This window comes from Caenimonas soli, from assembly GCF_013155545.1.
In the GTDB taxonomy this organism is placed as follows: domain Bacteria; phylum Pseudomonadota; class Gammaproteobacteria; order Burkholderiales; family Burkholderiaceae_C; genus Ramlibacter; species Ramlibacter soli.
In genome coordinates, this window is the sequence record NZ_JABJVV010000005.1 from 111610 (window position 1) to 224759 (window position 113150).

Annotated in this window: 108 protein-coding genes, 1 tRNA gene and 3 pseudogenes (2 of these 112 only partly in view); 31 read left to right on the forward strand and 81 right to left on the reverse strand. The window is 65.0% G+C overall.

The genetic code is table 11. The features are described 5' to 3' along the window. The 3 genes in view from HNE04_RS09220 to HNE04_RS09230 are tightly spaced (at most 50 nt apart) and all read right to left on the reverse strand, a layout consistent with a single transcriptional unit that may run on beyond the window. Window positions 1–509, reverse strand: partial view of a type III pantothenate kinase gene (locus HNE04_RS09220; protein WP_172218246.1) — the 5' portion only. 262 nt of this gene lie to the left of the window's left edge; the window shows 509 of its 771 coding nt (coding positions 1–509); its start codon is at window positions 507–509; its stop codon lies off the left edge, out of view. Between the two features lie 3 nt (window positions 510–512). After that, a complete protein-coding gene (locus HNE04_RS09225) occupies window positions 513–1427 on the reverse strand; it encodes a hypothetical protein (RefSeq protein WP_172218247.1) in 915 nt (304 codons plus the stop codon). 50 nt (window positions 1428–1477) lie between these two features. Next, window positions 1478–2119, reverse strand: coding sequence for a helix-turn-helix transcriptional regulator (locus HNE04_RS09230; protein ID WP_328700296.1), 642 nt, complete (start codon window positions 2117–2119; stop codon window positions 1478–1480). A gap of 89 nt (window positions 2120–2208) precedes the next feature. Here HNE04_RS09230 and HNE04_RS09235 point away from each other — a divergent pair, with 89 nt between their 5' ends. Both HNE04_RS09235 and HNE04_RS09240 read left to right on the forward strand, forming a co-directional pair. Beyond that, window positions 2209–3540, forward strand: coding sequence for a sensor histidine kinase (locus HNE04_RS09235; protein ID WP_328700297.1), 1332 nt, complete (start codon window positions 2209–2211; stop codon window positions 3538–3540). 39 nt (window positions 3541–3579) lie between these two features. Then, window positions 3580–4557: a DNA-binding transcriptional response regulator gene (locus tag HNE04_RS09240; protein ID WP_207717504.1), complete on the forward strand. Its 978-nt coding sequence runs from the start codon at window positions 3580–3582 to the stop codon at window positions 4555–4557. Between the two features lie 22 nt (window positions 4558–4579). Here the strand turns inward: HNE04_RS09240 and cqsA are convergent, their stop codons facing one another. The 3 genes from cqsA to HNE04_RS09255 form a co-directional block, all read right to left on the reverse strand. Then, window positions 4580–5824, reverse strand: coding sequence for an alpha-hydroxyketone-type quorum-sensing autoinducer synthase (cqsA, locus tag HNE04_RS09245; RefSeq protein WP_172218249.1), 1245 nt, complete (start codon window positions 5822–5824; stop codon window positions 4580–4582). 170 nt (window positions 5825–5994) lie between these two features. Next, window positions 5995–8757: a preprotein translocase subunit SecA gene (secA, locus tag HNE04_RS09250; protein ID WP_172218250.1), complete on the reverse strand. Its 2763-nt coding sequence runs from the start codon at window positions 8755–8757 to the stop codon at window positions 5995–5997. A gap of 126 nt (window positions 8758–8883) precedes the next feature. Beyond that, window positions 8884–9822 (reverse strand): M23 family metallopeptidase, encoded by a 939-nt coding sequence (locus HNE04_RS09255; RefSeq protein WP_172218251.1) that lies wholly within the window; start codon window positions 9820–9822, stop codon window positions 8884–8886. Window positions 9823–9834: 12 nt separating this feature from the next. Between HNE04_RS09255 and HNE04_RS28005 the strand changes: the two genes are divergently transcribed. The 7 genes from HNE04_RS28005 (at window position 9835) to HNE04_RS09290 (ending at window position 16816) form a co-directional block, all read left to right on the forward strand. Then, the gene (locus tag HNE04_RS28005) at window positions 9835–10158 is read left to right on the forward strand and encodes a hypothetical protein (RefSeq protein WP_172218252.1); all 324 of its coding nucleotides are present in this window, start codon (window positions 9835–9837) and stop codon (window positions 10156–10158) included. 329 nt (window positions 10159–10487) lie between these two features. Further along, complete coding sequence (locus HNE04_RS09265; protein WP_172218253.1) at window positions 10488–12095, forward strand: ABC transporter substrate-binding protein; 1608 nt, start codon at window positions 10488–10490, stop codon at window positions 12093–12095. Window positions 12096–12113: 18 nt separating this feature from the next. Then, complete coding sequence (locus tag HNE04_RS09270) at window positions 12114–13067, forward strand: ABC transporter permease (protein ID WP_172218254.1); 954 nt, start codon at window positions 12114–12116, stop codon at window positions 13065–13067. An 8-nt stretch (window positions 13068–13075) separates the two neighbouring features. Continuing rightward, a complete protein-coding gene (locus tag HNE04_RS09275; protein WP_172218255.1) occupies window positions 13076–13993 on the forward strand; it encodes an ABC transporter permease in 918 nt (305 codons plus the stop codon). Next, the gene (locus HNE04_RS09280; RefSeq protein WP_172218256.1) at window positions 13990–15051 is read left to right on the forward strand and encodes an ABC transporter ATP-binding protein; all 1062 of its coding nucleotides are present in this window, start codon (window positions 13990–13992) and stop codon (window positions 15049–15051) included. Before HNE04_RS09275 ends, HNE04_RS09280 begins: the two co-directional genes overlap by 4 nt. Next, window positions 15048–16031: an ABC transporter ATP-binding protein gene (locus tag HNE04_RS09285; protein ID WP_172218257.1), complete on the forward strand. Its 984-nt coding sequence runs from the start codon at window positions 15048–15050 to the stop codon at window positions 16029–16031. Before HNE04_RS09280 ends, HNE04_RS09285 begins: the two co-directional genes overlap by 4 nt. Window positions 16032–16051: 20 nt before the next feature. Continuing rightward, window positions 16052–16816 (forward strand): GntR family transcriptional regulator, encoded by a 765-nt coding sequence (locus HNE04_RS09290; protein WP_235964894.1) that lies wholly within the window; start codon window positions 16052–16054, stop codon window positions 16814–16816. A gap of 478 nt (window positions 16817–17294) precedes the next feature. On the opposite strand, the gene HNE04_RS09295 is transcribed toward HNE04_RS09290, so the two are convergent. The 7 genes from HNE04_RS09295 to petA form a co-directional block, all read right to left on the reverse strand. Further along, on the reverse strand, window positions 17295–18713 hold the full coding sequence (locus tag HNE04_RS09295) for an FAD-binding oxidoreductase (protein WP_172218259.1): 1419 nt from the start codon (window positions 18711–18713) through the stop codon (window positions 17295–17297). 381 nt (window positions 18714–19094) lie between these two features. Then, window positions 19095–19169 (reverse strand) — tRNA-Thr (locus HNE04_RS09300). Window positions 19170–19210: 41 nt separating this feature from the next. Next, window positions 19211–19726 (reverse strand): ClpXP protease specificity-enhancing factor, encoded by a 516-nt coding sequence (locus HNE04_RS09305; protein ID WP_172218260.1) that lies wholly within the window; start codon window positions 19724–19726, stop codon window positions 19211–19213. A gap of 44 nt (window positions 19727–19770) precedes the next feature. Further along, a complete protein-coding gene (locus HNE04_RS09310) occupies window positions 19771–20382 on the reverse strand; it encodes a glutathione S-transferase N-terminal domain-containing protein (RefSeq protein ID WP_061500777.1) in 612 nt (203 codons plus the stop codon). Between the two features lie 94 nt (window positions 20383–20476). Beyond that, a complete protein-coding gene (locus HNE04_RS09315; RefSeq protein ID WP_172218261.1) occupies window positions 20477–21232 on the reverse strand; it encodes a cytochrome c1 in 756 nt (251 codons plus the stop codon). Between the two features lie 16 nt (window positions 21233–21248). After that, window positions 21249–22694, reverse strand: a complete 1446-nt coding sequence (locus HNE04_RS09320) for a cytochrome b (RefSeq protein ID WP_172218262.1) — start codon at window positions 22692–22694, stop codon at window positions 21249–21251. Between the two features lie 8 nt (window positions 22695–22702). Further along, window positions 22703–23299, reverse strand: coding sequence for a ubiquinol-cytochrome c reductase iron-sulfur subunit (petA, locus tag HNE04_RS09325; protein ID WP_172218263.1), 597 nt, complete (start codon window positions 23297–23299; stop codon window positions 22703–22705). A 138-nt stretch (window positions 23300–23437) separates the two neighbouring features. Between petA and mscL the strand changes: the two genes are divergently transcribed. Continuing rightward, the gene (gene mscL / locus HNE04_RS09330; protein ID WP_172218264.1) at window positions 23438–23866 is read left to right on the forward strand and encodes a large conductance mechanosensitive channel protein MscL; all 429 of its coding nucleotides are present in this window, start codon (window positions 23438–23440) and stop codon (window positions 23864–23866) included. On the opposite strand, the gene pdxA is transcribed toward mscL, so the two are convergent. Both pdxA and HNE04_RS09340 read right to left on the reverse strand, forming a co-directional pair. Then, complete coding sequence (pdxA, locus tag HNE04_RS09335; protein ID WP_172218265.1) at window positions 23863–24891, reverse strand: 4-hydroxythreonine-4-phosphate dehydrogenase PdxA; 1029 nt, start codon at window positions 24889–24891, stop codon at window positions 23863–23865. The two genes, mscL and pdxA, sit on opposite strands and share 4 nt — an antisense overlap. Continuing rightward, window positions 24888–25646, reverse strand: coding sequence for a Nif3-like dinuclear metal center hexameric protein (locus HNE04_RS09340; protein ID WP_172218266.1), 759 nt, complete (start codon window positions 25644–25646; stop codon window positions 24888–24890). Before HNE04_RS09340 ends, pdxA begins: the two co-directional genes overlap by 4 nt. Window positions 25647–25772: 126 nt before the next feature. Between HNE04_RS09340 and HNE04_RS09345 the strand changes: the two genes are divergently transcribed. After that, a complete protein-coding gene (locus HNE04_RS09345) occupies window positions 25773–26927 on the forward strand; it encodes a trypsin-like peptidase domain-containing protein (RefSeq protein WP_172218267.1) in 1155 nt (384 codons plus the stop codon). Between the two features lie 4 nt (window positions 26928–26931). On the opposite strand, the gene tatC is transcribed toward HNE04_RS09345, so the two are convergent. The 38 genes from tatC to HNE04_RS09535 all read right to left on the reverse strand — a co-directional run bounded on the left by tatC (window position 26932) and on the right by HNE04_RS09535 (window position 61484). Beyond that, a complete protein-coding gene (gene tatC / locus HNE04_RS09350; protein WP_172218268.1) occupies window positions 26932–27726 on the reverse strand; it encodes a twin-arginine translocase subunit TatC in 795 nt (264 codons plus the stop codon). Beyond that, complete coding sequence (gene tatB, locus HNE04_RS09355) at window positions 27726–28193, reverse strand: Sec-independent protein translocase protein TatB (protein ID WP_172218269.1); 468 nt, start codon at window positions 28191–28193, stop codon at window positions 27726–27728. The genes tatC and tatB overlap by 1 nt, the downstream gene beginning before the upstream one ends. Window positions 28194–28209: 16 nt before the next feature. Further along, the gene (tatA, locus tag HNE04_RS09360) at window positions 28210–28452 is read right to left on the reverse strand and encodes a Sec-independent protein translocase subunit TatA (RefSeq protein WP_172218270.1); all 243 of its coding nucleotides are present in this window, start codon (window positions 28450–28452) and stop codon (window positions 28210–28212) included. A 68-nt stretch (window positions 28453–28520) separates the two neighbouring features. Continuing rightward, window positions 28521–28886 (reverse strand): histidine triad nucleotide-binding protein, encoded by a 366-nt coding sequence (locus HNE04_RS09365; protein WP_172218271.1) that lies wholly within the window; start codon window positions 28884–28886, stop codon window positions 28521–28523. 19 nt (window positions 28887–28905) lie between these two features. Continuing rightward, on the reverse strand, window positions 28906–29262 hold the full coding sequence (locus HNE04_RS09370) for a DUF4870 family protein (protein WP_172218272.1): 357 nt from the start codon (window positions 29260–29262) through the stop codon (window positions 28906–28908). Next, entirely contained in the window at window positions 29262–29651 is a 390-nt protein-coding gene (locus HNE04_RS09375; RefSeq protein WP_172218273.1) for a phosphoribosyl-ATP diphosphatase, read from the reverse strand. Before HNE04_RS09375 ends, HNE04_RS09370 begins: the two co-directional genes overlap by 1 nt. Before the next feature lie 4 nt (window positions 29652–29655). Then, window positions 29656–30054 carry a phosphoribosyl-AMP cyclohydrolase gene (gene hisI / locus HNE04_RS09380; RefSeq protein ID WP_172218472.1) on the reverse strand — a complete coding sequence of 133 codons (399 nt, stop codon included), beginning with the start codon at window positions 30052–30054 and terminating at the stop codon, window positions 29656–29658. A gap of 23 nt (window positions 30055–30077) precedes the next feature. Beyond that, window positions 30078–30857 (reverse strand): imidazole glycerol phosphate synthase subunit HisF, encoded by a 780-nt coding sequence (gene hisF, locus HNE04_RS09385; RefSeq protein WP_172218274.1) that lies wholly within the window; start codon window positions 30855–30857, stop codon window positions 30078–30080. 11 nt (window positions 30858–30868) lie between these two features. Further along, on the reverse strand, window positions 30869–31609 hold the full coding sequence (hisA, locus tag HNE04_RS09390; protein WP_172218275.1) for a 1-(5-phosphoribosyl)-5-[(5-phosphoribosylamino)methylideneamino]imidazole-4-carboxamide isomerase: 741 nt from the start codon (window positions 31607–31609) through the stop codon (window positions 30869–30871). A gap of 27 nt (window positions 31610–31636) precedes the next feature. Beyond that, a complete protein-coding gene (hisH, locus tag HNE04_RS09395; protein WP_172218276.1) occupies window positions 31637–32281 on the reverse strand; it encodes an imidazole glycerol phosphate synthase subunit HisH in 645 nt (214 codons plus the stop codon). 19 nt (window positions 32282–32300) lie between these two features. Then, window positions 32301–32894, reverse strand: coding sequence for an imidazoleglycerol-phosphate dehydratase HisB (gene hisB, locus HNE04_RS09400; protein WP_172218277.1), 594 nt, complete (start codon window positions 32892–32894; stop codon window positions 32301–32303). Beyond that, window positions 32891–33961, reverse strand: a complete 1071-nt coding sequence (gene hisC, locus HNE04_RS09405) for a histidinol-phosphate transaminase (protein WP_172218278.1) — start codon at window positions 33959–33961, stop codon at window positions 32891–32893. The genes hisB and hisC overlap by 4 nt, the downstream gene beginning before the upstream one ends. Then, window positions 33958–35277, reverse strand: a complete 1320-nt coding sequence (gene hisD, locus HNE04_RS09410; protein WP_172218279.1) for a histidinol dehydrogenase — start codon at window positions 35275–35277, stop codon at window positions 33958–33960. Before hisD ends, hisC begins: the two co-directional genes overlap by 4 nt. A 6-nt stretch (window positions 35278–35283) precedes the next feature. Further along, entirely contained in the window at window positions 35284–35940 is a 657-nt protein-coding gene (gene hisG / locus HNE04_RS09415) for an ATP phosphoribosyltransferase (RefSeq protein ID WP_172218280.1), read from the reverse strand. After that, window positions 35937–37202, reverse strand: coding sequence for a UDP-N-acetylglucosamine 1-carboxyvinyltransferase (gene murA / locus HNE04_RS09420; protein WP_172218281.1), 1266 nt, complete (start codon window positions 37200–37202; stop codon window positions 35937–35939). The genes hisG and murA overlap by 4 nt, the downstream gene beginning before the upstream one ends. Window positions 37203–37208: 6 nt before the next feature. Beyond that, window positions 37209–37451, reverse strand: coding sequence for a BolA family protein (locus HNE04_RS09425; RefSeq protein WP_172218282.1), 243 nt, complete (start codon window positions 37449–37451; stop codon window positions 37209–37211). Between the two features lie 2 nt (window positions 37452–37453). Then, window positions 37454–38209, reverse strand: a complete 756-nt coding sequence (locus HNE04_RS09430; protein ID WP_172218283.1) for an ABC transporter permease — start codon at window positions 38207–38209, stop codon at window positions 37454–37456. Continuing rightward, a complete protein-coding gene (locus HNE04_RS09435) occupies window positions 38206–39141 on the reverse strand; it encodes an ABC transporter ATP-binding protein (protein WP_172218284.1) in 936 nt (311 codons plus the stop codon). Before HNE04_RS09435 ends, HNE04_RS09430 begins: the two co-directional genes overlap by 4 nt. A 59-nt stretch (window positions 39142–39200) precedes the next feature. Continuing rightward, a complete protein-coding gene (locus HNE04_RS09440) occupies window positions 39201–39473 on the reverse strand; it encodes an STAS domain-containing protein (RefSeq protein ID WP_172218285.1) in 273 nt (90 codons plus the stop codon). Window positions 39474–39485: 12 nt separating this feature from the next. After that, the gene (locus HNE04_RS09445; protein WP_172218286.1) at window positions 39486–40127 is read right to left on the reverse strand and encodes an MlaC/ttg2D family ABC transporter substrate-binding protein; all 642 of its coding nucleotides are present in this window, start codon (window positions 40125–40127) and stop codon (window positions 39486–39488) included. Between the two features lie 100 nt (window positions 40128–40227). After that, a complete protein-coding gene (locus HNE04_RS09450) occupies window positions 40228–41058 on the reverse strand; it encodes an MlaA family lipoprotein (RefSeq protein WP_172218287.1) in 831 nt (276 codons plus the stop codon). Then, a complete protein-coding gene (gene mlaD / locus HNE04_RS09455) occupies window positions 41055–41543 on the reverse strand; it encodes an outer membrane lipid asymmetry maintenance protein MlaD (protein ID WP_172218288.1) in 489 nt (162 codons plus the stop codon). Before mlaD ends, HNE04_RS09450 begins: the two co-directional genes overlap by 4 nt. A gap of 13 nt (window positions 41544–41556) precedes the next feature. Then, entirely contained in the window at window positions 41557–42339 is a 783-nt protein-coding gene (mlaE, locus tag HNE04_RS09460; RefSeq protein ID WP_172218289.1) for a lipid asymmetry maintenance ABC transporter permease subunit MlaE, read from the reverse strand. Window positions 42340–42421: 82 nt separating this feature from the next. Further along, a complete protein-coding gene (locus HNE04_RS09465) occupies window positions 42422–43237 on the reverse strand; it encodes an ABC transporter ATP-binding protein (protein WP_172218290.1) in 816 nt (271 codons plus the stop codon). Between the two features lie 80 nt (window positions 43238–43317). Beyond that, complete coding sequence (locus HNE04_RS09470) at window positions 43318–44784, reverse strand: glutamate synthase subunit beta (protein ID WP_172218291.1); 1467 nt, start codon at window positions 44782–44784, stop codon at window positions 43318–43320. A gap of 18 nt (window positions 44785–44802) precedes the next feature. Beyond that, window positions 44803–49527, reverse strand: coding sequence for a glutamate synthase-related protein (locus tag HNE04_RS09475; protein ID WP_172218292.1), 4725 nt, complete (start codon window positions 49525–49527; stop codon window positions 44803–44805). Window positions 49528–49656: 129 nt separating this feature from the next. Next, window positions 49657–50355, reverse strand: a complete 699-nt coding sequence (locus HNE04_RS09480) for a transposase (RefSeq protein ID WP_172218293.1) — start codon at window positions 50353–50355, stop codon at window positions 49657–49659. 67 nt (window positions 50356–50422) lie between these two features. Continuing rightward, window positions 50423–51259, reverse strand: a complete 837-nt coding sequence (locus HNE04_RS09485) for a class I SAM-dependent methyltransferase (protein ID WP_172218294.1) — start codon at window positions 51257–51259, stop codon at window positions 50423–50425. Continuing rightward, window positions 51256–51810 (reverse strand): DUF1415 domain-containing protein, encoded by a 555-nt coding sequence (locus HNE04_RS09490; RefSeq protein ID WP_172218295.1) that lies wholly within the window; start codon window positions 51808–51810, stop codon window positions 51256–51258. Before HNE04_RS09490 ends, HNE04_RS09485 begins: the two co-directional genes overlap by 4 nt. A gap of 28 nt (window positions 51811–51838) precedes the next feature. Beyond that, complete coding sequence (locus tag HNE04_RS09495) at window positions 51839–52969, reverse strand: deoxyguanosinetriphosphate triphosphohydrolase (protein ID WP_172218296.1); 1131 nt, start codon at window positions 52967–52969, stop codon at window positions 51839–51841. Window position 52970: 1 nt separating this feature from the next. Beyond that, window positions 52971–54083, reverse strand: coding sequence for a 3-dehydroquinate synthase (aroB, locus tag HNE04_RS09500; protein WP_172218297.1), 1113 nt, complete (start codon window positions 54081–54083; stop codon window positions 52971–52973). Window positions 54084–54093: 10 nt separating this feature from the next. Beyond that, the gene (locus HNE04_RS09505; protein WP_172218474.1) at window positions 54094–54615 is read right to left on the reverse strand and encodes a shikimate kinase; all 522 of its coding nucleotides are present in this window, start codon (window positions 54613–54615) and stop codon (window positions 54094–54096) included. A gap of 29 nt (window positions 54616–54644) precedes the next feature. Next, entirely contained in the window at window positions 54645–56396 is a 1752-nt protein-coding gene (locus tag HNE04_RS09510) for an Ig-like domain-containing protein (RefSeq protein ID WP_172218298.1), read from the reverse strand. A 40-nt stretch (window positions 56397–56436) separates the two neighbouring features. Then, window positions 56437–58557 (reverse strand): type IV pilus secretin PilQ, encoded by a 2121-nt coding sequence (gene pilQ / locus HNE04_RS09515; RefSeq protein WP_172218299.1) that lies wholly within the window; start codon window positions 58555–58557, stop codon window positions 56437–56439. Further along, window positions 58554–59096: a pilus assembly protein PilP gene (locus tag HNE04_RS09520; protein ID WP_172218300.1), complete on the reverse strand. Its 543-nt coding sequence runs from the start codon at window positions 59094–59096 to the stop codon at window positions 58554–58556. Before HNE04_RS09520 ends, pilQ begins: the two co-directional genes overlap by 4 nt. Continuing rightward, a complete protein-coding gene (locus HNE04_RS09525) occupies window positions 59093–59767 on the reverse strand; it encodes a type IV pilus inner membrane component PilO (RefSeq protein WP_172218301.1) in 675 nt (224 codons plus the stop codon). Before HNE04_RS09525 ends, HNE04_RS09520 begins: the two co-directional genes overlap by 4 nt. A gap of 2 nt (window positions 59768–59769) precedes the next feature. Beyond that, window positions 59770–60408 (reverse strand): PilN domain-containing protein, encoded by a 639-nt coding sequence (locus HNE04_RS09530; RefSeq protein ID WP_172218302.1) that lies wholly within the window; start codon window positions 60406–60408, stop codon window positions 59770–59772. Further along, entirely contained in the window at window positions 60405–61484 is a 1080-nt protein-coding gene (locus HNE04_RS09535) for a pilus assembly protein PilM (protein WP_172218303.1), read from the reverse strand. The genes HNE04_RS09530 and HNE04_RS09535 overlap by 4 nt, the downstream gene beginning before the upstream one ends. Window positions 61485–61692: 208 nt before the next feature. On the opposite strand from HNE04_RS09535, the gene HNE04_RS09540 reads away from it, so the two are divergent. Further along, window positions 61693–64131, forward strand: coding sequence for a penicillin-binding protein 1A (locus HNE04_RS09540; protein ID WP_172218304.1), 2439 nt, complete (start codon window positions 61693–61695; stop codon window positions 64129–64131). Here HNE04_RS09540 and cyaY read toward each other — a convergent pair. Continuing rightward, the gene (cyaY, locus tag HNE04_RS09545) at window positions 64128–64463 is read right to left on the reverse strand and encodes an iron donor protein CyaY (protein WP_172218305.1); all 336 of its coding nucleotides are present in this window, start codon (window positions 64461–64463) and stop codon (window positions 64128–64130) included. The two genes, HNE04_RS09540 and cyaY, sit on opposite strands and share 4 nt — an antisense overlap. A gap of 12 nt (window positions 64464–64475) precedes the next feature. Between cyaY and lptM the strand changes: the two genes are divergently transcribed. Together lptM and lysA are read left to right on the forward strand one after the other, a co-directional pair. Then, window positions 64476–64700 carry an LPS translocon maturation chaperone LptM gene (gene lptM / locus HNE04_RS28010; protein WP_235964896.1) on the forward strand — a complete coding sequence of 75 codons (225 nt, stop codon included), beginning with the start codon at window positions 64476–64478 and terminating at the stop codon, window positions 64698–64700. Then, window positions 64697–65974 carry a diaminopimelate decarboxylase gene (lysA, locus tag HNE04_RS09550; protein ID WP_172218306.1) on the forward strand — a complete coding sequence of 426 codons (1278 nt, stop codon included), beginning with the start codon at window positions 64697–64699 and terminating at the stop codon, window positions 65972–65974. The genes lptM and lysA overlap by 4 nt, the downstream gene beginning before the upstream one ends. Here the strand turns inward: lysA and HNE04_RS09555 are convergent. The 5 genes from HNE04_RS09555 to HNE04_RS09575 form a co-directional block, all read right to left on the reverse strand. Beyond that, window positions 65916–66566 carry a protein-methionine-sulfoxide reductase heme-binding subunit MsrQ gene (locus HNE04_RS09555; protein WP_172218307.1) on the reverse strand — a complete coding sequence of 217 codons (651 nt, stop codon included), beginning with the start codon at window positions 66564–66566 and terminating at the stop codon, window positions 65916–65918. The genes lysA and HNE04_RS09555 overlap by 59 nt on opposite strands. After that, window positions 66566–67561, reverse strand: a complete 996-nt coding sequence (gene msrP / locus HNE04_RS09560; protein WP_172218308.1) for a protein-methionine-sulfoxide reductase catalytic subunit MsrP — start codon at window positions 67559–67561, stop codon at window positions 66566–66568. Before msrP ends, HNE04_RS09555 begins: the two co-directional genes overlap by 1 nt. A gap of 67 nt (window positions 67562–67628) precedes the next feature. Then, window positions 67629–68954 carry a c-type cytochrome biogenesis protein CcsB gene (gene ccsB / locus HNE04_RS09565; protein ID WP_172218309.1) on the reverse strand — a complete coding sequence of 442 codons (1326 nt, stop codon included), beginning with the start codon at window positions 68952–68954 and terminating at the stop codon, window positions 67629–67631. Then, a complete protein-coding gene (locus HNE04_RS09570; protein ID WP_172218310.1) occupies window positions 68951–71068 on the reverse strand; it encodes a cytochrome c biogenesis protein ResB in 2118 nt (705 codons plus the stop codon). Before HNE04_RS09570 ends, ccsB begins: the two co-directional genes overlap by 4 nt. 111 nt (window positions 71069–71179) lie before the next feature. Then, a complete protein-coding gene (locus tag HNE04_RS09575) occupies window positions 71180–71833 on the reverse strand; it encodes a c-type cytochrome (RefSeq protein ID WP_172218311.1) in 654 nt (217 codons plus the stop codon). Window positions 71834–71924: 91 nt separating this feature from the next. Between HNE04_RS09575 and yihA the strand changes: the two genes are divergently transcribed. Both yihA and HNE04_RS09585 read left to right on the forward strand, forming a co-directional pair. After that, the gene (gene yihA, locus HNE04_RS09580) at window positions 71925–72623 is read left to right on the forward strand and encodes a ribosome biogenesis GTP-binding protein YihA/YsxC (protein WP_235964897.1); all 699 of its coding nucleotides are present in this window, start codon (window positions 71925–71927) and stop codon (window positions 72621–72623) included. Beyond that, window positions 72589–73506, forward strand: a complete 918-nt coding sequence (locus tag HNE04_RS09585; protein WP_172218312.1) for an alpha/beta fold hydrolase — start codon at window positions 72589–72591, stop codon at window positions 73504–73506. Before yihA ends, HNE04_RS09585 begins: the two co-directional genes overlap by 35 nt. On the opposite strand, the gene HNE04_RS09590 is transcribed toward HNE04_RS09585, so the two are convergent. Both HNE04_RS09590 and HNE04_RS09595 read right to left on the reverse strand, forming a co-directional pair. Further along, the gene (locus HNE04_RS09590) at window positions 73469–74332 is read right to left on the reverse strand and encodes an LpxL/LpxP family acyltransferase (protein ID WP_235964900.1); all 864 of its coding nucleotides are present in this window, start codon (window positions 74330–74332) and stop codon (window positions 73469–73471) included. The two genes, HNE04_RS09585 and HNE04_RS09590, sit on opposite strands and share 38 nt — an antisense overlap. Continuing rightward, window positions 74329–75156 carry a lysophospholipid acyltransferase family protein gene (locus HNE04_RS09595; RefSeq protein ID WP_172218313.1) on the reverse strand — a complete coding sequence of 276 codons (828 nt, stop codon included), beginning with the start codon at window positions 75154–75156 and terminating at the stop codon, window positions 74329–74331. The genes HNE04_RS09590 and HNE04_RS09595 overlap by 4 nt, the downstream gene beginning before the upstream one ends. Before the next feature lie 135 nt (window positions 75157–75291). Between HNE04_RS09595 and metK the strand changes: the two genes are divergently transcribed. Further along, complete coding sequence (gene metK / locus HNE04_RS09600; protein ID WP_172218314.1) at window positions 75292–76473, forward strand: methionine adenosyltransferase; 1182 nt, start codon at window positions 75292–75294, stop codon at window positions 76471–76473. Window positions 76474–76479: 6 nt separating this feature from the next. On the opposite strand, the gene HNE04_RS09605 is transcribed toward metK, so the two are convergent. Next, entirely contained in the window at window positions 76480–77385 is a 906-nt protein-coding gene (locus HNE04_RS09605) for a hypothetical protein (protein WP_207717509.1), read from the reverse strand. Next, on the reverse strand, window positions 77382–77843 hold the full coding sequence (locus tag HNE04_RS09610) for a hypothetical protein (protein WP_172218315.1): 462 nt from the start codon (window positions 77841–77843) through the stop codon (window positions 77382–77384). Before HNE04_RS09610 ends, HNE04_RS09605 begins: the two co-directional genes overlap by 4 nt. Window positions 77844–78104: 261 nt before the next feature. On the opposite strand from HNE04_RS09610, the gene HNE04_RS09615 reads away from it, so the two are divergent. The 4 genes from HNE04_RS09615 to HNE04_RS09630 are packed head-to-tail and all read left to right on the forward strand — an operon-like array spanning window position 78105 to window position 83415. Further along, the gene (locus HNE04_RS09615; RefSeq protein WP_172218316.1) at window positions 78105–79157 is read left to right on the forward strand and encodes a ferritin-like domain-containing protein; all 1053 of its coding nucleotides are present in this window, start codon (window positions 78105–78107) and stop codon (window positions 79155–79157) included. A gap of 47 nt (window positions 79158–79204) precedes the next feature. Then, window positions 79205–81718, forward strand: coding sequence for a DNA ligase D (gene ligD / locus HNE04_RS09620; RefSeq protein WP_172218317.1), 2514 nt, complete (start codon window positions 79205–79207; stop codon window positions 81716–81718). Window positions 81719–81737: 19 nt separating this feature from the next. Continuing rightward, entirely contained in the window at window positions 81738–82496 is a 759-nt protein-coding gene (locus HNE04_RS09625) for a histidine phosphatase family protein (protein WP_172218318.1), read from the forward strand. Window positions 82497–82500: 4 nt separating this feature from the next. After that, the gene (locus tag HNE04_RS09630) at window positions 82501–83415 is read left to right on the forward strand and encodes an NAD(P)H-hydrate dehydratase (RefSeq protein WP_172218319.1); all 915 of its coding nucleotides are present in this window, start codon (window positions 82501–82503) and stop codon (window positions 83413–83415) included. Here the strand turns inward: HNE04_RS09630 and HNE04_RS09635 are convergent. The 5 genes from HNE04_RS09635 to hemN form a co-directional block, all read right to left on the reverse strand. Beyond that, window positions 83393–84088 (reverse strand): hypothetical protein, encoded by a 696-nt coding sequence (locus tag HNE04_RS09635; protein ID WP_172218320.1) that lies wholly within the window; start codon window positions 84086–84088, stop codon window positions 83393–83395. The two genes, HNE04_RS09630 and HNE04_RS09635, sit on opposite strands and share 23 nt — an antisense overlap. Before the next feature lie 60 nt (window positions 84089–84148). Continuing rightward, window positions 84149–85276, reverse strand: a complete 1128-nt coding sequence (locus HNE04_RS09640) for a TAXI family TRAP transporter solute-binding subunit (protein ID WP_172218321.1) — start codon at window positions 85274–85276, stop codon at window positions 84149–84151. A 25-nt stretch (window positions 85277–85301) separates the two neighbouring features. Beyond that, window positions 85302–85802 carry a hypothetical protein gene (locus HNE04_RS09645; RefSeq protein WP_172218322.1) on the reverse strand — a complete coding sequence of 167 codons (501 nt, stop codon included), beginning with the start codon at window positions 85800–85802 and terminating at the stop codon, window positions 85302–85304. After that, window positions 85783–87270, reverse strand: a complete 1488-nt coding sequence (locus HNE04_RS09650; protein WP_172218323.1) for a hypothetical protein — start codon at window positions 87268–87270, stop codon at window positions 85783–85785. The genes HNE04_RS09645 and HNE04_RS09650 overlap by 20 nt, the downstream gene beginning before the upstream one ends. Before the next feature lie 226 nt (window positions 87271–87496). After that, window positions 87497–88879 (reverse strand): oxygen-independent coproporphyrinogen III oxidase, encoded by a 1383-nt coding sequence (gene hemN, locus HNE04_RS09655; protein ID WP_172218324.1) that lies wholly within the window; start codon window positions 88877–88879, stop codon window positions 87497–87499. A gap of 245 nt (window positions 88880–89124) precedes the next feature. Here hemN and HNE04_RS09660 point away from each other — a divergent pair, with 245 nt between their 5' ends. Continuing rightward, entirely contained in the window at window positions 89125–89793 is a 669-nt protein-coding gene (locus HNE04_RS09660; RefSeq protein ID WP_172218482.1) for a helix-turn-helix domain-containing protein, read from the forward strand. A gap of 123 nt (window positions 89794–89916) precedes the next feature. Beyond that, window positions 89917–90324, forward strand: a complete 408-nt coding sequence (locus tag HNE04_RS09665) for a TraR/DksA family transcriptional regulator (protein ID WP_172218325.1) — start codon at window positions 89917–89919, stop codon at window positions 90322–90324. A 4-nt stretch (window positions 90325–90328) separates the two neighbouring features. Here the strand turns inward: HNE04_RS09665 and HNE04_RS09670 are convergent, their stop codons facing one another. Continuing rightward, the gene (locus HNE04_RS09670; protein WP_172218326.1) at window positions 90329–90880 is read right to left on the reverse strand and encodes a hemerythrin domain-containing protein; all 552 of its coding nucleotides are present in this window, start codon (window positions 90878–90880) and stop codon (window positions 90329–90331) included. A gap of 148 nt (window positions 90881–91028) precedes the next feature. Here HNE04_RS09670 and HNE04_RS09675 point away from each other — a divergent pair, with 148 nt between their 5' ends. The 3 genes and pseudogenes from HNE04_RS09675 to HNE04_RS09685 all read left to right on the forward strand — a co-directional run. Next, window positions 91029–92384 (forward strand): MFS transporter, encoded by a 1356-nt coding sequence (locus HNE04_RS09675; protein WP_172218327.1) that lies wholly within the window; start codon window positions 91029–91031, stop codon window positions 92382–92384. Further along, window positions 92381–94036, forward strand: a complete 1656-nt coding sequence (locus HNE04_RS09680; RefSeq protein WP_172218328.1) for an MFS transporter — start codon at window positions 92381–92383, stop codon at window positions 94034–94036. Before HNE04_RS09675 ends, HNE04_RS09680 begins: the two co-directional genes overlap by 4 nt. A 33-nt stretch (window positions 94037–94069) precedes the next feature. Then, window positions 94070–97462 (forward strand): annotated as a pseudogene (locus tag HNE04_RS09685) (nitrate reductase subunit alpha); the annotation flags it as partial. Here the strand turns inward: HNE04_RS09685 and HNE04_RS09690 are convergent. The 3 genes and pseudogenes from HNE04_RS09690 to HNE04_RS09700 all read right to left on the reverse strand — a co-directional run. Then, window positions 97442–97693: pseudogene (locus HNE04_RS09690) on the reverse strand (ATP-binding cassette domain-containing protein); the annotation flags it as partial. The pseudogenes HNE04_RS09685 and HNE04_RS09690 sit on opposite strands and share 21 nt — an antisense overlap. A gap of 86 nt (window positions 97694–97779) precedes the next feature. Beyond that, a complete protein-coding gene (locus HNE04_RS09695) occupies window positions 97780–98973 on the reverse strand; it encodes an ABC transporter permease (RefSeq protein WP_172218329.1) in 1194 nt (397 codons plus the stop codon). Further along, on the reverse strand, window positions 98970–100178 hold the full coding sequence (locus tag HNE04_RS09700; protein ID WP_172218330.1) for an efflux RND transporter periplasmic adaptor subunit: 1209 nt from the start codon (window positions 100176–100178) through the stop codon (window positions 98970–98972). Before HNE04_RS09700 ends, HNE04_RS09695 begins: the two co-directional genes overlap by 4 nt. Before the next feature lie 159 nt (window positions 100179–100337). On the opposite strand from HNE04_RS09700, the gene HNE04_RS09705 reads away from it, so the two are divergent. Together HNE04_RS09705 and HNE04_RS09710 are read left to right on the forward strand one after the other, a co-directional pair. After that, a complete protein-coding gene (locus HNE04_RS09705; RefSeq protein WP_172218331.1) occupies window positions 100338–100541 on the forward strand; it encodes an SDR family NAD(P)-dependent oxidoreductase in 204 nt (67 codons plus the stop codon). Further along, window positions 100519–103281, forward strand: coding sequence for a cation-translocating P-type ATPase (locus tag HNE04_RS09710; RefSeq protein ID WP_172218332.1), 2763 nt, complete (start codon window positions 100519–100521; stop codon window positions 103279–103281). The genes HNE04_RS09705 and HNE04_RS09710 overlap by 23 nt, the downstream gene beginning before the upstream one ends. Here the strand turns inward: HNE04_RS09710 and HNE04_RS09715 are convergent. Continuing rightward, complete coding sequence (locus HNE04_RS09715) at window positions 103275–104513, reverse strand: trypsin-like peptidase domain-containing protein (RefSeq protein ID WP_172218333.1); 1239 nt, start codon at window positions 104511–104513, stop codon at window positions 103275–103277. The genes HNE04_RS09710 and HNE04_RS09715 overlap by 7 nt on opposite strands. Before the next feature lie 296 nt (window positions 104514–104809). On the opposite strand from HNE04_RS09715, the gene HNE04_RS09720 reads away from it, so the two are divergent. Further along, the gene (locus tag HNE04_RS09720) at window positions 104810–105358 is read left to right on the forward strand and encodes a universal stress protein (RefSeq protein ID WP_328700298.1); all 549 of its coding nucleotides are present in this window, start codon (window positions 104810–104812) and stop codon (window positions 105356–105358) included. Then, window positions 105252–105695: pseudogene (locus HNE04_RS28525) on the forward strand (dienelactone hydrolase family protein); the annotation flags it as partial. The gene HNE04_RS09720 and the pseudogene HNE04_RS28525, both read left to right, overlap by 107 nt. A gap of 189 nt (window positions 105696–105884) precedes the next feature. Here HNE04_RS28525 and HNE04_RS09730 read toward each other — a convergent pair. After that, complete coding sequence (locus HNE04_RS09730) at window positions 105885–106214, reverse strand: AzlD domain-containing protein (RefSeq protein WP_172218334.1); 330 nt, start codon at window positions 106212–106214, stop codon at window positions 105885–105887. Then, the gene (locus tag HNE04_RS09735; protein WP_328700299.1) at window positions 106211–106963 is read right to left on the reverse strand and encodes an AzlC family ABC transporter permease; all 753 of its coding nucleotides are present in this window, start codon (window positions 106961–106963) and stop codon (window positions 106211–106213) included. The genes HNE04_RS09730 and HNE04_RS09735 overlap by 4 nt, the downstream gene beginning before the upstream one ends. Window positions 106964–107145: 182 nt before the next feature. On the opposite strand from HNE04_RS09735, the gene HNE04_RS09740 reads away from it, so the two are divergent. Continuing rightward, complete coding sequence (locus tag HNE04_RS09740; protein ID WP_328700304.1) at window positions 107146–107766, forward strand: tripartite tricarboxylate transporter substrate binding protein; 621 nt, start codon at window positions 107146–107148, stop codon at window positions 107764–107766. Between the two features lie 108 nt (window positions 107767–107874). Here the strand turns inward: HNE04_RS09740 and HNE04_RS09745 are convergent, their stop codons facing one another. From HNE04_RS09745 to HNE04_RS09770, 6 genes are all read right to left on the reverse strand, one after another. Beyond that, entirely contained in the window at window positions 107875–109137 is a 1263-nt protein-coding gene (locus tag HNE04_RS09745; protein WP_172218337.1) for an MFS transporter, read from the reverse strand. Then, window positions 109134–109808: a class II aldolase/adducin family protein gene (locus HNE04_RS09750; protein ID WP_172218338.1), complete on the reverse strand. Its 675-nt coding sequence runs from the start codon at window positions 109806–109808 to the stop codon at window positions 109134–109136. Before HNE04_RS09750 ends, HNE04_RS09745 begins: the two co-directional genes overlap by 4 nt. Before the next feature lie 2 nt (window positions 109809–109810). Beyond that, on the reverse strand, window positions 109811–110746 hold the full coding sequence (locus HNE04_RS09755; protein ID WP_172218339.1) for a fumarylacetoacetate hydrolase family protein: 936 nt from the start codon (window positions 110744–110746) through the stop codon (window positions 109811–109813). A gap of 55 nt (window positions 110747–110801) precedes the next feature. After that, entirely contained in the window at window positions 110802–111935 is a 1134-nt protein-coding gene (locus HNE04_RS09760) for an ABC transporter substrate-binding protein (protein WP_172218340.1), read from the reverse strand. 14 nt (window positions 111936–111949) lie between these two features. Beyond that, window positions 111950–112801, reverse strand: coding sequence for an alpha/beta fold hydrolase (locus HNE04_RS09765; RefSeq protein WP_172218341.1), 852 nt, complete (start codon window positions 112799–112801; stop codon window positions 111950–111952). Between the two features lie 119 nt (window positions 112802–112920). Then, window positions 112921–113150: the final stretch of an IclR family transcriptional regulator gene (locus tag HNE04_RS09770; protein WP_172218342.1), read on the reverse strand. 595 nt of this gene lie beyond the right edge of the window; 230 of the gene's 825 nt are visible here — the last part of the coding sequence; its start codon lies off the right edge, out of view; the stop codon is at window positions 112921–112923.

Consider the following 113150-nt stretch of genomic DNA (forward strand, 5'->3'; position numbering starts at 1 on the left):
AGGCCGGCCGTTCCGGATTCCAGCGCCCGCAGCATGATGCCGTGGCCCGGCAGGATGAAACCGCCCAGAAACTTGCCGGTGGCATCCACGGCTTCGACCGTCACGGCTGTGCCCACCATGACGACCACCAAGGGCCTGGGCGCGCCTTGCGCCAGCATGCGGTGCCAAGCGCCTATCATCGCGACCCAGCGGTCCGATCCGAGCCGCGTCGGATGGTCGTAGCCGTTGACGAGCCCCGCCTCGGCTATGCCGGGCACCACCCATTGGGCCGGCACGTCCCACAGTTCCTCCATCTGCTCCTCGACGCGGCGCTTGACCGCATCCGCAGCCACCGCGCAACCCAGCATCCGCTCGGGATGGGCCAGCGCACTCCAGTCGCCGTCCGCCAGCTTGTCGATGTTTTCAAGAAATTCGGCGCCGTGAGTGAGCAGGGCCGCGCCGCGAGCGTGGGACTCGTACAACGCCCATTTCAGGCGTGTGTTGCCGACGTCGACGGCTAGAAATGCCACGGGTCAGGCTTCGAGTTGCGCGCCCAGCGCGCCCAGGCTGTCGGCCACCACTTTTTCCTGCCCTTGCAGCTGGGTGCAATCGGCAATGGCCTGCTTGATGCGCAGCTGGAGCTCGCGATGGCTTTCCATCGGATCGTCGAGTTTCAGCGAGGGTGCGCTGCTATTGCCCGCTGCCGAGGCCAGGGCCGAGATATGCGCCTGCCAGGACTTCACCTCGGCGGACACCTGCTGCAGCAGCTTGGAGAGCGATCCGCGGCGGGCGGCGGCGCCTTGCCCCTGCTGGTGCGCCTGCTGCGCGGCCGAGCTCACGGCTCGCAGCGCCTTGAGCCGGGTCACCAGGATCTCGCAGCGCGCGGCGTCGTCCGTGATCTGCTGCTGGGCGGACTCATCGGGGGTTGCCGCCTGCCGCTCCTTGATCTGGTTTCGCATGTCCTGCAACCAGCGGGCGGCCTGGTCGATGATCTTGTCGATGGCCCGGAACTCGACTTCCAGCTCCAGCAGCGCGCGTTCGCTGGCCGGGACTTTGTCCAGCTGGCCTTTTTGCACGGCCTGGGCCTGTGCGAGCAGCCCTTCGGCCACTGACTCGATCTGCTCGAACTGGCTGGTGAACTCCGCGCCCGCGGTACGGCTCTTGCCGGTAGTGCGCGCCCACCAGCCCCGGGCCTGGAGCAAGCCGAAATCCAGCCCCGCCAAGGCCTCGCCCAGCCGAGCCAGTTCCGAGATCAGGGGCGAAATGTCCCGCTGCTGCGCCTGGGCCCGGAGGTCCTTGCACAGCTCCGCAAGCCGCCGCGCGTGCTGATGCCCGGCGTCGGCCGCCATCTGGTCAAGCCATGCCGCCGGTGTGGCGGGACCCTTGGGCTTGACTTGCGCCAGCTTGGAGGGGGTCATCAGGGAGGCTGTGCGGTCGTGATCGGCCATGGCGTGCGCTTCGGGTGTTTGCCGCAATATAAACCCTTCGGGGGACACCCTCAAATCGCGCCCAGCCAGCAAGCCCGCTGGATAGCCGCCATTTTGTTGTCTACCTTCAGCTTTCCCATGGCATTGGCCAGGTGGTAATTCACCGTCCGCTCGGTGCATCGCAGCAGCACCGAGCTCTCGCGCGCCGTGAGGCCCTGGAAGGCCAGCACCAGGCATTCGCGCTCGCGGGGGCTGAGCGTGGAGCGCGCGAGCGCGATGGAACGCTTGACCAGCGGCCAGATGTTCAGGGCCGACCAGACCAGCGAAGCCGCCTCGGCGCGATCGGTGAGTTCGCGCGGGCTGAACATGAAGCACTCGAATGCCCGTCCCGCCGGCAACGAGAACTCCACGCGCACCACGGTCTGGAAGCCGTGGGCGAGCCACAACAGGCGCCAGCGGCTGGAACTCAGATGATCCGACTTGGCGATGTACTGCCAGGCGACGAGGGGCGCATCGGAGTCGCGCCAGGGCGCGCCGAAGTCGCGGCTTTCCGCAAGAGCCTTGGCGGCGTCTGCGACTATGGGCGGGTGCACGGCCACGACTTGGCGGTCCTCGCTGCTGCCAAAGGGGTCAGGACCCAATACAGCGACGGCTTCTACCGAAAATTCACGCAGCGCGCCGACCCAGTCGCTCAGGAGCCCGTCAAGGCTCACACTGTCAAAGTTAACAGGTAACTGCATCGACGTGTTTTCAAAGAACCGGGACAATAGCACGCTCCTTGCCATCTGATTGAATGCCGGTTGTGCCACAAGAAAGCGCCCGCAATATTTCCCCCGCCATGACGGCGCCCGCCGCCGGGCCATCGGCGTGGCATCGGATGGGACGCTGGCTGAAGGAGGAAGTGGTCACCGCCCCCCTGGTTCCGGTGCTGCATCCCTCGCCGCTGCGGATGAAGGGGCTCGGTCTGTTCACGCTGTTCGGCCATCCCTTGTTCTGGTTCGTATGGGCGGTGTGGCTGCCGCAGCCCTATGAGAACCTGCCCCTGCGCCTCGCGACGGCATCGCTGGGGCTGCTGTTGCTCAGCAATCGCATCAGCGGCGATCCGACCAGCCGGCTGTCCGGCCAGGTCTTCACCGCCGTATTCTGGTTCGAGCTGCCTTTTCTTTTCAGCTACATGTACCTGTGCAACGCCGGCAACCATGCCTGGCTGGCCAGCATGGCGGCGATGATCCTGACCTACTACTTCGCCACGGACTGGCGCATCGCCACGGTCGGCATCGCCGCGGGCGGGGTCCTGGCGCGGATCTTGTTCGAGTTCTTCGGCCCGGCACTGCCTCCCATGAGCACGGAGCTGCTGCTCACCAACACCATGGTGATCGCCTTCTGCGTCAGCATGGGGCTGCTGCTGGGCGTTTCGTCGGCCAACCTGCGGCGAGAGCACCTGGCCCACACCTTGACCACGATGGGCATCATGGCGCACGAGCTGCGCACGCCGCTCGCGACGATGGCACTGGTGGGCGATGCGGTCCGCAGCGCCGCCGCGAACTGCGACCCGGACACCACACGGACACTGGAGCAGCTCTCGACGCGGCTGCACACCCTGGTGCGAAACATGCACCACCAGATCGACACGCAGATCGCCAATGCGCGGCTGACGCGGCTGCCCGGCTACAAGGAGGCCGTATCGGCCGGGGAACTCGTGCGCGAGGCAGTGGCGAACTACCCCTTTCGCAGTGTCCGCGAGCACGACTGCGTGACCGTCCGCGTGAACAACGATTTCATTTTCGAGGGCTCGCGCGCCCTGTTTACCCAGGTCATCGACAACCTGATAAAAAACGCGCTGCGCTCGCTGGCCGCGGCCAGCAGCGCCGTGCAGCCGGGCGACCTGGCCATCGAAGTCAGCACGCTGCCCGCTCGCGGCCTCATCGTCCTGGCCGACCGGGGCGTGGGCATCCGCGTCGAGGCCCAGTCCCGCATCTTCGAGCCGTTCTTCTCCACCAATCGCGGCACCGGCCATGGCCTGGGCCTGGCCTTTTGCCAGCAGGTGATCCACAGCGCGCGCGGGACCATACGAGTCAAGTCGGAACCTGGACAGGGGGCGACTTTCACCATTGAATTGCCCATCCTGAATTAGCACAATGAATACAAACCACACGCTCGCCGCGCCCGCCTCATGAGCTTTCCCATCTTTCACCGCCCCGGCACCGTGGTCTTCCTGGACGACGATCCCGATTACCTGGAAATGCTGGCCATGGTGCTGCCCCGGCACTGGCACGTGAAGCTGTTCCTGCGGCCGGTCGAGTGCATCAACTACCTGCAGCAGGAGCCGCCGTTCTGGGAAGCGGACGCCTGGAACCAGCAGCAGCTGATCGACCAGTGGCGGGCGGGCCGGCCGCTGATACCGCAGGTGCTGGGCTACTGGTCCAAGTACACCGAGCGCTACGCGCTCACGCGGGTTTGCGTGGTCGACTACTCCATGCCGGCGATGGACGGCTTGCAGGCCCTGGGCGAATTGGGGGACTGGCCTGGCTCGCGGGTGCTCCTGACAGGCCAGGCGGACGAGCAGGTGGCCGTCCGCGCCTTCAACCGCGGCCTGATCGACCAGTTCATCGCCAAGCAGACACCGGACATTTCGCGCCGGTTGATCGAGGCTGTGGAACATCTGCTGGGCACACCGAACCCGCGTCACGCCCAGACCTGGAGGGCATCTCTCGGTCCGGCCCAGAACGCGCTGCTGCGCATCCCCTCGGTGGCGCGCGACCTCGCCGGGTTTGCGGCCAAGCGCTGGATCGAGCACGTGGTCATCGGGGATCCTTTCGGCGTGCTGGGAATGGATGCGTCAGGCAACGTGAGCTGGCTGCAGCTGGAGACGCTGGACGGCCTCACGGCACTGGCGGAGCTGGCCGAACTGGAAGGTGTCCGGGCCGCCGGGCTGGACGACATCCGCTCGGGCCGCAAACTCGCGAATCTCGAACTGCGGCAGTCGCTCGGCCGGACCGAGCCGCCCGAGCTGACCGCCGCCTTCCCCGTGGGCCAGGATGCTGCCTTGCTGGGCGCCGTGTTCTCGGTGGACCCGGCCCATTGCCCGGACCCAGCCAACAGCTACAGCAGCTGGCTGGCGCGCCAGGACAAGCGCAATGTGCAAGGCTGAGGCCCAGCCTGCCTTCATGCGTCTAGCTCCGGCCCGCCATCGCCCGCGCGCGGCGGGCGATCGGCCAGTCCCACGGCTGGAGAATGGGCGCCGCCTCGCGCGCCACGCGCTCGACGTGCGCCATTTCCGCTTCGGTCAGGCCGGCGCTCAAGGTCAGGCGGACCATCGCGCGGTTCTTGCTCGTGGCCGGTGCACAGAAGATCGAACCGATGACGTCGCGCTCTTCCAGGACATCGCGCAAGCGCATTGCGGCGGACTCGGTGCCGGCTTCCAGCGAGATGATCTGCTCGGTGCCTTGATGGATCGGATACCCCGCATCACTGAGGCTCGAGCGCAGCCTCGCAGTGTTCGCGTGCAGGCGGGCGCGGGCGTCGTCGCTGCGGCGGATCACCCCCAGAGTGGCCGCCAGGCCCGCCACTTCATGCGGCAGCAGCGACGAGCTGAAGATGTTGGGGAAGGCCGAGATGAGCGTGTAGTAACGCATGCTGGCCGGTGCCGTGAAGAAGCCCGCGCGTCCGGCGAAAGCCTTGGCCAGGCTCGCAGTGATGAAGTGGACGCGGTGCGTCAGGCCCAGCTGCGCGCAAAGGCCGGCGCCTGCGGGGCCATGGGTGCCCAGCGAATGGGATTCGTCCACCACGATGATGCTGTCGTACCGCTCGGCCACCTCGACGATCTCGCGCAGGGGACACAAGGCTCCGGTGGTGCTGTACACCGAGTCCACGACCACGACGCCGGGCCCCTTCAGTTGAAGCATGCGCTCGAGGTGCGCCGGGTCGTTGTGGCGGAATGCATGGGCCGGCGCTTTGGCCGCTCGCGCGCCTTCCCACAGCGACATGTGGGCCAGGCTGTCCAGGTACACCGGAGTCTGCTCGTCGGCGATGATCTGCAGCAGGCCCAGGTTGGCCGCATAGCCGGACTGGCAGAGAAAGCCGTCCTCCTTGCCGATCCAGTGGGCGAGCCCTTTTTCCAGGGCATGCGCCGGGTGGCTGTCCAGCAGGAAGACGCCGGATTGGACCACCGCCTCGGTGTCCTGCCGCAGCGCAGAAACCTGCGCCTGGACGATCTCCGGGTGGCCGGTCACGCCCAGGTAATCGTTGCCATCGAGGCGGACGGCCCCGGGGCCGGCGGGTCTTCCGTGCAGGACGAACTTGCCGCCCCACTGCTGCGTCCAGCGCGCGGAGAACTCCCGGTCGATACGATTGCGAAGAGCGGCGGGGAGACGGGGCTCGCAGGAGGGGGTCTGAACGACGGCTTCAACTACTTCCATGGTGCACCTGTATAGAAATGGGTGCGCCCATTGAAGAGGCAATTGGGAATTTTCGCCGCCTACCCCCTGTCAGGTCTGACAGGGGGGTGCCCAAAAAGCTCGCTGGTACTGATGCAACCAGTTACTGATTAGCCAAAAGGTTCCAAGTCAGATACCGAGGCTCGAGGATTTCACGCAAGCTTGCCATGGCACTGCTTGTATTTTTTACCACTGCCGCATGGGCAAGGATCGTTGCGGCCCACCCGCGGCACCGCGCCGACGGCGGGCGCCTGCTGCCGCGTCGTGCTCTCGTCCACGCGGGATTCCGCCTCTCCGGTTTCGGTGGGCGCCGTGTAGGTGACATTGGCGATGCGCTCGGCGCGGTCTTCCAGGTCCTCGGCGGCCTGTTCCAGCTGCTCGCCCGACTGCACGGACACCGTCATCAGCACCTTGGTGACTTCGTTCTTCACCGAGTCGAGCAACTGGCCGAACAGCTCGAAGGCCTCGCGCTTGTATTCCTGCTTGGGTTGCTTTTGCGCATAGCCGCGCAGGTGGATGCCTTGGCGCAGATAGTCGAGCGCCGAGAGGTGCTCGCGCCAATGCGTGTCTATGCTCTGTAGCAGCACGATGCGCTCGAACTGCGTGAAGTTCTGCGGGCCCACCTGCTCCACCTTGACGTCGAACGCCTGGTTGGCCGCCGCGACCACCTTCTCCAGCAAGTCCTCGTCGGTGATGCTGCTGGCCGACTGCACTTCTTTTTGCAGCGACAGCGGGATGCCCCACTCGCCGGCCAGCACCTTTTCCAGTGCCGGCAGGTCCCACTGCTCTTCGACGGATTCTGCCGGCACGTACTGGTGCACCAGGTCGGTGAAGCAGCCCTGGCGCAGCGACGCGATCTGCGCGGAAAGATCCGCCGCGTCGAGGATGTCGTTGCGCTGCTGGTAGATCACCTTGCGCTGGTCGTTGGCCACGTCGTCGTATTCGAGCAGCTGCTTGCGGATGTCGAAGTTGCGGGCCTCGACCTTGCGCTGCGCGCTCTCGATGCTGCGCGTGACGATGCCCGCCTCGATGGCCTCGCCGTCGGGCATCTTCAGCCGCTCCATGATGGCCTTGACGCGCTCGCCGGCGAAGATGCGCATCAGCGGATCGTCCAGGCTCAGGTAGAAGCGCGAGGAGCCCGGGTCGCCCTGGCGCCCCGACCGGCCGCGCAGCTGGTTGTCGATGCGGCGCGACTCGTGACGCTCGGTCGCGATGATGCGCAGGCCACCCTGTTCCACCACGAACGCGTGATCCTTGGCCCACTGCTCGCGTAGCTGTGCAATGCGCGACTGATTGGTGCCCGCATCCAGCGTCTCGTCGGCTTCCACCGCCTCGACGGCTTTTTCGACGTTGCCGCCCAGCACGATGTCGGTGCCTCGGCCCGCCATATTGGTGGCGATGGTGATCATCTTGGGCCGGCCGGCTTGCGCCACGATCTCGGCTTCGCGCGCGTGCTGCTTGGCATTGAGCACCTGGTGCGGCAGGTCTTCCTTGTTCAGGAGCTGGTCGATGATCTCGGAATTCTCGATCGAGGTCGTGCCCACCAGCACCGGCTGGCCGCGTTCGTAGCACTCGCGGATGTCCTTGATCGCCGCCTCGTACTTCTCGCGTGTGGTCTTGTAGACGCGATCGAGCTGGTCGTCGCGGCGGCTCGGCTTGTTGGGAGGGATCACCATGGTTTCCAGGCCGTAGATTTCCTGGAATTCATAGGCCTCGGTGTCGGCCGTGCCGGTCATGCCCGCGAGCTTGCCGTACAGGCGGAAATAGTTCTGGAAGGTGATCGACGCCAGCGTCTGGTTCTCGGCCTGGATCGCCACGCCCTCTTTAGCTTCCACGGCCTGGTGCAGGCCGTCGCTCCAGCGGCGGCCCGACATCAGGCGGCCGGTGAACTCGTCGACGATGACGACTTCGCCTTCCTGCACCACGTAGTGCTGGTCGCGGTGGTACAGGTGATTGGCCCGCAGCGCCGCATACAGGTGGTGCATCAGCGTGATGTTGGCCGGGTCGTACAGCGTCGCGCCCTCGGGGATCATTCCCAGGTTGAACAGGATGCGCTCGGCGTTTTCATGGCCCTGCTCGGTGAGGAACACCTGATGGGTCTTTTCGTCGAGCGTGAAGTCGCCCGGCTTGATGATGCCCTCGCCGGTGCGCGGGTCGGCTTCGCCTTCCTGCTTGGTCAAAAGCGGCACGACCTTGTTCATCGCGATGTACAGGTCGGTGTGGTCCTCGGCCTGGCCGCTGATGATCAGCGGTGTGCGGGCCTCGTCGATCAGGATCGAATCGACCTCGTCGACGATCGCGTAGTTGAGGCCGCGCTGCACGCGGTCCGCCACCTCGTAGACCATGTTGTCTCGCAGGTAGTCGAAGCCGAATTCGTTGTTGGTGCCGTAGGTGATGTCGGAGCGGTAAGCGGCCTGCTTCTCCTCGCGCGGCATGTTCGGCAGGTTGACGCCGACGGACAGGCCCAGGAAGTTGTAGAGCTTGCCCATCCACTTGGCATCGCGATTGGCCAGGTAATCGTTCACCGTGACCACGTGCACGCCCTTGCCCGTCAGCGCATTCAGGTAAACCGGCAGCGTAGCCGTCAGCGTTTTGCCTTCACCGGTGCGCATCTCGGCGATCTTGGTGTTGTGCAACGCCATGCCGCCTTGCAGCTGCACGTCGAAGTGGCGCATCTTCATGACGCGTTTGGAGCCCTCGCGCACGATCGCAAAGGCCTCCGGCAGGATGTCGTCGAGCGCCTCGCCCTTGGCGACGCGGTCCTTGAACTCCTGCGTCTTGCCGCGCAACTCGTCGTCGCTGAGCTTCTCGAACTGCGGCTCCATCGCGTTGATCAGCTCCACCGTCTTGCGGTACTGCTTGAGGAGTCGGTCGTTGCGGGAGCCGAATATTTGGGTGAGGAGGTTCTTGGCCATGAATGCAGTGCTGCCCTGCCAAGCGTTTGGAGCCAGCAGGGCAGCGCGATCCCAGTTGTTGTCAGGATGAAATGGGGCTGACGGCGGCCAAAGCAATAGCCGCTATCAGCAGGAAAGCTGGGGATTTTACCTGCGGGAGGCGGTCCGCACGCCAGGAAGGTCTCGTCCGGCCGCCAGGAACTTCTGCGGGTCCTGCGGGACCCCCTGCACCATCACCTCGAAGTGCAGGTGCGGCCCGGTCGAGCGCCCGGTGGTGCCGACGTCGGCGATCTTCTGGCCGCGCTTGACCAGGTCGCCCTTTTTCACCCACACCTTGGAGGCATGGGCATAGCGGGTGATGAGGTCGTTGCCGTGGTCGATCTCGACCATGTTGCCGTAGGCGGGATGGGCCTCCTGCGTTACCACGACCCCGCCGGCGGCGGCCAGGATGGGTGTGCCCTGGTCGGCCTGGAAATCCAGCCCCGTGTGCAGCGCCGAACGGCCGTTGAACGGATCGATGCGCCAGCCGAACGCCGAGCCCACATGCCCGTTGCGCACCGGTTGCTGCGTGGGCAACATCATGTTGCGAATCTTCTGGTCCAGAAGGCGCGATTCGACCACGGTCATCAGGTCGGTGTTGTGGCCGGTCAGCTTGTCCAGGTCGGCCAGGGTCGCCTGGAGTTCTTCCATTGACAGCGGCCGTCCGGAAATCAGCGCGCCGCCTTGCGCCGCAGCCACACGGATGTCCCCCGGATTGATGCCCGCCAGCCCCGAAACCCGGTCGCCCAGCGCTTCGAGCTGGACCAGCTTGGCCTGCATCTCGCCGAGCTTGCGAGCCATGGCGTCGAGGTTCTCGCGCATGAAGCGATCGCGCTGCTCGAACTCGTCCTTGACGACGAATTTCACCAAGGTGCCGACGACGGGCCAGCCCTCGCGGGCGCCCTTGAGGAACACCCAGTGGTACAGGCCGGCGGCCAGCATCATCAGTACCAGCGACAGGCCCATGAGCGCCGCCATGAGCCTGGTGCCGCTCAGATGAACGGCACGACTCTTGGCCAGCCACGCATCCGTGATAATGAAATGCACTGCTATCCCCTCATGACAACGCCCTCCCCGAACCGTCGCCTGCATCCTGTGACGCTGCTGCAAGCTGCTGAAGACTCGCCCACATTGGCGCGGCTCTCGCAGCTCGCCCGCGAATCGGGCGAACGGCTCAAGGCGGTTGAACTGTTGATCCCACCTTCATTGCGTTCCGCCGTGAGGCCCGGGCCGATCGATGGACCTGCCTGGTGCCTGCTGGTGGACAGCAACGCCGCGGCCGCGAAGCTTAGGCAGGTAGTCCCTGCTCTGATAGCTCATCTGTGTGGCCGCGGATGGCAGGTTAACTCAATCCGTTTGAAGGTCGAAATAGCCGGAAAGTAAACATTTCCACCGCTCGGACCTTGGATTGTGCCGATCGTCGGCTGACGAGCTACCGCTTACAAAACGGTTACAAGCCCAGGCTGTTCTTTGTCCGGGACTTACGCAAGTGTCCTGCATGCAGGCGCCCCGGAAATCCTCCCCAAACCAGTGCTCTTCCATGCACGTCGCCGGGCCGGTCCCGACGCCGATCGCGTGAAGGCGCCGCCGGACTCGCGTGCATTTCCGAGAAAGCTGAGTGTTCACAGCCATTTGGGAAAAACTTTCCGGATCGCGAAGCGATTGGCACGTTGCATGCAACTCCAGCTGAATCACACACTGGAGGTCCTGCAATGGTTACTGAATTCAAGCGCCGGACGCAATGGCTGCTGGCGGCGCAGCTGGTGCTCGCCGCGGCCGGCCTGCACGCCGAGACCGTGGCCCGCTACGGGATTTCGATGGCCGACATTCCGCTCACGACGGGGCAACCCGATCGGGGCGCCGGCGCCTACCAGTTCACCGGCCATACGCTCTATGACCCGCTGATCGCATGGGAAGCCAACATCGGCACGCGTCCGGGCAAGCTGGTCCCCGGCCTGGCCACCGAATGGAAGGTCGATCCCAAGGACAACAAGATCTGGCGCTTCACGTTGCGCAAGGGCGTGAAGTTCCACGACGGCTCCGAGTTCAAGGCCGACGCCGTGGTCTGGAACCTGGAGAAGGTCCTCAACGACAAATCGGCGCAGTTCGACGCCAAGCAGAGCGCCCAGGTGCGCCCGCGCATCCCCTCGATCGCCTCGTTCCGCAAGATCGACGACTACACCGTGGAGATCACGACCAAGGATGTAGACGCGCTGTTCCCCTACCAGCTGCCCTGGTTCCTGATCGGCAGCCCCGCGCAGTGGGAAAAGCTGGGCCGCGATTGGAACAAGGTGGCCGGCCAGCCTTCCGGCACCGGGCCGTTCCGGCTCGACAAGCTGGTGCCGCGCGAGCGGGCCGACCTGGTGAAGAACGCCGCTTACTGGGACAAGACGCGCATCGCCAAGACCGATCGCATCGTGCTGGTCCCGATCCCGGACGCGGTGACGCGCACCAACGCGCTGCTCAATGACCAGGTCGACATGATCGAGACGCCCCCGCCGGACATGATGCAGCAACTCAAAAGCTCCGGCTTCAAGCTGGTGCAGAACGTCACGCCCCATGTCTGGCCCTACCATTTCAGCACCCAGCCCGGCTCGCCCTGGACCGACATCCGCCTGCGCAAGGCGGCCAACCTGGCGATCGACCGCGACGCCATCGTCAAGCTGCTCAATGGCCAGGCCACGGCGGCGAAGGGCCAGCTCGATCCGACCAGCCCCTGGTTCGGCAAGCCGAGCTTCGACCTCAAGTACGACCTGCCGGCGGCGCGCGCCCTGATGGCGCAAACCCCCTATGGCAAGACCAATCCGCTCAAAACCAAGATCATCATCGCCCAAGGCGGAACGGGCCAGATGCTCTCGTTGCCGATGAACGAGTACCTCCAGCAGAGCCTGGCCGAAATCGGCATCCAGCTCGAGTTCGAGGTGGTGGAACTGGAGAACCTGTACCTGCACTGGCGCAGCGGCGCCAAGGCCGACATGAACGCCGGCAAGGGCATCACCGCAATCAACCTGGGCTACGTCACCGCCGATCCGTTCTACGCGCTCACCCGCTTTGCCTACGGGCGCTACATCGCGCCGAACGGCGTCAACTGGGGCGGCTATGTGAACGCCAAGGTCGACGACGCGATCGACAAGGTGCGGACCAGCTTCGACACCAAGGTGCAGGACAAGCTGCTGGCCAACGTGCACCAGCAGATGGTGGACGAAGCGCTGATGCTGTGGGTGGTGCACGATGCCAACCCGCACGCGCTGTCGCCCAAGGTCAAGCAATTCGTGCAGGCTCAGCACTGGTTCCAGGACCTGACCACCATCGGAATGTAAGAGCCCGGGCTTCCACCAATGCTGATCTACCTGTTCAAGCGCCTGCTGTATGCGCTGCCGATCGCGCTGGGCGTGACCGTGGTTTCGTTCCTGCTGGTCTACCTCGCGCCGGGCGATCCGCTCAATGCCATCGCCCCGGCCGACGCGCCCGCCGAAGTAATCACCGCGCTGAAGACCAGCTACGGCCTGGACCGCCCGATGCCGGTGCGCTACGCGCTGTGGCTGGCCCGGGCCGTGCAGGGCGACCTCGGCGCCTCCATCGCCACCGGCCGCCCGGTGATCGCGGAGGTGCTGGGCGCCGTGAGCAACACGCTGGTGCTGGCCGCGATGGCGGCGCTGGCGGGTGTCTGCGTGGGCTGCGTGCTCGGCGGGCTGGCGGGCTACCACGCTGGCGGCTGGATCGACCGGGTGGCCAGCGCCATTTCAGTCGTGGGCGTCAGCGTGCCGCATTACTGGCTCGGCCTGGTGCTCACCATCGTGTTCTCGATCCGGCTCGGCTGGCTGCCCGCAATGGGCGCCGGTCCGGGCGGATCTGCTGCATGGGCCTGGGATGGAGCGCACTTGCGGCACTTGGTCCTGCCCGCTGCCACGCTCTGCGTCATCCCGATGGGCATCATCACGCGCACGGTGCGCGCGCTCGTCGCGGACATGCTGAACCAGGAATTCGTGGTGGCGCTACGGGCCCGCGGCCTCGGCGGCCGGGCGGTCTTTCGCCACGTGACGCGCAACGTGGCCCCAACGGTGCTCGCCGTCGCCGGGCTGCAGGTCGGCTACCTGATGGGCGGCTCCATCCTGGTGGAAACCGTCTTCGCCTGGCCCGGCACCGGCTTCCTGCTCAATACCGCGATTTTCCAGCGCGACATCCCCCTGCTCCAGGGGACCATCCTGGTGCTGTGCCTGTTCTTCGTCGTGATCAACCTGACGGTGGACGTGGTCCAGCCCCTGATCGACCCGCGCATGGGTCGCGCGTGAATACCTCAATGTCTACCGTGCTCGATCCGTCCCTTCCCGCCGGCGGGCAAGCCCGTCCCGCGATCGCCGCGTCGCGCGACAAGCGCAGCCGCAGCTACTGGAGCCTGGTCCTGCGCCAGCTCGGCCGCGACCCCGTCACCGTCGCCAGCGCGCTGCTCGTGCTGCTGATCGTCGCTTCGGCCGTGCTTGCGCCCTGGATCGTGCCGGGTGACCCCTACAAAGCCAGCATGCTGCGCCGCCTGCTGCCAATCGGCAGTGCCGGCTTCCCGCTGGGCACCGACGAACTGGGCCGCGACATGCTGGCCCGCTTGCTGCACGGCGGCCGGCTTTCGCTGCTGATGGGCGTGCTGCCGGTGCTGCTGGCTTTCGGCATCGGCACCTCCATCGGCCTGTTCGCGGGCTACGTGGGCGGCCGCGCCAACATGGTCATCATGCGCACGCTCGACGTCTTCTACGCCTTCCCCTCAGTGCTGCTGGCGGTGGCGGTAGCGGGCGCGCTAGGACCGGGCATGAGCAATAGCCTGATCGCGCTGACCCTGGTCTTCGTGCCGCAAGTGGTTCGCGTCGCCGAGAGCGTGACCACCCAGGTGCGCAAGCTCGACTACGTCGACGCGGCCCGCATGAGCGGCGCGGGGACGCTGTCGATCATCCGCGTCCACGTGCTGGGCAACGTACTCGGCCCGGTCTTCGTGTACGCCACCGGCTTGGTCAGTGTCAGCATGATCCTGGCTTCGGGCCTGTCCTTCCTGGGGCTGGGCGTCAAGCCGCCCGAGCCCGAATGGGGCCTGATGCTCAACACCCTGCGCTCGGCCATCTACCTGAACCCCTGGGTCGCAGCCCTGCCCGGCGCGATGATCTTCATGACCTCGATCGCCTTCAACCTGCTGGCCGACGGCGTTCGTTCGGCCATGGACATCCGCCGATGAAACAGTCCCCGATTCCCCCGCTGCCGACCGCCCGGGGCGGCCCCGCCCAGCCGTTGCTGCTGGTGCGCAACCTGCGCAAGCAATTCTCGCTCGGTGGCGGCCTGTTCGAGCGCCGGCGGCGCGTGGTTCGCGCCGTCGACGGCGTGAGCTTCAACGTCGCCAAGGGGGAAACCCTGGGCATCGTCGGCGAATCGGGCTGCGGCAAGTCCACCACGGCGCGCCTGATCGCTCGACTGATCGAACCCGAAGGCGGCGAGGTGGTTTTCGACGGTGAAGGCGTCGGCGAATACGGAGGCATGGCGTTGCGCGAATTCCGGCGCAACCTGCAGATGGTGTTCCAGGACTCGTTTGCCTCGCTCAACCCGCGCCTGACGGTTCTCGAATCGATCGCCTACGGGCCGCAAGTCCATGGCGTCAGCCGCGCCGCCGCCAACGAGCGCTCGCGCGCCCTGATGTCACGGGTTGGCCTGCCGCCGGAATTGATGGGATCGCGCTATCCGCACGAGCTTTCAGGCGGCCAGCGCCAGCGCGTCAACATCGCCCGCGCGCTGGCGTACGAGCCGCGGCTGCTGATCCTGGACGAGGCGGTGGCCGCGCTCGACAAGTCGGTCCAGGCCCAGGTCCTCAACCTGCTGCAGGAACTCAAGGCCGAACGGGGCCTGACTTACCTGTTCATCTCGCACGACCTTCATGTCGTGCATTACCTGGCCGACCGCGTGATGGTGATGTACCTGGGCCAGGTCGTGGAGATCGCTCCAGTCGAACAGCTGTACAGCCAGCCCCGTCACCCCTACACCCTGGCGCTGTTGTCGGCGGTGCCGTCCATGGACCCTGCACGGCGAACCCAGCGCCCGCCGCTGTCGGGAGACCCGCCCGAGGCCGCCGCTTCCACCGGCGGCTGCCGCTTCCGCGACCGCTGCCCGCAAGCCCATGCGGCGTGCGAGGCGCAGGCGCCGGTCCTGCGCGAGACTGCGCCGGATCACTGGGCAGCCTGCCATCTGGACCTGGCACCTGGGTGGAATTCCCGCGCCGCCGCGGCCCTGGAGGCCGCCGCATGAAGCCGGCGCCACTGCTGTCGGTGCGCGGACTCGGCGTCCAGTTCGGCGGGGAGCGCAAGGTCGAGGCTCTCAGCGACCTGAGCTTCGACCTCGGCGCCGGCGAAGTGCTGGGCATGCTGGGCGAATCGGGATCGGGCAAGAGCGTCACCCTGCGCACATTGCTGCGCCTGCATGCGCCCCGCACGACGCGCATCACGGGGCAGGTTACGGTGGGCGGGCAGGACGTCTTCGCGCTGGGCGGCGCCGAGCTGCAGCGCTACCGCGGCGCCACGGTGGCGATGGTCTTCCAGGAGCCGGGCCTGGCGTTCGATCCGGTCTACACCATCGGTGCGCAGATTGCCGAGTCCGTTCGCGCGCATGAGGCAGTGGACGGCGCGGCAGCGCGCGCTCGCGCGCTGGAAATGCTGGAGCGGGTGCAGATTCCCCAGGCTCGGCGCCGGCTGGACGCCTACCCCCACGAGCTGTCCGGCGGCATGCGCCAGCGGGCGATGATTGCACTGGCCCTGGCCTGCAGGCCCCGTCTGCTGCTGGCCGATGAGCCCACGACCGCGCTCGATGCCACGGTGCAGATCCAGATCCTCCTGCTGCTGCGCGAGCTGCAACGCGAGATGGGCATGTCGGTCATCTTCGTCACCCACGACATCGGCGCCGCGGTCGAGGTCGCCGACCGGATCGCGGTGATGTACGCCGGCCGCATCGTCGAGGAAAACGCGGTCGGCGCCCTGGTCGCATCGCCGCGCCACCCTTACACGGCCGGCCTGCTGGCCTCGGCGATCGGCACTGCCAGCCGGGGCCGCCCGCTGCCGACCGTAGGCGGCTCGCCGCCCGACCTTTCCGCCCTGCCGCCCGGCTGTGCCTTTGCCCAGCGCTGCGGCGCGGCGCGGGCCCGATGCCGCGCGGAGCTTCCGCCGCTGGCGCACGAAGGAACCCAGGCGCTGGCTTGCTGGCATCCCTTGCCGCTGGGAACGGCCGGGGCGTGAAGACTCGCGTGCGGGGCCGCTTGGCCGACGAGGTGTGCAGGCAGATCGCCGATGAAATCGTGCTGGGCCGGTTCGAGCCGGGTTCGCGCCTGGATGAGGCCATGCTGGCGAATCGGTTCGGGGTGTCGCGAACCCCCGTGCGCGAAGCCCTCAAGCAACTCGTCAGCACCGGTCTCGTGGGATACCGGCCCAACCGCGGATCGGTGGTGGCCAGCCTGGACGCGGCGCAGCTGGACAGCATGTTCGAGGCCATCGGCGAACTCGAGGCCGCCTGCGCGCGCCATGCGGCGCTGCGCATGACCGAAAGCGAGCGGGAAACCCTGCGCAGCCTGCATGCACGCGGGCGGCAGGCCATGCAGGCGCGCGACCTCGATGGCTACGACGCCCTGAATCTAGAGCTGCACGTCACCATCCTTCAGGGCGCGCACAACGCGGTGCTCACGGAAACCGCTGTCTCCCTGCGCCAGCGGGTCGCGCCCTTCCGCCGGACCCAGTTCCGCAACCTCGAGCGCATCGGCGAATCCTTCGTCGAGCACTGCGCGATTGTCGATGCGCTGCTGGCGCACGATGCGGCCTCAGCCTACCGCGAGATGCGCAACCACCTGCTGTCGGCCCGCGGTGCGGCCAGCCAGTTGGCGCCAGCGTGGTCGTCCGCTGCGCCCGCGCAGGCTGGGGATGGTGCCGATTGTCGGATTCGCACTGACGACCTACCGCATCGACCGGTTGAATCCGCCGCCGAAAGCGGACATGACGCTCGAATTCCTCTCCGGCAGAAAAGTAGTTGATGGAGATGGCCGAAGCACAAGCCACGCTTTGAGTTAATCGAAAGTCGCTGAGGATCCGCTGGCTCTCTTTGAGAAGCTGAATACGAGAGCCCCGACCGGCCCGTTCTCTCCGGGTGGACGCCTCACATGCGTTTGCGGCAAAATCACCTGTACCGGATGCGTATGGGGCCTTCCGTCGCCCTTGGCCCAGTGCTCTGCAATCGCGTGCTGATGTTCCATGCTTTCGCCTCCTTGCGCGTAACGGGTCGAGGGGCCTGTCGACTCCGAACCAGAGCGGAAATTCTGCACCCTCGGCTACTCATTGGCCACCGTCTCGCGCGGTCGGACGACCCGATGTCGCTCGCCGTGCGCTCGGCGGGCTTGCTCATCAATGAAGGGGGCCCCTGGTGATCGTTGCCGCCGAGGGCTCGGCCTCGCATTCCTGAAAAAGCCTTCGAGCGTGTCGCCTCGATTACGGGCTCGTCCCGTGCAGCCACCGTTACTTGTTGGCCTCGTACTGCCAGGCGCCCGTCTTGAAGACGTTGTTGGGATCGACCTTTTCCTTAAGGGCCCGCAGCCGCTTCATGGTGTCTTGCGGAAACACCTCCAGCATTTCCGCTTCGCTCTCGGGCATCGCATTGTTCAGGTAGGAGGTCACATGAAAGCGGCTCAGCTTCGCCACCAATTCACCGCACCACCTCTTGCTCGCCGCTCGTTGTGAGGCGTCGTCGTCCGGCCAGCTGGTGATACAGCTGCACCAGAGGCGCCCCTTGCGGCCGGCAAAGGAAGTGGAGGCCGGATCAGCCCTGCCCACCGCTGCATCGACCTCCATAAAGAGGATGAACGTCGAAAGCTTCGAGGCAAACTCCGGCTTTTCGCTCCAGTGCTTCACCGCCACATCCACGATGCTGTTCACCGCGCTGGTGTCGCGGGGATCCCAATTGATGAACACGCCCTTGTCCCAGTAGTTGGTGTTGAATGGAACCAACGTATCCAGCGCCGCCTGAAGGGCCGTGTATGGCAGCTGCGTGTCGTGGCGCACCTGGGCCCCGCCTCCGAATGACGCCAACTCGTCGCACGTGGCCTTGGCCGCGGCTTCGGTCTCACCGACGATCAGCGGCACCACACCACATACCGGCAGACCATCGGGGGAATGCATGAACACGAACTGAAGCGTCTCGGTCTCCTTGCGGTCGCCACGGCCGATACGCCCCATCCATGACGTCATCACTTCCTTTGCCTTGTCCGCTGCCCACAAGATAGGCGCGCTGCGGATGATTCCGCCGTTGGGCATGTCGCGAAGTCGAACTACGAACTCGGTCACGATGCCGAAGCTGGCGCCGTTGCCACGCATACCCCAGAACAGCTCCGGATCGCTCGCCTCGTCCACACGGATGACCTCTCCCGCTGCGGTGACCATCTCGTAACTGACGATACTGTCAACGACAGGTCCCAGCCAACGGCTCAGATGACCAAGGCCGCCTCCCAGCGCGACACCCGCAAATCCCGTGTGGGAGACCGAGCCGGTGATACATATAAGGTTATGGAGGGCCGTCTCGTGATCGACATCGCCCCCGTCGGCGCCCGCCTGGATATACGCCAGCTTCTTCTCGGGATCGACGCTGACAGCAGTCATCTTCATCAGGTCGATCACCACTGCGTTATTGGCCATTCCGTAGGGCGAATGCGCGCCCTTTCCTCGCACCGCGATCGGGATCTTGTTCGACCGACAGTAGTTCACGGTCGTCACGATGTCACGCACACCCGAGACGACGGCGAAGGCCAGCGGGTTCGCTCGCAAGTTCAGGTCGCGGTTCCATCCGCGCGAGCGCGCGGCTGTGAAAGCGTCCTCGTCTTCGCGAGTGATCAGCGTTCCGCGGAGGGCGGCTTTGAGGCTAGCGAACGGACTTTCTTCCATGGTTTGGTCCTCCATATGCCGGAAGCGAATCGTGGAACCAAGGGCTGCTGCCCACACTACTGCCGCTAAGCGCTTTCGTATGGGCAATCTGGGCACGTATCTCACAGCAGTTCGGGGTGCGAGTCAATGGCCAGGTAGTTCTCAGGGTTTTCTTACGTCACCGCTGGGCAGCCACACACGGAGCACAGCTCTTTTTCAAACTCTCTTGGCACCGGCGAGGTGGGCAAGTCGCGCTTGAGCAGCGGCCCAAAGCCGTTGACTTCTGCACAACCGACGTTTAGGTGCAGTCTCCTCTTGAAGAGTGGGGTTGCCACGCGCACTGGTGGCGATGCCCGGCCGTAAGGCGCCAAGTTTAGCTGGGACCGAGCGACCCGCAAGAGATGGTGCCGATTGTCGGATTCGAACTGACGACCTACCGCTTACAAGGCGGTTGCTCTACCCCTGAGCTAAATCGGCGATGGGAATAATTCTAGACGCGCCCCGGTGCCGGCGCCGCTTCACTTCACGCGCTTGAGCGCCGGCCGGGGTCCGCTGGGCGGGCGCGGCGGCTCACCGTCGGGACCGTCGTCGGAAATCGGCGGCTCGGGCGTGACCAGCTGCACGACTTTGGGGTCGCCCTCGCCGTGCGCGCCGGCGGCCGGCACGCTGGACAGCGGCGAGCCCTTGGGCACTTCTTCGCCGGCACCCGAGGAGACGGGCACCGGAAATGCCATTCCCTGTCCGTTCTCGCGCGCATAGATCGCGATCACGCGGCTGACGGGCACCATGATTTCGCGAGCCGAGCCGGCAAACCGGGCCTTGAACTCGATGAACTCGTTGCCGAGCTTGAGGGAGCTGGTCGCGTCGAAGCTGATGTTCAGCACGATCTCCCCGTTTTTCACGTACTCGCGCGGCACCTGCACCGTGTCATCGACCAACACCGCGACGTACGGGGTCAGGCCGTTGTCCGTGCACCAGTCATACAGGGCACGGATCAGGTAGGGGCGCGTGGACGTCGATTCGAGTGCGTTCATCTTCACAAGTCAAAAGGCGCCGGTCGATGGGCGCCGGCGCGCCATTATTTGCGCATGACCTTTTCGGAAGGCGTGAGCGCTTCGATATACGCGGGGCGCGAGAAAATGCGCTCGGCGTATTTAAGGAGCGGCGCCGCATTCTTGGACAGCTCGATTCCATAGTAATCGAGGCGCCACAGCAGCGGGGCAATGGCGACGTCGAGCATCGAGAAATTCTCGCCCAGCATGTACTTGTTCTTGAGGAACACCGGCGCAAGTTGTGTCAGGCGGTCACGAATGTGCGAGCGGGCCTTTTCCAGCGCCTTTTCGTTGCTCTTGGCCGCGCGCGATTCGAGCGTGCTCACGTGCACGAACAGTTCCTTCTCGAAATTGAGCAGGAACAGGCGTACCCGGGCGCGGTCCACCGGATCGCCGGGCATCAGCTGCGGATGCGGAAAGCGCTCGTCGATGTACTCGTTGATGATGTTCGACTCATACAGGATCAGGTCGCGCTCGACCAGGATCGGCACCTGTCCGTACGGATTCATCACATTGATGTCTTCCGGCTTGTTGTACAGGTCGACGTCGCGGATTTCGAAGTCCATCCCCTTTTCGAACAGCACGAAGCGGCAGCGGTGAGAGAAAGGGCAGGTGGTTCCCGAATACAAGACCATCATGATGGCGACTCCTTAACAAAGTGAAAACACGGTCAGGCAAGAGCCGGACCGTGTTCAAGGACGCGTGCCCGGCGACGCCGGACCGCGTTATCCCCTAACGTATATCTTTCCAGAACGCAGCGTTCAGGCGCCAGGCAACTACCGTGAAGACGCCCAGGAACAGCAGCACCCAGACGCCGATTCGCACGCGCGAATTCTGGGCCGGCTCCGACATCCACCGCAGGTAACCCACCAGGTCGCCCATCGCCTGGTCGTACTGGAGCGGCGTCATCGTGCCCGGGCTGATCTGCTTCCAGCCCTTGAATATCTTGACCTCGTGGCCGTGCTCCTGGCGCGTCTCGAACTGCGGTTCGCGGTCGCCCTGCAGTTCCCACAGCACGTGCGGCATGCCCACGCTCGGGAAGGCCAGGTTGTTCCAGCCGGTCGCCTTGGTCGGGTCGCGGTAGTAGGTGCGCAGGTAGGTGTAGAGGTAATCGGCGCCGGTGCCGCCATGGCCTGAGCGCGAACGCGCGATCAGGGTCAGGTCGGGCGGATTGCCGCCGAACCAGTCCTTGGCCTGCTTCGGATCGATCGCGGCCCTCATGGTCTCGCCGACCTTGTCGGTGGAGAACAGCAGGTTCTCCTTGATCTGCTGCTCCGACAGGCCGATGTCGCGCAGGCGGTTGTAGCGCATGTACGCGGCCGAATGGCAGCTCAGGCAGTAGTTGACGAACAGCTTGGCGCCGTGCTGCAGGGCCGGCAGGTCGTTCAGGTTGTCGGGCGCCTTGTCCCAGGCAATGCCTTCGCTGGCCGCCTGGGCGCCGGTGGCGATGCCCAGCGCCGCGATCAGGGTGAGGATGAGTTTTTTCATTGTTGTGGCTCCAGCTCTAGTGCGCGGCAAAGGTAATGCGCTCGGGCACGGGCTTGAATTCGCCCAGGCGGCTCCACCACGGCATCAGCAGGAAGAAACCAAAATAGAACAGCGTGCCGACCTGCGACACACGCTCGCCGATCGGTGACGGCGGCTGCACACCCAGGTAGGCGAGCACGATGAAATTGACGACGAAGACGCCGTACACCCACTTGTGCCAGCCCGGCCGGTAGCGGATGGACTTGACCGGGCTCTTGTCCAGCCAGGGCAGGAAGAACAGGATGATGACGGCGCCGCCCATCACGACCACGCCCCAGAACTTGGCGTCGATCCCCTGCAGGAGGCCGATGCCCGTGAAACCGAAGGCATTGAACATCCACAGGAAGGCGATGGCGAGCAGGACCAGCAGGCCCTTGACCAGCGCCGGCGCCGCGGTCCTGACCAGCACCCAGCCGACGGTCAGGAGCAGGATGGCGGACAGGGCATACATCATCTGGGTGGTGATGGCACGCAGCATCGAGTAGTACGGCGTGAAATACCAGACCGGGGCGATGTGTGCCGGCGTCTTCAGCGGATCGGCCGGGATGAAGTTGTTGTATTCCAGGAAGTAGCCGCCGAGCTCGGGCGCGAAGAAGATGATGGCGGAGAACACCATCAGGAACACCGAGACGCCGAAGATGTCGTGCACCGTGTAGTACGGGTGGAACGGGATGCCGTCCACCGGCGTGCCATCGGGGTTCTTCGGGGCTTTGGGGCCCTTGATCTCCACGCCGTCGGGGTTGTTCGAGCCGACGTCGTGCAGCGCCAGGATGTGCGCGGCAATCAGGCCCAGCAGCACCAGCGGCACGGCGATGACGTGGAACGCGAAGAAGCGGTTCAGGGTGGCGTCGGACACCACATAGTCGCCGCGCAGCCACTCGGACAGGTCCGGGCCGATGAATGGGATGGCGGAGAACAGGTTGATGATCACCTGGGCGCCCCAATAGGACATCTGGCCCCAGGGCAGCAGGTAACCCATGAAGGCCTCGGCCATCAGAACCAGGAAGATCGCGCAGCCGAAGACCCAGACCAGCTCGCGCGGCTTGCGGTAGCTGCCGTAGATCAGGCCCCGGTACATGTGCAGGTAGACCACGACGAAGAACGCCGATGCGCCGGTGGAGTGCATGTAACGGATCAGCCAGCCCCAGGGCACGTCGCGCATGATGTACTCGACCGAGGCGAACGCGGTGGCCGCGTCCGGCTTGTAGTGCATCACCAGGAAGATGCCGGTGACGATCTGGATCACCAGGACCAGCAGCGCCAGCGAGCCGAAGAAGTACCAGAAGTTGAAGTTCTTGGGCGCGTAGTACTGCGACATGTGGTCCTTGTAGAAGGACCCCGCGGAAGGAAAGCGGTTGTCGAACCAGTTGGTGAGTTTCGCCGTCGCCGTGGCGTTGGGGGAAATTTCCTTGAATTCAGCCATGTTGGTGCTCAAGCCTTTTTGTCTTCACCGATCAGCAATCGGTTGTCCGAGAGATACATGTGCTTGGGCACTTCCAGGTTGTCCGGCGCCGGCTTGTTCTTGAACACGCGGCCGGCCACGTCGAACGTCGAGCCGTGGCAGGGGCAAAGGAAGCCACCGAGCCAGTCATCGGGCAGCGAGGGCTGCGGGCCCGGCTGGAGCTTGTCGGAAGGTGAGCAGCCCAGGTGCGAGCAGATACCCACGCCGACCCAGACTTCGGGCTTGATGGAGCGGTACTGATTCTTCGCGTATTCGGGCGTGGGGTAGGTCTTGCGGTCGGAGTTGGGATCCGCCAACTCGCCCTCGGTTTTCTTGAGCGACTCCAGCTGCTCCGGGGTACGCCTCATGATCCACACCGGTTTGCCGCGCCATTCCACCGTGAGTTTCTCGCCCGGCTTCAGGGCCGAAATATCCACTTCCACCGGGGCACCGGCGGCCTTGGCCTTCTCGGAGGGCTGGAAGCTACTGACGAAGGGCACGGCGGTAAACGCGCCGCCCACCGCGCCTGCACAACCGGACGCAATCAGCCATGTGCGTTTGCTGGCGTCCACTGGGGTGTCACTCATGGGGGTCCTCGAGGATGTCGCTTATTAGGGTCAACCCGCGATTGTAGCTGACCGTGTCAGGCGAATTCAACACTCGCACCGCCCCCACGCGCGCGCCTTTGCCTGCATACTGGCGCCGTCAAAAACTGGAGCACAACCATGGCGATGCTGGCGGAATTCAGGGAGTTCGCGATCAAGGGCAACGTGGTCGATCTCGCGGTGGGCGTGATCATCGGCGCGGCATTCGGCAAGATCGTCGATTCGCTGGTGGGAGACGTGATCATGCCGGTGGTGGGCGCGATCTTCGGCAAGCTGGATTTCTCCAACCTCTTCGTCGTCCTGGGCCAGGTACCGCCGAGCACGGCCATGACGCTCGATGCGCTGAAGAAAGCCGGTGTGCCGGTACTGGCCTACGGCAATTTCATCACCGTCGCCGTGAACTTCGTGCTGCTCGCCTTCATCATTTTCCTGATGGTCAAGCAGATCAACCGGCTGCGGCGCGAGAGCCCGCCGCCCGCGCCCGTCGCGGCTCCGCCGGAAGATGTCGTGCTGCTGCGCGAGATCCGCGACAGCCTGCGCCGGCCCTAACCTCCGCTCAGCTGCCGCGCGACCCGGATCGCCTCGAGCAGGCTGGAGGGGTCGGCCTGGCCCGTGCCTGCGATGTCGAAGGCCGTCCCGTGATCCGGGCTGGTGCGCACCAGCGGCAGGCCCAGCGTGACGTTCACGCCCTTCTCCACCCCGAGGTACTTCACCGGGATCAGTCCCTGGTCGTGGTACATCGCCACCACCACGTCGAACTCACCGGGCTGGCCGCCCCGCGCGCGGGCACGCATGAACACCGTGTCCGGCGCGAACGGGCCGCTTGCAACAATGCCTTCGCTGCGGGCGGCCTGGACGGCGGGAATGATCGACTCGATCTCTTCGCGGCCGAACAATCCGCCTTCGCCGGCATGGGGGTTGAGGCCCGCTACGCCGATGCGCGGTGCACGCCCCAGCGCCCGGCCGACGGCCTCGTGCGTGATGCGCAGCGTCTGCAACACGTTTTGGGCACTCACCGCTGCGATGGCGTCGCGCAGCGACACGTGGATGCTGACCAGCACCGTGCGAAGCTCGTCGTTGGCCAGCATCATGCGCACCGGCACGTCGGCCACGCTCTTGCCAAGCCATGCGGCAGCCTCGGCCTGCAACAGCTCGGTGTGGCCCGGAAACGGCACGCCCGCCGCCGCCAGCGCCTCCTTGTGCAAGGGCGCGGTGACGAGCGCGGCGATGTCGCCGCGCAAGGCGGCGCGGGCGGCCCAGACGACACAGTCGGCCGCAGCCTTGCCGGCCGCGGCGCTGACCTGGCCCCACGCCACCGGCTGGGACGGCGCGGCCAACTGCAGCACCGGCAGGCAACGCGGCGGCGCCGCGAGCGCCTGGGCCGGCGATTCGATCAGCGCCACTGGAAGCTCGGCTTCATGCGCGCGGATCGCCTGCGCAGCGCGCCGCAGCGTCGGCACGTCGCCGACCGCGAAGCATCCCCTGGTTGCGTCCGGCGCGTCCCTGAAGGCCTTGGCGATGATCTCCGGCCCGATCCCAGCCGCATCGCCCATGGTGATCGCAATTGATCTCATGCCGGATTGTCGATCTCGATGAACTGATGCTCCACGCCCAGCTGCTGCGCAACATGCGCAGCCACGGCCGGGGCGCCATAACGCTCGCTCGCATGGTGGCCGCAGGCCAGGAACGAAACCCCGCTCTCGCGGGCATAGTGGGCCTGCGGTTCCGAAATCTCACCCGTGATGAAGGCATCGGCGCCCGCTGCGATGGCTGACTCGAAATAGCCTTGCGCGCCGCCGGTGCACCAGCCGATCTTGCTGATCTCCCGCTGTCCGCCTTCCACCACTGTCACGTGCCGGCCCAGCACCTTCTCCACATGGGAGGCCAGCTCATGCACATTCCGGTAGCTGCCGCCATCGGCCAGGCCGCCCAGGAAGCCCAGGTCCTGCTCACCGAAACGCGCACTCGCCCGCAGCCCCAACTTGAGCCCGAGCTGGGCGTTATTGCCCAGCTCGGGGTGGGCATCCAGCGGCAGGTGGTAGGCGAACAGGTTGATGTCGTGCTCAAGGAGCAGCGCCAGCCGCTGCTTCATCCAGCCGGTGATCCGTCCATCGTGGCCGCGCCAGAACAGGCCATGGTGCACGAAGATGGCATCGGCCCGGGCTAGGACGGCCGCCTCGATCAGCGCGCGGCTGGCAGTGACACCGGACACCAGCCGGCGCACCTCGGCCTTGCCCTCGACCTGCAGGCCATTGGGCCCATAGTCCTTGAACCGGTCGGGCTGCAGCAGGCCATCGAATGCCTGCAGGAGTTGCTGTGCGCTGGCCATGCTGAGTGATTTCCGAAATTTGCCATTGTCGGCGAACCGGGCTCATTTTCCGCCCGCCGCGCGGCCCATGGCCGAGCCGCGCGGTCTACACTTGCGAATTCAACTTTTGGGTGCGCCCGGGACATCATGCGCCGCTATTGGCTGGTTTTTGCTCAAGCCGTCACCGTGTTGCTGGCGGCCTACTTCGTGGTGGGCACACTGAAGCCCGAGTGGCTCGGTCGAACAGGCGCGGCTGTCAGCCATGGCGTCGCGCTGGTGGAAGCACCTGCCGCGACGGTATCGGGCCCGCCGCCCCCGGGCAGCTTCCGGCAGGCGGCACTGAGGGCGTCCGCAGCAGTGGTGAGCATCAACACCAGCAAGGCGCCCGAACGCCATCCGCAGGCCAACGATCCCTGGTTCCGGTTTTTCTTCGGCGACCCCGGCTCGCAGCCGCAGTCCGGCCTGGGCAGCGGTGTCATCATCACGAGCGACGGCTACATCCTCACCAACAATCACGTGGTCGAAGGCGCCGACGAGATCGAAGTCGTCCTCAACGACAGCCGCAAAGTGCGCGGGAAAGTGATAGGCACCGATCCCGATACCGACCTCGCCATCCTCAAGATATCGCTGGACCGCCTTCCGGTCATCACCCTGGGCAACTCCGACGCACTGCAGGTGGGCGACCAGGTCCTGGCGATCGGCAATCCTTTCGGCGTGGGCCAGACCGTCACCAGCGGCATCGTCAGCGCGCTGGGGCGCAACCAGCTGGGCATCAACACGTTCGAGAACTTCATCCAGACCGACGCCGCCATCAACCCGGGCAACTCGGGCGGCGCACTGGTCGACGTGAACGGGCACCTGATGGGAATCAACACGGCCATCTATTCCCGCTCGGGCGGCAACATGGGCATCGGCTTCGCGATTCCCGTGTCCACGGCCAAACTGGTGCTCGAGGGCATCGTGAAAGACGGCGTGGTGCGGCGCGGCTGGATCGGCGTCGAGCCGGCCGACCTTTCGCCGGAACTCATGGAGACGTTCGGCGTCAGGGCCAAGCGCGGGGTGCTGATCACCGGCGTACTGCAGAACGGGCCGGCGGCCCAGTCCGGCATCCGGCCGGGGGATGTGATCGTGGAGGTGGCGGGCAAGCAGATTGCCAATGTCTCCGAGCTGCTTTCGAGCGTCGCCGCGCTGAAGCCCGGGGCCGCGGCGAAATTCCGCGTGCTGCGCCGCGAAGAGGCCCTGGAACTGAACGTCACACCGGGCTTGCGGCCCAAGCCGCCCAGGATGCCGCAGCAACGCTAGCGGCCTAGCGGGACTGGTCGGCGGGGGCCGTGCCCTCCTCGGGCGCCTTGGTGTGCTTGATGAACAGCTGGGCTGCCCAGATGCCGACTTCATAGAGCAGCACCATCGGCACCGCCAGCGCCAGCTGCGACACCACGTCGGGCGGCGTGATCACCGCGGCGATGATGAAGGCCAGCACGATGAAGTAACTGCGAAACTGCTTGAGCTTCTCGATGCTGACGATGCCCAGGCGAGCCAGCACGATCACCACGATGGGCACTTCGAACGCCAGTCCGAAGGCGATGAACATGGTCAGCACGAAGCTCAGATACGCCTCGATGTCAGGCGCCGCCGTGATGCTCTTGGGCGCGAAGCTCTGGATGAACGAGAACACCTGGCCGAACACGAAGTAGTAGCAAAAGCCGACGCCCAGGAAAAACAGCAGGGTGCTGGAGATGACCAGCGGCAACATCAGCTTTTTCTCGTGCGAATAAAGGCCCGGCGCCACGAAGGCCCAGACCTGGTAGAGCACGACCGGCAACGCGATCAGGAACGCCGACATCAGCAGGATCTTCAGCGGCACCAGGAAAGGCGAAATCACCGAGGTGGCGATCAGGGTCGCGCCCTTGGGCAGATGGGCGACCAGCGGCGCCGCCAGGATGTCGTAGAGCGCCCCCGGACCCGGGTAGAGGAACAGCGCGGCCGCCACGACGCCCACGGCGATCATGGCCTTGATCAGCCGGTCTCGCAGCTCCACGAGGTGGGCGACGAAAGGCTGCTCGGTACCGGCGAGCTCGTCTTCTTTGTTCAGATCGGACATCAGTTGAATTTATGCGGGCGGTATCTGGCCACCCGCGCGGCGCCCGAAAGCGCCTTGGTGCGGATGCCGTTGCGCGCCTTGTACCAGTTGGGCGTGGTGCCCTGCTTGATGCGCCACTTCTTCTTGGGGTGGCGGTATTCGGGATAGGAAACGGAAACCGGCTCGCCGAGCGCCATGTGGGCGCTGGTGCTGGTGGCATCCTGCAGCTGCCTCTCGATCTCGCTGACCCCGCCATGGATGGAGCTTTCGACGTCGCGCGCCGCGGTCTCCACCGTCTCCTTCATCTTCTTGAGCTCTTCCAGCTCCATGGAACGGCTGACCTCGGCTTTGACGTCGGCCACGTAGCGCTGGGCCTTGCCCAGCAGCGTGCCCACGGTGCGCGCCACCCTCGGGAGCTTTTCGGGCCCGATGACGATCAGCGCCACAGCGCCGATCACCAGCATCTTTTCTATGCCGAGATCAATCACAGGCTTGTCGCCAAGTTCAGCTCTTGTTCTTGGCTTCCACGTCGATCGTGGTCTTGTCGGTCGGGCCCGGCTGCGCGGTGGTGCTCACCTGGCTGGGGGGAACCGGTGTCTCGGGCGCCGCGCCATCCTTGATGCCGTCCTTGAAGCCCTTGACGGCGCCACCGAGGTCGGAGCCGATGTTCTTGAGCTTCTTGGTGCCAAATACCAGAACGATGATCAGTAGGACGATCAGCCAATGCCAAATGGAAAATGAACCCATGGATTACTCCTGTACGAATGAGGTCGATTCTAGTCGGCAGGCGAAGTTCAGGGCCTGCCAGGGCCTGCTCAGCCTTTAAGCCAGGGCCTGGGCCCGCCGATGACGTGGACGTGCAGATGCTGCACTTCCTGCCCGCCCTCCTGGCCGGTGTTGATCACGACGCGAAAGCCCCCTTCCGGATACGGCCGGCACCCTTCCTGCAGCGCCAGCTTGGGCGCCAGGCTCATCATGCGGCCCAGCAACGCCTCGTGCTCGGGGCCGACCTGGGCCATCGATGCCAGATGGACCTTGGGCACCATGAGGAAATGCACGGGGGCCCAGGGATGGATGTCGTGGAACACGAGCATGTCGTCGTCTTCGTAGACCTTGCTCGAGGGAATCTTCCCCTCGATGATCTTGCAGAAAAGGCAGCTGGGATCGGCGGCTGGGCTCATGGCGTCATGGATGAGTAGATCAGAAAGGCGTGCGGCCGTCGGTGAAGCGCAGCCAGCCGCGGATGCAGCGGTACAAGTACCACAGCAGGACGATGGTGTGGGCAATCGCGCCCGGCAGGATGAACAGCAGGTACAGCGGCGAAGTCACGACCAGCCACAGCACGGTCCACCAGAAGGTCGCGATCATGTAATTGTGATGGCTGACGTAGACGGCGTCGTTTTCGTCCGCGCGCTTGATGTAATTGACGATCAGCGCAATGACGGCCAGCGTTCCCATGCTGGCCCAGGCCACCGTGTGCAGGCCGTACAGCACATGCATCACCGTGCGGTCTGTCGGCGTCTTGGTGTCGAATTGTGCGAAATCGGTCTCGGCCATCAATATCCCCCTGCTTCGCGTCCCTGCGCCTTGCGCAAGGCCTTCTCTTCGATGCCGCTGGTGCCCTCGCGGCGCTCGAGCTCAGCGATGACGTCGGCCGGTTTCAGCCCATAGTGGGCCAGCGCGATCATGGTGTGAAACCACAAGTCGGCGACCTCGCCCACCAGCTTGCGGCTGGCTTCCGGGCTTGCGGCGCGGTCCGCATCCTTGGCGGCCATCACCACCTCGGTCGCCTCCTCGCCTATTTTCTTGAGGAAGGCGTCCGGGCCCTTGTGCAGCAGCCTCGCCACGTAGCTGGTGCCGGGGTCGCCGCCCTGGCCGGGCCTGCGGCTTTCGATGATCGCGGCCAGGCGCGCGAGCGCGTCGCTGGAAGGAGAGGCAGGATTCATGGCGTCATTTGTAGATGGATTGCGGATCTTTCAAGACAGGCTCGACCGCCTGCCACGCCCCATCCTTGTAAAGGTGGAAGAAACAGCTGTGCCGGCCGGTGTGGCAGGCGATCGACGGATCGTGCCCCAGCTGCGTCACCTTCAAGAGCAGCACGTCGTTGTCGCAATCCATCCGGATCTCGTGGACGGTCTGAACGTGGCCGGACTCCTCGCCTTTGAACCACAGCTTGCCGCGCGAGCGGCTGTAGTACACGGCGCGGCCGAGTTCGGCGGTCTTCTGCAATGCCTCGCGGTTCATCCACGCGAACATGAGCACGTCGTTGCTGCCGACCTCTTGCGCGATGACCGGGATGAGGCCCTGCGCGTCCCACTTGACCTGATTGAGCCAATCCATGGCCCTTATTGTGCCGGATGGCACCGGCCGATTCACAGGCGCACGGCAATCCCGCGCTCAGCCATGCGAGCCTTGGCCTGGGCCACCGTGTATTCCCCGTAGTGGAAGATGCTGGCGGCTAGCACCGCGTCGGCGCCGCCTTGCTGGATCCCGTCGGCGAGGTGGTCCAGATTGCCAACCCCGCCGGAAGCGATCACGGGCACGCTGACGGCGTCGCTGACGGCGCGGGTGAGCTCGAGATCGAAGCCTGCCTTGGTGCCGTCGCGGTCCATGCTGGTGAGCAGGATCTCGCCGGCGCCGCGCTGCGTCATTTCCATAGCCCATTGCACGGCGTCCATGCCGGTGTTGCGGCGCCCGCCATGGCTGTACACATCCCACCCCGGGCCGCGCGCCTGCGCGTCTTCCGCACTGCGGCGCTTGGCATCGATGGCCACCACGATGCATTGGGCGCCGTACTTGTCCGACGCGGCGGAAATCACTTCGGGATTGGCGATGGCGGCCGAGTTGAAGCTGGTCTTGTCGGCCCCCGCGTTGAGCAGCCTGCGCACGTCTTCGACCGTACGCACCCCGCCCCCGACGGTCAAGGGAATGAACACCTGCGACGCCACTGCCTCGATGATGGGCAGGATCAGGTCACGGCCGTCGCTGGTGGCGGTGATGTCCAGGAAGGTGAGTTCGTCGGCGCCCTGCTCGTTATAGCGCGCGGCGATTTCCACCGGGTCGCCCGCGTCGCGCAGCTCCAGGAAGTTCACGCCCTTGACGACGCGGCCACCGGTCACGTCGAGGCAGGGAATGATTCGCTTGGCTAGCACGGTAGGCCCCTTCAAGAGCCGAGTTCGTCGGCCTTGGCCTGGGCCTTGACGAAGTCAAGGTCGCCGGAATAGATGGCGCGCCCGCAGATCACGCCCTCGATGCCTTCGTCTTCCACGGCGCACAGCTTTTCGATGTCCGCCATGTTGGACAAGCCACCCGAGGCGATGACCGGGATGTGCAGAGACTGTGCCAGCTTCACCGTGGCATCGATGTTGATGCCGGTGAGCATGCCGTCGCGCCCGATGTCGGTGTAGATGATGGATTCGACGCCCCAGTCCTCGAACTTGCGCGCCAGGTCCACCACTTCGTGGCCGGTGAGCTTGCTCCAGCCGTCGGTCGCCACCTTGCCGTCCTTGGCATCCAGGCCCACGATGATGTGTCCGCCGAAGGCGGTGCAGGCGTCCTTCAGGAATCCGGGATTCTTGACGGCCGCCGTGCCGATGATGACGTAACGCAACCCGCCGTCGATGTACTTCTCTATCGTGTCCAGGTCGCGGATGCCGCCGCCCAGTTGCACGGGGATGTCGTCGCCCACCGCCTTCAGGATGGACTTGATGGCCACCAGGTTCTGCGGCTTGCCGGCGAAGGCGCCGTTCAGGTCGACCAGGTGCAGGCGGCGCGCGCCCTTGTCCAGCCAGGCCTTGGCCATCGCTGCCGGATCCTCGCCGAAGGTCGTGGCCTGGCCCATGTCGCCTTGCTTGAGGCGCACGCAGTGGCCGTCTTTGATGTCAATCGCGGGGATAAGAAGCATAACGGGGGATGGCGCAGCAACCCGGTGTCAAGGGTTCCATTGCAGGAAGTTTCGGTAGAGGGCGAGGCCTTGGTCTGCGCTTTTTTCGGGATGGAATTGGGTCGCGAAAATATTATCGCGTGCAATCGCTGAGGTAAAGCGCGTGCCGTAGTCTGTCTCCCCTACGCTGTGGCGCGCATCCGACGGCCTGGCGTAGTAGCTATGTACGAAATAGAAGTAACTTGCGTCGGGAACGCCCTGCCACATGGGGTGCGGCCCGGTCTGCAAAACCTGGTTCCAGCCCATTTGCGGTACCTTGAAGCGGCTGCCATCGGGCTGCAGGCGGCCCGCGAGCTCGAATTTGAGCACCTCGCCCGCGATCAGGCCCAAGCCGTCGGTGGGGCCTTCGTGGCTGCGATCGAGCAGCATCTGCATGCCCACGCAGACGCCGAACAGGGGCTTGGCCGCGGCCGCCTCCAGCACGGATTGCTGAAGGCCCGAGTCGCGCAGTTCGCGCATGCAATCGGGCATGGCGCCCTGGCCGGGCAACACGATCCGTTCGGCCGCGCGCACGTCTTCGGGGCGCGCCGTCACCACCACGTCGAAACCGCTGCCCCGGGCCACGTGCATGACGGCCTGGGCCACCGAGCGCAGGTTGCCCATGCCGTAATCGACGACTGCTACAGTTTTCATAGCGATCCGCGAAGAACGATCAGAGCGAACCCTTGGTAGAGGGAATGGTGCCGGCACTGCGCGGATCGAGCTCCAGCGCGAAGCGCAGGGCGCGGGCGAAGGCCTTGAACACGGTCTCGCATTGATGGTGGGCGTTCTCGCCGCGCAGATTGTCTATGTGCATCGTGACGAAAGCGTGATTGGCGAAGCCCTGGAAGAACTCGTGCGCCAGCTGGCTGTCGAAAGTGCCGATCATGCCGCTCTTGAACGGCACGTTCATGACGAGGCCCGGGCGTCCCGAAAAATCGATCACCACCCGCGAAAGCGCTTCGTCCAGCGGCACATAGGCATGGCCATAGCGACGGATGCCCTTCTTGTCGCCCACGGCCTTGTAGACCGCCTGGCCCAGCGTGATACCGACGTCCTCCACGGTGTGGTGGCCGTCGATGTGCAGGTCGCCCTGGGCCTGGATGTCCAGGTCGATCAGGCCATGCCGGGCGATCTGGTCCAGCATATGGTCGAAGAAGCCTATGCCGGTGGCGAGCTTCGCCTGGCCTGTGCCATCCAGGTTGACCCGGACGGTGATTTTGGTTTCCGCGGTGTTGCGGGTGATTTCGGCGGTGCGGTCGGTCATAGGGAGGCTTGCAGGGCCGCCAGCATCTGCGCGTTCTCGTCGGCCGTTCCGACGGTCAGGCGCAGGCAGTTGGCCAGCAATAGATGCATTTTAGAAACGTTCTTGACCAGCACGCCACGGGATTTCATGCCGTCGAAGGTGTTTTGCGCGTCCGGAACGCGCACTAGGATCATGTTGGCGTCGCTGGGCCAGCTTTTCACGCCCGGCAGGCCGGCCAGCGCCGCCTGGATGCGCGCCCGCTCTTCGCGCAGGTTTTTCGCCTGGGCCGCGAACACGGTTTCGTGTTCCAGCGCGAACAACGCGGTTTCGCAGTTGAGCACGCTGATGTTGTAGGGCGGCCGGACCTTGTCGATCTCCGCGATCAGGGCCTTCGGGCCGATCATGTAGCCGATGCGGGCTCCGGCCAGGCCGAACTTGCTCAGGGTGCGCATCAGCAGCACGTTGCCGTGGCGCGCGACGCGGTCGATGTAGCTGCGGCTGGCAAAGGGCTGGTAGGCCTCGTCCATCACCACCAGCCCCGGCGCCGCTTCGATGATGGCGTCGATAACCCGGTCGTCCCAGAGGTTGGCGGTCGGGTTGTTGGGATAGGCGATGTAGATGATCGATGGGCGGTGCTCGGCGACCGCGGCGAGCATCGCGGCCTCGTCCAGTTCGAAGTCGGGCGTCAGCGGCACGCCGATGAATTTCAATCCCTGGAGCCGGGCACTCATTTCGTACATCACGAAGCCCGGTAGCGGCGCAAGGATGGACGCGCCGGGCACGTCGCAGGCCATGGCGATGAGCGAAATCAGCTCGTCCGAGCCGTTGCCCAGCATGATGTCGAAGCCCTCGGGCATCCTTGCGTATGCGGCCAGGGCGCGGCGCAGTTCGTTCACCCGTTCGCCGGGGTAGCGATTCAGCGCCAGGGCGCCCAGCCGCTGGCCCAGTTCGGCCTGCAGCTGCGGCGACAGCCGGTGCGGGTTCTCCATGGCATCGAGCTTGATCATGCCCGCCGAAGGCTGGATGGCATAGCCATGCATGGACTGCACGTCCTGGCGTATCAGTTTTTTCAGGTCGCGCGCACTCATCGCTTCATCCTCATTTCGGCCGCCCGGGCATGGGCCTGCAACCCCTCGCCGTAGGCCAGTTCGGCGGCAATCGCGCCGAGCTTGTTGGCGCCGGCCTCGCTGACCTCGATCAGGCTGCTGCGCTTCTGGAAGTCGTACACGCCCAGGGGGCTGGAGAAGCGTGCGGTGCTGCTGGTGGGCAGCACATGGTTGGGGCCGGCGCAATAGTCGCCCAGCGATTCGCTGGTGAAGGCGCCCAGGAAGATGGCGCCGGCGTGCTTGAGCAGCGGCTCCCACTTGTGCGGGTCGCGGCTGGCGATTTCCAGGTGCTCCGGCGCGATGCGGTTGCTGATCTCGCACGCCTCTTCCATGCTGAGGGTCTGGATCAGCGCGCCACGGCCATTGAGCGACTTGGAGATGATCTCGGCGCGCGGCATCCCGGCCAGCAGTTTGTCGATCTCGGCCTGCACCTTGTCGATGTACGCGGCGTCCGGGCACAGCAGGATGCTCTGGGCCAGTTCATCGTGCTCGGCTTGGGAGAACAGGTCCATGGCCACCCAGTCCGGCGGCGTGCTGCCGTCGGCCAGCACCAGGATCTCGCTGGGGCCGGCGATCATGTCGATGCCGACGATGCCGAACACCCGGCGCTTGGCGCTCGCCACATAGGCATTGCCCGGGCCGGTGATCTTGTCGACGCGTGGCACCGTCTGGGTGCCGTAGGCCAGCGCGGCTATCGCCTGCGCCCCGCCGATGGTGAACAGGCGGCTCACGCCCGCCACATGCGCCGCCGCCAGCACCAGGGCGTTTTTTTCGCCGCGCGGCGTCGGCACCACCATGATGATCTCGCCGACGCCGGCCACCTGAGCCGGGACCGCATTCATCAGCACCGACGAGGGATAGGCCGCCTTGCCGCCCGGCACATAGATGCCCACGCGGTCCAGAGGCGTCACCTTCTGTCCCAGCAAGCTGCCGTCGGCGTCACGGTAGCTCCAGCTCTCGCCGCTGGCCTTCTTCTGGGCCTCGTGGTAGCTGCGCACGCGGGCCGCTGCCGCCTGCAACGCGTCGCGCTGCGCAGCGGGCAAGCCGTCGAACGCCGCCTTCAGCTCGGCCTGGGTCAGTTCAAGCTGCGCGAGCGAGGCGGCTGCCAGCGCATCGAAGCGGTTGGTGTAATCGAGAACCGCCGCGTCGCCGCGCTGCTGCACGTCCGCGAGGATTTCGGCGACGCGCTGTTCGACCTGCGCATCCGTTTCAGCCGACCAGTGCAGCCGCTTGCGGAATGCAGCCTCGAATCCAGCGTCTGACGTGGATAGGCGGGCGGGCTTGGCAGTCCAGTCCACGGCCGCTCAGTTCTTTCCGATGGCGCCCGCGAACGCATCGATGACGCGGCGGATCGCTTCCTGTTTGAGCTTGAGCGCAGCCTGGTTGACGACCAGGCGCGAGCTGATGTCCATGATGCGCTCGACCTCGATCAGGTGGTTGGCCTTGAGGGTGCCGCCGGTGGACACCAGGTCGACGATCGCATCGGCGAGGCCCGTGAGCGGAGCCAGTTCCATGCTGCCGTACAGCTTGATCAGGTCCACGTGCACGCCCTTGGCGGCGAAGAATTCGCGCGCGATGTTCACGTATTTAGTGGCGACCGTCAGGCGCGAGCCCTGCTTGACGGCGCTGGCGTAGTCGAAGTCGGCACGAACCGCCACGCTGACGCGGCACTTGGCGATCTGCAGGTCCAACGGCTGATACAGGCCCGCGCCGCGGCCCCAGTCGGCACTGTGCTCGATGAGGGTGTCCAGCCCGGTGACGCCGAGGTCGGCGCCGCCATATTGCACGTAGGTCGGCACGTCGCTGGCGCGCACGATCACGACACGCACATCGGGCTGGCTGGTGGCCAGGATCAGCTTGCGCGATTTTTCCGGGTCTTCCAGCACCTCGATGCCGGCCGCCTTGAGCAGGGGCAGGGTCTCGTCGAAGATGCGTCCCTTGGACAGGGCTAACGTGATCATTTGATTCGTTCTATGTCCGCGCCTATTCCGCGCAACTTGGCTTCCATCTGGTCGTAGCCGCGGTCCAGGTGGTAGATGCGGTCCACCAATGTCTCGCCTTCGGCCACGAGGCCGGCGATGACGAGGCTGGCCGAGGCGCGCAGGTCGGTTGCCATCACCGTGGCACCCGAGAGCTTCTCGACGCCCTCGATGAGCGCGAACTTTCCATCCACCTGGATCCGGGCGCCCAGGCGCACCAGTTCGTTCACGTGCATGAACCGGTTCTCGAAGATGGTTTCGGTGACCTTGGACGAGCCCTCGCCTATCGCATTGAGGACCATGAACTGCGCCTGCATGTCGGTCGGAAAGCCCGGGTATTCGGTGGTGCGAAAGCCCTGCGCCTTCAGGCGCCCCTGGGAGCGCACATGGATGCCATCCTCGATGGCGGCGACCGTGGCGCCGGCCTCGCGCAGCTTGTCGATCACAGCCTCCAGGTGGTCGGCGCGGCCATGCCGCAGCACGACGTCACCGCCGGTCGCCGCGACCGCGCACAGGAAGGTGCCGGCCTCGATGCGGTCGGCCACCACCTGGTGGGTGCAGCCGCCCAGCTTCTCGACCCCGTCGATGGTGATGCGGCTCGTGCCGTGGCCCTGGATGCGCGCGCCCATCTTGATCAGCATCTCGGCCAGATCGCTGATCTCGGGCTCCTGCGCAGCGTTCTCCAGCACCGTCTGCCCCTCGGCCAGCGAGGCGGCCATGAGGAAATTCTCGGTGCCCGTCACGGTGACCATGTCGGTGCGGATGCTGGCGCCCCTGAGCCGTTTCCATCCCTTGGGCAGCTTGGCGATCATGTAGCCGTGTTCGACCACGATCTCGGCGCCCATGGCCTGCAAGCCCTTGATGTGCTGGTCCACGGGCCGCGAGCCGATCGCACAACCGCCGGGCAGCGACACGGTGGCCTCGCCGAAACGGGCGAGCAAGGGCCCGAGCGCCAGGACCGAGGCGCGCATGGTCTTGACCAGCTCGTAGGGGGCCTCGGGCGAGCTCAGTTTGGCCGAATCAATGGTCACCGTGGCGTTCTCGCCGCGCTCTATGGTCACGCCCATGTTGCGGATCAGCGTGAGCATGGTCGCGACGTCCTGCAGGCGCGGCACGTTCTGCAGTACCACCGGCTGGTCGGTCAACAGTGCGGCGCACAGTTCGGGCAGCGCGGCGTTCTTGGCGCCGGAAATCCGGACTTCGCCGTGGAGCTGGCGGCCCCCGCGGATCAAGAGCTTGTCCATTGGTACTTAGTTTGGTTGCGCCGCCCATTCGGCCGGCGTGTAGGTCTTCATCGAGAGTGCATGCACCTCGTCGGTATGCATTCTCTCACCCAGCGTGGCGTAAACGCGCTGATGCCGCTGGATGAGGCGTTTCCCCTGGAATTCGGGCGAAACGATGACAGCCTGCCAGTGGCGCCCGTCGCCCTCGACTTCCAGATGGTCGCAGGCAAGCCCCGCGGCGATGATCGAGCGCAGTTCGTCGCTGGTCATGGCTAACTCCTGATTTTGTAACCGATGCGCAGCAGGTGTACCGCGATGGCACTGACGGCCAGCATGGCCGTCCCCACGATCCCCAGGCTGAGCCAGGGCGAAACGTCGCTGACACCGAAAAAGCCGTAGCGAAATCCGTCGATCATGTAGAAGAACGGATTGAGGTGACTCACGCGTTGCCAGAAAACCGGCAGCGAATGGATCGAATAGAACACGCCGGACAGGAACGTCATGGGCATGATCACGAAGTTCTGGAACGCCGCCATCTGGTCGAATTTCTCCGCCCACAGGCCGGCGATCAGGCCCAGTGCGCCGAGCATGGCCGCGCCCAGCACCGCAAACACCAGGATCCACAGCGGGGCGACGAAGCCGGGTTGCCCGAACAGGGCCGTGACCGCGAACACGCCCAGCCCCACGGCCAGGCCGCGTGCAACGGAGGAGCCCACGTAGGCGAAGAACCAGCTCCAGTGCGACAGCGGCGTGAGCAGCACGAACACCAGGCTGCCCATGATCTTGCTCTGGATCAGGGAGGACGAGCTGTTGGCGAAGGCATTTTGCAGCACGCTCATCATCACCAGCCCAGGAACCAGAAAGGCGGTGTAGCTGACCTGGTCGTACACCTTGACATGGTCCTGCAGCACGTGGCCGAAGATCAGCATGTACAGCACCGCGGTGAGCACCGGCGCCGCTACGGTCTGGAAACTCACTTTCCAGAAGCGCAGCACTTCCTTGTAGAACAGGGTCTGCCACCCGGTCATGGAGCGACCTCCACAGCCAGCGGCTCGGAATGCTTGGACATGACGTCCAGGAAGACATCCTCCAGGTCCGCCTTGCGGATTTCCACGTCTTCCACCCGCAGGCCGGCTTGCCGGATGATGCCCAGGTAGCGTTCGATCTCGTGGGCGTCATGAGCGGGCAGCTGGACGATCCGCCCGGTGACGCGGGCCTTGCCTTCGAATTCCGGCGGCAGCGCACCGTCGATCTTGAAGCGCAGCACGTTGCTGGAGGCGGCCTTGAGCAGATCGCTGGTGCGCTCCAGCGCCACCACCCGCCCGTTCTTGAGCATGGCGATGCGGCTGCACAGGGCTTCGGCCTCTTCCAGGTAATGGGTGGTCAGCAGCACCGTATGGCCTTGCTTGTTCAGGCGCGCAATGAACTGCCACAGCGTCTGGCGCAGCTCCACGTCGACGCCCGCCGTGGGTTCGTCCAGCACGATGACCGGCGGTTTGTGCACCAGCGCCTGGGCCACCAGCACGCGGCGCTTCATGCCGCCGGAGAGCTGGCGCATGTTCGCATTCGCCTTGTCGGCCAGGCCCAGGCTTTCGAGCAATTCGTCGATCCAGGCCTCGTTGTTCTTGACGCCGAAGTAGCCCGACTGGATGCGAAGCGCCTCGCGCACGTTGAAAAAAGGGTCGAACACCAGTTCCTGCGGCACCACGCCCAGGTGGCGGCGCGCAGCGGCGTAGTCCGCCTGCACGTCCAGGCCATGCACCTTGACCTGGCCGGAACTGGGACGGGTCAGGCCCGCCAGGATGCTGATCAGCGTGGTCTTGCCCGCGCCATTCGGCCCCAAGAGGCCGAAGAACTCGCCCTCCTCGATGTCAAAGCTCACGCCGTCCAGGGCTTTGAGCGAGCCACCACGGGCGGTTGGATAGAGCTTGGAGACGGATTGGAAGGAGATCGCGGGCATGGGGAGCCCACGATTTTAGCGACCGCGCCCCTGGGCCGCTCCCGCCGGGGGCTTAGGCCCTATGCCGCGGCCGGCAGGAGCTGGGCTACCCCGTACAGGTTCGCGAGGTCGCGCAGCCGCGCCGGCAAGCGGCTGACCGAGAAGCTCTTGCCCAATGCCAGCGCTTCCCGCCGGCACTCGAGCAGCACCGCCAGGGCCGATGAATCGAACCTGGAAAGAGCGCCCGCGTCCGCGACCACGGCCGGCTCAGGCTGTGAGCGCAGGGCCTGCGCCAGCATGCGGCAGCAGACTCCGGCCTGGTCGTGCGTGAGTTCGGCGGGCAGAACCAGCATGGGTGTGATTCCTCAACCCTTCTTGGAGTTGGACTTGTTGCGCTCTGTCAAGCTGGCAATCAGGCCGTCCAGGCCCTTGGCGTTGATCTCGGCCGCGAACTGGCTGCGATAGGTTTCCACCAGCCACACACCCAGCACGTTCAGGTTGTAGATCTTCCAGCCGGTGCCTTGGCCCGGTGTTTTCTCTAGCCGGTAATCCAGCTGGATCGGGTCGCCGCGGCCGCGAATTTCGGTGCGCACCAGCACGTCGGTGTCTTGCGGCGAACTGCGCATCGGCTTGAGGCTGATCACCTGCTCGTCGACCTGGGCCAAGGCGCCCGAATAGGTACGCACCAGAAGGATCTTGAATTCGTCCTGCAAGCGCTTTTGCTGCTCCGGCGAAGCTTGGCGCCAGGCCGGGCCCACCGCGGCCGCCGTCATGCGCTGGAAATTCACGTTGGGCATGATCTTGCTATCGACCAGAGCGATGATCTTGTTGGTATCACCCGCCTTGATCGATGCGTCGGCCTTGATCGCCCCGAGCACCTCGTCCGACAGCCGCTTGACCATCGCATCCGGCGCTTCATCGGCGGCTTGTGCCAGGGGCGCCAGGCCGCCGAAAGCAGCCACGACCGCCAGGGAGGCGCACAGTTGAACCACAAAACGTCGCTTCATTCTTTACCTTTCGTGCGGACACAGCCGCGGTCATCATTGGAACGCCGGACCATGGCCGGGTTCCGGCAGCCTTCAGGGCCTTGAAACAGTATGCAACCCGTTAACGCGCGGGCGTGGGGGCCGGTGCACCAGGATTGGGGGGAGCTTCTTGCGAGGGGGCGCCGGACGGGGGAGTCGGCTCGTCCGCCTTGGGTTCCTGTCCGCTGGAATCCGAGGTGGTGCTCTCGTAGATCTCGGCGCGCCGCCTTTGCAAATGGGCGTCGCGCGTGAAGCTGTATTTATCGAGCGCCGCTTCGTCCAGGACGGAGCTGGCTCGCAACAGGTTGGAACGGATGTCCACGGCGCGCAGGAAGTAGAGCGCGCTCTGGCCTCCAGGATCCACATCATGCAGGGGGTCGGCTTTGCGGTCGATGGGCAAGGCGAGCGTATCGCGCAAGGTGGAGGGGCCAAGCAACGGGAGCACCAGGTACGGGCCGGCAGGCATCCCCCAGTGGCCCAGGGTCTGCCCGAAGTCTTCCCTGTGCCGATCGATGTTGAACTCGCTGGCGATATCGAAGATGCCGCCCAGGCCAAAGAAGGTATTGAGCTGCACCCGGCCGAAGTTGTCGGCGGCATCTTGAATCTTCAGCTGCAGCAAGCTGTTGACGAACGACCACATGTCGGACAGGTTGCCGAAGAAGTTGCTGACGCCGGTGCGCACCAGCGGCGGCACCGTCTCCTTGTAGATGGTCGCCGCGGGCTTGAGGACGATGGCATCGACCCCTTCGTTGAATTTCATGACGTTGCGGTTAAGCGGCTCGAAGGGATCGCGCGCGCTGGCGTTGGGTCCGGTGGCGCAACCGCCCAGCGCGAGCAGCAGGCCCGCCATGCACGCGAACGCGGCCCACAGCCGCGCTGTGCGCGCAACGAGAATGAGTGATGTCGGTGTCATTTTTTCGGAGCACTCCCGGCAGAGCTGGCGCCGTCTGCAGCCTTGTTATACAGGAACTGGCCGATCAGATTTTCCAGCACCACCGCCGACTGCGTGCTCGTAATGGTATCGCCCGCGGCGATGCTTTTCTCGTCGGCCCCCGCCTCCACCCCTATGTACTGTTCGCCGAGCAGGCCGCTGGTGAGGATCTTCAGCGAGCTGTCCTTGGGAAAGGCATAGCGGTTTTCCAGGGCCAGTGTCACGCGGGCCTGGTAGGACTTGTCGTCGAAGCTGATGGACTCGACACGGCCGACCACCACGCCCGCACTCTTGACGGCGGCCTGGCGCTTGAGCCCGCCGATGTTGTCGAACTTGGCCACCACCCGGTAGGTGGGCTGCAGGCTCAGGGACAACAGGTTGGCCGACTGCAGGGCAAGGAAGAGAACCGCGACCGCACCGATCAGCACGAACAGGCCCACCCAGACATCGTTTTTGGAGCGTTCCATTTTCAACTTTCCCTTAAATACTGAACATCAGCGCGGTGAGGATGAAGTCCAGCCCCAGAACCGACAATGACGCGACCACCACCGTACGCGTGGTCGCCCGTGACACGCCCTCGGGCGTGGGCTGGGCTTCGAACCCCTCCAGCAGGGCGATGAAAGTCACCGTCACGCCGAATACGAAACTCTTGACCACGCCGTTGCCGACGTCGCGCCAGACGTCCACCCCGCCCTGCATCTGGCCCCAGAAAGCGCCGGTGTCGATGCCGATCATGACGACGCCGACTACCCAGCCGCCGAGGATGCCCACGGCGCTGAACACGGCCGCCAGCAGCGGCATGACGATGATCCCCGCCCAGAAACGCGGAGCCAGGATGCGGCGCACGGGATCCACCGCCATCATCTCCATGGCGCTCAGTTGCTCCCCGGCCTTCATCAGGCCGATTTCGGCCGTGAGGGAAGTGCCTGCGCGCCCCGCGAACAGCAGGGCCGTGACCACGGGCCCGAGTTCGCGCACCAGGCCGAGCGCAACCAACAGGCCCAAGGCTTCCGAGGAGCCGTAGCGCTGCAAGGTGTAGTAGCCCTGCAGTCCCAGCACGAAGCCGACGAACAGGCCGGACACCGCAATGATGGCCAGCGAATAGTTGCCCAGGAAATGGATCTGGTCGCGGATGAGGCCGAAGCGCCGCATGCTGGCGCCGAACAGGGCGACCAGGCGCAGGAACAGCCGCGCGCCCTGCCCCAGGTCGGCGAGTTTGCTCCGGGTCGCGTAGCCGACGTCTGCAGGACTGAACCAGCTCATGAATGTGGCCCCCACGCTTGCGGCGATGCCGCTGCACTGCCCCCCGAGGGGGCCTTCGCGCCTTGGAGCGGTCCCGCGCCGCTCATTCGAATCCCCCGCCGAAGTCGTGCGCCACCGTCGGCCCCGGATAGTGAAAAGCCACGGGGCCATCCGGCTTGGCATGGACGAACTGGTCCACCAGTGGATCGCCGGAGGCCATGACTTCCTGGGGCGTGCCTTGCGCGGCCACCTTGCCGTTGGCCAGCACGATCACCTGGTCGGCAATGCTGAAGGTTTCCTCCAGGTCGTGCGAGACCACGATGCTGGTGATGCCCAGCGTGTCGTTGAGCCGGCGGATCAACTGCGCCGCCGTGCCCAGGGAAATCGGGTCGAGCCCGGCGAACGGCTCGTCGTACATGATGAGGTCCGGGTCCAGCGCGATCGCTCGGGCCAGTGCAACGCGCCTGGCCATGCCGCCGGAAATCTGCGAGGGCATCAGGTCGCGCGCACCGCGCAGGCCGACGGCATTGAGCTTCATGAGGACGATGTCGCGCACCAGCCCTTCCGGCAGGTCGGTGTGCTCACGCAAGGGAAACGCCACGTTGTCGAACACGCTCAGGTCGGTGAACAGGGCGCCGAACTGGAACAGCATGCCCATGCGGCGGCGTACCGCATAAAGCCCGGTGGCATCGAGCGCACCCACCTCCTGCCCGTCGAACGTCAGTTCGCCCTCCTGGGCCCTGACCTGCCCGCCGATCAGGCGCAGCACCGTGGTCTTGCCGCCGCCGGAGGCGCCCATCAGCGCCGTCACCTTGCCTCGCGGCACGGTGAAGCTCAGGTCGTCGAGGATGCGGCGATCCCCGTAGCCAAAGCTCAGGTGGCGGCATTCGACGAGTGCCGTGGATTCGGAATTGGTCATCCAGCAGGAAGAGCCGGGACTTGAGCCCGGCCGCAAATGGCAAAGCCTGCAATGATACGAGGCTTTGCCTTAGCCCCGGTTTAGCGCGGCAGGTCGCTGAATCCCATCAGGAATTCATCCACCGAACGCGCGGCCTGGCGGCCTTCGCGGATGGCCCACACCACCAGCGACTGGCCGCGCCGCATGTCGCCCGCGGCGAAGACCTTGGCCACGTTGGTCGCGTAGCCGCCGATGAAGTCGGTTCCGGCCTTGGCGTTGCCGCGAGCGTCCTTCTCGATGCCGAAGCCGTCCAGGATGGTGGCGACGGGGCTGACAAAGCCCATGGCCAGCAGAACCAGGTCGGCCTTGAGCGTCTGCTCGCTGCCGGGCACCTCGATCATCTTGCCGTCCTTCCACTCGACGCGAACGGTCTTGAGGCCGGTAACCTTGCCCTTTTCGCCCAGGAATTCCTTGGTGGCGATGGCGAACTCGCGCTCGCAGCCCTCCTCGTGGCTGGAACTGCTGCGCAGCTTGTACGGCCAGTAGGGCCAGGTCAGCGGCTTGTTCTCTTCCTCGGGCGGCTGGGGCATGAGCTCGAACTGCGTGACGCTGGCCGCGCCATGGCGGTTGCTGGTGCCCACGCAGTCGGAACCGGTGTCGCCGCCCCCGATCACGATGACGTGCTTACCATCGGCGCGAATCTGGCCCTTGACCTTGTCGCCCGCGTTGATCTTGTTCTGCTGCGGCAGGAATTCCATCGCGAAATGGATGCCATCCAGGTCGCGGCCCGGCACCGGCAGGTCGCGCGACTGCTCGGCGCCGCCGGTCAGGAGCACGGCGTCGAACTGCTTTTGCAGCTCTTCGGGCGTCACGGTTTCCTTGGCCCAGTTGATGACCTTGCTGCCTTCGGGCAGCTTACCGACCATCACGCCGGTGCGGAAGGTAACGCCCTCGGCCTTCATCTGCTCGACGCGGCGATCGATATGGATCTTCTCCATCTTGAAGTCGGGGATGCCGTAGCGCAGCAGGCCGCCGATACGGTCGTTCTTTTCGAACAGCGTTACGTCATGACCGGCGCGGGCCAGCTGCTGCGCAGCGGCCATGCCGGCCGGGCCGGAGCCGACCACGGCCACTTTCTTGCCGGTGCGGATCTTGGCCGGACGCGGCGCGACCCAGCCCTGCTGCCAGGCGCGGTCGATGATCGCGTGCTCCAGCGACTTGATGCCCACCGGATCGTCGTTCACGTTCAGCACGCAGGCTTCCTCGCAAGGCGCCGGGCAGATGCGGCCGGTGAATTCCGGGAAGTTGTTCGTGGAGTCCAGCACGGCCCAGGCGTTCTGCCAGTCCTGCCGGTACACCAGGTCGTTGAAGTCGGGAATGATGTTGTTGACGGGGCAGCCGCTGTTGCAGAACGGCGTGCCGCAGTCCATGCAGCGCGCGCCCTGGATCTTGGCCTGTTCGTCGTTGAGCGCAATGACGAATTCCTTGTGGTGCTTCACGCGCTCGGCGATAGGCCGATAGCCTTCCTCGACGCGTTCGTACTCCATGAAGCCGGTGATTTTTCCCATGATTGTTTTCCCGTCCTATCAGGCCGCAGCGACAGAGTCGTGCTTCATTGCCACATGGGCGTTGTTGCCGCTGCTCGCGGCTTCCACTTCGCGGTCGTACATCTCGGCCAGGGCGCGCTTGTACTCGTTCGGGAACACTTTCACGAACTTGGTGCGCGCGGTCGCCCAGGTATCGAGCAATTCGCGCGCGCGCTTGCTGCCGGTCCAACGGTTGTGCTCTTCCAGCAGCTTCTTGAGCAGGGTCTCGTCGGCCTGGTCCTTGTGCAAGCGGGTCTTGCCAGCCTTCTGTTCGGCGGCCGTTCCCACGCGTTCCAGCGACACCATGGAGGTGTTGCAGCGGCTGGCGAACTCGCCATCCTCGTCGTAGACATAGGCGATACCGCCCGACATGCCGGCCGCGAAGTTGCGGCCGGTCTTGCCCAGCACCAGCACCGTGCCGCCGGTCATGTACTCGCAGCCATGGTCGCCCGTGCCTTCGACGACCGCGGTGGCGCCGGAGAGGCGCACGGCGAAGCGTTCGCCCGCCACGCCGCTGAAGAAGGCTTCACCCGTGGTGGCACCGTACAACGCCGTGTTGCCGATGATGATGTTGCTGGTGGCAACACCGCGGAAATCGATGCTGGGGCGCACCACGATGCGGCCTCCCGACAGGCCCTTGCCGGTGTAGTCGTTGGCGTCGCCGATCAGGTACAGCGTGATGCCCTTGGCCAGGAACGCGCCAAAGGACTGGCCGCCGGTGCCTTCAAGCTGGATGCGGATGGTGTCATCCGGCAATCCTTCCGGATGCACCTTGGTCAGCGCGCCCGACAGCATCGCGCCGACGGAGCGGTTGACGTTGCGGGCGACTTCGATGAACTGGACCTTCTCGCCCTTGTCGATGGCCGCGCGCGACTTCTCGATCAGGATGCGGTCCAGGCTCTTGGCCAGGCCGTGGTCCTGCTCTTCGACATGGAAGCGCGGCACTTCGGCGGGCACGTTCGGCTGCGCGAACAGGCGGCTGAAGTCCAGGCCCTTGGCCTTCCAGTGGGCGATGCCCTTCTTCACGTCCAGCAGGTCGGCGCGCCCGATCAGCTCGTCGAACTTGCGGATGCCCAGCTGCGCCATGATCTGGCGCACTTCCTCGGCGACGAAGAAGAAATAGTTGACGACGTGCTCGGGCTTGCCGGCGAACTTCTTGCGCAGCGCCGGGTCTTGCGTCGCCACACCCACCGGGCAGGTGTTGAGGTGGCACTTGCGCATCATGATGCAGCCCTCGACCACCAGGGGCGCGGTGGCGAAACCGAACTCGTCGGCGCCGAGCAACGCGCCGATGGCGACGTCGCGGCCGGTCTTCATCTGGCCGTCCGCTTGCACGCGGATGCGGCCGCGCAGGCGGTTGAGCACCAGGGTCTGCTGCGTCTCGGCCAGGCCGATTTCCCAGGGGCTGCCGGCATGCTTGATCGACGACCAGGGCGAAGCGCCCGTGCCGCCGTCGTGACCGGCGATCACCACGTGGTCGCTCTTGCACTTGGCCACGCCCGCGGCGATGGTGCCAACACCGACTTCCGAGACTAGCTTGACGCTGACGGAGGCGTGCGGAGCGACGTTCTTCAAATCGTGGATCAGCTGGGCCAGATCCTCAATCGAGTAGATGTCGTGGTGCGGCGGCGGCGAGATCAGACCCACGCCCGGCACCGAATAGCGCAGCTTGCCGATGTACTTGGACACCTTGCCGCCGGGCAGCTGGCCGCCCTCGCCCGGCTTGGCGCCCTGCGCCATCTTGATCTGGATCTGGTCGGCGGAAGACAGGTATTCCGCAGTGACGCCAAAGCGCCCCGAAGCGACCTGCTTGATCTTGGAACGCAGCGAGTCGCCCGCGTTGAGCGGGTAGTCCACCTCGATCACTTCGCGCCCGACGATGTCGGCGATGGTCTGTCCCTGCTTGATCGGGATGCCCTTGAGCTCCTGGCGGTAGCGCGCCGGATCCTCGCCGCCTTCGCCGGTGTTGCTCTTGCCGCCGATGCGGTTCATGGCGACGGCCAGCGTGGCGTGAGCCTCGGTCGAGATCGAGCCGAGCGACATCGCGCCTGTCGCGAAACGCTTGACGATTTCCTTGGCCGGCTCGACCTCGTCGATGGAGATGGCCTTGGCCGGATCGATCTTGAACTCGAACAGTCCGCGCAACGTCATGTGGCGGCGGTTCTGGTCGTTGATCAACTGGGCGAATTCCTTGTAGGTATTCCAGTTGTTGGCGCGCGAAGCGTGCTGCAGCTTGGCGATGGCGTCCGGCGTCCACATGTGCTCTTCACCGCGGGCGCGCCACGCGTATTCGCCGCCGGCGTCGAGCATGCCGGCCAGAATCGGGTCATCGCCGAAGGCCGCCTTGTGCATGCGGATCGCTTCCTGGGCGATCTCGAACACGCCGATGCCTTCGACGCGGCTGGCGGTGCCGGTGAAGTACTTCTCCACCGTGTCGGTGTTCAGGCCAATGGCTTCGAACAGCTGCGCGCCGCAATAGCTCATGTAGGTGGACACGCCCATCTTGGACATGATCTTGGACAGGCCCTTGCCCACCGCCTTGACGTAGTTGTAGATTGCCTTGTCGGGGTTCAGGTCGCCGGGCAGGTCCTTGTGAATGGACACCAGGGTTTCCATCGCCAGGTACGGATGAATCGCCTCGGCGCCGTAGCCGGCCAGCACGCCGAAGTGATGCACTTCACGCGCGGTGCCGGTTTCGACGACCAGGCCGGCCGTCGTGCGCAGGCCCTCGCGCACCAGATGCTGGTGGATCGAGGACAGGGCCAGCAGGGCGGGGATCGCCACCTGCGTCGGGCCGACGGCGCGGTCGCTGATGATGAGGATGTTCTTGCCGCTCTTTATCGCGTCCACCGCCTCGGCATTCAGGGAAGCGAGCTTGGCCTCCACGCCTTCGTGGCCCCAGTCCAGCGGGTAGGTGATGTCCAGCGTGTAGCTACGGAATTTGCCGTGCGTGTTGCTCTCGATGTCGCGCAGCTTCGCCATGTCGGCGAAGTCGAGGATCGGCTGGCTGACTTCCAGCCGCATCGGCGGGTTGACCTGGTTGATGTCCAGCAGGTTCGGCTTGGGGCCGATGAAGGACACCAGCGACATCACGATGGCTTCGCGGATCGGGTCGATCGGCGGGTTCGTCACCTGGGCGAACAGCTGCTTGAAGTAGTTGTAGAGCGGCTTGTCCTTGGTGGACAGCACGGCCAGCGGGCTGTCGTTGCCCATGGAGCCGATGCCCTCTTCGCCGGCCTGGGCCATGGGCGACATCAGGAACTTGATGTCTTCCTGGGTGTAGCCGAACGCCTGCTGGCGATCCAGCAGTTCGACGTCGCTGTGCGGGATGGTGCCCGAGGTGTCGGACAGGTCATCGAGCTTGATACGCAGGTTCTCGATCCACTGCTTGTAGGGCTTGCTGTTGGCGAGGTTGGCCTTGAGCTCCTCGTCGTCGATCATGCGGCCCTGCTCCAGGTCGATCAGGAACATCTTGCCGGGCTGCAGTCGCCACTTGCGCACGATCTTGTTCTCCGGGACCGGCAGCACGCCGGTCTCGGACGCCATGATCACGAGGTCGTCGTCGGTCACGCAGTAGCGCGAGGGACGCAGGCCGTTGCGGTCCAGCGTGGCGCCGATCTGGCGGCCGTCGGTGAACACGATGGAAGCCGGGCCGTCCCAGGGCTCCAGCATGGCGGCGTGGTACTCATAGAAGGCCTTGCGCCGCTCGTCCATGGTGGTGTGCTGTTCCCACGGCTCGGGGATCATCATCATCACGGCCTGGCTGATCGGATAGCCGGCCATGGTCAGCAGCTCGAGGCAGTTGTCGAAGGTGGCCGTGTCGGACTGGTTGGCGAAGCTGATCGGATACAGCTTCTTCAGGTCGGCGCCCAGCACAGGCGACGACATCACGCCTTCGCGCGCCTTCATCCAGTTGTAGTTGCCCTTGACGGTATTGATCTCGCCGTTGTGGGCGACGTAGCGGTACGGGTGGGCCAGCGGCCACTCGGGAAAGGTGTTGGTGGAGAAGCGCTGGTGCACCAAGCCCAGGGCCGACACGCAGCGCGGGTCCTTCAGGTCCAGGTAGTAGGTGCCCACCTGGTCGGCCAGCAGCAGGCCCTTGTAGACCACCGTGCGGCTGGACATGCTGGGAACGTAGTATTCCTTGGTGTACTTCAGGCGCAGGTTCTGGATGGCGGCGCTGGCGGTCTTGCGGATCACGTACAGCTTGCGCTCCAGGGCGTCCTGCACGATCACGTCGTTGCCGCGGCCGATGAAGACCTGGCGCAGGATTGGTTCCTTTTTGCGCACGGCCGGCGACATCGGCATGTCGCGGTCAACCGGCACGTCGCGCCAGCCGAGCAGCACCTGGCCTTCGGCCTTGATGGCCCGCTCGAGCTCCTGCTCGCAGGCCAGGCGGGACGCGTGCTCCTTGGGCAGGAAGATCATGCCGACGCCATATTCGCCGGGCGGCGGCAGTTCCACGCCCTGCGCCGCCATTTCCTCGCGGTACAGCGCGTCGGGCAGCTGGATCAGGATGCCGGCGCCGTCGCCCATCAGCTTGTCCGCGCCCACGGCGCCGCGATGGTCCAGGTTCTCCAGGATCTTCAGCCCTTGCTGGACGATGGCATGGCTCTTCTCGCCCTTGATATGGGCCACAAAACCCACGCCGCACGCGTCGTGTTCGTTGGCGCCCGAATACAGGCCGTGTTCTTGCAGATAGGAAATTTCAGCGGCCGTCGTCATGGCGCACTCCTGGAGGTTTTTCGTGGGGGTCAAGAATAATGCAGCGCAGCAATCTTGCCAAGCAAAACAATCGGGGTCAGATTCCAATTAATTTGGCACCAAAATGACGCACCGATAATTGGGGACAGATTAAATTGGTGCCTTGGCTAAGGAGGGCCGCCCCGCCCGGGTCTTGCTGACGCGCCGCTGGGTTCGCTTTTGCAGGTCCGCCACGTAATCGGCCTCCCCCAGAGCCCAACCGCGCAAGGCCGAGTCCGTCAAGGCATGCTGCTGTTGAGCCGAGATGCCGGACCGCACCAAATCCGCGTAGGCGGCGTCCCGGGCGAATGGCGTGTTGCCCAGCTCCCAGTAGAGCGGATGAGGCGACACGAGCCGGTCGTTGCGAAGCCCCACGTAGTGACGATGGCTCGACCAGGGATAGTCGCCCGGCTCCAAAGCGATACCTGCACGCACCGGGTTGAGGTCGATATAGGCCATGCAGGCCAGCAAATAGCGTTCCGCCTGGATCAAGGTGGACTTGTAGCGGCCCTCCCACAAGGTGCCGGTGCGTCCCTCCCGCTGGTTGAAGTAGCGAACGTAGCGCCGCCCCACGGCCTGCATCATCTCGGGAATGCCCTCAGCGGTCTCAGGAGTTGCGAGCAAGTGGAAATGGTTGCTCATCAGCACATAGGCATGGATGGCCACACCCGCCTTGCGCGAGTGTTCCTCGATCATGGCCAGCAGCGTCTCATAGTCGTTGTTGGCAGCAAAGATCGCCTGCCGGTTATTGCCACGCTGGATGATGTGGTGCGGAAAACCGGGGACTGTGAGTCGAGGGAGTCGGGCCATGGATGATTGAGCTGCGCCAACGCATCATAAATTGGAATCTGACCCCAATTAGAGGTTCGCCGGGTACCTAGGCTTCCAGCCCGGGATAGCGCAACGGCTCCAGGCCCTGCAAGCCGAACTCGGACAACACCGCGCGCAGCCGCTCCGCGGCACTGCGCTTTCGCTGGCCGTTGTACCGCGCCAGGATGAGTTCGTTCTTCAGGCTGTGCTCCCAGCCCACCAGTTCGGTCACTGTCACTTGGTAACCGCAGGCTTCCAGGTACAGGCAGCGCAGCACGTTGGTCAACTGGCTACCCAGCTCCCGCGTGTGCAAGGGGTGGCGCCACAGCTCAGCCAGCGGTGTGCGCGAAAGCGCAGAGGCCTTGTTCTGCCGCAGGCACACCGCCACTTCGGCCTGACAGCAGGGCACCAGCACCATGAACCGAGCCTGCTTGCGCAGACCGAAAGCGATCGCGTCGTCGGTCGCGGTATCACAGGCGTGGAGCGCCGTCACCACATCGATTCGTTCCGGCAGCACCGCCGCATCGGCGGCTTCGGCCACGCTCAGGTTGAGGAACGACATGCGCTCGAACCCCAACCTTGCAGCCAGCGCACTCGATCTTTCCACCAGCTCGGGCCGCGTCTCCACACCGTAGATGTGCCCGCTGCCCCGCTCCTTGAAGAACAGGTCATAGAGGATGAACCCGAGGTACGACTTGCCCGCCCCATGGTCTGCCAGCGTCGGGCTGTTCCCGGTGGCTGGCAGTTCCAGCAGCAATTTCTCGATGAACTGATAGAGGTGATAGACCTGCTTGAGCTTGCGGCGCGAGTCCTGGTTCATCCGCCCATCACGGGTGAGGATGTGCAGTTCCTTGAGCAGTTCGGTCGATTGGCCCGGCCGCAGCTCCAGTTGCTCCTGCTTCATGGCGAAGGCCCGACGCCCAGGGCGGCCCAGCCCTCCGGACCCAATCCTTGCAGCGTCCGCATATTGGCTTCGTAGATGGCCTCCGGCTGGGGAAAAGCCTGCACCGCCCGCTCGATACTCGCTTCGCGCAGCAAGTGGATGGTGGGATACGGCGAACGGTTGGTGAAATTGGAGATGTCGCCTGCTTGAGTCCCTGCAAACTGGTACGCGGGGTGGAAGCTCGCGAGCTGGATCACGCCTTCCAGCCCGCGCCGGCGAAGCAGGCGGTCGGCCGTCGCCAGAAAATCGTTGAACTCCAGAAAATCCTCCAGGCAGCGAGGCGCGATCAACAGGGTGGTTTCGCGAATTGCCGGATCCATGCCGACCAGCGCTGCCAACTCCTTATCCAGCTCTTCAAGCAGTTGCCGCGGCTGCGTAGCCTCGCTGACGGCATAGTGCACCTGGTCCTTGACGTGAACCGCCTTGGCGAAGGGACACAGGTTCAGGCCGATGACCGCACGCTCCAGCCAGTTGCGCGTGTCGCTCACTACAGTGTCGGCGGCATTGCTCATCGTGCAAGGATTTTACGTTGCAGCGCACTCACGGCAGCAGCTTGCGCCCCGTCATCCGCTCGTGCTCCCGCGCAGCGAATCGGTCGGTCATGCCTGCGATGTAGTCCGCAACCGCGCGCGCCGTGTCCGGCCGCGTGGCAAAGTCCTGCGGCATCTGGCCCGGATCGTCCAGGTACTCTGCGAACAGTTCGCGCACCACATGCTTGGCCTGCCCGGTGGTAGCCATCACCTGGGGATGCCTATACAGGTTGTGCAACAGAAAACGCTTCAGCGCCGCCGACTTCAGACGCATGCCGTCGCTGAAGCCGACGAGCGCGGCATCCGCGCGCACGTCGTCCGCGGTCAGTGGAGCCGCCTGCTGGACCGCGGCACGGGTTGAGTCGATCACGTCGTACACCTGCGCACTGAGCATGCGGCGTATCGCTTCGTACAGCAGCCGCCGCCCCTGCAACGTGGGGAACTCCCGCAAGGTTTCCTGGCGGAACTGATCGAACAACTCGACTTCAGTCAGCTGCTCGAGAGAGATGAGCCCGGAGCGCACGCCATCATCGATATCGTGGGCGTTGTAGGCGATCTCGTCGGCCAGGTTGCAAAGCTGCGCCTCCAGGCTGGGCTGGCTGCGGTCGAGGAAGCGGCGTGCCACGCCCCCCGGCTCCGCGGCCTCGATACGCTCGGCGTTGTTGCGCGAGCAATGCTTGAGGATGCCCTCGCGGGTTTCGAATGTGAGGTTCAGCCCATTGAAGCGCGGGTAGCGCTCTTCCAGTTCGTCCACCACCCGCAAGCTCTGAAGGTTGTGCTCGAACCCGCCCCGGCCCGTCATGCAGTCGTTCAGCGCGTCCTGGCCCGCATGGCCGAAAGGGGTGTGGCCCAGGTCGTGCGCCAGGGCGATCGCCTCCACCAGGTCCTCATTGAGATGCAAAGCACGGCCAATGGAACGCCCCAACTGCGCGACCTCCAGCGAGTGGGTCATGCGGGTGCGAAACAGGTCCCCCTCGTGGTTGAGAAACACCTGGGTCTTGTAGACCAATCGCCTGAACGCCGTGGAGTGAACGATGCGGTCGCGATCGCGCTGGTATTCCGTTCGGGTCGGCGCGGCCTGCTCCGCGTGGCGCCGTCCGCGCGACCGGGCAGGATCGCAGGCGTAGCGGGCCAGGGTCATGTCAGGCAGCGCTGCAGCAGCGCGCTATGACCTCACGCACCATCGCTTCCGGCGCAGGCCGCACTGCCGCACTGCCCGGCCTGTCGATGACCACGAACTTGATTTCCCCCGCCTCGGTCTTCTTGTCGACCTGCATCAGTTCGAGGTAGCGGTGCGCCCCGAGTGCGGGACCGACGACAGGCAATCCCGCCCGTTCGATCAGTGCAGTGACGCGTTGCACGAAGGCCGCGTCGACCAAGCCGAGGCGTTGCGACAGATGCAAGGCCATCACCATGCCGCATCCCACGGCCTCGCCGTGCAGCCACTGACCATATCCCAGCCCTGCTTCGATCGCATGGCCGAAGGTATGGCCGAAGTTGAGGTTGGCGCGCAGGCCGGATTCACGCTCGTCCTGGGCCACCACCCAGGCCTTGATCTCGCAGCTGCGCCGGACGGCATGGGCCATCAGGGTGGCGTCGCGATCCATCAACCCCTGGATGTTGGTCTCGATCCAGGCGAGGAACTCCATGTCGGCGATCGGTCCGTACTTGATCACCTCGGCCAGCCCCGCGCTGAACTCGCGCGCCGGCAGGGTCGCCAGCGTGTCCAGGTCGCAAACCACCAGCCGCGGTTGATAGAAGGCCCCGATCATGTTCTTGCCCAGCGGGTGGTTGATGGCCGTCTTGCCGCCAACGGAAGAGTCCACCTGGGCCAGCAGTGTCGTGGGGACCTGCACGAAGGGCACGCCACGCATGTAGCAAGCCGCCGCGAAACCCGTCATGTCCCCCACCACACCGCCCCCCAGGGCGTAGAGCACGGTCTTGCGATCGCAGGCCTTTTGCAGCAAGGCATCGAAAATCAGGTTGAGGGTCTGCCAGGTCTTGTGTTCTTCGCCGTCCGGCAAGGCGACGACATGCACCGCCTGATGGCGCCCGGAAATGGCCCGCTCAAGCTGGGCGGCATACAAGGGCGCCACGGTGGTGTTGGTGACGATCAGGGCCTGGGCCGCTGCGGGAACGCCCGTCCAGGTCGCGGTGTCGCCCAGCAGGCCGGCGCCGATGTTGATCGGGTAACTGCGGTCGCCGAGCTCGATCGGGACCTGGTGCAAAACGGAAGCGGTGGAAGCGGCTGGCATGGCCCCAAGTTTAAGGGCGCGGCGATATCACCCCGGCCAGCTCCAGTTGCATCAGGATCATGTTGACCAGCGTGGGCACCGAAGGCCGGCCGGTTTCGATGATGAAGTGAGATGTTTCGCGGTAGAGCGGATCGCGCTCTTCGTAGAGGCTGCGCAAGCGGCCCAGCGGATCGGCAACTTGCAGCAAAGGCCGATTGCCGTCGTGGCGGACGCGCCGGAACACCTCTTCCGGCGTGGACCTCAGGTAGATCACTTGGCCCGACCCGCGCAGGCGTTCGCGGTTGGCAGACCTGAGCACGGCGCCGCCGCCTGTGGCCAGAACTCCCGCGAGGCCTTCCGTGAGATCGTGGATAACCGATTGCTCGATGTCGCGAAAGGCGGCTTCGCCTTCGCGTTCGAAGAAATCGCGAATCGAGCAGCCGATCCGCTGCTCGATCACGTGGTCGGAATCGGTGAATGAAAGGCTCAACCGCCGGGCGAGTTGACGCCCGACGGTTGATTTGCCCGAGCCGGGCAGGCCGACGAGAACTATCCCCGGTTGCCGCTCAGCTGTTGAAGTGGTTAGCTCGGACTGTTGCAACTGCTCGCACCGTACGGCGGAGTCAGGAAGGAACCATTGGCCTGGTCACCCTCGACGAAGAAGGTGATGTAGCTCTTGGTATCCGTACCTTCGGACCCAGCCACATTAGTCGTTACCCTAACAGTGTAGGACAGCCACGTGGCGACGTTCTGCGGGTACTCGACCTGGATGGTCATCCGCCCGTTCGAGCCAGTAGCGTTCGAACCCAGGAAAGACAGGATCACGTCGGCCTTGCGAGGCTCCAGCTTGCCGTTTCCATTGATGTCCTCGCCGGTATCCAGCGACGCGTTGCGGTTCGTGTCCTCGTTCGGACACCATACCCGGCCGGTGGTCGCGGTCGGCACGGTCGTGGTACTGAGGCCGGTAGTGGAGCTATTCGGCGGATTGTTTCCAGTCACCTGGTAGGTAGAGGTAGTGGTAGCCGCGCTGTCTACGAAATGGAATTCGCCCTTGCCGTAGTGCGTGATGTCGACGCTGGCGGAAACAATGGCATTGGGGACTGCATTGCCCGCCGAATCGGCAACCGCGACGTCGAACTTCTTGATATAGGTCAAGTCGTTGTTGCCTTTGGTCAAAAGGTTGTTGTCGCCCAAGGTGATCGAAAGGGGTTGGCTGGCGACGGTCAAGGTTTGCGTGACGGCGTTGGGGCACGCACTTGCAGCGATCGAGGCATCGTCCAAGCCATAGCATGCCCGGATAACGACGCCATTGGTGGGGCTCGAGCGTGTTCCAGCGATGTAGTCCGCAATCGCTTCGCCATTGACGTCGCTGTAGACCGTGGCGGTGCCGGTGGAAATTTGCTCGCCGCTACCCAAGGCAGGGGCAACGATTTCGAAGCGAACCCGGACATTCTGGATCGCCACATTCCCGGCATTGAGGAACTTGGCCTTCAGGCCGGCGCGATTCGTGGTGGAGCCGCTGGTGTTCGGGGAAATCGTGTTCGGGACAATCGCCAGGCTTTGCGAACTGATCGGACCCGCCGCGACCGGTATGGCGCCGCCGCCACCACTCACGACCTGTACTGCGCGAGTCGCGGTGACGCCAAGCGCGGCCGCGTTGACGGAATAGGTCCCGTCCGTTGCCGGAGCAGCGCCAAGAATCGCGGATGCGTTGCCGTTGATGTCGGTCGTGACGCTTTGAGTAAAGCCAAGACTACCCGACAGTTGGACAGCCACATTCGGCACTCCAGCGCCGGTGGAGTCGGTGACCTTGATAGCCGTGGTGACGCTGGCACCGGGAGCAGGCGTCGCGGGCACCGCGGTCACGGAGATCGCGCTTCCGGTCACCGGGATAACAGCGGTCGCCGTTTTTCCGGCTATGGTGATGGTGGCCGTAATGTTGCGGTTGGCCTTGTTGGCACCGATGGAAATATTGCCGGAAGCTTGTCCGGACGCGTTTGTCGTCGAAGAAACCGGTGTGTAGATGCCGGTATCCACTGAAACCGTCAAGGCTGCGCCGGGGACGGGGTTGTTGTTGGCATCCAGGGCCGTGACGGTCAACAGGGCCTTGTCGCTGCCGCCGTTGTTCAGGGCCGACTTGTCCAGCTGGTAGATGAAGCTGGACAGGGTGACCGTTGTGGTCGTCGTGACTGTCGTGGTCGTGCCAGTAGTGCCGGTCGTGGCCGTCGTGCCCGTCGTGCCCGTCGTGCCCGCACTGCCGCCTCCCCCACCGCACGCAGCCAGCATGGCGAGCAGCACAAGGCTCACCAGAGTTTTCAGAAAATTCACGTACATGAGTTTTTCCCCGTCCAATTCTTCTTGAGTTTGTTTGTGATTAACGTGCGGCTGCCCGGTCCGCGATCATTTTTGGCGTGATGAACACCAGCATTTCCTGCTTGTTGGAACTGCGCGTCTTGGACTTGAACAGGTTGCCGACTGCGGGCAAGTCGCCCAGCAACGGAACCTTGGCTTCGTTCTCCGATTCGGTCAGTTCGAAAATACCGCCGATCACGACCGTTCCGCCGTTTTCCACGAGCACCTGCGTCTTGATGTGCTTGGTGTTGATCGCGATGCCGGCAGCCGTCGTTTCACCACGGCTGTCCTTGTTGATATCCAGGTCCAGGATGATGTTGCCTTCCGGCGTGATTTGCGGCGTCACTTCGAGTTTCAGCGTCGCCCGGCGGAACGCCACCGAAGTGGCGCCGCTCGACGTGGCCTGCTGATACGGGAACTCGGTGCCCTGTTCGATCATGGCCTTGGTCTGATCGGCGGTGACGATCCGAGGGCTGGAAACCAGCTTGCCCTTGCCGTCCGCTTCCAGCGCTGAAAGCTCCAGATTCAGGAAGCGGTTCGCTGCCGCGCTGAACAGCGAGATGGCGAAACTGGAGGGGCTGAAACCGCCCTGCCCGGCCGCGGGAAGATTGACGAAAGTCGTGTTGACGGTATCGAGCTGCGTCGAGCTTTCGCCGGTCGTCCCGCTCACGGCATTGTAGGTGCCGCCCAAAGCGAGCCGGTGATTTCCCGAGATGGAATAACCCGGATCGCCGCCACGCAGGCCCCTGAGGTCGCTACCACCCAGGCGCACGCCCAGCGATTTGCCGAAGGTGTCCGAAGCTTCCACGATGCGCGCCTCGATCAGGACCTGACGCACCGCGATGTCCAGCTTGCCGATCAACTGTTGAACCTGTTCCAGGCGCGAGGTGATGTCGGTAACGAAGAGCTGGTTGGTGCGCGGCTCTGCAATCACGCTCCCGCGTGTGCTCAGGATGCGTGCTGCTCCGGTGCCCGACGTCAACTGCACAGCGATGTCAGCTGCCTTGGTGTAGTTCAACTGGAAAGATTGCGTGCGAACCGGCTCCAGGCTTTGGATGGCAACGCGGGATTCCAGATCAAGTTTCTCTTTGGATGCAATCTCGTCTTTGGGAGCAATCCAGATGACGTTGCCCGTCTTGCGCATGCCCAGGCCCTTGGCCTGCAGCACGATGTCGAGCGCCTGATCCCACGGCACATCCTTCAGGCGGAGCGTGACTGCGCCAGTCACCGAGTCGGAAGTCACGATGTTGAAGTTGGTGAAGTCCGCGATCACCTGCAACAGCGACCGCACTTCGATGTTCTGGAAGTTCAGTGAGAGCTTCTCGCCAGCATAGCCGGTACCTTGCGTGAGCTTGGAAGGATCGACCTTGAGCTGCCGCACCTCCACGACGAACTGGTTGTCGCTCTGGTAGGCGCTGTGTTCCCACGCACCCTTGGGCTCGATCACCATGCGCACGCGGTCACCCGCCTGGAAGGTAGTGACGGACTGGACCGGCGTGCCGAAATCCGACACGTCGAGCCGCCTGCGCAGGCCCTCGGGCAGGGAGGACTTGAGGAATTCGACCACCAGGCTCTGGCCTTGCTGGCGGATATCGACACCGACCTGGTTATTCGGCAAAGCCACGATGACCCGGCCCGAGCTGTCGGTGCCGCGCCGGAAATCCAGATCCTTGATGGGCTGGGTTTCGGCGTTTCGGCTCTCCGCGAACACGGGTTGCGCTGTCGTTGCCGGGCCGGCCGCCGCCGTTGGCTCGAGCACCACGAGCAGAGATTTCCCCTGCAACTGCGCCTTGTATCCCGCAGCAGACTTGAGGTTCAGAACCAGGCGCGTGCGATCGCCGGATTGCACGACATTGACCGAGCGCAGATTACCCTGGTTGATGTCCACCGTGGAGCGGCCCATGCCGTTGGTCGCACCCGGAATGTCGAGTGCGATGCGCGCGGGCGCCTGCACTGTGAATCCCGCAGGAACGGCCGCGAGCGGCTGCGAAAACTCGATCCGCACCACCTCCACTCCGCTCTGCATCGAGCTGCTGACACCTTCAACGGCTGTCTGCGCCCCGGCAGCGAAAGAGAAGCCGGCTGCGAGAAAGACACCCGCAAGCGCACACGCCCTCCGCCAATTTGTCCAGTTCTTGTTCATTTCGACCTCTCTTGCAATTGCAATTTGGCTGTGCGTTCGATCCATTCACCTGCCGCGTCCTGCACGATCTCGCGCAAGACCACTTCCGTTTCGCCCACCGTGACGATCTTTCCGAAGTTCTGTCCCAGATAGTTGCCCGGGCGCACTTGGTACAGGAGGTTGTCCACGCGCACCAGGGCTACGGGCTTCCCTTCCTTGGCCAGGCTTCCCACCATGGCCATGCTGTCCAGCGGGAAGCCCTCGAGGGGTTCCTTGCGGCGCGCCAGTTCGGGCGCCACGAGGGCGGCATTAGACGCCGACTGCGCCGACTCGCGCTTGAGGGCTTGCGTCAGCTTCAGGTTGCTGAAGGGGTCCGTGGACGCCTCTTGCGTGTACGCCTGGGGCGCAAATTTCTTGGGCTCGGGAATCGGCTGGACCTGGGGCTTGGTCTGCGCTTTCTGCGCGCTCATCCACTCCTGCAGCTCATCCTGCCCGGACGAGCCGCAAGCGCTGAGCAAAACCACCATGGAAACTGCCGTGGCTGCGGTTATGCGTGTCATTTTTTCGGGGCTCCCGGCGCGACCGCCTTGCGCTGGGCCGCGACTTCGTCGCCGTCCAGGTAGCGGAATGTCTTGGCGGTGGCTTCCATCGCCAGGAGGCCATCCTTGCCCGGTGTGATGTTGAGATTGTTGAGGGTCACGATGCGCGACAGGTTGGCGATGTCGGACGTGAATGACCCGACGTCATGGAAGCGGCCGGTCACACGAAGCGCAATCGGCAGCTCAGCGTAATATTCCTTGACCCCCACTGTGCCGGGACGGAACAACTCGAAGCTCAGGCTGCGACCCAGCCCCGCCTGGTTGATGTCCGACAGGAGTGCGTCCATTTCAGCCTTGCTGGGCAGCTGTTTCTCCAGCTGGGTCACGTATTGCTGGACCTGCTCGCGCTGCTTCTTGAGCGCGTCCAGGTTGACGGCCTGGGCCAGCTTTTTCTTGTAGTCCTCGCGCAGGGCGATTTCTTTTTTCTGCTCGGCTTCCAGCGCATCGTTCGAGCCGGTCAGCCACACAAACCACAGGGCGACGACGATGGCCGCCATGAGGGCGAGGCACAGCGCCAGCCGCGGCACGAGCGGCCACGACGAGGGATCGTGGGGATTGAGCCCTCGGAACTGGCTCAACAGGGCCTGCTGGGCGCCTGCGAAATTGAACTTGGGGGTCTGCTTGGTGGCCATGGTCAGGTCTTGGCTGGTGCGGAAGCGCCTGCGGTCGGGGCCGAAGCGCCGTGGGCGGCACTCGCGGCCTTCTGGGCCTCGCTCGCGCGCAACAGCCTGACCCGCATGTTGAAGTTGGCCACGCGGCGTTGGTCGCGGGGGCTAAGGGTCACGTTACCGGCGGTGATCTCGACCAGTTCCGGCTTCGTGAGCCAGGGGCTGTTGCTGCCCAGATTGCGCAGCAGCTCCGAAACCCGCTCGTTCGATTGCGCCGTGCCCTGGATGGTCACGACCTGGTTTTCCTGCCTGAGGCTGCTCACGTAAACGCCATCCGGCAGCTGCTTGACCAGTTCGTTCAACAGGTGGACGGGCATGTTGCGATCGGCCTGGAGGTCTTCCACCGCCTGCTGGCGTGCCCGCAACGCGGCGATTTCGGCCTGCAGGTTGGCGATGTCCTTGATCTGGCCTTCGAGGAGCTTGATCTCGGTCTGCAGCACCATGTTCTTGCTCTGCTGGCCGGAAATCTGGGCTGCATACCAGAGATAGATGGCGCCGGCGACAACGACGCCCGCCACGGCGGAGGCACCGAGCGCCGCATAAAAAGCTTCGCGCCTGCGCTTGCGGGCCGCTTCGCGGTGCGGAAGTAGGTTGATAAGGATCACTGCAGGAACCTCCGCATGGCCAGGCCGCACGAGGTGAGATACGAGGGTGCCTCCCTGCGCATCTTTTTCTCGCGCACTCCGTCGCCTACTTGCATTCCCTCGAACGGGTTGGCCAGGTTGCAGGGGAAGGAGGTCTGCATCGTGACGGCGTCGGTCAGCCCCGGCAATGCCGCCGAGCCGCCGGCCAGCATCACGTAGTCGACCCGGTTGTGCGGGGTGCTGGTAAAGAAGAACTGGAGGGCCCGGGCCACTTCCTGGGCCATGCTGTCCACGAACGGCTTGAGTACGCCGGACTGGTAGTCCTCGGGCAGATCGCCGCTGCGCTTCTTGGTTTCGGCCTCTTCCGGCGAAAAACCATACTGCCGCACGATGAGCTGGGTTAGCTGGGCGCCGCCGAAGGCCTGGTCGCGATCGTAGAGCACCTCATCATTGCGGATGACCTGCATGCTGGTGGTGAAAGCGCCCACCTCGAACAACGCGACCATGGTGTCCACGCCCTGGTTGGGCAAGGCCTGGATGAGGCGCCCCGCCGCCACCCGCGACGAGTACGACTCGACATCGATGATGATGGGCTTCAGGCCGGCAGCTTCGGCCAGGCCCTGGCGGTCCTGCACCTTTTCGCGGCGCGACGCGGCGATCAGCACTTCCACGTCGCCGGTTGAGTTGGGGCTGGGCCCGACCACGCAGAAATCGAGGCTGACCTCGTCCAGCGAAAAGGGGATGTATTGGTTGGCTTCGGCTTCGACCTGAACCTCGAGCTCCTGTTCGGACAGGCCCCCTGGCAGGATGATCTTCTTGGTAATGACGGCCGAGGGCGGCAGCGCCATCGCCACATTCCGGGTGCGGGTGCCGCTTTTCTTGACCACGCGGCGCATGGCCTCGGCCACCTCGTCGAACTTTTCGACGTTGCCGTCGGTGATCCAGCCGCGCTCCAGGGGCTCGATGGCGCAGCGCTCCAGCACCAGGTTGCCGTCTTTGTCACGGCCCAGCTCAACCAGCTTGACGCTGGATGAGCTGATATCCAAGCCCAGCAGTGGGGCTGGCTGGCGACTAAACAATGAGCCCAAATCGATCAATTCCGTCCTCCTGAAACGCCGTATTTCAAAGCGTAACAAACTTAAGATTTCACTTCAATGCTAGCAGTAACATCCTTGTCACGCAAAGAGATTTTCCGATTTGGCCCCTACCAACCGTTGCCAAAAACCGACGACGGAACCTGCCATACTGGTTACCCCGGGGGTGTCCTGAAGGGCACTAACCGAAGAGTTCTCGATCTGTACATCTATGCCTTCTGAACCCAACTCCGGCGAGTCCGCCAAGTCATCCGTACGTCCGAGCCGCAAAGGCCCGCGCGGCTGGCAGGGCGCTTTGCTGCGCGTCGTCCTGTGGGGCGCCGGTGTTGCGCTGGCGGGCCTGGCCTCCGTCGTCATCATCGTGGGCGTCGCCCTCGCGGTGGCCTATCCCAACCTGCCCGACATCTCGGACCTGTCCGATTACCGGCCGAAGTTGCCCCTGCGGGTCTTTTCCGCCGAAGGCGTGCTCATCGGTGAATTCGGCGAGGAGCGGCGCAACCTGACGCCCATAGCCGAGATCCCCAAGGTGATGAAGGACGCCGTGCTGGCCATCGAGGACTCGCGCTTCTATTCACATGGGGGGGTGGACTACCGGGGACTGCTGCGCGCGGCCCTGGCCAACCTCGGCCGTGTGAAAAGCCAGGGCGCCTCGACCATCACCATGCAGGTCGCCCGCAACGTCTACCTGTCCTCCGAAAAGACCTTCACCCGCAAGCTCTACGAGGTACTGCTCACCTTCAAGCTCGAGCACCTGTTGACCAAGGACCAGATCCTCGAGATCTACATGAACCAGATTTTCCTGGGCAACCGGGCGTATGGGTTCGCGGCAGCAGCGGACGCTTACTTCGGCAAACCCATGAAGGAGCTCACCATCGCCGAGGCAGCCATGTTGGCCGGCTTGCCGAAGGCGCCTTCGGCGTTCAACCCGATCGTCAACCCCAACCGCGCGCGGGCACGGCAGCTCTACATCATCGAGCGGATGCAGGAGAACGGCTTCATCACGGCCGCGGACGCCGAAGCCGCCAAGAAGCAGGAACTGAAAATCCGCACGGGCGTCGACAACACGCGCGTTCATGCCGAATACATCGCCGAAACAGTGCGCCAGCTCGTCTATGCCCAGTACGGCGACGAGGCCTACACCCGCGGCTTGAACGTGTACACCACGGTCAAGGCAGCGCAGCAGGAAACCGCCTATAAGGCGCTGCGCAAGGGCATCATGGACTACGAGCGCAGGCAGATCTACCGCGGCCCCGAGGAGTTCGTCGATCTGCCCGCGAACGCCAAGGACGCTGAGGACGCCATCGACGACGCCTTGGCCGAGCATCCCGACAACGGGGACGTGATGTCCGCGGTCGTGCTCGAAGCCAGTCCCAAGAAGATCGTCGCCGTGCGCCTGAACAGCGAGCGCTTCGAAATCACCGGCGAGGGCCTGCGGCCCGCCCAGTCGGGCCTCTCCGACAAGGCGCCGCCCAAGATCAAGATTCGCCGCGGCGCGGTGATCCGCGTGGCCAAGACGCCCAAGAACACCTGGGAAATCACCCAGCTGCCCGAGGTCGAGGGGGCCTTCGTTGCGCTCGATCCGCGCGATGGGGCCATCCAGGCGCTGGTGGGCGGCTTCGATTTCAACAAGAACAAGTTCAACCACGTCACGCAGGCCTGGCGGCAGCCGGGCTCGTCGTTCAAGCCCTTCATCTACTCGGCAGCGCTGGAAAAGGGTTTCACCCCCACCACGGTGGTGAACGATGCGCCCTTGTTCTTCGACGCCGGTGTCACCGGCGGCCAGCCTTGGGAGCCCAAGAACTACGACGGCAAGTTCGAAGGCCCAATGCCGTTGCACACGGCCCTGGCCAAGTCCAAGAACATGGTGTCCATCCGCGTGCTGCAGGCAGTCGGCACGCAGAACGCCCAAGACTGGATCACCCGCTTCGGCTTCGATGCCGAAAAGCACCCGCCCTACCTCACCATGGCACTGGGGGCCGGCGCAGTGACGCCGATGCAGATGGCCACCGCCTATTCGGTGTTCGCCAACGGCGGCTATCGCATCAATCCCTGGCTGATCACGAAGATCACCGACCAGAGGGGCAAAGCCATCGTCGAGAGCCAGCCGCCGCTGCCCAACGAATCCGTGCGGGCCGTCGATGCGCGCAACGCCTTCATCATGAGCCGCCTGCTGCAGGAAATCACCCGCGCCGGCACGGCCGCCCGGGCCCAGCGCGATCTGAAGCGCGTGGATCTGTACGGCAAGACGGGCACGACCAACGATTCGATCGACACCTGGTTTGCGGGCTACCAGCCCACCCTCACGGCCGTCGTATGGATGGGTTACGACAATCCGCGCTCCCTGGGCGACCGCGAAACCGGCGGCGGCTTGAGCCTGCCGGTGTGGATCAGCTTCATGGAAGCTGCTCTCAAGGGCGTGCCGGTGATGGAACCGTCCGCGCCCGAGGGTGTGCTCAATGTCGGCGGCGAGTGGTACTACGAAGAGTATGCGCGTGGCGGCGGGGTCGCCAATGTCGGCGGCGGAACGACCGAGCCCCCTCGTCCGTCCGACGACAAGAGCCTCTTGAACTCGGATGGCCTGCCGCCCAGCCGGCCACCTGCGCCGCCGTCCGAGGACCGCAAGAGCATCCTGGACCTGTTCAGGAATTAGGCGGCGGCCGAGAACTCCAGGGGCAGGCCCGCCTGCTCGCCCGCGTAGCGCGTGAGGTTGGCGAAAAACTCGCCGTTGCCCTTGGTGTCCATCCAACGCGCCCCGTCGAACTTGTAGTGGAAGCCGCCGGCCTTCGCCGCCATCCATATCTCGTGCAAGGGCTTTTGCAGGTTCACGACGATCTGGCTGCCACCGCTGAAGGTGAGAGTGACCATCCCGCCGACCCGCTGGTTGTCGATGTCCGCATCGGTTTCGTCGTTGATGCGGTCGCAACAAGCTTCGATGCGGCCCAGCAGGGCTTCGGCTCTATCCATGAATTCGGGGTCGGTCATTACAATTTCACCATGTTGAATGTTTTCCAAATTCTAGTCAGCGCTCGCTTTGCGCGATTTGCCCTGGCCCTCTGCGCGACCGGGGCATTGGCCGGCTGCGGGCAAAGAGGCCCGCTGTTCCTGCCCACCGGGGAAGCGGCCGCGGGCCGAGCCACCTTGCCCCAGACCTTGAACCCGGCCGCGCCCGCCTCGGCGCCCACCACTTCGGGCACCGCCACGCCCGCTCCCAGACCATGACCACGACCCCACTGCCGGGACATCCCCATTTCGCGCTGCGCGACGGCGAGCTGTTCGCAGAACATGTCCGGCTGCAAGACCTGGCGCGCGATCATGGCACGCCACTGTTCGTTTATTCAAAAGGCGCAATGCTGGCGGCCCTGGCCGCCTACCAGCGCGGCTTCGCGGGGCGCAAGGCGCAAATCTGCTATGCGATGAAGGCGAACTCTTCGCTCGGCGTTCTGCAGGTCTTCGCGCAGGCCGGTTGCGGCTTCGACATCGTTTCGGGCGGCGAACTCGAGCGTGCCCTCGCCGCCGGCGCCAAGGGCGGGGACATCATCTTTTCCGGCGTGGGCAAGACCCGCGCCGAAATGCGGCGTGCGCTCGAGATCGGCATCGGCTGCTTCAACGTGGAGAGCGAGGCCGAGCTCGAAGTGCTCAGCGAAGTCGCCGTGGCCGCAGGGCAGGTAGCGCCGGTGAGCATCCGGGTCAATCCCGACGTGGACCCCAAGACCCATCCCTACATCTCGACCGGCCTCAAAGGCAACAAGTTCGGCGTCGCTCATGAGCGCACGGTCCACGCTTACCAGCGGGCGGCTTCCTTGCCAGGGCTGAAGGTGGTGGGCATCGACTGCCATATCGGCTCGCAAATCACCGAGGATGAGCCCTATCTCGACGCCATGGATCGCGTCCTGGACCTGGTGCAGGCGGTGGAAGCCGCCGGCATCGCGCTGCACCACATCGACTTCGGCGGCGGCCTGGGCATCAACTACAACGGCGACCAGCCGCCGGCGGCCGACGCGCTGTGGGCCAAGCTTTTCGCCAAGCTCGATGCGCGCGGTTTCGGCGACCGGCAATTCATGATCGAACCGGGCCGCTCGCTCATAGGCAATGCGGGCGTGTGCCTGACCGAAGTGCTGTACCTCAAACCCGGCGAACAGAAGAATTTCTGCGTCGTCGATGCCGCCATGAACGACCTGCCCCGGCCGGCCATGTACCAGGCCTATCACGGCATCGTTCCGCTGTCGCGCGGCGGCGATCAGCCGCAAACCTACGATGTGGTGGGACCGGTCTGCGAGAGCGGCGACTGGATCGGGCGCGATCGCGCCTTGGCGGTCAAGGCGGGCGATCTGCTGGCAGTGCTTTCCGCCGGCGCTTATTGCATGAGCATGGCCAGCAACTACAACACGCGCGGGCGGGCCGCTGAAGTCCTGGTGGACGGGGCCCGCACCTACCTCATCCGCGAACGGGAAACCGCGGCCGACCAGATGCGCCTGGAGCGGCCCGCTTTCTAGTCCACTGAAGCAGGCGCCAGCCGAGCAGCGCGCCCAGGATGGCGGCATAGACCGCCACCTCGGCAAAGTCGTTCTTGCCGGCGCGCATCCAGAAGAAGTGCAGGATGCCCAGGCCGGCGATCACGTAGACAAGCTTGTGCAGGGCCTGCCAGCGTTTTGCGCCCAGGGCCTTGACCGCGCGGTTGAACGAAGTCGCGGCCAGCGGCGTCAGCAGCAGGAAGCCGGTAAAGCCCACCAGAATGAACGGGCGCTTGGCGATGTCCTTGGCGATCTCCGGCACATCGAAACCCATGTCGAACCAGCTGTAGCTCAACAGGTGCATCACAACGTAGAAGTAGACGAACAGTCCGAACATCCGGCGAAAGCGGGCCAGCGCCGGCGTGCCGGTGATCACGCGCAGCGGTGTCACCGCCAGCGTGATGCACAGGAAGCGCAGCGTCCAGTCGCCGAACGAGCGGATCAGGTACTCCGCCGGGTTGGCACCCAGGTTATCGGTGATCACGCCATACAGCAGCCACGCGAACGGCAGCAGAGCGATCATGAACACCAGCGGCTTGGCCGCCGGGTGAAGCAGCGCCTTGGCGGGCGACATCAGAAGTTCTTCTTCAGGTCCATGCCGGCGTACAACTGGCCGACCTGGGCTTCATAGCCGTTGAACATCAGAGTCTTGCGCTTCTTGGCGAAGAGGCCATCCTCGCCGATGCGCCGCTCGGTGGCCTGGCTCCAACGCGGATGATCGACGTCGGGATTCACGTTGGAATAGAAGCCGTACTCGTTGGCCGCGGCCTTGTTCCAGGCGGTCTTGGGCTCGCGGTCGGTGAAGCGGATCCGCACCAGGCTCTTGCCGCTCTTGAAACCATACTTCCATGGCACCACCAGCCGCACGGGCGCTCCGTTCTGGTTGGGCAGCACCTCGCCATACATGCCGAAGGAAAGCAGCGTGAGCGGGTGCATGGCTTCGTCCATGCGCAGGCCTTCCACATAGGGCCAGTCGAGAACGCGCGAGCCGACGAAAGGCATGGTCTTCGGGTCGGCCTGGGTGATGAACTCGACGAACTTGGCGTTGCCCAGCGGCTCGACTTTTTCGATCAGCTTGGACAAGGAATAACCGACCCACGGGATCACCATCGACCAGCCCTCGACGCAGCGCAGGCGGTAAATGCGCTCTTCCTGGGCACTGAGCTTGAGCAGGTCTTCCAGCTGGTATTTGGCCGGTTTCTTCACCAAGCCGTCGATTTCGACCGTCCAGGGCGTTGTCTTGAGCGTGTGGGCGTTCCTGGCGGGATCGGCTTTGTCGGTGCCGAACTCGTAGAAATTGTTGTAGGTGGTTGCGTCCTTGTACGGCGTCAACTTTTCCATGGTCACGGCGCCAGCGGCATTCGATTTGGCAGCGGCCAGCGCCGCCAGCTTGCCGGGCCGCTGCGCCTGGGCCAGGGCCTCGCGCGAAGCCCAGGAGGCCAGTGCCGCGCCTGCAAGGCCGCTCGCCATGAGTTTGAGCATGTCGCGCCGGCCTTGGTAGGCCGATTGCGGCGTGATCTCGCTGCCGATGGGGTGGATGAAACCGTCGCGGTGGGTCTTGATCAGCATGGGGCTTTCCTAGTCATGGCCGTTGGTCTGAATACGCCGGCCATTCTTACAAGGATTCAGCCCGCGATCACAACGTTCCGTAGCTATGCAGCCCCGACAGGAACATGTTGACGCCCAGGAAGGCGAAAGTCGTCACGGCCAGGCCGGCCAGTGCCCACCAGGCCGATACGGTCCCCCGCAGGCCCTTCATCAGGCGCATGTGCAGCCAGGCGGCGTAATTCAGCCAGACGATCAGTGCCCAGGTCTCCTTGGGGTCCCAGCTCCAGTAGCCGCCCCAGGCTTCGGCAGCCCACAGGGCCCCCAGCACGGTGGCAATGGTGAAGAACGCAAAACCCACGGCGATGGACTTGTACATCACGTCGTCCAGGATCTCGAACGAAGGCAGTCTGGCAGCAATCCGCTGCCGGCCCAGCAGGATGCCCACGGCGATCAGGGCCGAGATCAATGCGTAGCCCACCCAGTAGCTGCCGCCCGCTTCCGCTATGCCGCGCTGGCGAAAGGCGATGGGTACGAAGCACAGTGCCATGCCCAGCAGCCAGAGCGGGGTCAGTTTGTACCAACGCGTCTCGCCGGCCTGTTGCTTGATCAGGTAGGCGAAGGCGACCATGGCCGACAGCGCGAAGGTGCCGTAGCCGATGAAATTGGCCGGCACGTGCAGCTTCATCCACCAGCTCTTGAGCGCAGGGACCAGCGGCTGGATCTCGTGGGCTTCGCGAACCACCGTGTACCAAAGCAGGAAGCCCACGGCCGCACTGACCACCAGCATCACGAATGCGCCCAGCGAGCGCGTTTCGTACTGGTCTTCGAAGTACAGGTAGAACGCGGTGGTGAGCCAGCAGAACAGCACGAACACTTCGTACAGGTTGCTGACCGGGATATGGCCCACGTCAGCACCGATGAGGTAGCTTTCGTACCAGCGCACCATGGTGCCGATCAAGGCCATGCCCACCGCGACCCAGGCCAGGCGCGAGCCGATGCGCTCCATCGCCGTGCCCTGCCGGGGCGAAAACATGCCGATCCAGTAGAACACCGTGCTCATGAAAAAGAGCACGCTCATCCACAGGATGGCCGACTGGCTGGAGAGAAAATACTTGAGCCAGAACACGCTCTCGGCGCGCCCGAGGCTGCCTTCGTAAAGCGCGATGCCCAGCAAGGAAGATGCGGCAACAGCGAGCATCAGCACGCGCAGTGGCCGCCAGAACCAGCCGATCCATATGGCGGCCGGAACCGCGCCAATGAGGATGCCCTTCTCGTACACGTCCATGTAGCTGGCGTAGCGCGCGAACGCATAGGCGCCGCCGGCAGCCACGACCAGGGCGAAGAGCCAGTCGAACCAGTTGCGGCGCGAGAAAAAACCCTCGTGAAGGTCTAGCGTGGTGGTGGCCGTGTTCATGCTTGTATCCTCAAAAGCCGCTCCTTGAGCAGCGCGAATTCGCGGTCGGCTTCCATGGTCTTGCGGTTGCTGGACAGCGCCATCGTCGCCTCGGCGCCGGCGTCATTGCCGCTCAGCCAGCACCAGACCCGGCGCTCGCGCACGTACAGCATGGCAAAAACACCCAGGATCAGCAAGGCACAGCCCAGGTAGACAATGCTGCGGCCGGGGCTTCGTGTCACCTGGAACACGCTCGCCTGCACCTGCGTAAAGTCCTTGAGCTGGAAGGCCACCGGCGCGGGATAGATGTGCACATCGCTGAGTGCGAGCACCGCCTGGCTCATGAACGCCTGTGTCTTCTCGCTGGGCGCGAGAGGCTTCTGGCCGGCCCGCTCGCGGGTGATCTGGGCCAGCTCGAACAGGGCGCCATTGAGGATGCGCACCAGCACCTCGCTGGCGCGCTCGCGCTCGGCCTGCGGCACGTTGGCCTCTATGAAATCCGACAGCGCCTGCAGCCCGCCAACGGCCTTGCCGCCCTGCGCCGTGGAATCGGTTCCGGCAAAGAGCGCCAGGGCGCGCCCGGCCGAGGCCGACAGCTGCGCCGCCAGCTCGGGCCGCGCTGTATCGGTCGCCTTGGCGGCGTAGCGGCGCACGGCGAGCTCGCGCAGCGCGGTGTCGGCAAGAGCGGCGCGCATCCGCAGGAAACCGTCCAGGCCGCCCTGGTCGTCGGCCGGTACGCGCAGATAGCGGAACTGCTCGGCCGGCGTGTCGCGCAGCCCCATGAGGAACACCGGCGCGCCATCGCCCATGTCCACCGGCAGCATGTAGTTGTGGAACTCGCGCGCCTGCCCGGCGGCATCGCGCAGCTTGTAGGTGATGCTGGGGCCGACGTTGCGCAGTTCTTTCTTGGTCGCCGTCTTGTTGGCCGCGCCCATGCGCGCTTCCAGGGAGTCGCGCAGGTCCACCTTGCGCACATCCGTCCCCGCCTTGTCGTTGCCCGCGAAATTCTCGACGTTGATGACGCGCAGGCCGGTGTATTCCAGCGTCATCTTTTCGGCGCCGTCGCCCTGCCCTTTGGTGAGCTGGGACGACCCGCCGATGACGCCTTCGATCTCGAAGGGCTTGGCATTGCCGTGCATCGGCACGGCCGACAGGCGCACGCTGGAGCCGCCGTCGTCGAAACTGGATTGGTAGATCTCGATGCCGCGGTGCCGCGCCGGGTGATTCACTTCCACACGCGCCGGAATCTTTTCCCCGGTGTCCCGGTCGTGGATCACGATCTCGCTGGCAAACAATTTCGGCATGCCGGTGGAGTAGTGCTCGACAATGAACTTCTTCAGCTCGATCGAGAACGGCAGCTCCTGCAGCAGGATGCCGTCCGACTGATTCAGTATCGCCGTGCCCGACTGCGTACCCTCGGCCACGAGGATATTGCCGCGGAAGGTCGGATTGGTGGCCGGCAGCCGGTGCTGCGGCTTCACGTCGGCGATCATGCCGCCACCGGTATAGGGCGTCTTGCCGCCCAGCCACATCTGGCCCCGCACGATCAGGTCGCCATCGAGCAGGCCCCCGATGCAGACCAGCACGATGGCGCTGTGCGCGGCCAGGTAGCCCAGCTTGTTGGCGCCGCCGGCCTTGGCGGCAACCATCCAGCCGTTGTCGCGCTTTTGCAGCCTCACCTTCCAGCCACCACCGGCCAGGGTCTTGCCGATTCGCTGCGCCGCGGCCTCGGGTGTCTCGCCCAGCGTCGCGTGGGCCCGGTGGTGGAAGGCCTTCAGGCTCTGCTCGCGCAAGTTCTCCTTGTAGGCCTTCAGGTCGGCAATGATCTTGGGTGTGTTGCGGGCGATGCACAACGAGGTGCTCGCGACAAGGAATGCCAGGATCAGCAGGAACCACCAGGCGCTGTAGACGGCGTTGAGCTTCACCGCCATGAACAGCTGGGCCCAGAACGGCCCGAACTGATTGACGTAGTTGACCGCCGGCTCGTGCTGCTTGAGCACCGTGCCGATCACCGATGCGATGCAGATGACCGTCAGCAGCGAAATGGAGAACCGCATCGACGACAGCAATTCCACCGTCGATCGCATGGTGTGCGATTCGGTGCGCAGGCGAAGGCCCTGGGTGGAGACTGACATCGAGAAAAAAGCAGTGTTGGGGTAGAACAAAAAAAGGCGGGCCCTCCACGGAGGTGCCCGCCTTTTTTAGGGTTGTTTTGCGGCGGTTAGTTCAACGGTCCGCCCTGCGGATCAGCGCAGGCCGGCGATGTAATCGGACACGGCCCGGATTTCCCGGTCGTTCAGGCGGGCCGCGATCTGCGTCATCTGGAGGCTGTTCTTGCGGGCACCGTCGCGAAAGCCAATCAACTGTGCCGTGGTGTAGTCGGCATGCTGGCCGGACAGGCGCGGGTACTGCGAGGGCACACCGGCGCCGTTGGGGCTGTGGCAGCCGGCACAGGCGGCCACCTGGCGATCGGCGATGCCGCCGCGGTAGATGCGCTCGCCCAGTGCGACCAATTCCTTGTCCTTGGCGAAGCCGGACTTGGCTTTTTGCGAGCCGGCCCAGTAAGCGATGTTCTTCATGTCGGCGTCCGACAATTGCGCGGCAAAGGCCTGCATAACCGGGCTGGGGCGCTTGCCGTTCTTGAATTCCTGCAGCTGCTTGACCAGGTATTCCGGGTGCTGCTGGGCCAGCTTGGGATTGGCCGGGGTGCCGGAGTTGCCGTCCGCGCCGTGGCAGGCGGCACACACGGCCGCGAACTTGGCGCTCCCCTGGTTGAGGTCGGGCTTGGCAGCGACAGGCGCGGCGGCCGGAGCAGGCGCGGGCGCGGCCTTCTCGTCGGCGAAGGACAACGCGGGAACTGCCAGAACGGCAGCCATCAGCAAGGTGGCAAGCGGCTTCATATCGGGGGAATCGGTTCGTGTTCGTTGGCGCAAAACCTCGTGATTCTACAATGCCGCACTCGGGGTTTCCCCGCAAACCCAAAGGCACCCCATGAGCTCCGCCCCGGCCCAACCCGCCGGAACCAAGACCGCCGCCGCCCTGGCCATGGGCTGGATGCACACCGCCCGCTTCCTGACCACAGCGCCCACACTCGAGTTTCTGCCGGCCCTGGCCGTGCCGGAGATCGCCTTCGTGGGGCGCTCCAACGCGGGCAAATCCACCTGCATCAACACCCTGACCCAGCAGAAGCGGCTGGCCTTCGCATCCAAGACCCCGGGACGAACCCAGAGCATCAACCTGTTCGCCCTGGGCAAGCAGGGCATCACCGACTCCATCCTGGCCGATCTGCCCGGGTACGGCTACGCGGCCGTGCCCAAGCAGGACAAGCTGCGCTGGCAGCAGGTCATGGCGAACTATCTGGTTACCCGGGAAAACCTGCAGGCGGTGGTGTTGCTGTGCGATCCGCGCCATGGACTGACCGAACTCGACGACATCCTGCTGGAGGTGATCAGGCCCCGCGTCGAGGAGGGCCTGAAGTTCCTGCTGCTGCTGACCAAGGCGGACAAGCTCAACCGCAGCGAGCAGGCCAAGGCCTTGTCCATTGCGCGACTGCAAGCCGGCGGCGGCGAGGTGAAACTCTTCTCGGCCCTGAAGAAGCAGGGCGTGGAAGAAACCGCCGTGCTGCTTTCGCAGTGGGCGCACCCGGAGCCGCCCCATGATCGAGAAATTCCAGCAAACCCTGTCCCATGACATCACGCTGAGCTGCCGCGCCGCCGGCGCGCGCGGCCGGCCCGTGCTGATGTTCCTGCACGGCTTTCCCGAGGCGGCTTTTGTCTGGGATGACCTGCTGGAACATTTCGCCCGGCCGGAGAACGGCGGTTACCGGTGCGTGGCGCCCAATCTGCGCGGCTACGAAAAATCGAGCCAGCCGGCCGACGTCAAAGCCTACCGGGCCAAATTGCTGGTGCAGGACATCGCGGCGCTGATCCAGATCGAGGGCGCGCCCCTCGAGTGCCTGGTGGCGCATGACTGGGGCGGCGCGGTGGCGTGGAACCTGGCCAACCAACTGCCGGAACTGACGAAAAAGCTGGCCATCATCAACTCGCCCCATCCCGGCACCTTCCTGCGCGAGCTCAAGTCCAACCCGAAACAGCAGGCCGCCAGCGCCTACATGAATTTCCTCATTCGCCCGGACGCGGAACAGCTGCTGCGCGCGGACGACTATCGCCGGCTCTGGCAGTTCTTCACCAACTGGGGCGGCGCGCCCTGGCTCACCGAAGACGTGAAGCAGCAATACCGCGAGGTCTGGGATGCCAGCCTGACCGCCGGCTGCAACTACTATCGCGCCTCACCCGTGCGGCCGCCGAGTGCGCAGGACCCAGGGGCAGCGGGGATCGACCTGCCGCGCGACATGCTCACCGTGGACCTGCCCACGCTGGTGCTGTGGGCGATGGACGATGCCGCCCTGCCGCCCGAACTGATCGACGGCCTCGACGAGTACGTCTCTCAGCTCACGCTGGAGAAGATCGAGGGGGCCACCCACTGGATCATCCATGAGCAGCCGGCATTGGTCGCGCAGCGGCTCGGACAGTTCCTCAGTAAACCGGGGGCAACCCGGCCGGCCGCGTCTTGAAGCGCTTGTGCACCCAGTAGTACTGGTCGGGCATGGTGTCGATGTAGCCTTCCAGTCGTTCGTTCATCAGCGCGGTGTCCGCAGTCACATCGTCTGACGGGAAGTTTTTCCAGGCCGCCAGCACCTGCACGTCGTAGCCCTCGCGCGTCATGCGCGTCACCACCGGAACCACCTTGGCCCTTCCCAACCGGGCAAAGCGGGACAGCGACGGCACGGTGGCTGCGGGAATACCGTAGAAGGGCACGAAGATGGATTCCTCGGGGCCGAAATTCATGTCGGGCAGCAGGTAGAGCGGCGCGCCGCTGCGCAGCGAACTGACGATGGCCTTGACGCCGTCGGCGCGGCCGAACGGCCGGCCCGAGCGGAAGCGCTGGCGCCCTAACAGCATCCAGGCGTCCAGCACCTTGTTCGATTGGCCGGTATAGATGCCGGTGAAATCGCGCTGCAGCTGTTGCGTGAGCGCCGTCCAGCCGGCGTCCATGCCGATGAAGTGAGGTGCGAACAGCACGGTGGGCTGCGAGCCGTCCAGCTCCTCCACCGCCCCGGTCAACTTGAGCCTCCTGCGCGTGACCTCGGGCTTTCCGTGCCACAGCCAGCTGCGATCCAGCCAGGCCTGCGCGAAGCGCACGAAGATTTTCGGCACCAGCCGCGCGCGCTCCTGCGGCGTCAACTGCGGGAAGCACAGGGCAAGGTTCACCCGCACCACATGTCGGCGCGGCAGTACCACCAGGTACAGGAACCAGCCCAGGAGCCAGCCCAGCGCGCGCACCCAGGCCAGGGGAAGATGCGCCAGCAGGCGCATGAAGAGAATGCCCAGTTTGCTCATTGAGTCCCGTCCGCGCGGCGCGGCTGCTTGTAGCGGGCATAGCCCCAGAGGTACTGCTGCGGACATTCCCGGATCAGGTCCTCCATTTGTGCGTTCACCTGGGCCGCAGCGGCTTCGGGCTCCTCGGCCACGACACCGGGCCATGGCCGGAAGTGCAGGCGGTAACCGCGGCCCCAGGGCAGGCGCTCACCCCAGGCCAACAGGATGGCGGCGCCGGTCTGGCGGGCCAGGCGCGTGGAGAGCGTCATGGTATAGGCCTCGCGCCCGAAGAACGGCGCCCAGACACCCAGGCCTTCGGGCGGCACCTGGTCCGGCAGCAGGCCCACGGCCTCGCCCTTTTTGAGGGCTTTGAGCATCTGGCGCACGCCCGCCAGCGTCGTGGGGGCTGTAGCCAGGTTCGCCCGGCCACGCGCGCTGTCGACGAGGCCCCGCAACCAGGGCTTGCGCGCCGGCCGGTACAGCACCGTCACAGCGCCGAACCGCGCGGCATAGCCTTGCGCCGCCACCTCGAAGCAGCCCAGATGTGGCGTCAGAAAGACGATGCCCCGGCCCTGTGCCTGCGCGGCCTCTATGAACTCCGATCCGTCCCACTCGATCGCAGCCGGCCGGCCGAACCAGAGCCGGGGCAGCTCGGCCAGCAGCTTGCCTGTCTCACCCACGGCAGAGCGGACCTGCGCCAGCTTGTAACCTGCCTGCCGGGCGTTCTCCAGAAAGCGCCGGCGGTAAGTGCCGGAGGCCAGGAAGGTCACCCATCCCAAAGCTGCGCCCACGGCATGCAGGATCGGCAGCGGCAATAGCGCTAGCAGGCGGAACAGGGTTATCACAAGCGTTTAGAATGCCCTCGTCGCCGAGTTATGAACTACTTGCAGGGCGACATTAAAAAAATTCTGCTAAAGCGTTCGCCCAAAGCTCCGGCACAAGGCAACGCGCCTTCAAGCAAACCTGTGGAGTTTATTCAAATGGCGAACGACTTTCTTTTCACCTCCGAATCGGTCTCTGAGGGACACCCCGACAAGGTGGCCGACCAGATCTCCGATGCGATCCTCGACGCGATCTTCACGCAGGACCCGCGCAGCCGCGTCGCCGCCGAAACCCTGACCAACACCGGGCTGGTGGTGCTGGCCGGCGAGATCACGACCAACGCCCATGTGGACTACATCCAGGTGGCGCGCGACACGATCAAGCGCATCGGCTACGACAACACCGAATACGGCATCGACTACAAGGGTTGCGCCGTGATGGTCTGCTACGACAAGCAGTCCAACGACATTGCCCAGGGAGTGGACCATGCGAGCGACGACTACCTGAATATCGGCGCCGGTGACCAGGGCCTGATGTTCGGCTATGCCTGCGACGAAACGCCGGAACTGATGCCCGCGCCGATCTACTACGCCCACCGGCTGGTGGAACGCCAGGCCCAGCTGCGCAAGGACGGCCGCCTGCCTTTCCTGCGCCCGGATGCCAAGAGCCAGGTGACGATGCGCTACGTGGACGGCAAGCCCCACAGCATCGACACCGTCGTGCTGTCCACCCAGCACAGCCCCGAGCAGAGCGACGGCAAGCACATGCTGCCCTCGTTCAACGAGGCCATCATCGAAGAGATCATCAAGCCGGTGCTCCCCAAGGAATGGCTGAAGGAAACGCGCTTCCTGATCAACCCGACCGGACGGTTCGTCATCGGCGGTCCGCAGGGCGATTGCGGCCTGACGGGCCGCAAGATCATCGTCGACACCTACGGCGGCGCGTGCCCCCACGGCGGCGGCGCGTTCTCGGGCAAGGACCCGAGCAAGGTGGACCGTTCGGCTGCCTATGCCGCCCGCTATGTGGCCAAGAACATCGTGGCTGCCGGCATCGCGCGCCAGTGCCAGATCCAGGTTGCCTACGCGATCGGCGTTGCCAAGCCGATGAACGTGACGGTGTACACCGAGGGCACGGGCGTGATCCCCGATCACAAGATTGCCGCCCTGGTCCACGAGTATTTCGACCTGCGGCCCAAGGGCATCATCCAGATGCTGGACCTGCTGCGACCGATCTACGAGAAGACCGCGGCCTACGGCCACTTCGGCCGCGAAGAACCCGAGTTCACATGGGAGCGCACCGACAAAGCCCAGGCGCTGCGCGCCGCGGCAGGCCTCAAGTAAGCGAAGTTACTGGATGAGCGCCTGCTGGCGCTCGTATTCGCCGCGTTTCATGGCCACGTAGGTGGCCCGGTCCATTTCGCGCAGCTGGCGCGAGTAGCGCTCGGTGGCGTCGAACCAGGTCTGGATTCGCTTTTCCACCTGCTGGTCCGCCGGTGAACGCAACGATGCCAGATGGGCGTCGATCGCCAGGTAGTAACGCATCGCATTGCGCTCGATCGCCCCCCGCATTCCGCCGATGTAGATCGGCTGGCCGCTGCCATCCTTGCCGGTGACCGTGAAGCCGACCTTGTTCAAGCCCGCGGTCGCAAGATAGGCCTGCATCGCCATGCGCCCGGCTATGCCGTAGCCATACGAATAGCTCAGGTGCATGAAAGTGCGGCCACCGTCCAGCGGGATCGCGGACACGATGATGCGGTAGTCCCTGGTGCCCATAGGACCCTCTTGGGCATTGAGCCTGCTCTCGAAGTAGTCGGAGCTTGCGGCGACCGGACGCAAGGCGAACTCCAGCCGATAAGCCTTCTCGACCGGCTGGTTGTATTTGCGGCCGATACGCACATGCAGCGCCACGCCGGCGTTGGCGCTCACGGCGTGGCAGTACTTGGTATTGAACGGCAGGATCAGGATGTCGCACCAGTCCGACGGTTCCTTCAAGGCATTGCCGACCACGCCGAACGGGTGGTCGAGCACGGCATAGACGTCGCCCTTGAGCACATCACCGGCTTCGGACGAATCGATATGCATCGCGCGCTGGAAGTTGTTGTCGCGCAGCTGCTCGCGTATCTCCCCATATTTGGCGCGCAGCGCGCCGGCGTCGGCCATGGCATTGAGCGATGCAAAACCCAGCAGGCAGGCTGCGCCCAGCCTCAGCAGGCGGGTCGCCGTCCTCTTCATCGTATCCATCAGCTTGTTCATGCGTGATTCCTGGTTCCGTGATATTCCGGCGAATGAGCGCGAATGCGCGTCGCCTGCTCTTCGAGCACTTCCTCCACGTCGAACTGTATGCCGCCCATGAAAAGCGAATGGGGCTGCACCGCGTATAGATAACGCCCGCGGGCCCCTAGTTCCAGGCACATGCGCAATAGAGGCTGCTGGACCTGCTCCCAGGCCTTGATCAGCCGAGCGCGCACCAGGTTGTCGCTGCACTGCAGGTAACGCAGCTTGTGGTGGTTGTGCGCGAAGTTGACCGCGTCCAGGTAAGCCGAGGCGCCCTTGTTGCGCGTATGGAAGTTCGGTGTGAGATCGATGCTCAACATCAGCACCCGGTCCTGAATTTCCAGCATGAAATGCCGGCCCATCAGACCATCGCTTGCTTCACCGTACTTGTAGGCCAGGTGCAGGTGCGAAGGCGTCTTGCGTAGCGAGTACTTCATGGTGCTGTTGCCGCTATTGCGGCGTCACGAAAGATTGCGCCGCGGCGTCTTTGGCCGCTGTAGGACAAGGCTGGATTCGCCTGTGAGCAGCCCGGCCTTGCTCGTCGTTTTCACCGTTGGGGAGTTCTCCTACAGGCAGTCTCCTGATTCGCTGACTGCCTCGTCTGGCCGCCGACCGAAGATGGCGAATGCATGCAGCGAGCAGCCGCCGCAAGGTGGGCCTCGCGCAAGTTCATTCAATCATCGACTAGGAGCAAACACATGGCTGCTGAAGACAAAGACCTCAATCGCGATCCGATCACCGACGAGCCGGGCGCGCACCCGGTGGGGACGGGTGTTGGCGCTGCCGGCGGTGCCGTGGCAGGCGCGGCGGCGGGCTCCATAGGCGGTCCGGTGGGCGCCGCGATAGGCGGCGTGGTGGGCGCAGTGATCGGCGGGTTGGCGGGCAAGGCCGCCGCCGAGGCCGTGAATCCCACGGCCGAAGAGGCCCACTGGCGCGAGAACTACAACCGCGAATCCTATTACCAACAGGGCCGTAGTTTCGACGACTATGGGCCGGCCTATCGCCTGGGCCTGACGGGGCGCACGCGCTATCAGGACTGGGACAGCGCCGAGCCGAACCTCGAATCCGAGTGGGAAACGGCCCGCGGCGGCTCCAGCCTGAGCTGGCCCGAGGCGCGGCCGGCCAGCCGCGCAGCATGGAACCGCATCGACTCCAAGCGTGCGGGCGGCATGCCGGGCATGGACGGCACTGCCGACAGTCGCATGGGCATGGGCTCGAGCCAGCGCCAAAGCCAGAGCCAGAGCCAGGGCGGCGGCGCCGCTGCCATGGTCGGCGAAGCGCAAAGCGCCGGCAACATGAGCGGCGACAACGAGGATGTGATCGACGCACTGAACGACCTGGCCGAGTGCTGCAAGGACGGCGAGTATGGCTTCCGCGCCTGCGCCGAACAGGCCGAGCGTTCGGACCTCAAGTCGGTATTCCTGCAGCGCGCGGACGATTGCCGCGGCGCGGCCCAGGAACTGTACGAACAGATACGCAGCCTGGGCGGTGACGTGGACGAAGGCGGCAGCGCAGCCGGCGCCATGCACCGCGGTTGGGTTTCGGTGAAGGCCACGCTGTCCACCTACGACGACAAGGCGGTGCTGGAAGAGTGCGAACGCGGGGAGGACAACGCGATGGCGCGTTACCGCAAGGCGCTGAAGCAACCGCTTCCGGCCGGTATCAAACTGATCGTGGAGCGCCAGATGCAGGGCGTGCAGCGCAATCACGACCAGATCAAGATGCTGCGCGACCAGATCCGCGCTTTGTAACGGAGGATAACGAGGCTCTGGGCTTGCCCCGAGCCTCGTACTTGTGTATGGGTGACGAGCGTTCCAGCCCTTCCCTGAAGACCTACCGCGAGAAGCGCAACTTCGACGTCACGCCCGAGCCCCTGGACGGCGGCGTGCCCAACGAAGGGGCCCGCACCTTCGTGATCCAGAAGCACTGGGCAACCCGGCTTCACTACGACTTCCGGCTGGAGCTGGACGGCACGATGAAAAGCTGGGCGGTACCCAAGGGCCCCAGCTTCGACCCAACCGACAAGCGGATGGCCGTGCATGTGGAAGACCACCCGATCTCCTACAACACCTTTGAGGGGACGATTCCGCCTGGCAACTATGGGGCGGGCAAGGTCATCATCTGGGACAAGGGTGTGTGGGTCCCACTGGAGGATCCGCACAAGGGATACCGCGACGGCAAGCTCAAGTTCGAGCTGCGCGGGCACAAGATGCACGGGCGCTGGACGCTGGTGCGCATGAAGGGCCGCGGTGAAGAACGACAGGAACCGTGGCTGCTGATCAAGGAGAAAGACGACTATGTGCGGCCCGCTTCGGAATTCAGCGTAGTGGACGAGATGCCCGACAGCGTCAAGGCGCTGGCCGACCGTCCGGCTGTTGGTACTACCACGCCTTCATCGGCGTCGGGCCCGCCCGCAGGCGCACGAAAAGCCGCGCTGCCGGCGCAGTTGCAGCCCCAGCTCGCGACGCTGGTGGATGCGCCGCCCAAGGACGCCGACAACTGGATCTACGAGATCAAGTTCGACGGCTATCGCATGCTCACTCGCGCCGAGGGCGGGCGCGTGCGCCTGATCACCCGCAACGGCAACGACTGGACCCACAAGCTGGAGCACCTGGCGAAAGCGCTTGAATCCATGGACCTGCCCGACGGCTGGTACGACGGCGAAATCATCATGCCGGGCGAGCGGGTCCCGGCGGATTTCCAGGCCCTGCAGGGCGCGTTCGAAACATCCCGCACAGCGGACATCGTCTATTACCTCTTCGACGTGCCCTACTGCGCCGGCTACAGCCTGCGCGAGGTGCCGCTGCTGGAACGCCGCAACGTGCTTCAGCGCATCGTGGAGCGCAAGCCGCACGACAAGGTCCGGTTCAGCGCCGTGTTCGACGCCACACCTGAAGACGTCCTCGCCTCGGCTTGCCGGCTCGGACTCGAGGGCGTCATTGCCAAGCGCAAGGAATCCGCCTACGTGCTGCGGCGCTCGTCCGACTGGGTCAAACTCAAGTGCGGCCAGCGCCAGGAGTTCGTCATCGGCGGCTATACCGACCCCAAGGGATCGCGCACGGGCATCGGCTCGCTGCTGCTGGGCGTGCACGACAAGGAAGGCCGTCTCAGGTATGCAGGCAACGTGGGCACCGGCTTCAACGAGCTGACGCTGCGTGAGCTGCGCGCCGAACTGGGCGGCCTCCATGCGGATGCCAGCCCCTTTGCGCCCGACGCCGAGATTCCGCGCAATGCCCATTGGGTCAAGCCCGAGCTGATCTGCGAGGTGGCGTTCGGCGATTGGACCCGCAGCGGGCGCATCCGGCACTCGGTCTTTCACGGCCTGCGCGCCGACAAGCCGCCCGAGTCGATCACGCGCGAGGAGCCGCGCCACACTGCCCCGGTCGACAAGCCCGCGAAGGTCGCGCAGTCCGCAACGGCCGCCCTGCCCGCCTCGCTGCGCGTGAGCAATCCCGACCGGGTCATCGACGCCGAGTCCGGAACGACCAAGATCGGACTGGTGCGCTATTACGCGCTGGTCGCGCCGCTGATGATGGAACACCTGAAGGGCCGGCCGGTCGCCCTGGTGCGCGCACCTCAGGGCATCGCCGGAGAACTGTTTTTCCAGAAGCACGCCGAGCGCTACAAGATGCCGGGTGTCGAGCAGCTCGATCAGGCCATCGACCCGGACCATCCGCGCCTGCTCGAAATCGCCTCGCCCGATGGCTTGCTGTCGGCGGCCCAGATGAACGTCATCGAGTTCCACACCTGGAACGGCGTCAAGACCGCCATCGGCAAGCCCGACCGCATGACCTTCGACCTCGACCCGGGAGAAGGCGTCGGCTGGCCGCAAGTGCAGGAAGCAGCGCAGCTGGTGCGCGCCTTCCTCACCGAGCTGGGCCTTCCGGCGTTTCTCAAGACCAGTGGCGGCAAGGGCTTGCACGTAGTGGTGCCGCTGAAGAAGCAATTCGACTGGGACACGGTCAAGGATTTCTCGCAGGCGATCGTGCAGCACCTGGCGCAAACCATCCCGCAGCGCTTTGTCGCCAAGAGTGGCGGCAGCAACCGGGTCGGCAAGATCTTCATCGACTACCTGCGCAACGGCTTTGGCGCGACCACGGTGTGCGCGTGGTCGGCGCGCTCCCGGCCGGGCCTGGGGATTTCAGTGCCGGTCCGGTGGGACGAACTCGAGGGCCTGAAGAGCGGCGCGCATTGGACGGTGGGCACTGTCCACACCCGGCTGGACGAAGGCAACGCGCCGTGGAGCGAGTACGAAGCCAGTCGAACCGGCTTGGCGGCGGCCATGAAGGCGCTGGGTTTCAAGCGGCGCTGAAGCGGAGCACCCACTACCCATGCAGGAACAATGGCCGCGCACCCTATGGATCGTGAGGCACGGCCAGAGCGCCGGCAACGTGGCACGTGATGCCGCGGAGGCGGCGGGCCTGCCGGTCATCGACATCGCCGAGCGGGACATTGATACGCCGTTGTCGGAGCTGGGCTGCCGACAGGCGCGCGCGCTGGGCCACTGGTTTGGCGAACTGTCGCCGGGGAGGCGGCCCGAAGTCGTGCTGTGCTCGCCCTACGTGCGAGCGCGCCAGACGGCGCACCAAATGCTGGAGGGCGCCCGCATCGCACCGAACAGCCTGCGCCTGCGAGTGGACGAGCGCCTGCGCGAGAAGGAGTTCGGCATCCTGGACCGCCTCACCCATTTCGGCATCCGCCAGAAATATCCCGAATTGGGCGAGCAGCGCGCCCACGTCGGCAAGTTCTACTTCCGTCCGCCCGGTGGCGAGAGCTGGTGCGACGTGATCCTGCGCCTGCGCAGCTTGCTGGAGATGATGACCCGCGAGCACGCGGGCCAACGCGTGCTGGTGGTGGCCCACCAGGTCATCGTCAACTGCATGCGTTACCTGATCGAGTGCATGGACGAGGCGGAGATCCTGGCGATCGACAAGCTGGCCGACGTGCCGAACTGCGGTGTAACGTCCTATGAGTACGATCCGCGCCGCGACGCCCTTGTTTCCGACCTCGTGAATTTTGTGGCCCCGTTGCGCCAGGCCGGCGCTCCCGTGACGGTGGAAGCCGACACGCCGGCCGCACCCAAGCCCTGACGCGATGCAGGCCGCGACACCATGGATCGATGTGGACGCCCGGCTGTTGCGCACCTGGCCGCTGCCGCAGGTTTCGCCTGAGGCCGACAAGGAAGAGCGCGGTCGCGTCCTGGTGATCGCGGGAAGCCGCGAGATCCCCGGCGCGGCCCTGTTGGCGGCAACGGCGGCACTGCGCGCTGGGGCGGGGAAATTGGTGATCGCCACCGCCCAGTCCGTCGCGCTAAAGCTGGCGCTGGCCATGCCGGAAGCGCGCGTGATCGCCTTGCCTGAAACGGCGGCGGGCGCCTTTGCAGCCCACGCTATCGACTTGCTCGATGAATGCGCGCAGGGCGCGGACGCCGTGCTCATCGGGCCTGGCCTGATGGACGAGGACGGCACCGACGCCTTCGTTGCCCGGCTGCTGCCCATGCTGGCCCATGCCCCGGTGATCCTCGATGCGTTGGCGATGAATGTCGTCAGGGCCGGCCCAAGACTGAACCAGCCCGTCCTGCTGACGCCGCATGCGGGCGAGATGGCGCATCTGTGCGCATTGAGCAAAGAGGCGGTGCTGGCGGACCCGGAGCAAGCCGTCATCGCTGCCTCGCGTGAATGGAACGCAGTGGTCGCACTCAAGGGCGCCGCCACCCTGATTGCGACTCCGGACGGTGGCCGCTGGCGGCACGAGGCCGAGCATCCCGGCCTCGCCACATCGGGCTCGGGCGACGTACTTGCCGGCCTGATCGCCGGCTTGGCGGCCCAGCAGGTACCGCTGGAGCAAGCCTGTGCCTGGGGCGTGGTCCTGCATGCGCTGGCGGGCAAAGAGCTGGCGCGGCGGCTGGGGCCGTTGGGCTACCTGGCGCGCGAGCTGCCCGGGGAGATTCCGCGCTTGCTGCGCCGGCTGCGGCCGCCGGGTCAGCTCAGGCTTTCGCCCAGGGAATAGCCAGCTGCAGGCGTTGCCGGCCTTCGCGCTGAAGCTCCACGCCCTCGGCAGCCGCGAGCGCAGCGACGTCGCTCCATTCCAGGCGCCGGTAGCCGGCCTCGGCGGAGAACCCCTCGTCCCCTTGGGTCGGCCGCACCGTGAGCGTCACCACCAGCGCGGCAGGACTCGGCTCAGCCGACAGCACCAGATCCGCCGGTGCTGGATTTTCATCCGTGGCATGGATCATGGCCGCGGTCAGCACGTTGCGGACGGCAGAGCGCCTGACCTCGCCGGGAACCGCCGGCACCTCGCTGCGCAATGCGTAGCCCCGGAAGGTCAGGCTGGTGGCCAGCAGGCCCAGGCATTCGCGCACGCCCTCGCTGGCCGTGGTCAGCATCTCTTCTTCCGGCGCCAGCCAGGTGACAACGTCCAGGCAGGAATTGAGCGCCGCCCGCGCGAAGCCATTGATCTTGTGCGCGCTCTCGTGCACATCCGCGAGGTCCGGCTCGGGGGCTCGCAAACGCCTCTCCATCACCTCATAGATCATGCCGATGGGTTGAAGGTTGACCACCAGGTGATGCCGCATCGAGGGTGCCAGGCGGCGCAGCAGGGCGTAGCGCGCCGCTTCCGCCAAGCCGGCCGCGCCTTGCGCAGGCGCCGGCTCTTGCACTTTGGGCGCGCTCGAAGTCATCATGCAAGAGTATTTCACGCCGCAACGGCTTGTCAACTTCAATAGCGCTACCGCTTCGTACGCTCATCGGCATAGCCCAGCGAAGCGGTCTTGCGGCTTGCAGGCGCCGCTGGCGGGCACCCCGTTGGATCCTTGCACCTGGCACTGGCTCAAACGATCCTTCACTCTTACGGAATACTGCCACCCTACGGCCAGTGGAGGCAAAGGCGAACCTGGCTTCCAACTAAGGGTCTTCCACTTCGGATGGCCTTTGCTCTGGAGGTCATTGAACTTCTCGCAAAACTGACCGGCCATAGTGGTGATGAACTTGTTGCGATCTTCCTTGATGAAGTTGGCCGTGATCAGGTACGAATCAACGGCGAGCGAGGGCAGGGCGGCGTCAACGATATTCAATGATGGGTAGCTGGACTTCTGGATCTCCGCCCTCCTGTAGTCCTGCAAAACCTTGGCTGACGTGCCATGCGCCGGATCGAACTTCAGGAGCCTCAAGTTCGGCGGTACATTCGTTTCGAGCAACTTGAGAGGCTGGCCGCCAACAAGCACAAGCACATCGATCTTGGGAAAGCTCGCGTAAAAATTCGGGTCACTTAGTACCATCAATGCCGACCGCCGCGTTTTAGTTCCTTCATCGTCGCCCGTAACCGTGGGATTGATGAAAGGAGCCACGACGGTCGGCCGCTCATTGAACATCTTGCTGTAGATGTTCAGGGCGGTGAGATAAGTCCCGCTCTTCTCGGCATCCATCCAGATCCGCCTACCCTGGATCTGGTGAATGAATTCAAGCGGGCTGTCTTTATTCACCAGGAAATGGATCTCCTCTCTGTACAGCGGCATGAAGACCCTGAGATGCGCCAGGAGCTTGCCGTACTGCCGCCTTGTTTCCGGGGGCACGTCGCGGCTGTCGCGCAAGTACACAAAAGCGGCGTAAACATCCGACTGAACAATCGCCAGGCTAACTCCTTCCGTCTGGCTCATGTCCTCTACGTTCGCCCAGGATCCCTTGGAATCCCGCACTTCCAGCGCCGGGGAAACGAACTCTTTGAGGTTGTTGCCTATCTGGAAATAGGTGCCCGTCTTCCCACCCGTCACGATGACTTCCGCATGCGCGCCGGCCACCGCCACCGCTGCGAACACAAGCACACCTTTCATCAAATCAAGCCACAAGTGGGCCGTTCGGGTCATTGCTCGCATGGCGTATCCTCTCTTTGAAAAAAACTCACTGTTGCGATTTGCACAACCCTGCCTTCTCGTGCGCTACGGAGCACGGCGGCCTGCTTGATCGCGGCGGGACTGCGCTCTCGCTGCGCAGCGGCATCGATGGCGCTTGTGCTGCGCCCATCACCGCGCTCCGCGTTGGTGGGGGCGCGATACCTGCGGTAGATACTGGCGGATGAGCTGACGCTTCCTCGCTGGTCCTGGGTGCAAGAAGCTTGGGCACGATCCATAAAAGAAGCAACGCGGCGACGCCAGCTATGACGCTCTTGAACAGAAGCGCCCAGGGCAGTTCGCCACTCGGCATTTCCAGGGTCCTTTGTGCACTTGCCACAACTTCATCACGTTGGGGAAGATCGTCGGGCTCCTGGCTGATCGTCGCGAAGCTGGGCTTGCGTCCGCAATAGGGACAGTAGGCCACCAAGCCGAACCACGGCTGAAGGCAATAGCCACACAGGTTCTCACCCCGCGCCGACTGAGCCCATTTATTCATCTGGACGTTCAATCCGGCTCTCCAGTTTCCAGCCATATGCCTGCGCGAGCTCGGGGTGGTACACCCACAAATGAGCGTCGTAGACGAACAGCGAGGTCAGCCACGGCCTTGCGACGCTCAAAGTTCCGAACAGCGCGTCGGCGCGGTTTTCTGCCTGCAGTTGCAGCACAGCACGGTGTCTTTCTTGATCGGACTCGAGCAGAGCGAGGACCCCCTGGGGTGCATCGATCCGTAGTCCGACTACCGCGTGCTCAAGCTCGGATTCGAGAAGCGGCACAACGATCGTTGAAGACGTCCCATCGGAAACATGTTCGGGCTGCATCCAGGGATCGCCCTCGATCCGTTGCTCGTTCTTGTAGCTGACGTGCCCTGTGCACAGCCGCGGCGCATCGATGGCCGCCCTCTCGGGGAACAGCTTGCCCATTTGCACGTACTCGAGCGACTCGTCTTGGCCTCTCCAACATTGCTGCCAGAAGAATCCGAAAAGCAATGGGCAGCCCAACGAGAACGTCGGCCTCAGCCCATCGGGCCAGGCGATCCATTCAGCCTTTTTCTTGCCGGTTTGATCCAGGCGAACAATGAGCTGTCCCTCCTCGCTTGGCCAGATCACATGATGGGGATCGAAAACCGGCGCTTCATAGCCATTTTTTGGAGCGAGGACGCTTGTTGGCAAGACGATTGGTTCGGCCGCCCCCGGGGGTTTGCCGACGAGGTTGACAGCACCATTCTTGCCAAGCACCGGCAGCCAAACTTCGCCCGCCCATGCAACCGGGCCTCCGAGCGCAGGGCCTTCTCCGAAATACTCTACTGCGTACGACAAACCGATCAGGGTCGGTGTTACCACCGCTAATCCGATAGCAGTCGGGAAGTACAACGTTGCGCCGCGGACTCCCTCGACAACTTCCATGCGCCATCCGCGGAAATTCTTCAGGCCCTGCGCCAGGATTCCGCCGGCCGGGCGCTCAAGCGGGCTCCAGATTTTCGATTCGGGCAGGAGTACGAGGAGCTTGCCCTGCTCCGGCTCTATGGCCATCAAAGTGGATGAGGCCACATCGAACTTGTCGACCAGGAAACGATAATGCCCCGGCGGTAAGGCTGGCAAGGTTCTGTCCGGGTCAAGGCGCCCGTTCGATCGTGCCAAGGTCAGCTGCGCAGGTGTTTGTCTCAGGCCTCTGGTTGGAGGCCTGGTCATGTCGGAGAGCGCGGGTGCACCAAAGGGCGGAACCCATGGCGAGTCCAGGCACGTGACCGGATCCTGTAGTGGAGTGCCGGTTTGCGGTGAGTAATTGAAGTCGGATGGAAACCACTGGCCAGTGGAAATATCTCTCCTGGCGCCGATCATCCGCCCGACGTCTTGAGTCGAGAGCTTTACGTTGACGGCAGTTCCATTGGGGGACGCGGCAAGGTGCCACGTCTCAGAATCTGGATCGCGGTACCACGTACCCGAGCGGAGCTGCCAGCTCTCGGTGTGCTCTTCCACAACTAAGCTCCTCATCGTCGACCTCTACTACATCAAAGGGCCGCTAGGTAATTAGACGGGAATAGAGCGGAAACCAGTACGGGATAAACGTCCCGTATTTGTCCTGGGGTAGTTGGAACTTTCGTCCCTGGTCCGGGCCTTGGCTCTGGAGAACGGAGAGCCAACGCCGCGCTGGATTTCCGAGGGCCTAGCTCAGCGGGGCACGATTCAAGTCGATACCGGCATCTCAGATAATCCGAGAGAACCGTGCGCGCGTGCGATCGGCCTGCAGGTAGCGGTCGAACACCATGGCGATGGCGCGCACCAGAAACCAGCCAGGGGCTGTCACCTGGATGCCCGACTCGTCCAGCGTCACCAAACCCTGGTCGGCTAGTTCGCGCAGCTGTTCCAGTTCACCCGCGAAGTAGCGCCGGAAATCAATCAGCCAGGCCTGCTCCATGGCCTCGAATAGCACCTCGCCCTGGCACATCAGCGCCATGATCACCGCGCGGCGCGCCAGATCGTCGCGGCTGAGCGCCAGGCCGCGGACCACCGGCAGCCGGCCCTGGTCGAGGTGGTCGCAGTACTCCGCCATCGTCTTCGCGTTCTGGCTGTAGGTCGCGCCGATACGGCCGATGGCCGAGACCCCCAGGCCGATCAGGTCGCAATCGGGCTGGGTGCTATAGCCCTGGAAATTGCGATGCAGGCGCCCCTGGCGCTTGGCGACCGCCAGCGCGTCATTGGGCAGCGCGAAATGGTCCATGCCAATGTAGTCGTAGCCCTCCTCCTTGAACGCCGCCAGCGCTTGCGACAGCATGGCCATCTTGGCGGCGGCGGCCGGCAACTCCGCCGGCACGATGCGGCGCTGCGGCTTGAAGCGTTCCGGCAAATGGGCATAGCCGTAGAGCGCGATCCGGTCGGGGTGCAGTTGGCGCACCTGCTCCAGCGTTCGCGCGAACGTCTCAGGGGTTTGCAGCGGCAAGCCGTAGATCAGGTCCACGTTGATCGAATCGAAGCCGATCTCGCGGGCCTGGGCCATCAGTTCGAACACCTGCTCCGCCGGCTGGATGCGATGCACGGCCTTCTGGACTTCCGGGTCGAAATCCTGCACGCCGAAGCTGATCCGATTGAAGCCCAGTTCCGCCAACACCGCCAGCCGCTTGCCGTTCACGGTCCGCGGATCGATCTCTATCGAATGCTCGCCGCCGGGCGCAAGGGCGAAGCTGCGCCGCAACATGGCGATCAGCTCGCGCAACTCGTCATCGGAAAGAAACGTGGGCGTGCCGCCACCTAAGTGCAACTGGGTTACGGTCTGGCCCAAACCAAGTTCGGCTACGTGCAAGTCCACTTCGCGCGAGAGCAAGCGTAGGTAAACCGCACCGCGCTCGTGGTGTTTGGTGATGATCTTGTTGCAGGCGCAGTAGTAGCACAGCGATTCGCAAAACGGGATGTGAACGTACAGCGACAGCGGCGAGGCCAGGAGCGCAGGACCGGCCTTTCGCTGCGCCAGGGCGCCACCGTAGTCAGCGGCGGTGAACGCCTCGACGAACCGGTCGGCTGTCGGGTAGGAGGTATAGCGCGGCCCCGGGATATCGAAGCGGCTCATCAAATCGGGTGAAACTGGAATCATCGCGGGCCTGGGAGGGTGTAAGCGTTGACTGTGCGACGACCGGAGGCGCTGCCGCTTGATCTGGATCAAGCGCGCCGGGCTCACGATGCCCACAATTTGACCCAGATCAGAAACGCGCAGGTACACCACGGAAGACCCCGGTGCAGTCACGAGTCCTCAAGCCCCATCAATCCGGCGATGCGCCGGCGCTCGAGCCGAACACCCTCAAGGTAGCGTGCTCCAACTGCAATTTACGCGAGCTGTGCATGCCCATCGGCCTTAGCGCCGCAGAGGTGGAGCGCCTGGACGCGATCGTCTCGGCGCGGCGCAAGGTCAAGCGCGGCGCCGCCCTGTTCCGCAGTGGCCAGCGCTTCGAATCCCTCTACGCGATCCGCACTGGCTTTTTCAAGACCTGCATGGCATCTGCCGACGGCCGAGACCATGTGACCGGTTTCCAGATGGCCGGCGAAATCGTCGGCCTGGACGGGATCGTGAACGAGCGCCACACCTGCGATGCGGTGGCGCTGGAGGACGCTGAGGTCTGCGTCATGCCGTTCGACCGTGTCGGCGAGCTCTCGCGTGAAATCAACGCGTTGCAGCATCACGTCCATCGCGTACTGAGCCGCGAGATCGTCCGCGAGCACAGCGTGATGCTGCTGCTAGGCACCATGCGCGCCGAGGAGCGGCTTGCCGCGTTCCTGCTGAACCTGGTGCAGCGGCTGCACGCGCGAGGGTTTTCGCGAACGGAGCTGGTGCTGCGAATGACGCGCGAAGAGATGGGCAGCTATCTCGGGCTCAAGCTCGAAACCGTCAGCCGGACATTTTCCCGGTTTGCCGAGCTGGGTCTGGTGGAAGTGCGGCAGCGTCACCTCCGCATCCTGGATCTGCAAGCGCTCCAGAGAATCGTCGACAACCCGCAATCCAGCGGGCACTGAACCAGAGATATTGGGCCGCCGGGCCGACGCCATGCTCCGCGGCGCAGGCACGGATGATTGATGTGGATCAACGACTGCGGCTGGTTTGCAATCCACACTGACCTCCTCCGAAATGAGGTTCATATGAAGACATTCGACATCAGCATGGCTCCCCACTTTGAAAAGCTCCTTTCCCTGCGTGAACGCGAGCTGTGTGCCGTGCTGGGTGCGCGTGACGCACTGGCGATCGCCACCGCTGACGACGGGCGCGGCGTGACGGACTTCAAGGACATGGCGAGCGTGCAAAGCCTAGCGGCTGTGGATGAAGCCCAGGCGGAGCAGGCGGGCCATGAACTGGAACAGGTACTGGCCGCCCGCCGCCGCCTCAAGGACCATGTGTACGGGAACTGCCTGGACTGCGGCCAGGAGATCGACCTGGGGCGGCTGGCCGCGATGCCCGCCACGTCTTACTGCACCGAATGCCAGGCGGTGCACGAACCGATGGCCCGAGGCGGCTCGCGCCGAACCCAGAGGCTTTCGTTGATGTCTTGATGCATCAGATGTACCCGATAGGCGGCGGCACGTGCCGCAGATGCAGGGCGATACCCAGCGCTGCCAGGTGGTTGCCGTCGCGCCCGAGGATCTGCTGGGCCAGGGGCAAGAATTCCTGCTCCTCGAACCGGGCATGGGCCGTGTAGGCGGATACCAGCTCCGCCAGGCTTTCGGTGTCGAGCTCAGCGGCTCTCGCGCTTGCAGCGAGCTTGACGCCAGGCTTGACTCTTTTCCACAGCGCTTCGATCGTCCGGTGTTCGCTGGTGAGGCGTTGGACCATGGCTTGCACGAGATCGCTCTCGGGGCCGGCCGCTGCGCTGCGCTGCACCGCGACGAACAGCTCGCTTTCCTCGTCGGCGTGATGCTCGAGTATCGAATCCTCGAACAGCGCAAGCGTGGCTGCGGCGACGCGGCGTGCACGCTCGGCGGCGCGAACGAGCGCGGGCAATTCGGCGAAAGTCGCGAGCCCCGAGAGGATTCCCACGTGGCACCGGGAAAAACCGGCGATGGGCGTGTCAGGCTCGACTTGGATTTGAACTGCTGAACTGTCGGTCATGGGGTTCGGCCCTTGGAGATGACGCTTCAATGTAGGCCCAACGTCGGCACACGAACTTGATATTTGTCAACGCATCGTCGATGCCCCGAACCTAAGCTCCAACCATCGCCCCATCCACAGCGGTGGCACCAACCAGGGAGCAAAGCCAGTGGCCGCACGACGACGAGTTTCCCCCACTGCCAACGTACCCGTCGGCGCGCAGGCCTGGTCGGTCCTTGCGGTCAGCACGCTGGCTTTCACGGTGTGCTTCATGGTCTGGATGATGTTCGGCGTCATCGGCATCCCGATCAAGAAGACGCTGAATCTCAATGCGACGCAGTTTGGCCTGCTCACCGCCATGCCGGTGCTAACCGGCTCCCTGGTGCGGGTACCGCTGGGCATTTGGACCGACCGCTACGGCGGGCGCATCGTGATGACTCTGCTGATGGCGCTGACCGTGCCAGCCATTTGGCTGATGTCGTATTCGACCCAATACTGGCACTTTCTGGTGATCGGCCTGTTCGTTGGCCTGGCCGGCGGCTCCTTTTCTGCCGGCACGCCTTACGTCGCCCGCTGGTTCCCGAAGGAGCGGCAGGGCTTCGCCATGGGGATCTACGGCGCCGGCAATTCCGGCGCGGCCGTCAACAAGTTCGTCGCGCCTGTGCTGCTGGTGGCCTTCGGCTGGACACTCGTCCCCCAGGTCTATGCCGCCGTCATGCTCGGTACCGTCCTGCTTTTCTGGTTCTTCAGCTACAGCGATCCCGCACACCAGGTTTCGAGCAGCGTCAAGTTCATCGACCAGATCAAGGCCCTGAAGGACCCCAAAGTGCTGCGCTATTGCCAGTACTACAGCATCGTCTTCGGCGGCTACGTCGCTTTGTCGCTATGGATGGTGCAGTACTACGTCGGCGAGTTCGGCCTGGACATTCGCGTCGCCGCCCTCCTGGCCGCCTGCTTTTCGTTGCCTGGGGGCGTGCTGCGCGCCATCGGCGGCTGGCTGTCGGATAAGTTCGGCGCCCACAGCGTCACCTGGTGGGTGATGTGGGTGAGCTGGATCTGCTTGTTCCTGCTCTCCTATCCGCAAACCGATTTCACCGTATTCACTGTCAACGGCCCGCGTACCTTCCATATCGGCCTGAACGTCTACACCTTCACCATCCTGATGTTGGTGCTGGGCATCGCCTGGGCGTTCGGCAAGGCCAGTGTCTTCAAGTACATCAGCGACGACTACCCCACCAACATCGGCGCCATTTCCGGCATCGTCGGTCTGGCGGGCGGCCTGGGCGGCTTCGTGCTGCCCATCATGTTCGGCGCATTGATGGACATCACCGGCATCCGCTCCAGCGCCTTCATGCTCATGTATGGCGTGGTTTGGGTCTCTCTGGTCTGGATGTACTGGAGCGAGGTGCGCAAGACGCAGGTGATGGGCGAGCACGCACCGCCCTCGCCGCTGGCGCAGATGCATGGAACGAACCCTGCAGCCATTCAGGGCCCCAGCCTTCAGGAACACTGGAGAACCACATGACAACGACAACCACGCTGGTGTCGCCGCTGCGCAAGGGCGCCAGCGGCGCGAATATTGCCGATTGGCGCCCGGAAGACCCCGAGTTCTGGGAATCGACCGGCAAGCGGGTCGCCTACCGCAACCTCTGGATCTCGGTGCCCGCGCTCCTGTGCGGATTCGCGGTTTGGGGCATGTGGGGCATCATCGCGGTGCAGATGCTCAACCTGGGTTTCCCGTTCACCCAGGCCGAGCTGTTCACGCTTACGGCCATCGCGGGCATCGCCGGCGCGACGATGCGCATTCCCGCCTCGTTCCTGATCCGCCTGGCGGGGGGGCGCAACACCATCTTCCTCACCACTGCCATGTTGCTGGCGCCGGCCCTGGGCACCGGCATCGTGCTGCAGCACCCGGAGTGGCCGCTCTGGACTTTCCAGCTGATGGCGCTGTGGTGCGGCGTGGGCGGCGGCAACTTCGCCAGCTCGATGTCGAACATCAGCACGTTCTTTCCGAAGCGGCTGCAGGGCACGGCGCTGGGCCTGAACGCCGGATTAGGCAACTTCGGCGTGACCACGATGCAGATCGTCATTCCGCTGGTGATGACGCTTTCCATCTTCGGCAGCCTGGGCGGCGCCTCCACCACCCTTCTGAAAGACAGCGGCTGGATCTTCGGCAAGATCGCCGCGGGCACGCCCACGTGGATTCAGAACGCCGGCTTTGCCTGGGTGTTGTCGTTGGTGCCGCTTTCCGTCCTGTGCTGGTTCGGGATGAACAACCTCAAGACGGTGACACCCGATTCCGGCCATCCGCTGGTGGCCTTCGCCAAGATCACCTGGCTCTACACGCTGGCCTTCATCCCGTCGATCCTGGGCCTCTACCTGTACCTGCCCAAACCCACCGGGCTGGGCCTCATCAGCATGTGGGTGGCGATCCCGCTGGACATCGTGAGCGCGCTGCTGATCATGAAGCTCGCGGCTTTCGGCCCGATGAAGGAGAACGTCACCAAGCAGTTCGCGATCTTCAAGGACAAGCACACCTGGTCGCTCACCGCGCTGTACATCGTCACTTTCGGTTCGTTCATCGGCTTCTCGATGGCGCTGCCGCTTTCGATGAAGGTGATCTTCGGCGTCAGCCATGTGCCCGACGCGGCCGGCGTCATGCAGCACACCCTGAACAACCCGAACGCGCCCACGATCCTGGCCTATGCCTGGATCGGGCCCTTCGTCGGCGCCGCGGTGCGCCCGCTCGGCGGCTGGATCTCCGACAAGGTGGGCGGCTCCATCGTCACCCAGATCATCTCCGCCGTGATGGTGGTCGCTTCGGTCGCTGTCGGCTACGTGATGATGCAGGCTTACGCCTCGCCCACCCCCGAGCAGCACTTTCCTGCGTTCCTGGGCCTGTTCATCGTGCTTTTCGCCGCCAGCGGCATTGGCAATGGATCGACCTTCCGCACCATCGGCGTGATCTTCGACCGCACGCAGGCCGGGCCGGTACTGGGGTGGACCTCGGCGGTCGCCGCCTATGGCGCCTTCGTGGCGCCCATCGTCATCGGCGACCAGATCAAGGCCGGAACACCGCAGTACGCGATGTACGGTTTCGCAATCTTCTATGCCCTTTGCCTGGTGCTGAACTGGTGGTTCTACCTGCGCAAGGGGGCTTACGTCAAAAACCCGTGAGTCGCCTTCCCATCGAATGAGAGAAAAAAGTCCATGAGCCACTTTCTCGACCGCCTCACCTATTTCCAGCAGCCGCGCGAGCCTTTCTCCGGCGGCCACGGCCAGACGACCGGCGAAGACCGAACCTGGGAGGATGCCTACCGGAATCGATGGGCGCACGACAAGATCGTGCGCAGCACCCACGGCGTCAACTGCACCGGCTCGTGTTCCTGGAAAATCTACGTCAAAGGCGGCATCGTCAGCTGGGAAACCCAGCAGACGGACTACCCGCGGACGCGTTGGGACCTTCCGAACCACGAGCCACGGGGGTGCGCTCGCGGCGCCAGCTACAGCTGGTACCTGTACAGTGCAAACCGGGTCAAGTACCCCATGGTCCGCGGCCGCCTGCTCAAGAGCTGGCGCGAGGCACGCCTGACGCTCGGACCGGTCGAGGCCTGGGCCAGCATCGTCGCCGACGACAAGAAACGGCGTGATTACCAATCCGTTCGTGGACTGGGTGGATTCGTTCGCTCGAGCTGGGACGAGGTCAACGAGATCATCGCGGCCGCCAACGTCCATACGATCAAGCGGCATGGGCCGGATCGCGTGATCGGCTTCTCGCCGATCCCGGCGATGTCGATGGTCAGCTACGCGGCCGGGTCGCGCTACCTGAGCCTCATAGGCGGCGTCTGCATGAGCTTCTACGACTGGTACTGCGACTTGCCTCCTTCCAGCCCGCAGATCTGGGGCGAGCAGACGGACGTTCCGGAATCGGCCGACTGGTACAACTCCAGCTACATCATCGCCTGGGGTTCCAACGTGCCCCAGACGCGGACCCCGGACGCCCACTTCTTCACCGAGGTCCGCTACAAGGGCACCAAGACCGTGGCGGTCACGCCGGACTATTCGGAAGTGGCCAAGCTGGCCGACATCTGGATGAACCCGAGACAGGGCACCGATGCGGCCGTGGCCATGGCCATGGGCCACGTCATCCTCAGGGACTTCTATTTCGGGGGCGGCGGGCGCGAGCGCAGCGCGTACTTCGACGAGTACGTGCGCCGCTACACCGACATGCCCATGCTGGTCATGCTCAAGGAGCACGCCCTGCTCTCCGGTGAGGTGGTCATGGTGCCCCACCGGTATGTCCGCGCCAGCGACTTTAACGGCAAGCTGGGGCAGGACAACAATCCCGAGTGGAAAACCGTTGCCTTCGACGAATCCGGCAAGGTGGTGCTGCCCAATGGCGCCATCGGTTTCAGGTGGGGGCCCGACGGACGGGCGGACCAGGGCCAGTGGAACCTGGAGGCGAAGGAAGCCCGCAGCGGCGGCGACGTGAGGCTCAAGCTGTCCGTGATGGAGGGCGAGCAGCAGGGCGCCTGCGAAACGGCGCGGGTCGGCTTCCCCTATTTCGGGGGGATCGCCAGCGAGCACTTCCCGAACAACGAGCAATCGGACGTGCTGGTGCGCACGGTGCCGGTCCAACGCATCTCGCTCGGCAAGGCCGGCGAAGAGCGTTCCGCTCTCGTGGCGACCGTGTTCGATCTGCAGGTGGCCAACTACGGGATCGCGCGGGGCCTCGAGGGCGAATTCGCCGCGCACAGTTTCGACGAGGACACACCCTACACCCCCGCCTGGCAGGAGCGTATCACCGGCACGCCCCGTTCGCAGCTCATCACGGTGGCGCACCAGTTCGCCGAAAACGCCCACAAGACCCAGGGGCGCTCCATGGTGATCATCGGCGCGGCCATGAACCACTGGTACCACAGCGACATGAACTACCGCGGCGTGATCAACATGCTGATGATGTGCGGCTGCGTCGGCAAGAGCGGCGGTGGATGGGCGCACTATGTCGGTCAGGAAAAACTGCGGCCGCAGACGGGCTGGACCGCCCTCGCCTTCGCGCTCGACTGGATCCGGCCACCGCGCCAGATGAACAGCACCAGCTTTTTCTATGCCCACACCGACCAGTGGCGCTACGAAAAGCTGGGCATGGACGAAGTGGTCTCGCCGCTGGCCGACAAGAAGCTCTATGGCGGCAGCATGATCGACTACAACGTGCGCGCGGAGCGCATGGGCTGGCTGCCGAGTGCGCCGCAGTTGCAGACCAATCCGTTGCAAGTCGTCCGCGACGCCCAGGCAGCGGGCGCGGACCCGAAGGATTTCGCGGCGAAAGGACTCAAGGACGGCTCGTTGAAGATGAGCTGCACCGACCCCGATCACCCGGACAACTGGCCGCGCAACATGTTCGTCTGGCGCTCCAACATCCTGGGCTCGTCCGGCAAGGGACACGAGTACTTCCTCAAGCACCTGCTGGGCACGAGCAACGGGGTCCAGGGCCAGGACCTGGGCGCCGAAGACGCGCGACCGACCGAGGTCGTCTGGCGCGACAAGGCGCCGGAAGGCAAGCTGGACCTGCTGGTCACGCTCGACTTCCGCATGAGCACCACCTGCCTCTACTCCGATATCGTGCTCCCCACGGCCACCTGGTACGAGAAGAACGACCTCAACACCAGCGACATGCATCCTTTCATCCACCCGCTGTCGACCGCGGTGGACCCGGCCTGGCAGTCGCGCAGCGACTGGGACATCTACAAGGGCTTCGCGAAAAAGTTCAGCGAGGTCTGCGTGGGCCACCTGGGCGTGGAGCGCGAGCTGGTGCTGTCGCCCCTGATGCACGATAGCCCGTCCGAATTGGCACAGCCCTTCGACGTCAAGGAATGGGCTCGCGGCGACTGCGAGCTCGTTCCCGGCAAGACGGCGCCGAACATGCAGGTCGTCGAGCGCGACTACCCCAATGTCTTCAAGCGCTTCACCGCGCTGGGCCCGCTGATGGCCAAGGCCGGCAACGGCGGCAAGGGTATCGGCTGGAACACGCAGACCGAGGTCAAGCAGCTGGGCGAACTGAACGGCCTCGTCAAGGAAGAAGGCGCCACCAAGGGCTTGCCGAAGATCGAGACCGACATCGACGCGTGCGAGGTCGTCCTGCAACTGGCGCCGGAAACCAATGGCCACGTGGCCGTGAAGGCGTGGGAAGCGCTAGGCAAGCAGACCGGACGGGACCACGCCCACCTGGCCCTGCACCGGCAGGACGAGAAGATCCGGTTCCGCGACGTGCAGGCGCAACCGCGCAAGATCATCAGCTCCCCGACCTGGAGCGGCATCGAGAGCGAGACGGTGTCGTACAACGCCGGTTACACGAACGTCCACGAACTGATCCCATGGCGGACGCTGACTGGGCGCCAGCAGTTCTACATGGACCATCCCTGGATGATCGCCTTCGGCGAGGGGTTCAGCACGTACCGCCCGCCGGTGGACCTGAAGACAACGGGTGGCATCCGGGGCATCCGTTCCAACGGAAATCCGGAGATTGCGCTGAACTTCATCACGCCCCACCAGAAGTGGGGCATCCACTCGACCTACACGGACAACCTGCTGATGTTGACGCTTCCAGGCCTGATCGAAGATGACGTCGCCGCCAAGTGTCATCCGGCCCTTTGTCGGTGTCGTGATGGCACCCAGGCACTTCAGGAGCGTGGTCTTGCCCGAGCCGCTGGGCCCGATCAATCCGACCACCTCACCGGGCGCCACGCTCATGTTGACATCCTTGAGAGCGTCGACGGCAGCCGCACCCGCGCCGTAGCGCTTGCTCAAGCCCTCGATCCGGATGCCGTCGGCCATCTCAGCCTCCGCCGAGCCGCCTCAAGGAGGCTGAAGCCCCCTCGGGGGGCAGCGAACCACGCGAAGCGGGGAGCGTGGGGGTCATGTCAGCCGCCGATGGCCGCAGCCGGGTCGACATTCAGGGCCGCGCGGATGCCCAGGGTGCTGGCCAGCGCGCACACGGCCATCACCATGGCAAAACCTGTTACGGCATCGCCGCTCTCGAGAAGCACGTACTTGGGAAACAGCGGCGCCCACGCGCTGGCGGCCAGCTTGCCGACGATGAAGCCGATCACGCCCAGCCCGAGCGCCTGCTGCAGGATCATCGAGGCGATCGTCCTGTCATGTGTGCCGATCAGCTTGAGGACTGCGATTTCGCGCAACTTCCCCAGGGTCATCGTATAGATGATGAAGGCCACGATCGCCGCGCTCACGACCGCCAGGATGACGAGGAACATGCCGATCTGCCTGGCCGCCGTGGCGATCAGCTTGGCGACCAGCAGCTCCTCCATCTCCGCGCGTGAATAGGCCTGCAAGTGTTTCCAGCGCCGGATGGTCTGTGCCAGCACGTCGGCGGACCGCCCTTCAGCCATGCGCACCAGCACGGCGTTGACCTGGTGGCTGCTGGTCTGCAATGCGGTGACGGCCTCCAGCAGACCCGGCAGGCCCGGCCGGTCAAAAGCCGGATTGCCGGCGATGCGCTCCCGCTCGCTCACGATGGCATCGTTGTCCTTGAGGAACTGCGCCTGCTGCGCATCCTTGAGGGCAATGAACACCATGGGGTCCCCGCCGGAGGACACCGTGCGGCGGGTCAGGCCCACCACGGTGTAGATGTGGCGGCGGATGCGGATGCGCTCACCCAGCCAGAACCCGGTCCTGACATCGGCGAGGGCCTCATAGTGGCTGCGGGTCGTGCGCCGGCCGGCCACCAGGTGGGTGGGCTCGCCAGGCTGGCCCGGCTCGAAACCCACCACCATGGCCCGGACGTCCCCGGCGCTACCGCGCACCTGAAGGGTCTGGTAGGTCACATTCGCGGCCCGCGCCACGCCCGGCAGCCCGAGCACGTCCCGGTACACATCGTCGCGCAGGCTGGACGATTCCACATAGGGGCCCTGCGTATCCTTCTGCACCACCCAGAGGTCGGCGCCGCTGTTGTTCAGCAGAACCTTGGCGTCATCCACCATGCCGCGGTAGACGCCGGCGAAAGTCAGCGTGACGCCGATCAGCAGTCCCAGGCCGATCCCGGTGAGGACAAACTTTCCCCGCGAGTGCAGGATGTCCCGGCCGGCCAGGCTGATCACTGCGGGCCGCCGATCAGCGAATCGACGACCCGGACCCGGCTGCCCTCGCCCAACTCGGCTTCGCTGTGAATCACCACGGCGTCGCCGGCCTTCAGCCCGCGAGTGACCTGCAGCATGCCGTTGTCACCCTCGGCACCGACATCGATGCTGACGAAGCGAAGCTTGCCTTCCTGGTGCGCCCATACGCCAGTGTGGGCACCGCGTTGCCTTAGCGCGGCATTGGAAACCAGCAGCGCACCATGCACGGCGGGCAGTCTCACCAGCACCTCGGCCATTTCGCCAGTCGACAAGCCTGCCGGCGGGCTGTCAAAAGTGACTTGAGCGATGCGCTCCTCGGTAATGCTGTCGCTCGCGGGATCGATGCGCGCGACCCTGCCCGGCACGGGGGCGTGCGAGCTGGAGCGCAACGTGATCTGGACGGGCAAACCCGGGCCGAGGCCCGCGGCGCGGCTCTGGTCCAGCCGGCTCGTGACCCAGAGGCTGCCCGGGTCGAACAGTTTGATCACGGCCTGGCCGGCCACGACGGTGGATCCGGGCTCGGCGACGCGCGCCGTCACGATGCCGTCGAAGGGCGCCTGCAGCCGGATGTTGCCGCGTTGCTGCCGCGCAGCCTCCCGCTCCGCCTCCAGACGGACCTGGTCCTCGCGCGCGCCGGCCAACGCCGACTCCACAGCCGCCAGCTGGGCTCGCGCCGAATGCAGCAGTTGCAGTTTGGCGTCCACGACGCTGATGCTGACGAAGTTCTGCCGGCCCAGGTCGACATAGCGTGCGGCGTCGCCCTCGGCCAGGGCCAGGCGGCTGTGCGCATCGCGCACCTGGGCCTGCGCCGCGGCCACGGCGCTCCGGGCGCGGGCGACCGCGGCTGATGAAGACGCCAGCCGGGCATCCAGGTCCACCGCGTCCATCTCGGCGAGCAATTGGCCGGCCCGGACGTGGTCGCCGACATCGACCAGCACGCGCTGCACCCGCCCGGCTGTCGTCGGGCCGATGAAGTATGCGCGCCTTGCCTCCACGACACCGATGCCGAAGAGCGAAGGTTCGAGCGTACCTTCCACCACCTGCGCCAGCGTCACCCTGGTGGATGCGAGCGGTCCGCTGCGGCTCGCGAACCAGCCAAAGCCCAGCAGGATAGCGACACCTGCAGCAACCCAGAGGGCACCCTTCGCGGCTCGACGGTACGACTGTGGATCCTTCAGGATATTCATGACAGTTTCAGCCTAGCGGATGCCGCGACGTCGCCAGTTGACCCATGTCAAGCAGAACCATCGGACCGAACCTTGCGCTGACAGGACGCGAGCGTGTGATCTTCGTCAAGTGCTCGCGGCCCGGGCGTGCATTAGGATGAAAACATCAAGGAGCTCTCCATGCTTTCATCCAAAGTCGCCATGGTCACCGGGGCCTCGTCGGGGATTGGCCGTGCCGTTGCCCTCGCCTATGCCGCCGCCGGCGCCAAGGTCGTCGTGTCCGACACCAATTCCGCGGGTGGGGAAGAGCCGGTCGGCCTGATCTGCAAAGCGGGTGGAACCGGTGCTCACTACCCGATCGATGGCAGCCTCCTCGCCCACTGAGGTAGCCGCTCTCTCGGCCGACCTCTGTGACAGGTCGGCCGAGGATCACTGGCATGCGCTGTCCGCCAGGGATGTTCTGCGCCGCCTTGCAGTCCGCGCGAACGACGGCCTCACTGGGGAGCAGGTCGAGGCACGGCGCAGGGCCCATGGGCCCAACGCACTGCCGGAGCCACCGCCCCGGCCCGTCTGGCGCCTGTTCGCGCGGCAGTTCGCCAGCCCTCTGATCTATATCCTGTTCGCCGCCGCCTTGATGGCCGTGGCGCTCGGCCACCATGGCGATGCTGGTGTCATCCTGGCGGTGGTGCTGGCCAACGCGCTGATCGGAACCTTCCAGGAAGGGCGGGCGGAGCGATCGATGGCCGCGCTGCGGCGCCTGGCTGCCGTACAGGTGCGCGTGCTGCGCAATGGCCGCGAGAGCATGGTGGAAGCGCGCCACCTGGTGCCGGGAGACATCGTGCTGCTGGCTGCGGGCGATGCGGTCGGCGCCGACGCCCGCCTGCTCGAAGAATCCCAGTTGCAGGCGGCCGAAGCCGCGCTCACGGGCGAGTCGGTGCCGGTATCCAAGTCGGCTGCCCCGCTGCCCGAAGCAACCAGCCTCGCCGATCGTCGCAACATGGTCTATTCCGGGACCTACCTCACCGCGGGGCGCGGGATTGGCGTGGTCGTAGCGACAGGGCCGCATACGGAGGTCGGGCGCATCGCGGGCCTGACCCAGAACGCCGCCGAACCTCAGACGCCGCTGCAGGAGCGCATCGGCCAATTCGGCCGGGTGCTCGTTGCCGCGGCATTCGCCCTGTTTGTCCTGGTCGTGTTGCTCGGCGTGTGGCGCGAGCTACCCCTTTCCGAGGTGTTGATGGTGGCCATCAGCCAGATGGTCTCCATGGTGCCCGAGGGACTGCCGGTGGCGATGACCATCGCGCTGGCGGTGGGCATGCAGCGGATGGCTGCACGCGGCGTCATCATCCGCCGGCTGTCCGCCGTGGAGACGCTGGGCTCCACCACCGTGATCTGCAGCGACAAGACGGGCACCCTGACGCGCAACGAGATGACGGTGACGGCACTGTGGCTTCCCCCTGCGGGAGGCCAGACGGCGCGCCGTATCGATGTGTCCGGCATCGGCTACCGGCCGCAAGGAGAATTGTCCGAGGCCGGCGCACCGGTGGATGCGCAAGCGCCGGCGCTGGCTTCGTTGTTGGAGGCTGCGGTGCTGTGCAACGATGCGCAGATCTTGCCGCCGCGGGATGGCCACAACGGCTGGGCTGTGGTGGGCGATCCCACCGAAGGCGCCTTGCTGGTGCTCGCGGCCAAGGCCGGAATCGACCTGGAACCGCTGCGCGAGCTGGCACCGCGCGAAGCGGAGCTGCCTTTTGATTCGGACGCCAAGCTGATGGCGACCCGCCACAGGCTGCATGGCGCCCCGCGCCGGGTCATCGTCAAGGGCGCGCCGGAGGCTGTGCTGCGCCTGTGCGCCGGCGCCGCGCCCGAAACGCTGCGCACCGCCCGGGAGGCGGCAGACGAGATGGCGGCGCAGGCCCTGCGCGTGCTGGCATTCGCTGTGGTGGAGGACGGTACGCTGGATCCGGTGGCCGGCTTCGACGCACTGATCGGAAGGGCACGGTTGCTGGGACTGGCCGGCCAGATCGATCCGCCGCGGGACGAGGCCAAGGCGGCGGTCGCGGACTGCCGGGCGGCCGGCATCCGGCCGGTCATGGTCACGGGCGACCACAAGCTCACTGGCCTGGCCATTGCGCGAGCGCTGGGCATTGCACGCGACGGCGACCGCGCGGTAGACGGGACCGAGCTCGAGCGCATGGGCGAGGCGGAGTTGCGCGACGAACTGCCCGGCATTGCGGTGTTCGCCCGCGTGCGCCCGGCGCAAAAGCTGCGCATCGTGGAGGCGCTGCAGGCCCGCGGCGAGGTGGTGGCAATGACCGGCGACGGCGTCAACGACGCGCCGGCTTTGGCACGCGCGGATGTGGGCGTGGCCATGGGCATCACCGGCACCGAGGTCGCCAAAAGCGCGGCCCGCATTGTGATCACCGACGACAATTTCGCCACCATCGTTCGCGCGGTTGAACAGGGGCGCGTGGTCTACGGCAACCTGAAGAAGGTCATCCTCTACCTGTTCGCGACTTCCATCGACGAGGTCGCGCTGTTGCTGCTGGCGCTCCTTGCCGGTTTTCCGCTGCCGTTGGCGGCGGTGCAGATCCTGTGGATCAACATCGTCACAGAGGGCACCCTCACGGTGAACCTGGTGATGCAACCGGCAGACGGCGACGAGATGAGGCGCAAGCCCGTGCCCCGGGACGATCCGCTGGTCGACCGCGGGATGCTGCGCCGCGTCGCGCTGATGGCGTTGGTGACGGTGACGGTCACTTTCGGCTGGTTCGTCTGGCGCATGGGAATGGACACGGACCTGGCGCAGGCCCGCACCGAAACGTTCACGCTGCTGGCCATGTGCCAGTGGTTCAACGTGCTGAACTGCCAGTCCCCCTCCCGAACCGCCCTGGGGACGGGTCTGTTCCGCAATCGCTGGCTGGTGGTCGGGCTGGCCGCGTCCGTGATTTTGCAGCTTGCCGTGATCTATGTTCCCGCCATGAACACGCTGTTCCACACGGTTGCGCTGCCGGTTCCAGTAGTGCTGCTCCTGGCCGGACTGGCCAGCGCCGTGTTGGCGGCGGAGGAGCTGCGCAAGTTCCTGGCGCGCGCGTCGGCTTCGGCGATTCGCGCTGGCTATTGATCGTGCCGGATCACCGGAATGTAGATCCTGGCCGGGCCACGCGCCACAAGCAGCGCCACCACCTTGCTCTTGCCGATGGACTCGAGCGCCGTGTCGAAATCGCCGGAGCTTGCGACATCGATGCCGTTGACGGCGGTGATCCTGTCGCCTGGTTCGATCCCGGCGAGCAATCCAGCGCCGGATGCCGTTTCGACGTAGGCGCCGGCCGGCATGCCCTTCGTTGCGCTCACAGGCGACAACACCAGCCCAAGGCGTGCCGCATCGCCGGCCGGCACCGGGGCGCCCGGTGGCGGCAAGTCGCTGGTCGGCGCAGTGACCTTGACTGCCACTCGCTGCAATGCCTTGTGGCGCCAAACCTGCAACGCGAGCACAGCCCCGGGTCGAGCGCCCCCGATGGCCTCCTCGAACTCCAACTGCGAATCGAAACTCTTCCCGTCGACAGCGAGCAGGATGTCTCCGCTGCGAAGCCCTGCCTCCTCGGCCGGGCTGCCGGCACTCACCCGCGTCACCAGGGCGCCTCGCGGCTGTGCAAGGCCAAAGGCCTGACCCAGTTCCGGCGTCACGGGCTGAGTCCTGAGCCCTACGTGGCCGCGTGGCGTGCCCGAGCGGAATCCGGCGGCTATGCGCATTACCCGGTCTATCGGCAATGAAAACGAAACCCCGATATAGATGCCACTGGCCGAAAAGATCATCGAATTCATTCCCACCACCAGACCGTCGGTGTTAAATAGCGGCCCGCCGGAACTGCCGGGGTTCAGGACGACGTCCGACTGGATAAGCGGCATTCCTGCGCCGCCGCCGGGCAGAAATCTCGGGTAGGCGCTCACGATGCCCACCGTGAGGCTGTGATCGAAACCGAACGGAGCGCCCAAGGCTGCCACCCATTCGCCAGGGCAAACATGTCCGAGTGACGCCACCTGCGCCACTGCAAGACCAGAGGCACTGATTTTCAGCAATGCAACGTCGCTGCTTCGGTCCAGTCCCACAATACCTGCCCTGAAGCGGCGCCCGTCTGTGGTGACCACCCACGTTTCTCGTGCGTCGAACACTCCGTGAGCATTGGTGAGGATGTAGCCATCAGCGCCGATCACGAAGCCGGAAGAGGTCGAGCGCTCCAGCGTTGCGCCGGCCCCGTCCCCCAATGGCAGGCCGGACACGGCATGGAAGAAGTCGAAGCCTTCGATGTCCTCCAGTGGGTCGCGGCGGGCGCGCAGAACGACGACGCTGACCACCGAAGGGGCATTGCGCAACGTCGCCTGAACAAACCCACGAGACGACGACTCAGTAGTTGATTGGGGGGTGCAGACCGCGGATAGCGAAGACCCTGAATGGGCCAGCCCTGCGACAACAAGTGCCGCGCTCGCCATGAAGGCGCGCACCCCGCTCAGAACAGTGGCCCGAGTCAGCCCAGGCAGACCATCGCGCGCCGGCGTTGGCGTTTGCATGCTGCTCGGGTTACGCGGTTGCGGTTTCATGGTCCGTGGGCCTGGTCGTTAGCAAGCCGAACTGTTGCCGGGAACGGCTCACGATGGTGAACCCAATTTCCTTCTACGCGTTTGACCTTCGTCAATGCTGCCCGTATGCGCCAAGCCAATACTGGAACCTCAATCACCAGGAGATACTCATGTTTAGGCGAGTCCTCATTCCCATAGACGGAAGCGAAACGGCAAACAAGGCCTTGGTGATTGCTCTACAGCTAGCGCGCGCAAGCGGCGGCCGTGTCCGTCTAGTGCATTCGCTGGACGAGCTGGCCTATCTCTGGGGTTACGAGTACCGCGGTGACGCCCTTACGCTGGCGCGCGAGCAGGCATCGAAGGTATTGGATAGCGCAGCTGCTATGGCCCAGTCAGCTGGCGTGACGGCCGAGCAGCAGCTGGTCGAAGATCCAGGCGTCCGACTGGGAGAGGCGATCGCAAGCGAGGCGAGGCAATGGGAGGCCGACCTGATCGTGGTTGGCACCCACGGCCGCCGTGGAATCGGTCGCGTGCTGCTGGGTAGCGGCGCCGAGCAGATCGTTCGATCAGCGCCGGTGCCTGTGTTGGTCATTCGCGGCGACGATCAACCCGCGAAGGCTTGACGGCAAGTTCGGAAAGGGTACAGGCCTCTGCGGTTGCCGGGGCACAGCAGGCTGCGTTGGCTCAGGTCGGTGGCCGGGCGTGGTGGTCATCCATGATGCAGCAGGTGTAACCCGCGACCTGCATGAGCAAGCAGACTGGCTCGCGTCCGAAGGCTTCCTCGCCCTTGCGCCGAACTTGTTCTACTGGGGCAAGCGGTGGACATGCCTGTTCGCTGCCATCCGCGATCCGACCCATCCTCTGCCTGACCTGGACGCCGCCCGTGCCTGGCTCGCCGCACGCAAAGAATGCACCGGTCAGACCGGCGTCATCGGCTTCTGCATGGGCGGCGGACTTGCGCTGATGGTGGGCTCACCCCCGATTCCAAGCGCGCGCTGCCGCGCGCCTGCCCGATCGTCGCCAGCTACGGTGCCCGGGACCGCTGGCCGGGGGTGCGCAAGGTGCCCGGTATTCTCGAGCCCGCGCTGGCTGCGAGCTCACGGTGCATGTTGTCGTCGAGCGCAGCAAATGAGCCGAAGGCAGTCACCCCTACCACCCCAACTGGAACCGCAAAGCCAGCATGACCACGGTGCCACAAACGATTGTGCCGAACAGGCTGCGCCGCCACGCATAGAAAGCCAGGCCAGCCAGGGCGCCGAAGATGCGCGCGTCGCGCCAAGTGTGGATCAGGTGTCCCTGTGTGATAACCAGTTCCGGCGCCACGACGGCCGCAAGGGCTGCCGTCGGGGCATACCGAAGCCCCTCGCGCAGCCACCGCGGCATCGGGAGGTCTTCTTTCGACAGCAGGAAGAACGCACGGCACAACAGCGTGATGACAGCCATGCCCACCGAAGTGATGAAGATTTCCAGCGCGCTCACGACTTCGCCCCCTTGCGCGCGGGCCGCGCATGATCAGCCAAGATGCCCACCGCAACCGCCGCCGCGATCGCGACGACGATGTTCAACTTCAGAGGTAGCGCGTAGGCCGCGACCGCGGCGCAGGCAGCAACCACGGCAGCCGCCCAGTTTGACGGACTGCGCAGTTGCGTGCACGTGAGCGCGAGAAGGGCCATCGTCCCGGCGAACCCGAGGCCCCACGAGGCCGGAATCCCGTGCCCCGCGACGATCCCGCTGATGATCGAAACTTGCCACACAGCGAATGTCATCAGCGCGCTGCCCACGAAGTATTCCTCGTGCCTGCAGCCTGGCACCGGTTCAGGAAAGCGGCGGATGAAAAGCGCGAAGTTCGTGTCGCCCATCAGGAAGCTGAGTGCGACGCGCTGCCCGCGCGGCAGGTGGGCGAAGTAAGGACGGTAGTGGAAGCTGAATGCCATGAACCGCAAGCTGACGCACAGCGTGGTGGCCCACACCACCCACATCGGCGCATCGGCAGCGATGAGCGGCAGTACTGCGATCTGCGCGGAGCCGGCGTACACGAGGACGGACATGAAGATGGCCAACGGCACGCCCATGCCGCTCTTGGCCATGGCGACGCCCGCGACAACGCCCCATGCGGCGATCCCGATCGCCATCGGTACGGCATCACGGGCTCCTTCGCGGACCAGGGGCCGGCGTGCGAAGACTACCGCCTCCGCGCGAAACGATTCAAGACAGGACTTCAGAGACACGCTTTCCCCTAGTGGGTGAGATTGTCTCCCGAGTTTCGGCGTGGATCGCCTGAACGAGCCCATGAAAGGCGATTGGCACGAGACGACGCACTTCACACAATCCCAAAGCGCGGTCGCTGGCGCTGGCCCGCTTTCGCTGTGGCCATGTTCGCGTAGCTCCAAGTCCCGCCCTCGCGGCCGAGATCGGGCGCTTGCCGATGGTGCTGGTTGCGCGCAAAGGCCTGAAGGTGAAGTCGGCGGCCGAGCTGACCAACGCCGCGCGTGCGGCGCCGGGCAAGATCAGCTACGGCACCTGGGGGATCGGCAGCGTTGCGCACCTGGCCTTTGCCATGCTGGAAAAGCAGGCGGGCATCGAACTGAACCACGTTCCCTTCCAGGGTGGCGCGCCGACGTACGCCGCGGTCCTGGGCGGTCACGTCGACCTGGCGCTGGCCCAGGTGAGCTGGGCCGTAGCGACGGCCCGCGACGGAAGCGTCCAGATGCTGGGCGTGACGTCGCCGCGGCGCAGCGCCCTGGCACCCGACGTGCCGACCTTGTCGGAAATCGGATTCGCCGGCTATGCCGCGGAACAGTGGCTCGCGCTGTTCGCTCCCAAGGGAACCCCGCCCCGTATCGTCGAACTCCTCAACGTACAGGTGAACGCCTGGCTCGCAACGCCGGAGGCCCGTTCACAGCTGGCTGCGGGCGGCATCGAGCCCTCTGGTGGATCGCCCGCGCAACTTGCCGAACGCCAGCGCGACGACATCTCCTTGTGGGGAAAGATCATCAAGGAGAAGAACATCAAGGTCAGCGACCTGAAGTGACAGGCATGCTTGGTTTGGATCTGATCAATTCAAACCTTTGCGGCATTTCATGGTGGCGGCCACCTCTCCATGCACAGCGCAGGTTCGTGCGTCCAAAGCACACACTCTTTACCTTCCGGCGAGTCGGGCCCCGGTCACCATCGATCGGTACGGCCCCAGCCGCGCGAACAGGAATGAAGCAAGCATGAGGCTTGCGGCCAGCGCGGCCAAGCTGCTGGAATACCCGCCGGAGGAACTCCTCATATAGCCGACGGCCGCGACGGCGGCGGCGCCCGAGATCTGCATCGATGCCAGGAGCACTGCGTAGATGGCGCCGAACGATTGCCGGCCGAAATAGCGCGCAACCGAAAAGGCGAGCACATCGTATTCGGCCCCAATGAGCAGCCCGGCAAGGATGGCGCAGGCAGCCGCTGTGTTGTAGGGCAGCCCAAGGGCATACAGCGCGAGCGCGGCGGCCGCAACGATGCACAGCACGGCCATCAACACGGGCACCTTGACGTGGTCGAGCAGCCATCCTGTGCCCACGCGGCCCACAATCAGCGACAGGCCCAGCACCGACTGCATGGCACCTGCCTGGCCGACGGCCATTCCGGCGTCGACGAGGATGCGGACCTGGTGAAAGACGATGGCGCCGCTTGCCGCGCCCAGGATCGCGAAACCGGCGGCAGACAGCCAGAACACACGGGTACCGGTCGCCTGGCCCAGGGTCAGGCCTTCCAGGCGGGTTTCCACCAGCGACGGCAGCGAAGGATAGCGGCGGCGCTCCCGCAGCAGGAGCGCGGCAACCGGCCACGGGATCGCGATGGCCAGCACGCCCAGCACCGCATAGGCGGCGCGCCAGCCGTGCGCGGCAATCACGTACGCCACCAGCATGGGCAGCAGGGCGGCTCCTACGCCCACGCCGGCATTGACGATGCCGAGGCTCAAACCCAGTCTTCTGTCGAACCAGCCGGCGGCAAGCTTGTTGTAGGAAACCGGCCAGATGCCGATGCCCAACAGCGAGACCAGTGCCAGCCCCGCGTAGAACATGGCAATGTTCGCAGGCAGGAACGCGAGTGCGCCGACTCCCGCGCCGAACAGCGGGATGCTCGTGAGCACCAGGACGCGCGCCCCGAACCTGTCGATCATCCATCCCGCCAGCAGCGCCGTGACCACCACCATGACCCCGATCAGCGTTCCGCCGAGCGAGATGGCGCCGACGCCCCAACCGAACTCCTTCTCCAGCGGTGAAACGAAGCTGCCGAAACAGAACACCAGGATGGTGCTGGGCCCGAGCGTCAGCCCGACGAAGGACGCCAGCGTCGCGGCCCAGGCCGGCTGCAGTCGCCCGGAATCATCACGCAGGTTTTCCGGATCCAGTTCGTCCTTCACTCCGGGTCTCCATCGCAAAGATATTCCCACAGCCGTCCGGCGGTGCGCCCTTCGTCCCAGGTCGCGCGCGCCCGGGCCGTCACGGCGTCCAACCGGGGACCGGTCTGCGCCATGCCCGACGCGACAACGGCCAGCTCGACCCGCGCGGCTTCCTCCAGCAACCAGGCGAGCGCCAGCGCCTGCGGCGCCGACGTGCCGGCGGTCACGGCCCCGTTGACGTTCACCACGATGGCGGGCGCAGTTCCCATCAGCGTGGCCACATCCGCGGCGGTCTGATCGTCGCGCACCAGCTTCGCATTCGGGAAGAACGGAACCTGCGGATGGAAATACGCGCCGAAACCATGCCGGGCCACCGGCGCCATGCCCATGGCCGAGAGTGCCAGCACATGCGGCGAGGTGAAGCGGCACACCGCCTGCACTTCCGGGCGCCGCCGGTACACCTGTTGGTGCAGCCGCACCTCGCCGAACACGCCTTCGGGCAGCGGTCCCTCTACCTTGGCGACGGTGCCCCGCTCACCGGGCCGGATGAGTCCCATGGGCCGCGATGCGCACACCAGGAAATGCGTCGCGTCCAGCCGCAGGCTGCAATGCCCGAAGGCGCCCGACAGGCCGGCGCGGCCCAGGGCGCGCGCCATCTGGCGCACTGTCCGCTGCTGCTGCTCCGTGGCCATGCCTACTCCGCGATGGTGTGGCGCAGCTCGCCGATGCGCTCGATCTCCAGCCGCAGCGCGTCGCCCCTTGCCAAGAAGCGGCCGCGGCCGGAACCCACGCCAGCGGGTGTGCCGGTGGAGATCAGGTCGCCCGGGTTGAGCGTCAGCTGCCTGGACAGATGGGCGATCTGCTGCGCGACGCTGAAGATCATCCGGCTGGTATTGGAGTCCTGCATCAGCTGGTCGTTGACCCACAGCTTCATCGCCAGCTGCTGCGGGTTCGGAATGTCCTCGGCCGGGGTGATCCACGGCCCGCAGGGGAACGAGCCATCGAAGCACTTGTGCGCCATCCAGTCCCACCGGAACGGCACTGACTGGTGGATTTCTGGCCGCACCGCCCGGTCGCGCGCCGACAGGTCGTTGGCGATCATGTAGCCCGCCACATGCTCCAGCGCGCGATCGACCGGAACCGCCCGCGCGGGCTTGCCGATGACGGCGACCAACTCCAGTTCCCAATCCAGCATCTTCGAGTCGCCGGGGTTGGCGACGCTGCTGCCGGGCCCGACGACCGAGCCGCGCGATGTCTTGACGAAGTGCCAGGGCGAGTCGCCGCAGACGTCGGCGATTGTCAGTTCGGCGGGCAGCTTGCTGAGCGCGCGCATCTCTTCGACGTGGTCCGTGTAGTTGCCGCCCGAACAGAACACGGCGCCGGGGCTGGGAACAGGCGGGAGCAGTTGCACCTGGTCCAGCGCCATGCCCGGCGTGCCCGACGCGGCAATGGACATTGCAGCGTCGCTCAGTTTCCGTTGGGCGCGCGTCCAGTCGTTCAACAGGTCCGCAACGCTACGGTAGCCTGCCAGGCCCGGCAGCACGGCCACGGTGTACACCGCCTGCTGGACCAGCAGGCCGGCAACGGGCTCGCCCGTGTCGCCGCGAAAACTCAAAAGCCGATAACTCATTTTTGTATTCCCTTGTGTTTCTGATCGATGGTGGTTCAAGTCGGCTTTTCGCCCGCTACTTCAGAAAGTTGCCCTGGCGCGAACGCATGCCGATGTCGATCCATTCGGAGGCACTGCGATGCTCGCGGTTGAACACCAGCTGGATGCCGCCGATGTCCCAGGCGCCCAACACCTCCAGCGCTTCGGCGACGTCCTGTGCGCCGGCGAGCGAGCCCGCCCGGCGCATCGCCTCTAGGCAGACCAGCGTGTTGACGTAGGCCTCCAGGCCTTCGAAGGTCAACGCATTGGCGCCAAAGGATTCGGCGTCGCGCGACAGGTTGCGCACCAGCTGCAGGCTCTGGAATTCCGGATTGGGCATGACGCTGGTGAAGCCGATGACTTTCTCGGGGAACAGCTTGTTCAAGGAGGTGAGGCCTGGCGTGGCCAGCGCCGCGAGCAGCGAAGGCACCTTATCCAGCTCCGCGGGCCTGAGCGTGCCCATCTCGTCCAGCGCCTCCGGGCTTAGGTCCACCACCAGTGCCTGAACCTTGGCCGCGGCCACCCGATCGAGCGCGGCCATGACGGCGGGCGTGTCAATGGTGTCCACGGTCACCGGCAACAGCGTGATCCCCTGAGCCTGGAACGCTACCCTGAGCGCGCTGGGGCGCTCGGCGTCCGGCGCCTGATCGGACAGGATGGCTGCGCGCGAGATACCCAGTGCGCGAATCTGCCGGGCCAAGGCCGGGGCTTCCCGATCGTAGCCCGAGCGAATGCCGAACACGTAGCGCAGCTTGGGCGAGCGCAGCGACGGCGCGCCGGAGATCGGCCCGATCAAGGGCACCTTGAGCTGCGTGGCTGCCTCCGCGGCCGCCTGGCAAAGCTTGTCGCCCAGGCAGTTGAGCAGCGCCACGGCCTTCCATTCGCCAGCGAGCCGGCGCAGGTTTTCCTGGTGCCGGCGCGGGTCGTTGGCGTCATCCAGCGTCACCAACTTGATCTGGCGTCCCTTGATCCCCCCGGCGGCATTCGCCGCCGCCACGGCCGCGTTGGCCCCCGCCGCGATGCGGTTGGCCGCGGTGAAGCTGGAGCCTGTCAGCGGCAAGGACTGCCCGATCACGAGCGGAGGTCCGCCCGCGATCGCGTGCTGCAATGAGATGGCCGCGAGGACGACCAGCGCGACAAAGCGGGTGAAGGCGGCGAGGCGGTAAGTCATCGCGGCGCCTGTGCTTACCTGGCGTCCTGCGCGCCCAGGAACGTTTCCAGCAGCGCGCAGAATGTGCGCGAATGCTCGATCTGCACCCAGTGCCCGCACTGGCCGAAGGTGTGCAGCTGGGCGCGCGGGATCGCGGCCTGGGCGCGCACACTCACGTCCAGCGGCACGAATGCATCCTCCCGGCCGTGGATCAGCAGGGTTTCGCAAGCCAGCTGCGAAAGCTGCGCCTCCTCGAGAACCATCTCGTCCAGCACCTTCTGGCGCGGCGCCGGGAACATGGCGGCATAGGCTGCCTGGTAGGCTGGCCGGTTGCTGGCCTGGTAGCGGCCATCCACCAAAGCGTCGGTGATGATGGACTTGTCGTAGGGAAAGACTTCCAGCAGCCGTTTCATGTTGTCGCGCGAAGGCTCATAGCCCCAGGCCAGCTCATCGAGCGGCTTGCCGATGGGGAAACCCAGCAGATTGGCACCCATGCAGGCGATGCGCGAAACCCGCTCGGGGTAGCGCAGGCAGAACCGCACGGCGAGCAAGCCGCCGAAGGAGTTGCCGACGAACGCGACCTTGTCGAGCTTGAGCGCGTCCAGGACCGCCTTCAGGTGCGCGACCCAATAGTCCATCGTGTAGACGGCACAGGGATCCAGTTCCGTATGCCCATACCCGGCCAGGTCGATGGCGATCACGCGGAACTGCTTTGCCAGCACCGGCATGGTCAGGCGCCAGTTCGCCCAGGCGCTGACGCCCGGTCCGGAGCCATGCAGCAACACCACCGGCCGGCCCTCGCCGACGTCGTGGTAGTTGGTGCGCAGACCCATCGCGGTGATGGATTTGCCGATCTCGGGTATCGCGGGGGGTGCGGTTTCAATCATCGTGCGTTCCTTGGCTGTCGATCGGATCGCAGTCTAGGGAGGCACGGCGGCAAACACCAACAAGCGCCGTGAATTCAGGGAATTACCGGCCGCAATACGCCGCGGCCCAGCGGTCGCCGCTAGCCGAACGCGGCCATCGGCGCGGGGGCCTTGGCGCCGAGCGCGCGCGTGACCGAGGCCGATGTCGCCTCGATCGCGGCCTGGGCCTTGCGACCGGTGGCCCCGCGCATCTGCTCGTGCGGCCCCAGCAGCGTGATCACCGCCGTCAACGCGCCCTGGGCATTGAAGACCGGTGCCGAGATCGCGTCGATGCCGCGGATCAGCGCCGAACGCGTGACCACTGAGGCCT

Excerpts from the sequence above, each read along its gene's own strand:
- HNE04_RS09450 (WP_172218287.1), bottom strand. The coding sequence starts at position 41,058 with ATGACACCGACATCACTCATTCTCGTTGCGCGCACAGCGCGGCTGTGG.
- HNE04_RS09660 (WP_172218482.1), top strand. The coding sequence starts at position 89,125 with ATGCCCATCGGCCTTAGCGCCGCAGAGGTGGAGCGCCTGGACGCGATC.
- HNE04_RS09705 (WP_172218331.1), top strand. The coding sequence starts at position 100,338 with ATGCTTTCATCCAAAGTCGCCATGGTCACCGGGGCCTCGTCGGGGATT.
- aroB (WP_172218297.1), bottom strand. The coding sequence starts at position 54,083 with ATGCCAGCCGCTTCCACCGCTTCCGTTTTGCACCAGGTCCCGATCGAG.
- HNE04_RS09630 (WP_172218319.1), top strand. The coding sequence starts at position 82,501 with ATGCAGGCCGCGACACCATGGATCGATGTGGACGCCCGGCTGTTGCGC.
- mlaD (WP_172218288.1), bottom strand. The coding sequence starts at position 41,543 with ATGGAACGCTCCAAAAACGATGTCTGGGTGGGCCTGTTCGTGCTGATC.
- mscL (WP_172218264.1), top strand. The coding sequence starts at position 23,438 with ATGGCGATGCTGGCGGAATTCAGGGAGTTCGCGATCAAGGGCAACGTG.
- HNE04_RS09370 (WP_172218272.1), bottom strand. The coding sequence starts at position 29,262 with ATGGCCGAGACCGATTTCGCACAATTCGACACCAAGACGCCGACAGAC.
- HNE04_RS09760 (WP_172218340.1), bottom strand. The coding sequence starts at position 111,935 with ATGACTTACCGCCTCGCCGCCTTCACCCGCTTTGTCGCGCTGGTCGTC.
- HNE04_RS09610 (WP_172218315.1), bottom strand. The coding sequence starts at position 77,843 with ATGAAGTACTCGCTACGCAAGACGCCTTCGCACCTGCACCTGGCCTAC.
- HNE04_RS09640 (WP_172218321.1), bottom strand. The coding sequence starts at position 85,276 with ATGCGAGCAATGACCCGAACGGCCCACTTGTGGCTTGATTTGATGAAA.
- HNE04_RS09295 (WP_172218259.1), bottom strand. The coding sequence starts at position 18,713 with ATGGAAGAAAGTCCGTTCGCTAGCCTCAAAGCCGCCCTCCGCGGAACG.
- pdxA (WP_172218265.1), bottom strand. The coding sequence starts at position 24,891 with ATGAGATCAATTGCGATCACCATGGGCGATGCGGCTGGGATCGGGCCG.
- hisA (WP_172218275.1), bottom strand. The coding sequence starts at position 31,609 with ATGCTTCTTATCCCCGCGATTGACATCAAAGACGGCCACTGCGTGCGC.
- HNE04_RS09430 (WP_172218283.1), bottom strand. The coding sequence starts at position 38,209 with ATGACCGGGTGGCAGACCCTGTTCTACAAGGAAGTGCTGCGCTTCTGG.
- secA (WP_172218250.1), bottom strand. The coding sequence starts at position 8,757 with ATGGCCAAGAACCTCCTCACCCAAATATTCGGCTCCCGCAACGACCGA.
- HNE04_RS09365 (WP_172218271.1), bottom strand. The coding sequence starts at position 28,886 with ATGAGCCCAGCCGCCGATCCCAGCTGCCTTTTCTGCAAGATCATCGAG.
- HNE04_RS09465 (WP_172218290.1), bottom strand. The coding sequence starts at position 43,237 with ATGACCAATTCCGAATCCACGGCACTCGTCGAATGCCGCCACCTGAGC.
- HNE04_RS09305 (WP_172218260.1), bottom strand. The coding sequence starts at position 19,726 with ATGAACGCACTCGAATCGACGTCCACGCGCCCCTACCTGATCCGTGCC.
- cqsA (WP_172218249.1), bottom strand. The coding sequence starts at position 5,824 with ATGGAAGTAGTTGAAGCCGTCGTTCAGACCCCCTCCTGCGAGCCCCGT.
- HNE04_RS09265 (WP_172218253.1), top strand. The coding sequence starts at position 10,488 with ATGGTTACTGAATTCAAGCGCCGGACGCAATGGCTGCTGGCGGCGCAG.
- hisG (WP_172218280.1), bottom strand. The coding sequence starts at position 35,940 with ATGATCACGTTAGCCCTGTCCAAGGGACGCATCTTCGACGAGACCCTG.
- HNE04_RS09525 (WP_172218301.1), bottom strand. The coding sequence starts at position 59,767 with ATGGCCACCAAGCAGACCCCCAAGTTCAATTTCGCAGGCGCCCAGCAG.
- mlaE (WP_172218289.1), bottom strand. The coding sequence starts at position 42,339 with ATGAGCTGGTTCAGTCCTGCAGACGTCGGCTACGCGACCCGGAGCAAA.
- HNE04_RS09240 (WP_207717504.1), top strand. The coding sequence starts at position 3,580 with ATGAGCTTTCCCATCTTTCACCGCCCCGGCACCGTGGTCTTCCTGGAC.
- HNE04_RS09700 (WP_172218330.1), bottom strand. The coding sequence starts at position 100,178 with ATGAATATCCTGAAGGATCCACAGTCGTACCGTCGAGCCGCGAAGGGT.
- HNE04_RS09280 (WP_172218256.1), top strand. The coding sequence starts at position 13,990 with ATGAAACAGTCCCCGATTCCCCCGCTGCCGACCGCCCGGGGCGGCCCC.
- HNE04_RS09615 (WP_172218316.1), top strand. The coding sequence starts at position 78,105 with ATGGCTGCTGAAGACAAAGACCTCAATCGCGATCCGATCACCGACGAG.
- HNE04_RS09285 (WP_172218257.1), top strand. The coding sequence starts at position 15,048 with ATGAAGCCGGCGCCACTGCTGTCGGTGCGCGGACTCGGCGTCCAGTTC.
- tatC (WP_172218268.1), bottom strand. The coding sequence starts at position 27,726 with ATGTCCGATCTGAACAAAGAAGACGAGCTCGCCGGTACCGAGCAGCCT.
- HNE04_RS09310 (WP_061500777.1), bottom strand. The coding sequence starts at position 20,382 with ATGATGGTCTTGTATTCGGGAACCACCTGCCCTTTCTCTCACCGCTGC.
- petA (WP_172218263.1), bottom strand. The coding sequence starts at position 23,299 with ATGAGTGACACCCCAGTGGACGCCAGCAAACGCACATGGCTGATTGCG.
- HNE04_RS09480 (WP_172218293.1), bottom strand. The coding sequence starts at position 50,355 with ATGGCCCGACTCCCTCGACTCACAGTCCCCGGTTTTCCGCACCACATC.
- HNE04_RS09490 (WP_172218295.1), bottom strand. The coding sequence starts at position 51,810 with ATGAGCAATGCCGCCGACACTGTAGTGAGCGACACGCGCAACTGGCTG.
- HNE04_RS28005 (WP_172218252.1), top strand. The coding sequence starts at position 9,835 with ATGACAACGCCCTCCCCGAACCGTCGCCTGCATCCTGTGACGCTGCTG.
- HNE04_RS09765 (WP_172218341.1), bottom strand. The coding sequence starts at position 112,801 with ATGATTGAAACCGCACCCCCCGCGATACCCGAGATCGGCAAATCCATC.
- HNE04_RS09270 (WP_172218254.1), top strand. The coding sequence starts at position 12,114 with ATGCTGATCTACCTGTTCAAGCGCCTGCTGTATGCGCTGCCGATCGCG.
- HNE04_RS09720 (WP_328700298.1), top strand. The coding sequence starts at position 104,810 with ATGGTGAACCCAATTTCCTTCTACGCGTTTGACCTTCGTCAATGCTGC.
- hisB (WP_172218277.1), bottom strand. The coding sequence starts at position 32,894 with ATGACCGACCGCACCGCCGAAATCACCCGCAACACCGCGGAAACCAAA.
- HNE04_RS09665 (WP_172218325.1), top strand. The coding sequence starts at position 89,917 with ATGAAGACATTCGACATCAGCATGGCTCCCCACTTTGAAAAGCTCCTT.
- HNE04_RS09625 (WP_172218318.1), top strand. The coding sequence starts at position 81,738 with ATGCAGGAACAATGGCCGCGCACCCTATGGATCGTGAGGCACGGCCAG.
- HNE04_RS09425 (WP_172218282.1), bottom strand. The coding sequence starts at position 37,451 with ATGACCAGCGACGAACTGCGCTCGATCATCGCCGCGGGGCTTGCCTGC.
- HNE04_RS09605 (WP_207717509.1), bottom strand. The coding sequence starts at position 77,385 with ATGAACAAGCTGATGGATACGATGAAGAGGACGGCGACCCGCCTGCTG.
- cyaY (WP_172218305.1), bottom strand. The coding sequence starts at position 64,463 with ATGACCGACCCCGAATTCATGGATAGAGCCGAAGCCCTGCTGGGCCGC.
- HNE04_RS09340 (WP_172218266.1), bottom strand. The coding sequence starts at position 25,646 with ATGGCCAGCGCACAGCAACTCCTGCAGGCATTCGATGGCCTGCTGCAG.
- hisH (WP_172218276.1), bottom strand. The coding sequence starts at position 32,281 with ATGAAAACTGTAGCAGTCGTCGATTACGGCATGGGCAACCTGCGCTCG.
- HNE04_RS09590 (WP_235964900.1), bottom strand. The coding sequence starts at position 74,332 with ATGAGCAAACTGGGCATTCTCTTCATGCGCCTGCTGGCGCATCTTCCC.
- HNE04_RS09585 (WP_172218312.1), top strand. The coding sequence starts at position 72,589 with ATGATCGAGAAATTCCAGCAAACCCTGTCCCATGACATCACGCTGAGC.
- HNE04_RS09670 (WP_172218326.1), bottom strand. The coding sequence starts at position 90,880 with ATGACCGACAGTTCAGCAGTTCAAATCCAAGTCGAGCCTGACACGCCC.
- HNE04_RS09570 (WP_172218310.1), bottom strand. The coding sequence starts at position 71,068 with ATGTCAGTCTCCACCCAGGGCCTTCGCCTGCGCACCGAATCGCACACC.
- HNE04_RS09510 (WP_172218298.1), bottom strand. The coding sequence starts at position 56,396 with ATGTACGTGAATTTTCTGAAAACTCTGGTGAGCCTTGTGCTGCTCGCC.
- HNE04_RS09440 (WP_172218285.1), bottom strand. The coding sequence starts at position 39,473 with ATGCTGGTTCTGCCCGCCGAACTCACGCACGACCAGGCCGGAGTCTGC.
- HNE04_RS09575 (WP_172218311.1), bottom strand. The coding sequence starts at position 71,833 with ATGAAGCCGCTTGCCACCTTGCTGATGGCTGCCGTTCTGGCAGTTCCC.
- hisC (WP_172218278.1), bottom strand. The coding sequence starts at position 33,961 with ATGAGTGCGCGCGACCTGAAAAAACTGATACGCCAGGACGTGCAGTCC.
- HNE04_RS09475 (WP_172218292.1), bottom strand. The coding sequence starts at position 49,527 with ATGACGACGGCCGCTGAAATTTCCTATCTGCAAGAACACGGCCTGTAT.
- msrP (WP_172218308.1), bottom strand. The coding sequence starts at position 67,561 with ATGCTGATCAAGACCCACCGCGACGGTTTCATCCACCCCATCGGCAGC.
- yihA (WP_235964897.1), top strand. The coding sequence starts at position 71,925 with ATGAGCTCCGCCCCGGCCCAACCCGCCGGAACCAAGACCGCCGCCGCC.
- murA (WP_172218281.1), bottom strand. The coding sequence starts at position 37,202 with ATGGACAAGCTCTTGATCCGCGGGGGCCGCCAGCTCCACGGCGAAGTC.
- HNE04_RS09680 (WP_172218328.1), top strand. The coding sequence starts at position 92,381 with ATGACAACGACAACCACGCTGGTGTCGCCGCTGCGCAAGGGCGCCAGC.
- HNE04_RS09485 (WP_172218294.1), bottom strand. The coding sequence starts at position 51,259 with ATGAAGCAGGAGCAACTGGAGCTGCGGCCGGGCCAATCGACCGAACTG.
- HNE04_RS09345 (WP_172218267.1), top strand. The coding sequence starts at position 25,773 with ATGCGCCGCTATTGGCTGGTTTTTGCTCAAGCCGTCACCGTGTTGCTG.
- HNE04_RS09445 (WP_172218286.1), bottom strand. The coding sequence starts at position 40,127 with ATGAAGCGACGTTTTGTGGTTCAACTGTGCGCCTCCCTGGCGGTCGTG.
- HNE04_RS09520 (WP_172218300.1), bottom strand. The coding sequence starts at position 59,096 with ATGACACGCATAACCGCAGCCACGGCAGTTTCCATGGTGGTTTTGCTC.
- HNE04_RS09375 (WP_172218273.1), bottom strand. The coding sequence starts at position 29,651 with ATGAATCCTGCCTCTCCTTCCAGCGACGCGCTCGCGCGCCTGGCCGCG.
- HNE04_RS09225 (WP_172218247.1), bottom strand. The coding sequence starts at position 1,427 with ATGGCCGATCACGACCGCACAGCCTCCCTGATGACCCCCTCCAAGCTG.
- HNE04_RS09710 (WP_172218332.1), top strand. The coding sequence starts at position 100,519 with ATGGCAGCCTCCTCGCCCACTGAGGTAGCCGCTCTCTCGGCCGACCTC.
- HNE04_RS09470 (WP_172218291.1), bottom strand. The coding sequence starts at position 44,784 with ATGGGAAAAATCACCGGCTTCATGGAGTACGAACGCGTCGAGGAAGGC.
- lptM (WP_235964896.1), top strand. The coding sequence starts at position 64,476 with ATGTTGAATGTTTTCCAAATTCTAGTCAGCGCTCGCTTTGCGCGATTT.
- HNE04_RS09275 (WP_172218255.1), top strand. The coding sequence starts at position 13,076 with ATGTCTACCGTGCTCGATCCGTCCCTTCCCGCCGGCGGGCAAGCCCGT.
- lysA (WP_172218306.1), top strand. The coding sequence starts at position 64,697 with ATGACCACGACCCCACTGCCGGGACATCCCCATTTCGCGCTGCGCGAC.
- tatA (WP_172218270.1), bottom strand. The coding sequence starts at position 28,452 with ATGGGTTCATTTTCCATTTGGCATTGGCTGATCGTCCTACTGATCATC.
- HNE04_RS09555 (WP_172218307.1), bottom strand. The coding sequence starts at position 66,566 with ATGTCGCCCGCCAAGGCGCTGCTTCACCCGGCGGCCAAGCCGCTGGTG.
- hemN (WP_172218324.1), bottom strand. The coding sequence starts at position 88,879 with ATGATTCCAGTTTCACCCGATTTGATGAGCCGCTTCGATATCCCGGGG.
- HNE04_RS09755 (WP_172218339.1), bottom strand. The coding sequence starts at position 110,746 with ATGAGTTATCGGCTTTTGAGTTTTCGCGGCGACACGGGCGAGCCCGTT.
- HNE04_RS09495 (WP_172218296.1), bottom strand. The coding sequence starts at position 52,969 with ATGACCCTGGCCCGCTACGCCTGCGATCCTGCCCGGTCGCGCGGACGG.
- ligD (WP_172218317.1), top strand. The coding sequence starts at position 79,205 with ATGGGTGACGAGCGTTCCAGCCCTTCCCTGAAGACCTACCGCGAGAAG.
- HNE04_RS09635 (WP_172218320.1), bottom strand. The coding sequence starts at position 84,088 with ATGATGACTTCGAGCGCGCCCAAAGTGCAAGAGCCGGCGCCTGCGCAA.
- ccsB (WP_172218309.1), bottom strand. The coding sequence starts at position 68,954 with ATGAACACGGCCACCACCACGCTAGACCTTCACGAGGGTTTTTTCTCG.
- HNE04_RS09315 (WP_172218261.1), bottom strand. The coding sequence starts at position 21,232 with ATGAAAAAACTCATCCTCACCCTGATCGCGGCGCTGGGCATCGCCACC.
- HNE04_RS09750 (WP_172218338.1), bottom strand. The coding sequence starts at position 109,808 with ATGGCCACGGAGCAGCAGCAGCGGACAGTGCGCCAGATGGCGCGCGCC.
- HNE04_RS09320 (WP_172218262.1), bottom strand. The coding sequence starts at position 22,694 with ATGGCTGAATTCAAGGAAATTTCCCCCAACGCCACGGCGACGGCGAAA.
- metK (WP_172218314.1), top strand. The coding sequence starts at position 75,292 with ATGGCGAACGACTTTCTTTTCACCTCCGAATCGGTCTCTGAGGGACAC.
- HNE04_RS09540 (WP_172218304.1), top strand. The coding sequence starts at position 61,693 with ATGCCTTCTGAACCCAACTCCGGCGAGTCCGCCAAGTCATCCGTACGT.
- HNE04_RS09435 (WP_172218284.1), bottom strand. The coding sequence starts at position 39,141 with ATGCCCGCGATCTCCTTCCAATCCGTCTCCAAGCTCTATCCAACCGCC.
- pilQ (WP_172218299.1), bottom strand. The coding sequence starts at position 58,557 with ATGAACAAGAACTGGACAAATTGGCGGAGGGCGTGTGCGCTTGCGGGT.